Origin of the sequence: Curvibacter sp. CHRR-16 (genome assembly GCF_018474005.1) — a bacterium.
GTDB lineage: Bacteria > Pseudomonadota > Gammaproteobacteria > Burkholderiales > Burkholderiaceae_C > Allorhodoferax.
Genome location: NZ_JAHCSH010000001.1, coordinates 513129 through 627010, shown reverse-complemented (window position 1 = coordinate 627010; position 113882 = coordinate 513129). Strand labels below are relative to the sequence as shown.

The following is a 113882-nucleotide window of genomic DNA, read 5'->3' as shown; positions in this document are numbered from 1 at the left end:
ACGCCTGCTCTACATCAAGACCCTTGCTGGTATCGATCCAAACTTCCGTGATACGGCTATCCACGATAGCCTGCAAATCTTTGGATGCGTTGAGCACAAAGGCTGAACGCCAAAAAGGGTGATCCATCCATGAGCCGCAAAACTCCTGGATATACATTCCCAAACGTAGCTGATTCGTGGTGATTTTTTTACGCATGGATAGTGTGAGCTTCTCCGTGCAACCGCTACTCGGCTGCGGTATTGCTGCTCAGTGTAAACGGCGTTGCTTGCGCCCACCACCATGACCATTTTGACCACGTGGCGGCACATCCATGCGCAAAGAACTCACCAAATCATCCAATCGCTGGGTGAACAGCTTGTCAATTTCACCCACCACTCCATCGAGTTCCGCGCTTTCGAAATGGCGCTCCATCAGTTGCACCACATCTTGCACCAGCATATCGCGCTGCACTTGCATGATGGCTGCAGGGTCTGGCCCCACAAATAGCATCACAAAGTCATCACGTGACTGGGCGTTGGAATCGGTTTCCTGCGCGTCCTCGAACTCGGTGTCGTAAAACGTCACCTCAAGCGCAGCACCTGAACGCGAAGCTTCGTTGAGGTTCATGCACACATCTTCCATCACTTGATGAAAATCTTCATTGCCCAACACCGTCCAGCAAATTTGCAACGTGTGCTCATGCTGGTTGAACTGCAAACCCGGCTCTTCCTCGTAGTGGCTAATTGCCCCATCTTTCAGGGAACGCGCACCCGCGTAACGCCACAAGGGTTTGAGAATTTCATCCAATTCCTGTGATGTGACATCAGCCCGCAACGGAACTTGCCCATGCACATGGATTTCAAAAGAAGGTTGGTATATGGACATGGTAGATGCGGTTGGTGCCTGAGACCGGAATCGAACCGGTACGCCCGTTATTCACGAAAGCGGCGGATTTTAAGTCCGATGTGTCTACCAATTTCACCACTCAGGCCAAGAGTGTTTGAGTGTTGCTAACAAGCAATCTGGAGGCGCGGTCCGGAGTCGAACCGGACTAACCGGATTTGCAATCCGGGGCATAACCGCTTTGCTACCGCGCCCTAGGAGCATGACTAAATGCTGCCCCTTGTATTTGGAGCGGGAAACGAGGCTCGAACTCGCGACCTCAACCTTGGCAAGGTTGCGCTCTACCAACTGAGCTATTCCCGCATTATTTGGTTGAACACAAGCAATCATGGAGCGGGAAACGAGGCTCGAACTCGCGACCTCAACCTTGGCAAGGTTGCGCTCTACCAACTGAGCTATTCCCGCATGAAGCCTTGCATCGAAAAACGTCTTTTAAAAGACAATTCTCCCAATCAGTGCTTAACCGAAGCCTCAGATTCTATATCAGTTTTCAACCCCTCCGAGGTTGAAACAGCGATATTTTCATCGTCTGGCAGTGATTGCGGCTGACGCTCCAAGGCAATTTCGAGCACACGGTCAAACCAGCGCACAGGAATAATTTCCAAGCCGTTTTTCACGTTGGCTGGGATATCTTGCAAATCCTTGGCATTCTCTTCCGGGATCAACACCGTTTTGATGCCACCACGCAAGGCCGCCAACAGTTTTTCCTTCAAACCACCAATCTCGGTGATTTCACCACGCAAAGTGATTTCACCTGTCATCGCTACATCCGCACGCACAGGAATACCTGTCAGCGCTGAGACAAAAGCAGTGGCCATCGCAGCACCCGCACTGGGCCCGTCTTTGGGGGTTGCCCCGTCTGGCACGTGGATATGAATGTCTTTTTTCTCAAAAACCTCATCCTTGATACCCAAACGACGTGAGCGGCTACGCACCACGGTGCGTGCAGCTTCGACTGACTCTTTCATCACATCGCCCAAGGAGCCCGTGCGAGTGATCACACCTTTACCCGGAGTCAATGCGGCCTCAATGGTCAGCAAATCGCCACCCACCTCGGTCCAAGCCAAACCAACCACTTGACCAATTTGGTTTTGCGCTTCTGCACGACCATAGGTGTATTTGCGCACACCCAAAAAGTCAGCCAAATTGGCGGCCGTTACAACCACTTGGGCTTGCATGGCTTTGAGCAGCAAGCCTTTGACCACTTTGCGGCAAATCTTGGACAACTCGCGCTCGAGCGAACGCACACCAGCTTCGCGGGTGTAGTAACGCACGATGTCACGTATCGCTTCTTCTTCGACTTGCAACTCAGCGGGTTTGACGCCATTGTTCGTCATCTGCTTTGGCAGCAAATAACGGATTGCAATATTGACCTTCTCGTCTTCGGTGTAGCCCGACAAACGGATGACCTCCATGCGATCAAGCAATGCGGGCGGAATATTCATGGAATTGCTAGTGGCCACAAACATCACATCGCTCAAGTCATAGTCCACTTCTACGTAGTGATCGGCAAACTTGTTGTTTTGCTCTGGGTCTAGCACTTCCAACAGGGCACTGCTAGGGTCACCACGGAAATCCGCGCCCAGCTTGTCGATTTCGTCGAGCAAGAACAGAGGGTTGCGCGTCCCCACTTTGGACAAGCTTTGCAGCACTTTGCCAGGCATTGCGCCAATATATGTACGGCGATGGCCACGAATTTCAGCCTCATCGCGCATACCACCCAACGCCATGCGCACGTATTTACGCCCCGTGGCTTTGGCAATGGATTGGCCCAAGGACGTTTTACCCACCCCAGGTGGACCTACCAAGCAAAGAATTGGAGCCTTGACCTTGTCCACGCGCTGTTGCACTGCGAGGTATTCCAAAATGCGGTCTTTGACTTTGTCCAGACCATAGTGGTCTTGGTTAAGCACATTTTCAGCATTGGCCAAATCGTGTTTGATCTTGGTTTTGCTCGCCCAAGGCAAACTTGTCAACACCTCAATGTAGTTGCGCACCACGGTGGCTTCAGCCGACATAGGGGACATGAGTTTGAGCTTTTTGAGCTCTGCTTCCGCCTTTTTAAGCGCATCTTTAGGCATGCGTGCCGACTTGATCTTTTTCTCGATCTCCTCAATATCGGCGCCCTCTTCGCCTTCGCCTAACTCTTTTTGAATGGCTTTGACTTGCTCGTTCAGGTAGAAGTCGCGTTGGTTTTTCTCCATTTGGCGTTTCACGCGACCACGAATGCGTTTGTCCACATTCAAAATCTCGACTTCACGCTGCAAATGGTCGAACAAGTTTTCCAAGCGCTCACGGATACCCGCACAACTGAGTACCGCCTGCTTGTGATCCAGCTTGAGAGGTAAATGGGCTGCAATGGTGTCCGCCAAACGACCTGCATCATCAATGCTATTGATAGATGTGAGGATTTCTGGAGGAATTTTTTTGTTCAGCTTGACGTACTGGTCAAACTGCTGCATCACCGCACGGCGCAAGGCCTCTTCCTCGCTGGCCACTACAGGGTCTTGTGCAGGCTCATCGGCTACCAGCGGCAGGATTTGGGCTGTGAAATGCTGCTCACCCTCTTCGATAGACTGAACACTGGCACGTTGTAAACCTTCAACCAACACTTTGACAGTGCCATCAGGCAATTTCAGCATTTGCAAAATGGTGGCGACACAGCCCATGTCGAACATGTCCGTCACCAGAGGGTCATCTTTGGCGGCTGCTTTTTGCGCCACCAACATGATTTTGCGGTCTGCCTCCATCGAGGCTTCCAGTGCTTTGATGCTCTTGGGTCGACCAACAAACAGAGGAATCACCATGTGGGGGAACACCACCACATCGCGCAAAGGCAGCAAAGGCAAGTTGGTGGGAATATGGGGTAATGATGGTGTGCCAGACATGAAAAACCTTTTCTACCTCGTAACGAGGCCGATCAGAAAACTTGCTATGTACCTATTATCGGGAAGCAGGCACAGAACTGAATTCACAGAAGAACGGCCAAAAGGTACTTAAAAGAACTTTTGGCCGCTTCAGTCTTAGGCAGATTTTGCCGATTCACGATACACCAGCAGGGGTGGCTTGTTTTCCTCAATCGTGGACTCTTCAACCACCACCTTGGCTACGTCACTCAAAGACGGTAACTCGTACATGGTGTCAATTAGCGCGTGTTCAAGGATAGAGCGCAAGCCCCGCGCGCCAGTTTTACGCGCCAATGCACGTTTTGCAATCGCTTTCAAAGCGGCAGGACGCAGCTCCAACTCCACTCCCTCCATGCCCAACAACTTGCCAAACTGTTTGACCAAGGCATTTTTGGGTTCGGTGAGAATTTCTATAAGAGCGTCCTCTGTCAATTCAGCCAACGTTGCCACCACTGGCAAGCGCCCCACCAACTCAGGGATCAAACCAAATTTGATCAAGTCTTCTGGCTCGACATCTTGGAACACCTCTGTCAGTGCGCGCTCTTTCTTGCTCTTGACCGCAGCGCCAAAACCAATACCTGAAGACTCCGTGCGACTTTCGATGACCTTTTCCAAACCAGCGAAAGCACCACCGCAAATAAACAGAATGTTGGTCGTGTCTACCTGTAGAAAATCTTGGTTAGGATGCTTACGCCCGCCCTGCGGAGGCACACTGGCCATGGTGCCTTCAATCAGCTTGAGCAAAGCTTGCTGCACGCCTTCGCCCGACACATCGCGCGTGATGGAGGGGTTGGCGGACTTGCGGGAAATCTTGTCAATTTCATCGATATAGACTATTCCACGCTGGGCTTTTTGCACATCGTAGTCGCAGCTTTGCAGTAGCTTGAGAATGATGTTCTCCACATCCTCGCCAACGTAACCTGCCTCAGTCAATGTGGTGGCATCAGCCATCACAAAGGGGACATTGAGTTTGCGCGCCAGCGTTTGTGCCAGCAAAGTCTTGCCAGAACCCGTGGGGCCAATCAGCAAGATATTGCTTTTGGCAAGCTCCACATCGTCTTTCTTGGCATGCTCTTGGTGTTGCAAGCGCTTGTAGTGGTTGTAAACAGCCACTGCTAAAGTTCGCTTGGCAACATCTTGACCAATGACGTAACTATCCAAATTGGTCTTGATGTCGGCAGGAGTCGGCAAATCGGACTTGCCTTCTGCGGCCACGGTACTGGCAGGCAACTCATCGCGGATGATTTCGTTGCACAAATCGATGCACTCATCGCACACAAAAACCGATGGCCCCGCAATGAGTTTTTTTACCTCATGTTGGCTCTTACCACAGAAAGAGCAATACAAGGTTTTCTCACCGGAGGGGGTCTTCTTATCCGCCATGCGTTAACGCCTTTACAAACTGGTTAAGGGTACTTCTCAAGGACGCTTGCTGATCACCTGATCAACCAAACCATAGTCCTTGGCTTCATCAGCCGTCAAGAAGTAGTCGCGCTCAGTATCACGCTCAATTTTGTCCAATGGTTGGCCTGTGTTGTCGGCCAAGATTTTGTTCAGTTGCTCGCGTGTTTTGAGAATTTCGCGCGCATGAATTTCAATTTCAGTGGCCTGGCCTTGTGCTCCACCCAAAGGCTGATGAATCATGACTTTGGAATTGGGCAAAGAAAAACGCTTGCCCTTAGCTCCTGCTGACAACAGAAAAGCCCCCATGCTGGCCGCCATGCCGGTGCACAGCGTAGACACATCAGGCTTGATGAAGTTCATGGTGTCGTAGATGGCCATGCCTGCAGACACAGAACCACCAGGAGAGTTGATGTAGAGCGAAATATCTTTGTCGGGGTTTTCGCTTTCCAAGAACAGCAGTTGGGCCACCACCAAGTTGGCCGACTGATCATTCACAGGACCGACCAAGAAAATGACACGCTCTTTGAGCAAGCGCGAGTAAATGTCATAGGAGCGCTCACCGCGACCCGACTGCTCGATCACCATGGGGATCATGCCCAAAGCTTGGGTATCCAGTGCTCCTGCCATTGCGTTTTTCCAATTCATATGCGCTCCAATTAATGTGCGTTACTGTACCCAAAAAGGATACTGCTAATGGAAATGGGGTTTGGCGGCGGAACTGCAAGTCCTGCTGCAAACCCCATTGGTATTTTTTCTGCTGAAACTCCCTCGCGGGAGGTAAGCATCAGTTACCCATCAGCTCATCAAAAGCAACGGCTTTATCTGTCACCTTGGCTTTAGCCAAGATAAACTCAGTCACATTGTTTTCAATCACGATGGCTTCTACTTCGGCCATGCGGCGGTTGTCGCTGAAATACCAACGGACAACATCTTCAGGCTTTTCATAGCTAGAAGCCAACTCTTCAACGTGGGCTTTGAGTTGCTCGGGTTGGGCTTCCAATTTGTTGGTTTTGACCAACTCAGCCACCACCAAGCCCAAACGCACGCGACGCTCAGCCTGCTCACGGAAAATGTCGGCGGGGATAGGTGCCTTGTCCGCATCCTTGATACCACGCTGCTTCAGATCAGCACGAGCGGATTCAATCATGCGGTTGATCTCAGCCTCCACGACTGACTTGGGCAAATCCAACTCGGCCTTGGTCAGCAAAGCATCCATAGCAGCTTGCTTGTTGCGAGCCAACAAACGGAACTTCACTTCGCGCTCCAAGTTCTTGCGAATGTCTGCGCGCAGAGCTTGGACAGTGCCTTCAGCAATACCCAAAGACTTCACCAGTGCTTCATCAATAGCTGGCAGATTGGCTGCTTCCAGCTTCTTGAGGGTAACCAAGAAGTCTGCTGTTTTGCCAGCCACATCTTTGCCATGGTAGTCAGCGGGGAAAGACAAGGGGAAAGTCTTGCTCTCTCCCACCTTCATGCCACGGGTTGCGTCTTCAAACTCCTTGAGCATTTGACCGTCACCCAAGATGAATTGGAAAGCTTCGGCTTTGCCACCAGCGAAAGGCTCGCCATCAATCTTGCCTTCAAAGTCCACCGTCACGCGATCGGTGTCTTGTGCAGCTTCCGCAGCGGGACGTTGGGCGAAGGTGCGGCGTTGCTTGCGCAGAATCTCCAAGGTCTTGTCGATAGCACCGTCGGTCACTTCGGAAGAGACTTTCTCGACTTCTGCAGCGGCCAGATCACCGATTTGCACTTCTGGATACACCTCGAAAACGGCATCAAAAGCCACTTGACCTTCGGGAGCGCCATCGGCTTCCGTGATCTTGGGCTGACCAGCTACACGCAGTTCGGCTTCGTTGGCCGCTTGAAAGAATGCTTGACCGACCTTGTCATTCATCACTTCGTAGTGGACAGAGTAGCCGTAGCGTTGAGCCACCACATTCATGGGCACCTTGCCAGGACGGAAACCGTCCATCTTGACGGTTCTGGCCAACTTACGCAGACGGCTGTCCACTTCAGTCTGAATATCACCTACGGGCAAGGTCAAGGTGATCTTGCGTTCCAGTTTTTCCAATTTTTCAACCGTTACGGCCATGCTTAACTCCTGTGTACATATGGCATTGCAGCCCCGAAGGGCTGCAATACGTGTTCGCTATCTGAGGGTAGAACAGCGGCAAGAACTTGCATCGCTGCAACAGATGTCTGGTGCGCGGGGGGGGACTCGAACCCCCACACCATTGCTGGCGTCAGGACCTAAACCTGGTGCGTCTACCAATTTCGCCACCCGCGCAAGGTCTGCCATTCTAACCTTATCTTAGGCCTCTCTTTGCGATCACTGGGCTGCAGGTTTAACCCGGAACCATGCAGCGTACATAGCAGGCAAAGCCAACAATGTGAGCAAGGTTGCGACAATCAAACCGCCCATGATGGCCACAGCCATAGGTCCCCAGAACTCAGAGCGAGTCAACGGAATCATGGACAGCACAGCAGCAGCAGCAGTCAACACAATCGGGCGCAGTCGGCTTACTGTCGCATCCACAATCGCGTTCCATGCAGCCTTTCCAACAGCGCGCTCTTGCTCGATTTGATCGATCAAAATCACCGAGTTACGCTGAATCATGCCCATCAAGGCCAAGGCCCCCAACATAGCCACGAATCCAAACGGGCGGTTAAAGATCAACAAAGCTCCCGCAACACCTGCCAAGCCCAAAGGTCCAGTCAGGTACACCAGCACAGAGCGGCTGAAGCTTTGCAATTGCAGCATGAGCAGTGTGAAGATCACGAACAAGGCAATGGGCAGCCCTTCGACGATAGAGACTTGGCCTTTGCTGCTTTCAGCCACAGCACCGGCCACTATGACGTGGTATTGCACGCCATACTTTTCACGCCAACGGGCTTCTATTTCCTTCACCTTGGGCAGCAACTGCTCAGACAAAGTAGCTGGTTGCACACCATCTTCCACGTCCGATTGCACGGTGATCGCGTAGGCACGACCTTCACGCCACATCACACCAGGCTCCCAAGAAAACTCTGGCTTAGCAATTTGTGTCAGCGGTATGGCACGTCCCGATGTAGTTGGCAAATACACGTTGGCCAAGTCACTGATGGTGTCGCGCTCGTTTTGCGGCTGGCGCAGCACGATACTGATGAGCTTATCGCCTTCACGGAATTGCCCCACAGTGGCACCCTTGAGCAAAGTATCCGCTGCTTGCGCAATGCTCTGACTCGTGACACCCAATACACGCGCCTTGTCTTGGTCAATATTCAAATGGATGGTCTTGATGGACTCATTCCAGTTGTCATTCACCAGTCGTGCGTGGGGATTGGCATTCATTGCGGCTTTCACCTCGTCAGCCCATGCACGCAACACTTTTGGATCATCACCAACCAAACGGAACTGCACTGGATATGGCACTGGAGGGCCGTTGGGCAAGAGCTTGACGCGACCACGGATTTCCGGGAACTCTTTGGCCAAAATTGCCGGCAACTTGACTCGCAATGCTTCACGAGCGTGCAAATCCTTGGACAGCACAATCAACTGGGATACGTTGGATTGTTGGAACACTTGATCCAAGGGCAAATAGATACGAGGTATACCCGAACCAATCCAAGTGGTCACGTTTTCTACACCCGTTTCAACCATCAAGCGTTTTTCCAAGCGATGGGTCACTTCTTCGTTGGCTTCAATGGAGGTGCCCTCAGGGAACCACGCATCCACCAAAATCTCCAGGCGCGACGAATCAGGGAAAAACTGCTGCTGCACCTTGCTCATGCCAAAGATACCCAGCGCAAACACCGCCACCGTGATACCAATCGTAGTCCAGCGATAGCGCACGCAAGCATTCACCAACTTGCGGAAACCATCATAGAAAGGACCATCAAACACCTCGCCGTGACCACCAGCATGGGGTTTCACTTTGAGCAACGCGTGACCCAAGTAAGGCACAAAATAGACGGACACAATCCAGCTCAATACCAAGGCTAAAGCCGTCACACCGAAGATGGCGAAGGTGTACTCGCCCACCGTGGACTTGGCAGTACCGATGGGCAAGAAACCTGCGGCCGTGATCAGCGTACCCGTCAGCATAGGCATGGCGGTTACTTCATACGCATAGGTAGCAGCACGGAAGCGGTCATAGCCCTCCTCCATTTTGCGCACCATCATTTCCACCGCAATGATGGCATCGTCCACCAGCAAACCCAGGGCAATGATCAAGGAGCCCAAGGAAATTTTGTGCAAACCAATGCCCCAGTAGCGCATGCCTAAGAAGGTCAGAGCCAAGACCAACGGAATAGTAATGGCAACTACCAAACCTGGACGAATGTCTACGTAATAGCGCTTCCACCAGGCTTGCTTACCTTCACGCTTGTGCAAGCCCAAGCTCACAAAGCTCACTGCCAACACAATCACCACCGCTTCCATCAAGGAGCGAACAAACTCATTGACCGAAGTAGCCACGGCCTTGGGCTGGTCTTGCACCTGCACCAAAGTCAAACCAGCTGGCAACTCCTTGCTGATGTGCTCGGAAGCTTGCTTCAATGCTTTGCCCAGTTGGATGATGTCTCCGCCCTTGCTCATGGAAATGCCCAAGGCCACCACCTGCTCACCTTGGTAATGCACCGCTACGCTCTTAGGATCCACGTAGCTGCGTTTCACATCCGCAATATCACCCAAACGCAACTGCTTGCCCGAAGAACCGCGGATAGGCATGTTCTTGATGTCATCCAAAGTGCGCAGTTGACCGGCCACACGAATAGGAATGGCATCCAACTTGGTATGCATTTCACCCGCGTATTCGATAGCGTTTTGCTGGCTCAGTTGATCTAGCACTTGAGCCGATGTCAGGCCTAGCTGAGCCAAGCGTTTTTGTGATATTTCCAAGAAAATTTGTTCTTCTTGGTCACCATAAATATCCACCTTGGCCACATCAGGCACTTGCAACAAGCGCTGGCGCACGGTATCGGCGTAGTCTTTCATCTCTGCCAACGAAAAACCGTCTGAGCGCAACGCATAGAGAACGCCATAGACATCGCCAAAGTCATCGTTAAAGAACGGACCTTGCACCCCACTGGGCAGCGTTTGCTTGATATCACCAATTTTTTTGCGCACGGTGTAGAACAAGCCCTGAACATCAGCCTCCTTGGTGGAGTCCTTCAGTTCAAAGGTGATCAATGTCTCACCGGGTTTGGAAAAACTGCGCAAATTGCCAGCCTTGGGCACTTCTTGCAAAGTGCGCTCCAACTTGGCTGTGACTTGGTCGGCCATTTGCTGAGCCGAAGCACCAGGCCAGTATGCGCGTACCGTCATCACCCGGAAGGTAAATGGAGGATCTTCGTCTTGCCCTAATTGGAAGTAAGCCGCAATGCCCAAGACCATCAACACGATCATCAAATAACGCGTCAAGGCCGAGTGCTCCAAGGCCCAACGCGATATGTTGAAGCCTTTTTTCTCGGTATTTTTTTCAGTATTCATCAATCACTCCTCAAGGCTTGCCGGACTCTTGGTAAATCGTCACTTTCTCACCTTCAGTCAGCACATGGACACCTGCAATAACAACTTGCTGACCAGGCTGCAGGCCCTCTTTGAGGACAACGCTATTGCCATCGGCTCCCTGCACTTGTACCGGTTTTTGGTGTACGGCCATGGTGCTCTTGTCCAGCACCCAGACCACTGTTTTTCCACCCGACTGCAGCAACGCACTGGTAGGCAGCTTGATCACTGCAGGCGCTGCTGCGTCCGCAGCCACAATAGGCATCACACTGGCTGTGGTACCCAAAGCCCAATTGGCTTGCGCAGGCAAAGTAGCACGCACGGTGAAGGTACGGGTCACGGAGTCAGCGCTAGCCGCTACTTCGCGCACAGTGGCCTTGACTTCATCGGTGCTATTCCACAGCTTGGCTGTCAGAGTGCTGCCAACACGTATACGACCAACCCAATCCTCTGGCACAGCAAACACCACCTCACGTGCTCCTTGCTGTGCCACTTGCACCACTGTCGCACCAGCGGCAACCACTTGACCAACCTCTACCGACACCAGCGTTACGACACCGGGTGCATCAGCAACCAATGTGGTGTAACCCACTTGATTGCTTTGACTGTTGAGTTGGGCTTTGGCCTGATCCCATGAAGCTTGCGCTGATTTGTAGGTGCCTTCGTGTTTATCCAACTCAGCACTGCTGATGAAATTTTGCGCACGCAGTTCGCGATAGCGCTTCAAATCTGCTAGTGCCAAATCCAAATTCACCTGCGCTGCTTGCAGCTGTGCTTTGGCAGCCTCGGTTTGCAGCTTGTAATCTTGCGGATCGAGTTGCGCTAGCACTTGGCCAGCCTGCACGGTTTGCCCCAGTTCGACGGCACGGCGTATCACCTTGCCTGCTACGCGAAAGCCCAAATTCGACTCCACACGCGCTCGCACTTCACCAGCGAATTCGCGCTGCGTCTGAATCTGGTCTGCCGCTACAGTGACAATTCGCACTGCTCGAACAGGTTCTGGCGCCACCTCCGTTTTGGAGCAGGCAGACAGCAGCACCACTACGGAGCAGGCTGCAGCAATCAAAAAGCCGGATTTGTATGTCATGGTTGAACTTCTCACGATGGGTCAAAAATATCGGTCGAACTTGCTGATGCAAATTAATGACTGACTGGTTAGTAATTATCCAGATGCTTGGCAGACTTGTCAAACGTTGCTTGTAAACAGGCACAATTCGCTATGCATGCAACACCGCCATCACGGGGAAAAACCCCCGGCATCGACCATTACGAAAACTTTCCTGTTGCCTCATGGTTGTGCCCAGCGCATTTGCGCCCCCCCATTGCAGCCATCTACCATTTTGCCCGTACCGCCGACGACTTGGCCGATGAAGGCAGTGCCAGTGCAGACGAGCGATTGAGCCAGTTGCAACACTACCGCGCCTGCCTGCTAAACGCCACTACCGCCAACCAAGCCCCAGGAAACTGGCCACGCGTGTTTGCCCACCTGCACCACGCCATCGCGCAGTGGCAGCTTCCCACTGAGCAACTGCACGCATTGCTCGATGCATTTGAGCAGGATATTCGCGTCACCGCCAGTGGAGTTCTTTATGCAAACGATGCCGCCGTGCTGGACTACTGCAGCCGCTCGGCCAACCCGATTGGGCGTTTGCTGCTGCACTTGTACGGCATACACGATAAAAAATCGCTTGCGCAAAGCGATGCTATTTGCACTGCCTTGCAGCTTATTAACTTTTGGCAAGACCTCAGCGTGGATCACGCCCGCAATCGCTGTTACTTGAGCATAGAGCGCCTGCAACAGCACCACATGCCCACCACGCTGGATGCACTCCATACCCTGAAAAACCATCCAAACGCTATCAATTTAATAGCAGACCTAGCAAGCTGGGCGCGCTCTAGCATGCAATTTGGTCAAAATTTGGTACACACCATCCCCGGTCGACTAGGCTGGGAATTGCGCCTCGTGGTGCAAGGCGGTCTGGCCGTGCTGCGCCAAGTGGAACACCTCGGCCCACGGGTACTGCAACAACGCCCTGTCCTGCGTCCCCTAGACTGGCTGGCAGTGGCCGCACGCAGCTTACAGATGTAGCCATCTGGATGTAACAATCCCCCCATGACCCCAGAACAATACGTACAAGACAAAGCCGCCGCCAGTGGCAGTAGCTTTTATTACGCTTTCCTGTTTTTGCCGCCTGAGCGACGTGCCGCCATCACCGCCTTCTACGCCTTTTGCCGTGAAGTAGACGACGTGGTGGACGAAGCCACCGACAGCGGCGTAGCCGCCACCAAACTCGCTTGGTGGCAGCGCGAAGTAGCCCAAAGCTACCAACAACAACCCAACCACCCCGTCATGCGCGCACTCATGCCGCACGCGGCCACCTTTGGCATAGAGCAAAAGCACCTGCAAGCCGTCATCCAAGGCTGCGAAATGGACTTGCAGCAAACCCGCTACCTCGACTACCCCAACCTGCGCCAATACTGCCACTTGGTAGCCGGCGTGGTGGGCGAAGTAGCCGCCCGCATTTTTGGCCAAACCAGTGATGCCACCACCGCCTACGCCCACACCCTAGGCCAAGCGCTGCAGCTGACCAACATCATCCGCGACGTAGGCGAAGATGCCATGCGCGGACGCATCTACCTGCCCGTGAACGAACTGCAGCAGTTCGATGTGAAAGCCCAAGAGCTGATGCAGCGCCAGTACTCCGACCGCTTTACCGCCCTCATGCGCTTTCAGGCCGAGCGCGCCCACCGCCTGTACGACGAAGCACTGGCCCTGCTGCCCGCCGCCGACCGCCGCGCCCAAAAACCCGGCCTCATGATGGCCAGCATCTACCGCGCCCTGCTGCGCGAGATAGAGCACGACAACTTCCAAGTGCTGCACCAACGCATCAGTCTCACCCCCGTGCGCAAACTGTGGCTGGCCTGGAAGGTGCAGGCGCTGGGCAGGTTGTGAAACCGCTCCCCCCCATCGCCATCATCGGCGCAGGCTGGGCGGGTTTGGCCTGCGCGGTGCAACTGGCGCAACGAGGCCATTCAGTTCAGGTATTTGAGGCGGCGCGCACGCCCGGTGGGCGCGCGCGTACCGTGCAACTGCATTTGCCTGATGGAAACCCTGTCGATGTGGACAACGGGCAGCACATCCTCATTGGTGCCTACCGCGACAGCCTGGCGCTGATGCAGCAGGTCGGAGTGGATGTGCAGCAGGCGCTCTTACGCACGGCCATGGACTTGCGCACGCCAGACGGCCATGGGCTGTGCCTGCCCCACTGGCCGCGCCCTTGGAATGCCCTGCCCCAGCAAGCCCATGTGCTAGCTGGTTTGCTGGGCTGCCGTGGCTGGACACTGGGCGACAAACTGGCACTGCTGCGCGCCTCGCTGCGCTGGCAGTGGATGGGATTCACCTGCCCGCCCACACAAACGGTGGCCGAACTGTGCTGCGACTTGCCCGCTGCGGTGCAAAGCAGCCTGATAGAACCGCTGTGCGTATCGGCCCTGAACACGCCCATGGTGCAAGCCAGCGCCAGCGTGTTTTTGCGCGTGCTGCAAGACGCGCTGTTTGGTGGCCGTGGTGGGGCTGACCTGCTGCTGCCCCGCGTGCCCCTGGGCCAGTTGCTGGCCGAACCTGCCTGCCACTGGCTACAAACACAGGGCCACCACGTGTACCTAGGGCAGCGCATTGGCAGCCTGCGGATGGCTGATGGCGATGCTGGTTGGCAGCTATTGCAGCCATCGGGACAGCCCATTGCACCACCCGATGGCCATGACTACTGGCCGCATGTGGCATTGGCCACTTCGGCAGCCAATTCGGCTGCAATGCTTGCTGCATGCGCTCAAGCAGCTACAAAAACCATAGCAAACACCCTGCATGCATGGCAACAGCAAGCGGCCGCGTTGCAATACCTGCCCATCGCCACGGTGTACACATGGAGCGCACACAGCCACTTGCCACGCCCCATGGTGGCGCTGCCCGCATTGCAGGCGGTACCCACTGACTCAGCAGGGACGGTACCCGCCCAGTTTGTGTTTGACCGTGGCCAGCTCGGTGGCCCGGCGGGCTTGCTGGCATGGGTCGTCAGCGCCTGTGGGCCCGATGCGGCCGCCACCGAGGCACTCGTGCTGCAGCAGGCCAGCACATTGCTGGGCCACCAGCCCCAAGTGCTGCAAACCATTGTGGAAAAACGCGCCACCTTTGCCTGCACACCCGCACTCAAACGCCCATCCAGCCGCATCGCTCCAGGCTTGTGGGCAGTGGGCGACTACGTAGAAGGCCCCTACCCGGCCACGCTAGAGGGTGCGGTGCGGTGCGGTTTTGAGTTAGCAAACAGCCTATAAACGCTAGCTTTTACCTTTTTTTACTACCGTCTTGTGTATTAACTGCCGTTAACTAAGGGGATCATTCGCCCCATAACGAAGGGGGAAACATCCCGGGGCAGACAACATCTTTCAGGCGAGGACACCCATGCAATCCAACGCAGTAGCCAAGGAAGAAGGCAACGCAACCAATCCGATTGCGCTCAACGCCATCATCAAGGCGGCGGAAAAATACACCATCGTGGCGTCCGAGGACATTGTGGACGTCACGGGCATGAAACTGTGGGCCAAGAACCAGCCCGTATCAGCCACCCTGCAGCAGCGCTTGTTAGAGCGCAAACTGAGCAAACCGTTAGAAGCCTGCCTGACCAGTGAGAACGGTGTGACGCTGTTCACCCTGAACGACGACTTTGAGCGCTTCATGGACAGCGGCAGTGCCTTGGCACGTGGGCTACAGCCGTGGGCATCCTTGCTGCAGCAACAGTTGCGCCAGCTCCCATTTCACTCGGTATCGCAGTTGATGCTGACCACGGCCCTGGCCAACCGCCCCAGCATGGTGGAGCATGCTGTGCATGCCATGGCCTTGGTGGGTGCCATGGTGAGCCGCACCACGCAAAGCAGCCATGAAATCCGCATAGCCATGTTGGCTGGTTTGTTGCACGACATTGGCGAGATCTACATCTCGCCCGAATACCTGGACACCGACAGCCACTTGGACGTGCTGGGCCACAAACACATGGTGGTGCACCCGCGCATCGCCCAAATGCTGTTGGTCACCACCACAGACTACCCTGAGCGCATCTCGCAAGCCATTGCCGAACACCACGAACGGCTCAATGGCTCGGGCTACCCAGCCCGACTGCAAAAAGACGACATATCCCCCCTAGGCCGCATGCTGGCCGTGACCGAAGTGACGCTGGGCATTGCGCGCCAGCATCCCGATGCGCTGACGCGCGCCAGCTTTGCCCTGCGCGTGCTGCCGGGCGAGTTTGACCTGCTACCCGTCGGCTTTATCAGCAATATGGCCCGTGAGCAAGCCGCGGCAGCCCACGCCGGCATGGACACCAAGCAAGCCAGCAACAGTCCGCAACTCAAAGACGAAATGCAAACTTTGCTGGAGACGGCCCAGCGCATCCGCGAGCAACTGATGGCCATGAGCAGTTCGTTGCGAGCCAAGGCGATTGTGGAAACCGCTTGCCAACGCATAGATCGCATGCAAATCGCTTGGAACTCCTTGGGCTGCTGGGGCTTGGAGCACGCCGCCATGACCGCCGCTGAGCAGTACGAGCAACAACTTGCAGGCTGGGAGCTCAAGCACCGCCTGTTTGAACTGGCCCGCGAGTCCATGCTCATGGCCGAAAAACTGGCGCTGCAAGAGCAGCTCATGCTCTCCCCGCTGTGGGCTTCGCTCGACTTGCCTGCCCCCAAGCTGGACACCGAGATCGCCTAAACCCGCAGGCCATGCCGCTGCGTGAGTAGCCTGCGGCTACCACTCCATGACGATCTTGCCGCGTGACTGCGCGCTCTCGATCAGTGCATGGGCACGGCGCAGGTTGGCATCGGTCACCGGGCCATAGTGCTCGGCCAAGGTGCTGCGCAGTACGCCTTGGTCTACCAGTGCAGACACCTGCTCCAGTATCTCGTGCTGGCGCTCCATGTCGTCGGTCTGGAACAGCGAGCGGGTGAACATGCTCTCCCAGTGCAGCGAAATGGACTTGCGCTTGAGCAACACGGCGTTGAGGCTGACCGGGTCATCAATCAAGGCGAACTTACCTTGTGGGCGAATCAGTTCCACCAGTTGCTCAAAGTACTGGTCGGTGTGGGTGATGCTGATGGCGTAGTCCACCTGTGCAATACCCAAAGCGGCTAGCTGTGGAGCCAAGGCTTGGCTGTGGTCAATCACATGCTCAGCCCCCAAGTCCAGCAGCCACTGGCGGGTTTCGGCGCGGGCAGCCGTTACCACCAAACGCACCGCCGTGAGCTGGCGCGCCAACTGCACCAAGATAGACCCCACCCCACCGCCAGCGCCGATGACCAGCAGGGTGGGTTGGCTGTTCGCTTGCCGTTCGGATTCGGGTGCTCCAGCAGCGGGTAATCGAGCAATCTGCAAACGGTCAAACAGCAGTTCCCACGCGGTCAGCGACGTCAGGGGCAGCGCCGCGGCTTGGGCGGCGCTCAAGCTAGCGGGTTTGTGGCCCACCACGCGCTCGTCCACCACTTGGTACTGGGCATAGGAGCCGGGCTTGTCGATTGCGCCAGCGTAAAACACCGCATCCCCCACCTTGAAATGGCGCACCTGCTCGCCCACGGCTTGCACGGTGCCCACGGCATCCCAGCCCAGCACGCGGGGCTGCTGGGTCGGCGCATTGCGGCGCACTTTGGTATCCACCGGGTTCACGGCAATGGCCTGTACCTGCACCAGCAAGTCACGCGGGCCAGGAGTGGGCATCGGCAGCTCGGTGGTGTAGAGCGACTGCGCATCGGCAATAGGTAAACCGTGCTGGGCATAGACGATAGCTTTCATGGAATGTCCTTTCTGTCGTGCGCAGTGTCGCCTTGCACAGGCATTGAAAAAAGGGGTTTGCAGGCGCAAGACTTTCCGCTTTAATTTGAAAATGCTTGCATTAGAAGACCTTGAATTTCTGTCCGTGGTTGCAAATGCCGCCAGCCTGTCCGAAGCGGCACGCTTGGTGGGCGTATCCCCCGCAGCGGCCAGCGCCAGTTTGCTGCGCATAGAAAAGCAGCTAGGCACCAAGCTGTTTGTGCGCACCACACGCAGCCTGCGCCCCACGCACGATGCGCTGGTGTTTCTGGAGCGCTGCCGCAGTGGGCTGGACATCATTGCCAGCGCCCGCAGCCAACTGCAAGCGGGACGCTACGAGCTGCAGGGGCGACTGCAACTGTCGCTGCCATCGGACCTAGGCCGTCACGTCGTATTGGCGTGGTTGGAAGACTTTCAGCAGCAATACCCCGGCGTCAACCTGCACCTGCAGTTCTCTGACCGCTTGGCCGAAGTGCACCGCAATCCCGTGGATGCCACCCTGCGCTACGGCGTGCCACCAGACTCCAGCTTGGTGGCGTTGCCCTTGGTTCCGAATAACCATCGCGTGGTGTGCGCAGCCCCCAGTTACTTGGCACGCCAAGGCCAGCCACGCACCCCGGCAGAACTGAGCGAGCACGACTGCCTGTGCTTCATGCTAGGCGACAAGGCACACGACCGCTGGCAGTTTTCCCAAGGCAAGCACACCCTCACGGTGGCGGTGCGCGCCCACATTCAGTGTGACGATGGCGATGCCGTGCGCCGCTTGGCTGTGCATGGGCGGGGTATTGCCTACAAGTCGATGCTCGATGTGTGGCCCGACCTGCAGGCTGGGCGCTTGCAAGCCCTGCTGCCCCAGTGGACGGGCGAAGCGGCCCCGCTGTACTTGGTGTGCCCTGACCGTGCCCACCTCAAACCCTTGCTCAAAACCCTGCATGCTTTTTTGCAATCCCGTTTCGCAGAGTTCGTGGCACAGCCCAGTACCATTGGTGCATAAGGAGACACAATCCATGAAATGGACGATACGCATACTGCTCACGCTCATACTGCTGCTGGCACTGCCCCTACTGGTAGCGGTAGCCATGGGAGGCTGGTTTGTGTACCAGCGCCTGCCCCTGCGCAGTGGCGTGGGCCACATTGACCAGCTTGCAGCCACTGTTCAGGTGCGCTATGACGAGCGCGGCGTACCCCACATCAAGGCACAAAACCAGTTCGACCTGTACAGGGCCTTGGGCTACGTGCATGCACAAGACCGCCTGTTCCAAATGGAGATGGTGCGCCGTCTGGGCAAAGGCGAACTGGCCGAAATACTAGGCCCCAAGCTGGTGGAGACGGACACCCTTTTCCGCACCATAGGCCTGCGTGAAAACGCCCGTCGCATGCTGGCGGCGGCTGACCCGCAAAGCGCATCGGCCCAGTACCTGCAAGCGTACGTAGATGGCATCAACCAATACCAAGACACGCACAAACCACCGCTGGAGTTCACGCTCATGGGCATAGAGCCCCAGCCTTTTACCGCCGAAGACGTGTACGTGGCCACCAACTACTTGGCCTACAACTTTGCCGCAGCCCTGCGCATCGAGCCGGTGATGACAGTGCTGCGCGACAAGTTGGGCACGGCTTACCTTCGGCCATTTGCCAACGAATGGAATAACCAAGGCGTGCTGCAAGACCCCAGCGCCGAAGGTAACGCCAGCGCCAAGCTTCAACCACGCGACTGGAAGGGCCTGATGCAACTCGCCACCCTGAGCCAGAGTGCCATGGACTTGGCACGCGTGCCCATGCTGGCCGGCTCCAACGGCTGGGCCGTGTCAGGTGCCCGCACAGCCAGCGGAAAACCCATTTTGGCGGGGGATCCGCACATTGGCTTTGCAGCGCCCTCTGTGTGGTACGAGGCCCATTTACAGGCCCCTGACTTTGAGATTTATGGCCACTTTGCCGCCCTGATGCCATGGGCTCTGCTGGGACACAACCAAGACTTTGGCTGGACGCTGACCATGTTCCAAAACGACGACATGGACTTGGTAGCCGAAAAGACCAACCCCGACAACCGCAACCAAGTCTGGAACCAAGGCCAGTGGGTGGATTTAAAGCAGCGCACCGAGGCCATCAACGTCAAGGGCGGTGAAACCGTGCAACTGACGGTGCGCCAATCACCGCACGGCCCCATCATCAGCGACTCCATGGGTGACAAGCTGGGCAGTGACCACAAAACCCCCATTGCCCTGTGGTGGACCAACTTGGCCACGGACAACCAGTCTATGGAGGCGTTTTTCGCCCTCAACCGCGCTGACACGCTGGCCAAAGCGCGGGCTGCCGCCAGCAAAGTGGGAGCACCGGGTGTCAACATCATTTGGGCCAATGCCAGTGGCGACATTGGCTGGTGGGCCGCCGCCAAGCTGCCGCAACGCCCCGCCGGAGTGAACCCCACTTTCATACTCGACGGTGGCAAGGGCGAGGCCGACAAGCCCGGCTACTACGCCTTTAGCTTCAACCCCCAAGAAGAAAACCCCCGGCGCGGCTACATCGTCTCGGCCAACCAGCAACCGCTGAGCGCCGTTCCCGTAGCTGGCAACTACAACGAACCGGATCGCGCTCGCACACTGGACAAATTTTTGTCCAACCCCGCGACGCGCTGGGACAGCCGCACCACACAAGGGCTGCAACTGCTCAACTCCACAGACTACTCCAAGCGGGTGCTGGGCCACTTGCTCCCGTTGATGCAAACGGCCATCACTGACAAGTCACAACAAGAGTTTGTGGAGCCCTTGCTCAAATGGGACGGGGACTTCACCCGCGACAGCATCGCCGCCACGCTGTACACCCAAATGCTGTACGAGCTGAGCGTAGCCATCTTCCACGACGAATTGGATGACGACCAGTTTGCCAATTTGCTGCGCCTGCGCAACTTCAACAGCAGCTTGGACAACGTGCTGGCTGACCCCAACTCGCCGTGGTGGGACAACGTAGAAACCAAGAACAAAGAGACCGCGCAAGACATAGTGGCCTTGGCTTGGAGCCGGACGCTGGCACACCTGAACAAGCTCTACGGCAGCAGTCTGCTGGAGTGGACTTGGGGCAAGAGCCACCTCCTCACCCACGGCCACCCACTCGGGCGCAAAAAGCCGCTGGACAAAATCTTTGACGTCGGCCCATTTGAAATGCCTGGCGGCAACGAAGTCCCCAACAACATGGCTTTCACCTTAAGTCCTGCGCCATGGAGGATCAACTACGGCCCCTCCACCCGCCGCGTGATCGACTTTGCCGATGCCAGCAAGGCCATGGGCATTAACCCCGTAGGCCAAAGCGGCGTGTGGCTGGACAAACACTACAACGACCAAGCCGACGCTTACGCCGCGGGCATGTACCAACCCATGTACCTGAAGGATGCGGACATCACAGCCCACACCGACAGCATCCTCACTTTGTCACCGTGACCCCAACCCCCTACCAACCATGACCGCCTCTTTGCTGGCCCCCCGCTTTGCCCCCGAACCCGCAGCCCCGCATGGACGCCATGCCCGCACCGGCTTGCTGCTGTGCAACTTGGGCACACCCGATGCCCCCACCCCCAGCGCCGTGCGGCGCTACCTGGCCGAGTTCTTGAGCGACCCGCGCGTGGTGGAGATTCCCAAGCCGCTGTGGTGGCTCATTCTGCACGGCATCATCCTGCGCGTGCGACCAGCTAAGTCCGCCGCCAAATACGCCAGCGTCTGGACAGAGCAAGGCTCACCGCTGCGGCTGTCCACCGAGCAGCAAGCGCAGGCGCTGCAACAACAACTGAGCGCTTGCGGGCACGACGTGGTGGTGCGCTACGCCATGCGCTACGGCCAGCCCTCCATCGCCAGCCAGCTCGATGCCCTCAAGATGGAGGGCTGCACCCGCATCCTGCTGCTGCCCGCCTACCCGCAGTACAGCGGCACCACCACCGGCAGCGTGGTCGATGCCGTGGCGCAATGGAGCCAACGCACCCGTACCGTGCCCGAGCTGCGCTGGATCAACCACTACCACGATGACCCCGGCTACATCGCCGCGCTGGCGGCCAGCGTGCAGGCTCACTGGCAGCAGCATGGGCGCGCGCACTTGGTCATGAGCTTTCATGGCGTGCCGCGCCGCACGCTGGAGTTGGGCGACCCCTACTACTGCGAATGCCGCAAAACCGCCCGCCTGCTGGCCCAAAGCCTGCAACTGGCCGATAGCGAGTACAGCGTCACCTTCCAGTCCCGCTTGGGCAGGGCCGAATGGCTGCAGCCCTACACCGAACCCACCGTCTGCCAACTGGCCGAGCAAGGCGTGCAGCGTGTGGACGTGATGTGCCCCGGCTTCTCGTGCGACTGCTTGGAAACGCTGGAAGAAATCAACATGGAAGTGCGCGAAGCATTCCTGCACCACGGCGGCAAGGAGTACCACTACATCCCCTGCCTCAACGCCGATGCGCAAGGCATGCAAGCCCTCACGCAACTGTGCCTGCAGCACCTGCAAGGCTGGCCCACCCAAGCGGGGGCGCAAGCCGCATTCAAGGGCCCCGCACCCACCACACCCGTATGAGTACCAGTACCGAACACACCCACACCCCAGCTACCGCCCTGCAAACGCTGGAAGAGCGCCTGACCGATCTGGAAATCAAAGCCGCCTACAGCGAACACACCATCGACCAGCTGGACAGCATCGTGGCGCGCCAACAAGAGCAAATTGACTGGCTCACCCGCGAGGTGGCCATGCTGCGCGGGCGCTTGCACGAAACCCTGTCCGAACCCCAGTCCGTGCGCAACCTGCACGAAGAAAGACCGCCACACTACTGACGCCGCCCACCCCACCCCGCTGCTGAAACCACCCTAAAAAACCCACGAGGAGACAAGCCATGACAGCAGACATAGCCCCCCCATTTGCCAGCGGCACATTCGTAGGCCGTGCCTGGTCCGACGCCGCAGGCGGCCCTATCGTTATCTGGGTGCACCAGCAGCAGGTGCTGGACGTGACCAGCCCCCAAGCCCCCACCATGCGCGACCTGCTGGAGATGGAGCAGCCCGCCGCTTGGCTGACCGCCCAAGCCAGTAAAGCTGCCAGTCCACCAATACTGGGCAGCGTGCAGGCCTTGCTGGATGGCCAACTGCCCGGCCTGCGCCTCTTGGCCCCGTGCGACCTGCAAGCCATCAAAGCCTGCGGCGTCACCTTTGCCCGCTCCATGGTGGAGCGCGTCATTGAAGAGCGCGCCGCAGGCAACGCCGCTGCCGCCCAAGCCATCCGCGAGCGCATAGCGGCCAGCATTGGCGAGAGCTTGCGCAATGTGCAAGCGGGTTCAGCGCAAGCGGCGCGCATCAAAGAAGCGCTGATACGCGAAGGCCTGTGGTCACAGTACCTAGAGGTAGGCATTGGCCCCGATGCGGAGGTGTTCACCAAAGCCCAAGCCATGTCCGCCGTGGGGCACGGCAGTTGGGTAGGCTTGCACCCCATTTCCACTTGGAACAACCCCGAACCCGAGATCGTGTTGGCCGTCAACAGCCAAGGCCGCGTGCAAGGCGCTGCGCTGGGCAACGACGTGAACCTGCGCGACGTGGAAGGCCGCTCTGCCCTACTGCTGGGCAAGGCCAAAGACAACAACGCATCGTGCGCCATCGGCCCGTTCATCCGCCTGTTTGACGAGACCTACACGCTGGACGACGTGCGCCAAGCCGAGTTGGCTTTGCACGTGCAGGGGCCTGACGGCTTTGTGCTCCATGGGCGCAGCAGCATGCGCGAGATCAGCCGCGACCCGCTCGATCTGGTAGCCCAAACACTGGGCGCGCACCACCAATACCCGGACGGACTGATGCTGTTCATGGGTACACTGTTTGCTCCAACCGAAGACCGCGATGTACCCGGCCAAGGCTTCACCCACAAGCTGGGCGATGTGGTCACCATCAGCAACCCGCAGCTGGGCAGCCTGCAAAACACCGTGCAACTGAGCACCAACTGCCCACCGTGGACTTTTGGCACCTCGCACCTGATGCGCAATTTGGCGCGCCGCGGTCTGTTGGTGGACGATTCAACCGCTGTACAGCAATAAGGAGTGCGCTATGGGCATGCAAACTTGGTGGGTATTCGTGATGATGACCTTTGTGGTGTCTGCCACGCCCGGCCCCAACATGCTGCTGGTCATGACCACCGCCGCGCAAAACGGCCTGCGCTACGCGCTGGCCTGCATGGCCGGGTGCATGACGGCACTTATCATCATGCTCAGCCTGTCCGCCGCTGGCTTGGGTGCGCTGCTGGAAGCGTGGCCCCGCGTGTTCGACGCCTTGCGCCTGGCCGGTGCGGCCTACTTGGCTTACCTAGGCATACAGGTGTGGCGCGCCCCGGTGACCGAAGGCGGTGCCCCTGCCGTGGCCCGTGAATGGAAAGGCCCCAACACCTTGATCAGCCAGTACCGCCGGGGTGTCATGGTAGCCGCCAGCAACCCCAAAGCCATCTTGTTTGCCGCCGCGTTCTTCCCCCAGTTCATCAACCCCCACGCCGCGCAACTACCCCAGTTCGCCATCTTGCTGGCCACGTTCTCGGTCATTGAAGTGGCTTGGTACTTTGTCTACGCCGCCAGCGGCCAGCAGCTCTCGCGCTTTTTGCAACGCACCAGCTTCATGCGCAACTTCAACCGCGCCACCGGCGGCGTGTTTGTGGGGTTTGCGGGGTTGATGGCGTTGAAGAGTTGAAAGAACCGAGGGAGAGAGAGATTTATTTGCTTGTGGAGAGCATGTCAGCCAAAAACTGTTTTTGGACTTTTTGCATTTTTTGACCCATCTCTGACGATATCTTTTGTACTTCCAGCAAAGTTTTTTGCGTCAAGAGTGGCATCTTTTCAACAAAGGCTTGCCCAGCTGGAGTTTTGTAAAACGCCACAATTCCAATGACCTCTTCTTCGCTTAGAGACTCTTTGTAAATGCGTAAATAAAGTGGTTCAAGCTGTTCCCAAGCAATTTCTTCTTGGACGATCGCAACCATTTTATTTTTCATATTGTCGATAGCCTGTTGTTGCTTTGCTGTTGGCACTTTCCCTTGCAGGGTCTGCTTAACGGCGTTGTCCATCATCGAGTCAACTTGAGCTCGTATTCCATTAACAAGTTTTTGTGCTTGCATAACAACCAGCAACTCTTTAACCGATTCATCAGTTGCAGGTGCCGCTATTGCAGCTGTCGAGCAAAGCAGAAGGGATACCACAGCACTTCGAAACATGTTCATTGAATTTCCTTTATTGCTGACAATGATTCATGTAAGTCTATTGCATGCGCTGATTACCAGCACAGCGTTGTTTACGCTTATGACATCGACTTAATCCTGCGGCTTAACGCCCAAAGTTGTCTTGGATTGCGGTGCTACCCACTCAAGCCCGCATCAGCGTGCTCTTACCAAACAGGGACTCGATCAAATCCACCGCCACTTGGGCGGTTTTGTTGCGTTCGTCCAGTGCGGGGTTCAGTTCCACCACATCTAAGCTGGCCAGCAGGCCGGTATCGGCAATCATTTCCATGCACAACTGCGCTTCGCGGTAAGTGGGGCCGCCGGGCACGGTGGTGCCTACGCCGGGGGCGAGGCTGGGGTCGAGAAAATCCACGTCAAAGCTGACGTGCAGGTGCGTGTCCACATCCAGCCCGGCCAAGGCTTGCTGCATGGCGCTGCGCATGCCCACTTCGTCGATGTAGCGCATGTCAAACACCTCCAACTGCTGGGCGTGCACAAAACGCTTTTCCCCCGCGTCCACACTGCGTATGCCGATCTGGCGCACGCAGGCCGTGTCGATGGCAGGTACATGTCCGCCCATTTGCACCAGCTCGGTCGGGCCAAAGCCGCACAGACAAGCCACGGGCATGCCATGGATGTTGCCGCTGGGGGTGAGTTCGGCGGTGTTGAAGTCGGCATGGGCGTCGAGCCACAGCACGCGCAGCTTGCGCCCCTGCAGGCGGCAGTGCTTGGCCACGGCGCTGATGGAGCCTATGCCCAGGCAGTGGTCGCCCCCCAGCAGCATGGGGAAGTGCCCGTCTTGCAAACTGGCGTACACCGCGTCGTGCACAGCTTGGTTCCACGCCACCACTTCGGGCAGGTGGCGGTAGCCGTCTTCGGGTGCTTGCCAAGGGTTGGCGGGGCCGTTCAGGTTGCCACTATCGTGCACCTGCAGGCCGTGCTGCTGCAAGGCCTGCGCCAAACCCGCTACGCGCAGGGCTTCAGGCCCCATACTGGCCCCGCGAGCCCCAGCACCTATGTCGGTGGGGGCGCCAATCAAGCGGATGCTGGTGTAAGGGGAAATGGTCATACATCGAACTCCAACTCGGTTTCTGGGGTTGCCACGCGGCGTCCCACAGCCTGTGCGGGACGAATGAGGCTAAACAGATCCTTCGGATCGGGCAAGCTCGGCACAAGGGCCAGCGTTTGACCCATACCGAGCTCCTTGGACAAGTCGCGCAGCAGGCACAGCGCCGAGTAGTCTTCCAGCGCAAAGCCTACCGAGTCGAAGAAGGTGATTTCGTTCTCTGCTGAGCGCCCTGCGGCGTCGCCGCGCAGCACGCGCCACAGTTCCGTCACAGCGAAGTCGGCCGGCATGTGTTGCAGGTCGCCTTCGATGCGGGTCTGGGGTTCGTACTGCACGAAGCAGCTTGAAGCCCGCAGCACATCGGGGTGGATTTCGGTTTTGCCGGGGCAATCGCCACCGACGCCGTTGATGTGCATGCCGGGTTCCAGCATGTCGGCACTCAGGATCACGGCATTGGTCTTGTCGGCCGTGACGGTGGTCACGATGTCGGCACCGCGCACGGCCTCAGCCGTGCTGTTGCACACCACGAAACGCAGGCCGGTGTGGGCCAGGTTGTCCATGAGCTTTCTCGTCGCAGCGGGGTCGATGTCGAACAGGCGGATTTCTTCAATGCCGTTGAGGTAGTGGAAGGCCAGGGCCTGGAACTCTCCCTGCGCACCGTTGCCGATAAGGGCCATGGTTTTGCTGTTGGGACGGGCCAGCGCGCGGGCAGCCACGGCCGACATGGCGGCCGTGCGCAGTGCCGTGGTCAGGGTCAGCTCGGTCAGCAGTTCGGGCGCACCGGTGTCGACGTCGGCCAGCACGCCGAAGGCCATGACGGTGGGCAGGCCGTCTTTGGTGTTCTTGGGGTGACCGTTGACGTACTTGAAGGTGTAGGTGGTGTCGTCGGCAATGGGCATGAGTTCAATCACGCCCTCGGCGGAATGGGCTGCCACGCGCGCCACCTTGTCGAAGGTCTCCCAACGCTGGTAATCGTCGTCGATGCGCTGGGCCAAACGCTCGAGCACCGTGCGGATGCCGACGCGGCCGACGATGGCGGCGACGTCCTGAACGCTGAGGAATTGGGTGCTGACGATGGTGGTGTTGTGCATGGTTTGCCCCCGAGTAATCAAGCTTGAGGGCTAGTGTCAGCAAACACCAAGTTAAAGTGAATCGCCAACTTTGCTTGCTTTTCGTCAAAAATTTGACAAAACGGCAACCCATATTGCCAAATTGACAGCCATGGACAAGATCGACCAAGAACTCATTGCCCTGCTGCGCAAGGATGCACGCACCAGCGTGGCCACTTTGGCAACCAAGCTGGGCGTGTCCCGGGGCACTGTCACCAACCGCATCCAACGGCTCGAAGACAGCGGCACTATCGTGGGCTACACCGTGCGCTTGCGTCCCGATGCCCAGCCCAACGAAATCCATGCTTGGATGAGCGTGGCCGTGGAGGGCAATGAAACCCGCGCCGTGATCGCCAGCCTGCTGGGCGAACCCGGTGTGGCGACCCTGCACGATACCAATGGACGCTGGGACTTGCTGGCTGAATTACGCGCCACCAACTTGGCTGAACTGTCCAAGGTGCTGGAGCGCATCCGCTTGATTCGCGGCATCAGCAGCACCGAAACCAGCATCCATCTCGAAACCTACCGCCTGTCATGAGTGGTCAAGCCAGTGGCTGCATACCGGTTCGGTTGCGGTACCACTTGGCGGCACGGGGCAGCACCAGCACCACCATGACGACGAGCAGGATCGCAAAAGATGCCGGGCGCTGCAAAAAGATCAGGGCACTGCCCTCGCCCAGCGAAATGGCATTGCGCAACTGGGCCTCGGCCAAGGGGCCCAAAATCATGCCCACGATGACGGGTGCTGTGGGGAAACCGTAGCGACGCATGAGCAAACCCAGCAGGCCCACGGCGTAGAGCAGGAACAGGTCAAACGCGCTCTGGCGCATGCCGTAAGTGCCCACGGTGGCAAATATCAAGATGCCGGCATAGAGCTGGGGTTTGGGTACTTTGAGCAGCTTGACCCACAAGCCCACCAGCGGCAGGTTGAGCACCAGCAGCATGACGTTGCCAATGAACAGAGAGGCAATGAGTGCCCATACCAAAGCCGAGGAGGTGCCAAACAACTGCGGGCCGGGCTGGATACCGTAGTTCTGGAATGCGCCCAGCAACACAGCCGTGGTGTTGGACACCGGGATGCCCAAGGTCAGCAGCGGGATCAGCGCGGTTGTCACCGTGGCATTGTTGGCCGATTCGGGGCCTGCTACGCCTTCGATGGCACCTTTGCCGCCGAACTCGGCCAGGTTGTCACCTTTGGCCAGTTTTTTCTCGGTGGCGTAGCTCAGGAAAGTAGGAATCTCGGTGCCGCCAGCGGGGATACAGCCAAATGGCGCACCAATGGCCGCGCCACGCAACCATGCGGGCCAAGAGCGCTTCCAGTCCGAGCGCGTCATGGTCACGCGGCTCATGGTGTTTTGGCTCTCCACCACCTTGCCCTCAAACAAAACCGCATGCAGCGCCTCTGCCACGGCAAACAAGCCCACCGCAACGAGCACGATTTCTACACCGTCTAGCAACTCTGGCTTGCCCAGGGTATAGCGTGCTTGACCGGATATTTGGTCCATACCCACCAAGCCAATGGCTAAACCCAAGAACAGCGCTGTTAGACCGCGCAACGTGCTTTGACCCAGCACGGCGCTCACCGTAGTGAATGCCAGCAGCATGAGGCAGAAATACTCGGGCGGGCCGAGTTTGACCGCCAGATCGGCCACCACAGGGGCAAACATGACTACCACCACCGTGGCGATGGTGCCTGCCACAAAGGAGCCAATGGCCGCCGTGGCCAAGGCCGCACCAGCGCGGCCGCTCTTGGCCATCTTGTTGCCTTCCATGGCGGTGACCATGCTGGCCGTTTCGCCGGGGGTGTTGAGCAAAATGGAGGTGGTGGAGCCACCGTACATAGCGCCGTAGTAAATACCCGAGAAAAAAATCATCGATGCTGTCACGTCCACCTTGGAGGTGATGGGCAGCAGCATGGCCACGGCAGTGGCCGGGCCAATACCGGGCAGCACCCCCACTGCGGTGCCCAAAGCGCAACCGAACAGCGCCCACAGCAAGTTAATGGGCGTTGCGGCATGCGCAAAGCCCGTGAACAATTGGTTCCAAATATCCATCATCACAGCCACCCCGTGCTAGTGAGTCCTGGCAGGCTAATGGCCAAGAATTTCGTAAACATCCAATACACCGGCGCGCTGATGAGCAGGCCCAGCACCACATCAACCACCCAGCTGCGCATCCCCCCTGCTGGTTCGCCTTGGGCCATGCGCATACCACGGGCAGCGCACACAAAGGCCAAGGTACAACTCAGGATGAAGCCGATGGTGGTGATGAGCGCTGCGTTGAGCAATACGCCAGCAGACATCCATGCAAAGCCCAGCCAGTACGGTGGTGGCGCATCGGCCTCTACTTCTTCCATGACGCGAAAGCCAGTGGTTTGGGCATGCCACACCAGCAGCACGCCACATACGCCCAGCACCAAGGCGACCAGCCACGGCAAAAAGTCAGGGCCGACACCACCATACCCAGCGTCAGACGGGATGTCCCACGCCCCTATCGCCCAAGTCAGGGCAACCGCCAAGACCCCCACGCCAATGAGGGTCTGGCGGGTCTTCATAGACCCGAACGCCATCAGACCATCCCCGCCAAGTGCATGATGCCGCGCAAGCTGGAAAACTCGTTATCCACGAAATCAGCAAAGGCTTTGCCGGTCAACACCGAGGGAGTCCAGCCGTTTTTCTCTAACGACTCCGTCCAAGACTTGGATTTGGTGGCCTTGACCACCAAATCAGTCAAGGCATCGCGCTGCTGGGGCGTGATGTCCGGAGCAGCGTACACCGCACGCCAGTTACCCAGCACCACATCAAAGCCCTGCTCCTTCAGGGTAGGTACATTGGGCAAATCGGGCAGGCGCTTTTCCGATGTGACACCGATGGGGCGCATCTTGCCTGCCGTGATGTACTCGGCAAACTCGCTGTAGCCGCTGCCGCCTACGCTGACGTTGCCACCCAAAATAGCCGCAGTCGCCTCACCGCCGCCACGGAAGGCCACGTAGTTCACCTTCTTGGGATCCACCCCGGTTTTGGTAGCCAACATACAAGCGCAAATGTGCTCGGTAGAGCCACGTGAGCCACCGCCCCACTTGACACTGGCAGGGTCTTTTTGCATTTGGGCGACCACATCCTTCATGGTTTTAAAGGGAGAGTCGGCTGGCACCACAAACACGTTGAACTCGCTGGTGATGCGGGCAATCGGTGTGGCTTTTTCCAGCGAAATAACAGGCTTGCCTGTGATGATGCCACCCAGCATCACGGCACCGGTAATCATCAGCGCATTGGGATCGCCCTTGCTAGCGTTGACGAACTGGGCCAAACCAATCACACCTGCCGCACCGCCTTTGTTTTCGTATTGGACGCTGTCAGCCAACTTGGCATCAAGCAGGGCTTTGCCCAAGGCGCGGCCTGTGGTGTCCCAACCGCCACCGGGGTTGGCTGGAATCATCATCTTGAGGTTGGCGCCAGCGCGGGCGCTCAATGGCAAGGTGCCAGCGGCCGCCATGGCCAACATGGACTTGAGGAATGCATCACGGCGCATAACAGTGTCTCCTTACTTGTGACGGATTGCTAGTGCGGCCTATGATGCAAAGCCAGCCTGTCATTTGGCTGTCCAAATTCCTCGGTATTTACCCCATGCATCTGCTGCTCATTGAAGACGATCCCGCCATGCAACTATCCCTGCAGCGCAGCCTTGAACGTGCCGGCATGCACGTCAGCCTGTGCAGCGATGGGCTGCAAGCCCTGCCCACTTGGCAAGCGCAGCAACCCGACGTGGTGGCACTGGACTTGAGCCTGCCGGGACAAGATGGTTTGCAAGTGCTGCAACAAGCGCGCAAAGCTGGTTTAGGCACTCCGGTGCTGATACTGACCGCCCGCGGCACGGTGGGTGACAAGGTGCTTGGCCTGAACGCAGGGGCGGACGACTACCTGGCCAAACCGTTTGATCTGCACGAACTGGAAGCCCGTCTGCGCGCCCTGCACCGCCGCCAAACCCAGCTACCTGCTAACCACAGCCCCACCCACGCGCAAGAAAGCGTGCTTGGGCGCTTGCGCCTAGACCACAGCAGCGGGGCCGCCTATTTGGGCCAGCAGGTACTGGAGCTGCCACCGCGCGAACTGCTGATGCTGCAAGCCCTGATGAGCCGCCCCGGCCAAGCCGTGGCCAAAGAAAAACTGGTCGAAACCGTGTTTGCCAACGATCCCAGCGTGCAAAGCGAAGCCATCGAGGTGGTGGCCTACCGCCTGCGCAAACGCTTGGCAGACTGGGGAGCACAAACCACGGGCGTGGAACTGGTCACGCTGCGCGGTTTAGGTTACTTGCTGCGCACCAACCAAGCCACACGCAGCCCTGCACCATGAACACCTTGCAACGTTTCACCAGCCTGTCTCTGCGCAGCAGGCTGTTGCTGGGAATTTTGCTACCCATTGTGGTGTTTGTAGGCTTGGACACTTACTTTCTGTACAGCCAAGCCCTCGCTGCGGTGAACCAAGCCTACGACCGTACCTTGCTGGCATCGGCCAAAGCCATTGGTGAACGCCTGCAAATCATGGGCCATGGCGAGACCATGCGCCTCAAAGCGGAAGTACCTTATGCAGCGCTAGAGGCTTTTGAGGCCGACAACCGCACCCGCATGGTGTACCAAATTACCGATACCCAAGGTCATTGGGTTGATGGCATCAATGACCTGCCCCGCTGGACAGGCAAACTCCCCAACCAAGGGCCTTACGCCGCGTTGGTGGACTTTTACGATGACCGTCTGCGTGGCGAAGACGTGCGCGTAGCCGTGCTGCTGCAACCCGTGGCCACTGGGCATGAGCGCACCATGGCCACTGTGCAAGTGGCTGAAACCCTGCAGCTACGCCGTACGCTGGCGCGCGACATACTGCTCAATACCCTGCGCCGACAGACGCTGTTGGTAGCGGTCATCACGCTGGTTGTGCTGATCGTGGTGCAGCGTGTGACGCGACCCATACGCCACTTAGGGCGGCATGTGGCACAACGCCAACCAGAGGATCTCACCCCCCTACCGGATACACAACTGCCGCCTGATCTGCGCCCTCTAAGCAGCGCCACCAACCAAGTCATGGCACGTTTGCAGCAGTTGGTAGACAACCAAAAGCGCTTTGTCCGCGATGCTGCCCACCAACTGCGAACTCCTTTGGCGGTGCTGAAAATCCAAGTTCAATCGGCCCTGCGTGGCGATGTGCCACCCCAGCAAGCCCTGCTGGAAATGCAAGACACCGTGAACCGCGCCACCACACTGGCCAACCAAATGCTGTCGGTGGCCAAAGTGGAACAACTGCGCCAGCAACAGGACTTTGCCCCCGTGGCTTGGGATGAAGCCGTGCGCGAAGTGGCGTTGGATGTGGCCCCGCTGATGGCAGACAAGCAGTTGGACTTTGAGCTGGACTGCGTAGCCGCACCCAACCAGCCAGCTAGTTACCACGTGCTGGCGCACCGTTGGATGCTGCAAGAACTGACCCGCAACCTGCTGCACAACGCCATACGCCACAGCCCTGTAGGGGGGCGCTTGATCGTGCAGTTGGCACAGCAAGCACACCCCCATACCGGTGAACTGGGTATAGCCTTGTGCATAGCCGACTGCGGCAGCGGTCTGAGCCGAGAAGCGCAAGAGCGCTTGTTCCAGCCCTTTGGCACCAGCCATTCGGCTGGCAGTGGGTCAGGTCTGGGGCTGACGATTTGCCACAACATCACCCAAGCACTGGGTGGCCATATCCGCTTGAGCAACCGTGACTTGGGTACGAGCGACCGATCCGACTTGCCCGCCCACGGCGTGGATGCCGTGGTGTGGTTGCCGCTCAGTCAGTGAGCATCGACACGCACCACCGTCAGAGCGGCGCTGCCATCGTGCAAAGTGGCGCGCACCGATTGGCCGTTGTGCAGCTGCTCCACGCTGGTCAATGCTGGGCCTGCCTGTGCCGCATCGTCTTGGCTCAACCAGGCGTAGCCGCGCTGCAGCACCAGCTTGGGGTCGAGCAATTGCAAGCGCAAAGCCGCTTGGTCTAGCGCCACTTGGGCACGCTGCAGACGCTGTCCTTTGGCATGTAGCAAGCGGGTGTGCAGGGTTTGCAACTGGTGGCGCATGCGCTCCACACGGGCCGTGGGTCGCCCCAAACGCAGTGCCAATTGGTCCAACCGCTGGTTGTGCTGCTCTTGCCAGCGCTGCAAGGCGGTCTGCAAGCGTTCGTGGGTTTGCTCGGCCAAAGCCAGCAACTGCTCTTGGGCAGGGGAAATAATTTCCGCCGCCGCTGTGGGCGTGGGTGCGCGCACATCGGCCACAAAGTCGGCAATCGAAAAATCCGTCTCATGCCCCACCCCGCACACCACGGGCACTGGACTGGCAGCGATACAGCGTGCCAAGCCTTCGTCATTGAAGGCCCACAAATCTTCCAAAGAACCGCCGCCGCGCACCAACAAAATGGCATCCAAGGCGTGGCCAGCATCGTCCGTCAAGTCATACAGGCTGTGCAATGCCGCAACCAGCTCGGCTGGCGCGGTCTCGCCCTGCACGCTGGCAGGGGCCAGCACCACACGCACATGGGGCGCACGGCGCTGCAAGGCCGTGGCTACGTCGTGCAACGCTGCTGCACCCAAGGAGGTGACCAAGCCAATCCTGCGCGGCACCGCAGGCAGACGGCGTTTGCGCTCGGCATCGAACAGCCCTTCGGCCTGCAACGCTTCCTTGAGGCGCAAGAAGCGCTCGAACAAGTCACCCTGCCCTTGCTGGCTCATGTCTTCCACAATGAGTTGCAAATCGCCCCGGGGCGCGTACAGGTCCACCCGCGCCGTCAACTCCACCAGCATGCCGTCGCGCGGCGCAAAGCGCAGGCTAGAAGCGTGGCGTTTGAACATGGCACAGCGCATTTGGGCGTTGTCGTCTTTGATGGAAAAGTAGCAGTGACCGCTGGCCGCACGGGTAAAACCGCTGATCTCGCCCTGCACCCGCACGGGGTTGAGTTCGGCCTGCAAACGGTCCGCAATAAAACGACACAAGGCCGAAACCTGCCATGGGCGTGGGCTGGGCGCTACAGAATTGGAAGCAATCAACATAGACCAGTCATCCACACCCAAGTGTTTCCAGTCGCACAATAGGGGTTACTCGCAATAGAACCCTCAAAAAATCCCCAAGCACTTGATTTCATTGATTTTTTTTCACCACCACCATGAAGATAGTTGTCAACATTGAGTACAAAATCGGGATTTACGCAGGAAAAAAAGAACTTACACACAAAGTTATCCACAGAAAATGAACGCCTGTGCAAAACTGGCAACAGATCGGTGCTGCCATAATCGTCAGCCATTGTTAGCTTGATCGGAGTGATTACCTTGTTGTCCATCATACAAGCCGCTGGTTGGCCCATCTGGTTGCTCATCGTTTGTTCTATTCTGGCCTTGGCCATCATTCTGGAACGCTTCATCAGTCTCAAAACATCCAAAGTCGCGCCGCCCAAACTGCTGCGAGAAGTGCTGGAAGTGAGCCGCAATGGCCTGCCCAATGCGGACGTGATTCAGCAGTTGTCGAAAAACTCCGCTTTGGGACAGGTACTGGCCAGCGGTCTGAGTGCCGCGCATGGCGCACGTGGCCAGCACGAAGAGGTACAAGCCGCGATGGAAGCCTCGGGCCGCCAAGTCACCCAGCGGCTGGAGCAATACCTCACCGCTTTGGGCACCATCGCCTCGGCAGCCCCGCTCATGGGTCTGTTTGGCACCGTGGTGGGGATGATCGAAATTTTCGGTTCACAAGCCCCCGGCTCAGGCGGTGGCAATCCCGCCCAACTGGCCCACGGTATCTCTATCGCCCTGTACAACACCGCATTTGGTTTGGTGGTGGCTATTCCTTCGCTGATTTTTTGGCGCTATTTCCGCACCCGTGTCGATGCCTATGTGCTGACGCTGGAATTGGCCGCCGAAGAATTGGCACGCCACCTGAAAAAACTGCGCGCCTGAGCGCCAAAGGCTTGCCATGAACTTTCGCCGCCACCGCCAAGAAGAGCCGGAGATCAACCTGATCCCCTTCATTGACGTGCTGTTGGTCATCCTCATCTTCCTGATGCTGTCCACTACCTACAGCAAGTTCACCGAATTGCAGCTGCGTTTGCCCACCGCCGACACAGAACTGCAACGGGACTACCCCAAGGAGCTGATCGTCGCCGTGGGCGCTGACGGTGGGGTGAGCATCAACAAGCAGTTGGTCACTGGTTCTGGCATTGAAGCGCTGGCCAACGCCATCAGCGGTGCCGCCAAAGGTGGTAAAGACACGGTGGTCATCATCAGCGCCGATGCCAATGCGCGGCACCAAACCGTGATCAGCGTGATGGAAGCCGCCCGCAGCGCGGGTCTCACGCAAATCACCTTCGCCACCCAATCCAGCAGCCAAGCTGCACACTAAGCCAGTCAGCGGCATGCAGCGCCTGCTTTTGCGCGCCTGGGAGAGCCAGCAGTCCCCACTGGCATGGGCCTTGCGCCCTGCGGCAGCAATGTATGGGCTGCTGTTGCAGCAACACCGCAAGCGCTTTGCCCAGCACCCTGAACTCTGCGAACGCTTGCCCGTGTTGGTGGTGGTGGTTGGCAATGTGGTGGCCGGTGGAGCCGGAAAAACCCCCACCACCATTGCTTTGGCCCAGCACCTGTGTGCCCAAGGTTGGCAAGTGGGCATCGTCTCGCGTGGTTATGGGCGCCAAACACGACAAACGCCTACAGATTCCACAGTTCCTGCAACGCAAACGCTGGAAGTACACCCAGATAGCGATGCCAACACCGTGGGCGATGAACCGCTGCTGATGCACCGGCACACCGGTGTGCCGGTGTTTGTATCGGCGTCGCGGGTTGCAGCGGGACGCGCCTTGCTCCAAGCCCACCCCCATACGCAAGTGCTGCTGTGCGACGATGGTCTGCAGCACTGGGCACTGCAGCGCGATATCGAGGTGTGCGTTCTGGATGACCGTGGCATTGGCAATGGCTGGTTACTACCCGCAGGCCCACTGCGCGAGCCTTGGCCCCGCCAGTGGCTGACTGCTGCTGGACAAGCCCCCGAGCGCTGCTTGTACCTGCACACAGCCCCCAACGCCGTTGGCAACAGCATGAAATCCTTGCCTTACAGCGCCTTGGCAACACGCCAGTTGGCCAATTACGCGGTAACGCAACAAGGCGAACACATCGCCCTGTCTAGCTTGCAGGCCACTGTGGCAGAACGCCCTTTGCTGGCGCTGGCCGGGATTGCACGCCCCGAACGTTTTTTTGCCATGCTACAAGCCCAAGGCGTGCCACTGACCAACACCTTAGCACTGCCAGATCACTATCATTTTGATAGCAGCTTCAGCAATCAATACGGGCATTACAGGCTGATTTGTACGGAAAAAGATGCTGTCAAACTCTGGCCTCAATGCCCCGATGCACTAGCGGTGCCCTTGCTACAGACTTTGCCCACTGATTGGTTAAAAACGTTCGACACCATGCTGGCAGCGGCGCAAGCCAGAGCGCCTTGGCTATGATGGCGGGATGGACACCAAATTGCTCGAACTACTGGTCTGCCCCGTGACCAAAGGCCCCTTGGAATACCACCGCGAACAGCAAGAGCTGGTTTCACGCAGTGCCCGCTTGGCTTACCCCGTGCGCGATGGCATCCCCATCTTGCTCGAAAACGAAGCCCGCCCTTTGACCGATGCCGAATTGGGCCTGTAAGCCATGACTTACACCGTTTTGATTCCAGCGCGTCTGGCTTCTACCCGCCTGCCCAACAAACCCTTGGCCGATATCCATGGCCAGCCCATGATCGTGCGGGTGGCACGCAACATCGTGCAAGGTTGCCCCCACGCTCGCCAAGTGGTGGTAGCGACCGACGACGACAGCATTGTGCAAGCCTGTGCAGCCCACGGCGTGAAGGCTATTTTGACCAGCAAAGACCATCCCTCCGGCAGCGACCGTCTGGCTCAGGCCTGCGAACTGCTGGGTTTGGATGGCGACGATATCGTGGTCAACGTGCAAGGCGATGAACCACTGATGACCCCCACTTTGGTGGACGAGGTAGCCTCTTTGCTGCAAAGCAAACCGGACGCCAGCATGGGAACCGCAGGCCATGCACTGGACAAGTTGGAGGATTACACCAACCCCAACATCGTCAAGGTGGTACACGACGCAGCCATGTATGCGCTGTATTTCAGCCGTGCCCCCATTGCGTGGTGGCGTGATGGTTTTAGCGAAGGCCAGTTCAAAGCCATGCCGCATCCAGCACCGCTACGCCATATCGGTATCTACAGTTATCGCGCCCGTTTCTTACGCGCATTCCCCCAGTTGAGCCAAGCACCGCTGGAAGTGACCGAGGCCTTGGAACAATTGCGCGCGTTATGGCATGGCCACCGGATTGCTTTGCACGTCACCCATGCAGCACCTGGGCCCGGTGTAGACACACCGGAAGACTTGGACAAAGTGCGCGCCTTGCTGCAAGTTTCGTAACAGCCGCTCATGCTATCCTTGTGCGCTACAGGGATTGGCGTGGGCTGCAGATGTTCTTGGCAGCGACGCGCTGTCCCGCAGATTTCACATAACTACTTCCGAGGCAACTCTCATGAGACTGATCCTTTTGGGCGCCCCTGGCGCAGGCAAAGGCACGCAAGCCACTTTCATCTGCCAAAAGTACGGCATTCCACAGATTTCGACGGGTGACATGCTGCGCGCTGCGGTCAAGGCTGGCACCCCGCTGGGTCTACAAGCCAAGGCAGTGATGGATGCCGGCGGTCTGGTCAGCGATGATCTGATCATCAACTTGGTGAAAGAACGGATTGCCCAACCCGATTGCGCTCAAGGCTTTCTGTTTGATGGGTTTCCCCGCACCATTCCCCAGGCCGATGCCATGAAGGCTGCGGGCGTGAAGCTGGACTATGTGGTGGAAATCGATGTGCCGTTTGACGCCATCATTGAGCGCATGAGCGGCCGCCGCTCGCACCCCGCTTCGGGCCGCACCTACCACGTCAAATTCAATCCCCCCAAAGTGCAAGGCGTAGATGACGTAACCGGTGAACCCTTGGTTCAGCGCGATGACGACAAAGAAGAGACCGTGAAGAAGCGTTTGGACGTTTACAGCGCCCAAACACGTCCTCTGGTGGAGTACTACTCCACTTGGGCTGCCAAAGAGCCGCAAAACGCACCCCAATACCGCGCCATCAGCGGCTTGGGCGCCGTGGATGAAATCACGGCGCGCGTGCTGCAAGCTTTGTCTAGCTAAGCAGTTCCAGCATCAAAGCAATGCGCGCTTTCACAGCAGAAAGCGGCATTGCTGGCAGGTTGTCCGACGCAGCACTGGCCTGCACCACCACACCATAAGCGCAGCGACTGGTGCGCACCACGCGAACACCGTGGTCTTGTGCTTGGCGCAAAGCAGCCTCCAAATCGGCATGGATGGTGCCGTTCCCCGTTCCAGCCACGACCAAGCCTTTCACAACTGGCTGATCAGCAGGGGCTTGCAACAACGCAGTCACCAAAGCACCGTATGCACCGGCATAGCTGGTGAGGATTTCCACCCGTGGCCAATCCGCCGCCTTGGCAGGCAAGGCAGGCAACTGGGCTTTGGCCATCGATTGCGCCACACACCAAGCAGCGCCGCTGAGCCAGCGCACGCGCCCCTCTTCCACCTGGGCCAAGGGAGCGGCATCGCCCGAGTCAAAAGCGTCTATGCGGTACGTGAAGCGCTTATTCACATGCAGGGCCGCATGCACTTTGCCAGCCGCCACGGCCAACACGCCGCAGGAAGCAGGATCGACCACCACAGCCAATGCGTCCTGCAAGTTTTGCGGGCCATCGGGCGTGAGTGCCGTGGCAGGCCGCATGGCGCATGTCAGCACCACGGGTTTGGCGCTTTGCAAAGCGGGTGGCAACACGCTGTGCAGGAAATACGCCGTCTCTTCCAAAGTGTCCGTGCCGTGGGTGATGACAATGCCGTCGACCGAGGCATCGGCCAGCAGCGCAGTACACCGCTGGGCCAAGGCAGCCCAAGTGGCAAAGTCCATGTCTTTGCTATCCAACTGCACCAACTGCTCTGCCACCAACTGGCGCGGGGCAATCAGTGCTGCCCCCATGGGTACGGCGGCTAGCAAATCCTCCACCCGTACCTGACCTGCCACGTAGCCTACATTGTCTTGTGCACTGGCCGCTTTGCCAGCAATAGTGCCACCCGTTCCAATCACGACGATTTTTTTCTGCATGCTCATAGTCTCTAAAGTCCTCTTTTTTCTTGCCAAACGATGAAAGCTGGTTAAAAATACAACACTGTTTAAACAAACAGTGTTTTCGCTGTTTCAGGAGTGCACATGCTTGAGCAACCCAAACTGACGGCCCGCCAACAGCAAATTCTGGATTTGATCCACAACACCATGCAACGCACAGGGGCTCCGCCGACCCGGGCGGAAATTGCGCAGGAGTTGGGCTTTAAATCTGCCAACGCGGCCGAAGAACATTTGCAGGCCTTGGCCCGCAAAGGCGTTATTGAACTGGTTAGCGGAACCTCGCGCGGCATCCGTCTGCGCAGTGTAGCCAATCCACTGCGCCAGCCTAGCCACCAAATCAGTCTGCCCATTCCTGGCTTGGCCCAATTGGCCTTGCCACTGATTGGCCGTGTTGCCGCAGGTTCCCCCATCTTGGCCCAAGAGCATGTAGACCAAACCTACTACGTAGAAAACAGCCTGTTTCAGCAACAACCCGACTATCTGTTGCGGGTGCGTGGCATGTCGATGCGCGATGCCGGCATCATGGATGGGGATTTGCTGGCCGTGCGGTCTACCAAAGACGTGAAAAATGGCCAAATTGTGGTGGCGCGCTTGGGGGATGAAGTGACCGTCAAACGCTTTCGCCGCAACAAGAACGTGATTGAACTGCATCCCGAAAATCCCGACTACACCACCATCGTTGTCCAGCCCGAAGACCCCTTCGAAATTGAAGGATTGGCCGTTGGCTTGATACGCAACACCATGTTGATGTAGGGACTCAGTCGTCCTTGTCCGCAAAAGGGTTCTGGGAGGACTTCATTTCGATGCGCAAAGGGGTTCCCACCAAATCGAATTCTTTGCGGATACGCCCTTCCAAGAAACGCTTGTAGGCGTCTGTCACATGCTCTAAAGAATTGCCGTGAATGACCACAATCGGCGGATTCATGCCACCTTGGTGGGCATAGCGCAATTTGGGGCGGTAGTTACCCACCTTCTTGGGCGTCTGGAACTGCACCGCCTCTTGCAACAAGCGTGTCAGGACAGGGGTGGGCATCTTGCGATTAGCCGCTTGGTGGGCTTGGATCATGGACTTCCACAATGGGCCCAAGCCTTGGCGCTTTTTGGCTGATATGAGATGCAGCGAAGCGAACTTCAGAAACGCCAAACGCGTTTCCATTGACCGCTTGAGCATTTCACGCTGGTATTCATCCAGCGCATCCCATTTGTTCACAGCCACCACCACCGCACGACCAGATTCCAAAATATAGCCAGCAATGTGCGCGTCTTGGTCTGTCACGCCTTCGGTGGCATCAATCATCAGCAGCACCACATGCGCGCTCTCAATAGCCTGCAGCGTCTTGACAACCGAGAACTTCTCAATCGCTTCAAACACACGGCCTTTGCGACGCAAACCAGCGGTGTCAATCAATTCAAAGCGCTGACCATCACGCTCCAATGGCACGGCAATCGCATCGCGGGTGGTGCCAGGCATGTCAAAAGCGATCAAACGCTCCTCACCCAGCCAGGTGTTGATGAGGGTGGATTTGCCGGCGTTGGGACGCCCCGCCACCGCCAAGCGGATCACATTGTCGTCTGCTGGCTCAGCTTCCTCATCCTCCTCAGACAACCCCAAAGCCTGCAGCGCCGTCTCGACCAAAGAGCGAATGCCTTGCCCATGGGCTGCGGAGATGGCCTGCACCTCACCCAAGCCCAGTTCGTAAAACTCGGCCAATTGACTGCCTTCGCGCATGCCCTCGGCTTTATTGGCCACGATATAGGTGGTCTTGCCCAGCTTGCGCAGGTATTGCCCAATCTCATGGTCTTGCGCGGACAAACCTGCACGCACATCCACCAAGAAAAACACCATATCGGCCTCTGCCACCGCTTGACGGGTTTGCTTGGCCATTTCTTGGTAGATACCACTCTGCGCATCGGGCTCAAACCCGCCGGTATCGATCACGATGTACTCGTGTTTGCCTTGACGACCTTGGCCGTAGTGGCGATCCCGCGTCAAACCGGCAAAGTCGGCCACGATGGCGTCACGCGACTTCGTGAGGCGGTTAAACAGCGTGGACTTGCCCACGTTTGGGCGGCCCACCAAGGCAATAACTGGTTTCAAGGCAATTCCTCGTTCTTCAATCAGGTTGGTAGGCGTACAGCCCACCTTTTTGGGTCACAACCACCACGGTTTGACCAGCGCGCACTGGCGCATACGCAATGGCAGAGCCATCGGTTTGCAAGCGATTGACGGCATTGCCATCTTGCTTGGCAAAGAAATGCACATAGCCTTGGGCATCACCCACAATCAAGGTGTTGCCAGCCAACAGCGGCGATGTCACACCACGCCATTGCAAAGAGTCACGCACCCACCGCAATTCACCACTGCCTTGCTGCCATGAGCGCAACTTGCCATCGGCATCCACCGCAAAAAGCCATTGCCCATCGCCTGCCAAACCAGAAAAACCGGATGCATTGCTAGTCCATAGGGTTTTGTACTGCTGCATGTCTATGCAGCTGACAGAAATTTGGAATGCACGCACGCACAAAACATTGTCTTGGCGCGTGGTGCCATCCACAATTTCCACCAAGCGTTCGACCTCGTTCGAGCCACGACTGGAGGCAACCACGACCTCACCCAAAACGCTGCCATTGTCTGGATTGATACGCGACAAGCGCCCCCCCAGACCAACCAACAAACTGTTTTGGAAAGACTGCAATACAGTCGGTGCGCTGAGCGAGAGCAACTGCGATGTATTGGTCACCTGCCACAACTTAACCCCCGTTTGGGCGTCAAATGCGTACAAAGACCGATCGGTTGTCAACACAAAAACGCGCCCCCCAGCGACCAGTGGTGGCGTCACCACGCTGGCTGGCAGATGTTGTCTCCACAGGGTTTTGGCATCGCGCACCAACACCAAATCGGCCAAGGCCGTCACCGCAGCGACCGATTGTCCATCAGCGCTTACACCCAAACCGGCACGCACGGGACTGCCCACATCCACAGACCAATCCTGTTTGCCTGTGTCCAACTGCAATTGCAACACTTTGCCAGTGGCAGTAGCTACCCATAGCTGTTTGCCTTGCACACGTGGTGGGGTCAGGCCGCCATCGAATGCGGCAGACCAGATTTGCTTGACGGGCAACGATGCTGAAACAGCCTGCAACTCTTTCGGCTGTGGTTTGGTGCTGCTGCATGCAGCCAGCACACAAACCAGCGCCAGGACACCCCAACGGGTCTTACTCAACATAGACATCATGGCTTGGTGGGTTCGGCAGCGCCACCCAGAGTTGCCAGTTTCGCGTCCACTATCACACGATAGGAGGAATTGGCATCCAATGCTGCGAGTGCTTTTTGGTAGCTGCCCACCGCCTCTTGGGTTTTGCCTTGCAGGTTGTACAAATCGCCTTGCGCGTCGGCCACCAAACCATCAAAACCAGCTGGGAACTTGGCTGTCAACTGTGCTTGGGCTTGGTCATAGGCCTTTTGCTCCATCAGCACTTGCGCCAAGCGCAGCCGCGCAGCCGCCACCAAAGCCGCATCGCTTGCGTTGTCCACAACCTTTTGCAAGGCATTTTTAGCGACATCCGCTTGGCCGTTTTCGTATGCAAGCTTGGCAAGGCGCAGACCTGCTTGGGCGGTGTAGAAAGAGCCTTTGTAGCGCTCACCCATATCGGCAAACACACGTTCTGCCGCTTTCACATCACCAGACTGGAAAATTTTTTCCGAGTTGTCATAAAGCGTTGCGGCTGCCATGGCTTGGTTTTTTTGCCAATAGTTGTAGCCATTCCAACCCGCAAAGCCAAGACAAACCAAGAGCACCAGTGTGCTGATGCGATTGCCATGCTGTTTCCAGAACAGCTTGACCCGTTCCAGTTGTTCTTGCTCTTCCAAATCGTAATGTTGTGTCATAAGGGGCCGTACAGTGGGTTCAAACCGTGGGGGGCGATTGTAGGCGAGCGGCCCAAGAGGCCACTCCGGTCAAGGGCAGTCGGAGCTGTTCACCATCTCCGCGCAAGGGCTTGAGGGCTACACAGCCTTGCGCCACTTCATCATCGCCAAAAATCAAGGCGAAACGGGCGCCTGATCCATCGGCGCGTTTGAATTGTGATTTCAAGCTCGGCATGCCCTCAGGGCCCGATGCTTGCATCTGCACCGACACGCCGCTCGCACGCAGCGCTTGCAGGCACGCACTCACTTGCGGGAAAAACTGCACATTGGTCACCACGGCGTAGGCATCTAGCTGGGGTTGCACCTGCAGCAGTTCCTGTTCCTTGAGCAGTTCCAGTACACGCTCCACACCCATAGCCCAACCCACTGCAGGAGCGGGTTTGCCACCAATTTGCTCAATCAAATAGTCATAACGGCCACCAGCGCAAACCGTGCCCTGTGAGCCCAAGCGGGTGGTTACGAATTCAAATACCGTGAGGTTGTAGTAATCCAAGCCGCGCACCAAACGGGGATTGACCGTGGCAGTCACACCATTGGCTGCCAAAATGCTTTGCACCGTCTCGAAGTGCTGACGCGAGGCATCGCCCAAGTAGTCAAGCAGTTGCGGCGCTTTCTCAATAATGGCTTGCATCGCTGGGTTTTTGCTGTCGAGCAAACGCAAGGGATTGAGGTGCAAACGGCGCTTGGCTTCTTCGTCGAGCACATCCATGTGCTGCTCAAAGTAAGCGATCAAGGCAGCGCGGTGCTGGTTGCGCTCAGCAGGTTGCCCCAAGCTGTTGAGTTGCAGCTCGATACCCTCTAGGCCCAGCTTTTTCCACAAAGCGCTGGCCATCAAAATCACTTCGGCATCCACCTCGGGGCCACCAAAGCCCAGTGCCTCGGCACCAATTTGGTGGAATTGGCGATAGCGCCCACGCTGGGGACGTTCATGGCGGAACATGGGCCCCATGTAGTACAGGCGGCGACCACCGTTGTACAAGAGCGAATGCTCCACCACAGCACGCACCACACCCGCCGTGTTTTCGGGGCGCAATGTCAGGGCCTCGCCATTGAGCTTGTCGGTGAAGGAATACATCTCCTTCTCCACCACATCGGTCACCTCGCCCAATCCGCGCACAAACAGCGGCGTAGGCTCCACGATGGGGGTGCGGATATTTTCAAAACCATAACCACGCATGACACTGCGCACATGGCTCTCTAGCAACTCCCACCGCGCCGAATCGGGCGGCAAGATGTCATTCATTCCCTTGATACCCACCAGCTTTTCAGCAGGTGCTGCGGCTTTTTCCACCATAAGTCTTCTTCACAAATTAAACGGGCTACCCGTTATGGGTAGCCCGTATTGTCTCGCATGCACGGGCAGCCGCCATCAAAAGGCGGCGCACATTCAGGCGAAATTGGCTTGGGCAAATTCCCAGTTCACCAGTTTGTCGAGGAAAGTTTCCACAAACTTAGGACGCAGATTGCGGTAGTCGATGTAGTAAGCATGCTCCCACACGTCCACTGTCAACAAAGCCTTGTCAGCCGTAGTCAAAGGCGTACCGGCTGCACCCGTATTAACGATGTCCACAGAACCGTCTGCCTTTTTCACCAACCAAGTCCAGCCGGAACCGAAATTGCCAACAGCAGACTTCACAAATGCTTCTTTGAAAGCAGCGTAGCTGCCCCATTTGGCGTTGATGGCTGCAGCCAAAGCGCCTGTAGGCTCACCGCCGCCATTGGGCTTCATGCAGCTCCAGAAGAAAGTGTGGTTCCAAATTTGGGCTGCGTTGTTGTAGATACCACCCGAAGAAGTCTTGACGATTTCTTCCAGCGTTTTGGATTCGAATTCGGTACCCTTTTGCAGGTTGTTGAGGTTAACCACGTACGCGTTGTGGTGCTTACCATGGTGGAATTCCAGCGTCTCTTTCGAGTAGTGGGGCGCCAAAGCGTCGATCGCATAAGGCAAGGGTGGTAGGGTGTGCTCCATAAGTACCTCTGTGAATGCTAGAAAAAAGGGACTCTCATTGTAAGGTGCTTAACCTGTTGCATATTGCTGTAGGGAGATACACCAATAGTTCATAAAAATCAGACACTTAGCAAAGATACCTCAAGTCAATCCATTTGACTTGTGTAACAAAGGCGGTTAGAGTGTTTGGATGCGTACATGGATCATCTCTCTCCTGTTGCTGGCAGCGGGCACCTTGCATGCGCAAGAAGCCGCAACCAACAACGACCAAATGCACGACTTGCTCATAGAACGTGGTCTGATCACCCGCATCACGGACATGGGCCAAAAACTCGAAGCCAAGGCCACCGAGTTGGTGCTCAACTCCATGGCTTTTTTGGGCGTGCCATACCGCCGTGGTGGCAACAATGCAGACACTGGTTTTGATTGCAGCGGCTTTGTGCGTGCTATTTACGAACAAACCGCCGGGCTCTTGCTGCCCCGCCAAGCTGCCGAACAAGCCAAAGCCACCGCCAAAATTGAAAAAACCGAACTCAAGCCCGGTGACTTGGTGTTCTTTAACACCATGCGCCGTGCGTTTAGCCATGTAGGCATCTACATTGGCAATGGCAAGTTCATTCACTCGCCTCGCACAGGGGCCGAGGTGCGGGTAGAAGACATGGACGCCAGCTACTGGCGCCAACGCTTTGATGGCGCACGCCGCGTTCTCACCCCCGACAACAAAGACTCTTCTTCGCGTTAATTTTTTCCATGGCCTTTGCAGACAATCTGCAGGCGTTGCCCGGTATTGAACATCTGGCGGCCCTGCACCTCCTCAACGCCCAAGGCGAGCGCATCGCCAGCATTGACAACAAACCCGGCAAACAAGGTTCACTGCGCGTTTACGCCGCACTGGCTGCCAAACATGGCAGCATCAACACCGCTGCCGCTCAAGAAGGTTTGGAGTTGTTTGCCGAGCACACCACCGATGCCCGCAGCAATCCCGGCAAACACCCCAACATCGATCGCTTACTCGACGTGATAGAGCAAGGCAGCACGTACCAAGTCGAGCTAGAAAAAGCCTAAGCAGCTACGCTGCCCTATTTACAGCCCCGCACAGGGGACTGCACAGCACTGATGCGCGTCCATTGCGCGGCCTCTGGCCCGCGATTGAGGTCGTAGACTTGGAAATCGCAGCGCTGGCCATCCATACCAATACGCGCTTCATATTGCCCTCCGGCCTCGAATACATAGCGGTGTATTTGGGCCGGACACACGTCAGCAAATACCGCCACTACATCGCTAGCCTGCGGATTGGTGCGTATAACGAATGGTCGACCTGCTGGCACCAGCAGTTCAGCCACCCGCTCACCGTACACGCCTTCGTTATTGGCTACCGCCTCGTCCACACTAGGCAAAGGCAAACCTTGTCTGGGCAACATGTCGGGAAAAGTCTTGGTTTGTGTTGGGAAGGCCCATGCCGGTTTGGTCACATCTTGACCGTTGAGCATGCGGCGCGGGCTGACCAGCACTGGCATGTAGCGCGGACAAGACTCCGGACTAACACCGCCATATACCCATGTATTACCAATCACCCGCAAACGGGCTGTTGGTTCGCTACTGGAAGGTACAAACACATAGGCCTTGGGTGGTGGGGGTGGCTTGACCAACTCGACCAATTTGTCCACTCCGCTGCAAGCTGCCAGTGTGGCCATTGCCCATAAGCCCAGCCACCGCGCCACGCTAAGCCGGGCTGCGTGAGGAAAAAAATCGTTTTTCAGCATACGCCCCAGTCTAGCGTGCTACCACTGAGCCAAAGCTTGGATCTGCGGCATATCTACCCACATACCGTAAGCCAAACCTTCTTGCGGCCAGTCAATGGCCTGCTGTACCTGCACGCCGTGCTGCCAGCAGTGGGCTGCACGCGCCACCCCCGCATGGGCTAACCACCACACTGGCTGGTCGGTTCTGGCCATGTGCCGCTGCGTGGCTTGCCATACCTGTCCTACCCGCTGCATAAACTGCGCAACAGACTCTCCCCCTCCGGGGCGGTAGTGGGCAAAGTCCCGCGTCCACGCATCCAAAGCATCGGGGCCAATTGCATCCCAAGTTTGGCCCTCCCAGTGACCAAAATCCATCTCCGCCAACAGTGGCTCGGCACGTACAGCCCACTGCAGACCGGACTCGGCCAGCAATACCCGCACCGCCTCTAACAGCTGCACACAGCGCTGCATGGGGGAATGCAGCAGCAAAGGCGGCACACCATCCCACGCAGCAAGCAAAGCCTGCGCGACCTGCTCGGTATGGGCACTGTCTGCCGCCACGTCCAAACGGCCATAGCACACACCCGGTGCTACCAAAGGCTGGGCATGGCGCACGATGCGGCAGTAGGGCTTAAACACAGCGCCCCAGAGGGCCAGCAGCCAGAGACAAGGCAAGGTATACCGCCAGCTCGCACAACTGCTGGGTCGCCCCCAAACCATCGCCCGTAAACCCCTGCAAACGCCGCCGCAGCAAGTGGCGCATCCACCACCACACTGCCGCACTGGCCAGCAATGCTGCCCCCACCATCACCACCAAGGCCAATGGGGCTGTAGAGCGCGTGTAATAAGCTGGAGCAGCTATCAAATGCATAGCAAACACCCCCCACGAAAGCAGTACCACGGCGATAACACACCACAGCACACCACAGAGCAAACCGCCCCACCCCAACTGTTCGGCGATCAGTTTGCTTTTGCTGTGACCAGGTGCGTTGACGTGCGCCAACGTAGCCATGGTGAGCAATGGCCAAAAGCGCGACAGCACGTGCCCCAGCAGCAAGGCCACGGGCAACAAACCCGGATGCACCGCGCCCAGCAGGCCCAGCAGCAACACCTTGGTGAGCAAGGCCAATACCAAGGCCACAGCCCCGTAGGAGCCGATGCGCGAGTCCTTCATGATCTCCAGCGCGCGGCTGCGCTCGGCCGATCCGCCCAAGCCATCAGCGGTGTCGGCCAAACCGTCTTCGTGGAAAGCACCTGTGACCCACACCGTGGCTAGCGTCGCCAGCGCAGCCGCCACCAGTGGTGTCAAGCCCTGCACAGGCGGCAAGGCCTGCAAGGCCCCCCACGCCACCCCTGCGGCCAAGCCTCCCACCAGCAAGCCCACGCCGGGCAAGTGGCCCGCAGCAGCACGCATCATGGCCGGACTAAAGCCCACCCACTCGGCCAACCGCCCAGTGATGGGGATGCGCGTAAAAAACTGCAGCGCCAGCAGGTAGTGGCGAATGAGTGTCATGCGTTTTGTTCCGACACACCGGCTTGGGCAAAGCTGGCCATGTCATTGAGGATGGTGCAGGCCGACTGCAACAGCGGCCACGCCAGTGCTGCGCCCGAGCCCTCGCCCAAGCGCAGCCCCAAGTCCAACAGCGGCTGCACCGTGGCCTGCGTGGCAGGGTGGCTGGCCTGCAAATGCTGCAGCATGAGCGCGTGGCCCCGCTCGCCCGAGCGGTGGGCGAACACGCAGCGCTGCAGCACATGCGGGTGCAAGGCCTGCGCCACCAACACCGCGCTGGTGGTGATAAAACCATCGACCAAGATAACGCGCCGCTCGTGCGCCGCTTGCAGCACCGCGCCCACCATGGTGGCAATCTCCAGCCCGCCCATGGCGGCCAGCACGTCCAGCGGTGCTGTCACGTGGGCATGGCGCTGCAGCACTTGGCGCAGCACGGCCGTTTTGCGCTCCACGCCCGCGCTGTCCAGCCCCGTGCCAGCGCCGGTGCACAGAGCGATATCCAGATGGGCCAAGCGCGCCAGCAACAAGGAGGCGGCAGACGTATTACCAATGCCCATCTCACCGAGCAAGAGCACATTGCCGGGCAGGCTCTGCACCAGTGCTGCGCCTTGGGCCATGGCTTGCTGGCATTGCGCAGGCGTCATGGCCGCTTGCTCGCTGCTGTCGGCCGTGCCGCCCTCGACCCCCGCCACTTTGCACACGTGCAAACCGGGACGCTGGCTACCGGCTGGCAAGCCCGCCAAAAAGTCGCGCCGCACGCCGCAGTCGGCCACTGTCAGGGCGATGCCATGTTGGCGGGCCAGCACGCTCACCGCAGCGCCACCGGCCAAGAAGTTTTCCACCATCTGCCAGGTCACATCGCTCGGAAACGCGGACACGCCTTTGGCCGCCAAACCATGGTCGGCGGCAAACACCACCATCTGCGGCTGATCCAACTGCGGTTGCTGCGTGCCCAGTATCTGGCCCAACTGCAAGGCCAAGGCTTCGATGCGCCCCAACGAGCCCAGTGGCTTGGTCTTGTTGTTCAGCGCGTCTTGCAGGGCGTTGGTCAAGGCGGCATCGGCAATGTCGGCCACAGCCTGTGCCGGGGAAAAAAGGGAAACCGTTGCGTTACTCAAAAAATACTCCTCGTCAATCCATTCCAAACCAGTGCAGCCCTCAGGCCAGCAAATCCTGCAGCACGCCCGGGGCAAAGTGCTGCTCCACGTAATCGGCCATGGCGTCAAACACAGCATCCAAGGCAGGCGGCAAACCCTCTAACCCAAACAAGGCTTGCTGCACCGCACGGTCTTCAAACAGCCCATGCACGTACACCCCCAGCACATTGCCACGCTGGTTGCGCCAGCCCAAGTCGTGGGGCAGCACCGGCACGGCCAACTCGCCCTTAGCGGCCAGACCTGCATGCTGGGCCGTTTGCCCGTGGTGAATCTCGTAGCCCGTGACGGATACGCCCGCCAAGGCAGACCATGGGCTGGTGCAGGGTACTGCCACCGCCTCGCTGAACACCACCGTCGTGCGCTGCACCGTCTTGTCGGGCGCAAACACCGTCACCAGCGGCAGCAGACCCAGGCCAGGGGCGTTGCCCAGATAGGCGTGTTCGATGCCGTGCGGGTCCACCAACGCCTCGCCCAGCATTTGCAGGCCGCCACACACCCCCAGCACCGCCCCGCCCTGCTCCGCATGCTGGTGCACCACGGCATCGAGCCCTTGGCTGCGCAGCCAAGCCAAATCGCTGCTGGTGTGTTTGCTGCCGGGCAAGATGAGCCAGTCCTGCGGCTGCAGCGCGGGCATGTCGGCGCGGCTGCGCACCCAGTGCAGGCGTACGCCGGGCATGGTTTTGAGCGGTTGAAACTCGTCCAAATTGCTCATGCGCGGATAAGCCAAGATGGCCACGCAGCGGCTGCCGCCGTGTGCCCCAACACCTTTGGCTCCGGCACCTTGCGTGGGGGTGGCGTCGTACACGCCGTCCTCTTCGGGCAAACCGTGGCCGCGCCACAGGGGCAACGTGGCCACCGTGGGCACGCCGGTTTTGTCTTGCAGCATTTGCGGCGCAGGGGCCAGCAGGCTGGCGTCGCCACGGAATTTGTTGAGCACAAAGCCTTTGATCTGCGCTTGGCTGGCCGCAGGCAGCAGCGCCCACGTGCCGTACAGGTGGGCAAAGGCCCCGCCCCGGTCAATGTCCGTGACCAGCAGGCACGCCGCTTGGGCGTGCGCGGCGATGCGCAGGTTCACGATGTCGTTGGCCATCAGGTTGATCTCGGCGGGCGAGCCTGCGCCCTCGATCACCACCACGTCGTTTTCAAAGCGCAGCGCATCCAGCGCCGCGCTGATGGCAGGCCACACATGCTGGCTGCGCGCACGCCACGGCATGGCCGTCAGCGCCGCGTCCACCCGCCCCAGCAGCACCACTTGGCTGTGCGTATCGCGCTCGGGCTTGAGCAACAGCGGGTTCATGCGCACATCGGGCTCGGCCCGCGCCGCCAGCGCCTGAAAGTACTGCGCGCTGCCAATCTCGCCTTCACCTGTTGTACTGCCAACCACCCTTGCGTTGTTGCTCATGTTCTGCGCCTTGAATGGCGCCACCTTCAGCCCTTGCCGGGCGTAGTAGCGGCACAAGGCGGTGGCCAGCCAGCTTTTGCCAGCGCCACTGGAAGTGCCCAGCACCATCACGCAACGGGCTTTTTTGGAGGGGGCTTGGGTCATGGCAGCGCTTTCACCCAATCGAGCACCGCCGCCGCTGCCACATCGGGCGCATTCATGTGACCGGCATCGACCACCACGTAGCGGCTGCTCGGGTGCATGGGGGCTTTGTAAAAGTCGTAGCCATTGGGGCCTTCGTACAACGGGTCTTGCGCGCCGATGACCCACAGCAGCGGCACCGGCTTATCGGCATGCGCCAGCAAGTCCACACTGCGCGGCATATTGCCCCACCCCTGCGGATCGAAATAGCTCAGCAACACATCAGCGCGCAGCGACAGGGCTTGTGTGCGGCCTGAGTTGATGTCGGTGATCTCCAGCGTCTGCTCGCCCTGCCCGGCCTCCACCAGTGCACGCGCTTTGTCCACCGCAGGGCGGGTTTTGTCAGCGGCGCGGTACCAGCGCTCGGGAATGTGCCCCGGCGACATGGCCAGCACGCCCTGCACCCCCCCCACTTGGGCTGCGTAAGCCAGCGCCGCATTTGCCCCCAAACTCTGCCCACCCAGCAGCACGCGGGCATAGCCCTTGGCGCGCAACTGCGCCAGCAGTGGCGTGATCTCTTGCAGCGCAGCGGCATACGGTTTGTCGTACATGCGCCGACGGCTCCACGCCATCTCCGGCTGCAGCACCTCGCACACCCCCGACAACTGCCGCGCAACCCCGTTGAGCAGCTTGGGATCCCCCCACTTGCCATGCAAGAGCACGATGCCGCACTGCAGGGGTTCGGTGGCTTGGACGGGGATGGTGGCTAATGCGCCCAAAGCTGCGAGGATGAAAGATAGGAAACGGAGTGGGGGCATACTTTGCAATCCTGATTCATAAGCAAAACCAGACTAAGGCTGCCAGAGATAAATCAGGCGCTATGCGGTTTTTCTGAAGCGAGGGACAGTAAGTGCTGCAAAAACTCTTTTACGGGATTGAATGCAGCATGGTCATAGTCAAACAACGGCTCGTCCTCGTTGTCTTCCTGTGCCTTAAAAACGTTGTTGTATGCACGCCCCAAACGGGCACCTAGCCAAGCCTGCACAGCAATTTTGTCTTTTTGCGCTTGCGTTCTGTCTGCCAAATTGGCGGCAGCACAATCACGAAAAGCTTGCGCGCACTGTGCCACTGGGTCGCCTTTCAATGCCTCTAAAACCAAGGTTTCAAAAGCACCCGGCTGGATGGCATCGGGTAATTGCAAAAGCTCGCATGGCTTATTGATCTGCGGCACCACGTCCTTAAACAAGTCTTGCCACTTTTGCTTGGTGGCAGCCGCGTCCTCTTCACTGTCCGCGACGACACCTACCACTTGCAGCTTGTCTTTGCTACGTTTTTTTAAAGCTCGAAATTTTTCTGAAAACTGTGAGTTCCCGTCCACATTTTCAAAACCAAAGCATGAGGACTGAGCACCAAACCAATGCTTGCAAAGCCTTTGCAGCAAATCTTCCTCATCTTTGCCCTCCACCAGCACCAAGATAGGCGTGGTAATCGCCCGCGTTGGCCCAGGCACAGCATTAGCGGATTTCATAACCTGCCTCCATGACTGTGACCAACTGCTCGTCATTGATGACGATGGCTTTTACGTTGTCCGCATCGCGCTCTAGGCGAATCAGTTGGAAGTCTTCCAACTTACCCGCAGCAGCGAAGGTGTTGTACGCAGCCCGGATGCACTCCCAACTGTGGGTGGTCATTAGGGTTTGCACATCGTTATTGGCTGCAATGTCTTGAATGCCTTGGAACAAAGTCGGCAGCGATGAGTAATGAATACCGTTTTCCACCTCATCAATCAACGCCAGCTTGGATTCCGTCACCAGCAAAGAGCAATACAAATGAACAAGGCGAGAAAAACCGTGGCCCAGCAAGGGCAGCGGCAAAGCCTCATCTTCACCAACCAGCTCTACATAAATGCGCTGCTCCCCATCGGGCGACAGCGAATGCATGTCTTCAAGACGCGGCTCAATGCGTTTGAGCATGTCGAGCAATAGGCGCTTCTTGCGGATCATGACCACGCGGTCGAACAACCGCACCGCCTCGACTTGTTGTGGCAAATGAATGGAGACAGCCAATGGATTTAGAAAAACCATCTTCAGCAATGCATCAGTAGGAAGATGCCAAGGTGTTCCATTTCCCCTTTTGGAAAGCGCTACCTGGGCAACTGAGTCAGTGATATCCGCACCACTAATCACTCTGCTAGCACGAACATCACCGCTTCCAAAGGCATCAAGAGAAAAAAAACCATCTTCGCTATCCCGTTGGTAGTTCACCCTAACAGCCAACGAATACCCAGTGTCATTAGCGAGTACCAACTTACTCTTTTTCTTTTCCCAGACTGCCTTGGCATAACGCCGACTATCGTTCCCCTCGGACATGCGAAAGACAGTGGCTATGTTCTGGAATGCACCCACATCACTCGCCCCCAAATACACCGCCTCCAGCAGCGACGTTTTCCCCACGTTCTGCCCCCCCAAAATCAGGTTGACTTTGCGTATGGGTTCAATGCGGGTGTCTTTAAAACCCTTGAAGCCTTCAATATGGATAGAACTCAACATGGTGTGGTCTTTCTGTGTAGCGTCCTTACAGGGTCAATCAAGCGGCTCATGCACTCACCACTTTGACCGCAGGTTTCCAGCCTTTGGCACTGGCTTTGCGGGCGAATTTTTTGTCATCAAACGTCGCCATGCTGCTGCAATGGCGGCTCGATGCATGGTGTAGCGCATCGGCAAAGTCAAAGCCATCCTCCAATGCATTGCACGCCATCTCCACCGCCAAACGGTCTTCCACTTCGACATTGGGCATGGCCAGCAAATGGCGCAGAACCACCAGCACTTCGGGCGGCTCGCTTTTGTAATAGCCGCGCAGCACCCACTCCAGCTCCAGCACCACCGTTTTGCTGACAAACAGGCGTTTGCCGCTTTCCAGCAGTTTCTTGGCCTGCAAACTTTGCTTTTGCGATGGCGCGTCACTGCTAGTCACGTAGTAGCGTGCCAGCACATTAGTATCGAGTGCGATCATGGTGCGTCCACCACCATGCTGGCTGCATCCCAGTCGGGCGGAACACCTTTGCGACGGCTCTTGATCAGGCCAAACCCACTGTCTTGCGTCTGCCTAGCTGCAGGCGCTGGGCGCAATGCGATGTGATCGCCCTCTATCTCGAAGGTCACCGCCATGCCTTGCTTGAGCCCAAAGTGCTGGCGCAGGCTCTGCGGGATCGTCACTTGTCCTTTACTGGTCAGCGTAGTTTGCATCATCGCTCCTTGCCTGTATTACCCGGTAATACTATCACTCAATACTGTCATCAGCCGCACCAACTCCCCCACCGCCTGCGGCTCCCGCACTGCCATCCGCACCCAGCCGGGCAGGCCTAGCGAGGTCGCGTCGCGCAGCTTGATGCCGTGCTGGCGCAGCGTGGTACACCATTGCGCGCACAACTTGGCACACACCTCCCCGGTGTGTTCGCCATGGCCTTGCCCCACAGGCGGTTGGGCGCAGAAAAACGGCACGTCACTGGGCAGCACCTGCCAGCCGTGGGCTTGCAGGGTGTCGATTTGCTGCTGTTTCCACGCCCGCAGCGTGGGCAGGGTCTGTTGCAGCCACGCTTGCACGCTGGGTTGCACCCACGCATGCAGCATGGCCGCGCCATGGGCACCCAGCACCCACGACGGGGCCATGGCCTGCACGGTAGTTAGCAGTGGGGCAGCATGACCAGACGCAAGAGAGGTCGAGAGCGCTGGAGCATGTGCGGACACCGGTGCCGGCGCAATCGCATACGCGCCGCGCACGCCCGTCAGGCCCAGCGCTTTGTTGGGGGAAAAAAGCTGCCACACCAGTTCGCGCTGCTGGGCGTTCAGACTGGGCTGGCCGCTCAGGCGCAGCGGTTCGTAGGCGCAGTCCAGCACGGTGGTGGCGTGTGCAGCATCGAGAGCGGGCCACGGGCTGTGCGCTTGGCCCAGTGGGCTGGAGGGCTCGCACACCCAACACAGCGTGTGCGACCCTGGGTACTTGGCGTGGGCCTGATCGTGCGACGTGTGCGGGGGCATGTCCTGCCCCATGTCGTGAGGATGGCTGCTGCAGGGCAAGCCCCAAGCTTGCGCGGCAGCGGCGTAGTCGCCAAAGGCTTGGGCGGGGTGCCACACCCGCGCTGGATGCGCGCCACTGCCCCACTCGCCGCCCCACACGCCCGACAAACGCGCCACTGCCGCCGTGATGCGGAAGATGAACTCACTGCCGCTGGCGGCCAGCACCACGCGCTGCACATCCACCCCGTGCCACGCAGCCAGTGCTGCTCGTAAGGCGGTGTACTGGGGGTCGGGGTAGTGGGTAGCATCTGCGCCCTGCACAGCGGCCAGCGCCTCGGGACACGGCCCGCAGGCGTTGGCATTGGTCGAAAAATCCCAGCGCGGCACGCCCAGCGCATCGGGCCCGCCGTGGATACGCGGTGGCATAGCAGCAGTCACCACCGCTGTCACAGCGCCACCACCGATGCAAACAGCACCATGACCAGCACGGCCATGGCCACGCCCCAGCGGCCCACGCGCCCCACCAGCGCAATGGCCTGCGCCGTGTGCACCGCCTGCGCGCCCTGCCCCTCGGGGTTCAGCACATAGCGCTGTGGCTTGGACAAGCGCACCCCCAGCGCCAGCGCCATGGCCGCCATGGGCCAGCCGCTGTTGGGCGACGGGGTTTGGCGCGCTTGGGCGGCCAACTGCGCCCAGCCAAAGGGCTGCCCGCCATCAGGGGCAGAAAACCGTGCCACGACCCACAGCAGCAGCGCCGTCCAGCGGGCGGGCAGCCAGGCCAGCACATCGTCGGTGCGGGCGGCCCATTTGCCAGCCCACGCCCAGTTGCGGCCATGGCGTTCGCCGGGGTAGCCCCACATGGCATCGGCCGTATTGGCGTAGCGCCACAGTGCAGCGCCCGTCAGCCCCAGCAGCACAAACCACCACACAGCGGCCAGCACCGAGTCGTTGAAGTTCTCCGCCAACGACTCGATGGCGCTCTCGCGCACCTCGGTCGCGCTCAAATGCGCCGTGTCGCGGCTGACCAAACTGCGCAAGCGGCTGCGTGCAGCAGGCAAATCACCATGGGCCGAGCTCGACAGGTGCGACTCCACCGCCTGCACCTCGCCCACCAGCATGCGCCAGGCCAGCAGCGGCTTGAGGCACACGCCCATGATGGCCGCGCCCAGCACAAAGCCCCACACGCCTTGGGCCGCCAGCCACAGGCAGAGCCCCTGCAGCAGCAGACTTGCTATCAAAACCATAGCTGCACCAGCGCACCACATAAGGCTTCCAAGCCAAAAAGCCTTGAAATTTTGCCCCTCTGCACAGCGCCCATGCAGCCAGTGGCCTGCGCGCTGCAGGTAGTGGCCCATCCACACCACCGGGTGCCAACGCACCGGCGGCTCGCCCAGCCAGCGGTCCCAAGCGAGGGCTAAGAGCAGCGCAACCGCGCCCAAAGGCAGGATGAGGCTCAATCCTCAATCCCCCGCTGGGCCGGAATGCCCGCTTGGAAGGCGTGCTTGACCATGCCCATCTCGGTCACGGTGTCGGCCAGGTCGATGATTTCTTGCGGGCAGCGGCGGCCCGTCAGCACCACGGTCACTTCTTTGGGGCGGTTTTTCAGGGTCTCCAGCACATCGTCCAGCGGCATCCAGCCGTAGATGAGCGGGTAGGTGATCTCGTCCAGCGTCACCATGAACCACTCGCCGCTCAGGATGGCGGCCTTGGCCTTTTGCCAGCCATCGCGCGCCAGTTGGGCCGAGTGCTCCAGGTCTTGGCTCTTCCAGCTAAAACCATCGCCCAAGCCCTCCACGGGCACGCCCAGTTGTTCGAACACGCGGTGCTCGCCAAAGCGGGCACTGGGCACTTTCATGAACTGGTAAATCATGACCTTTTTGCCACGACCGTGGGCGCGCAGCGCCAGGCCAAAGGCGGCGGTGCTTTTGCCCTTGCCATCGCCCGTGTTGACGATGATGAGGCCGCGGCGTTCGCCCTCGGCTTTGTCATAGGGTTTCTCGGTGGGAGGGGTTTCAATGTTCATGCGACTCTCCTGAAAATGCGCTAAGGCGTGGCTCGGGCATGGTCGGCAAAGCGACCCAATGACCGTCCACGCGGTGAATGGTGATGCGCTGCGCAAAGGCTTCGCGCAGGGCGCTGTGGGTGGCCGCATCGTCGGCGCGGCCTTGGTGCTGCAAGCGGCCTGCGCGCAGTATGGCCACATGGTCGGCCTGCAGCGCCAAATGCAGTTCGTGCAGCACGCTCACCACGGTCACGCCTTGGTGGTTGAGGTGGCGCACCAGTTGCAGCCAGTCGGCCTGGTGCGGGGCGTCCAAATGGCTCAGCGGTTCGTCCAGCAGCAGCACCGGGGCTTGCACGGCCAAGGCGCGGGCCAGCAGCACGCGCTGGCGCTCACCACCCGACAGCGCACCCAGCACGCGGTTGTCCCAGCCAGTGCAGCCGGTTTGCGCCAGTGCCTGCGCCACCGCAGCCTCGTCGGCCTGCGTGGGGGCAGACAACCAACCTTGGTGCGGCCAGCGACCCAGCATCACCGCGTCCCACACGCGCAGGTCGGGGCTAGGGGAATTGGCCGAAGTTTGGCCCTGCCCCAGCCACGCCATGCGGCAGGCGCGCTGGCGGGCGGGCATGTGCGCGGTGTCTTGCTCGCCCAGCAGCACTTGGCCTTGGTAGGGGTGGCTGTGCGCCAAGCACTGCAAGAGCGTGCTTTTGCCCGCGCCATTGGGGCCGACGATACAAGTCCACCGACCTGCGGGCACGTGCAAATCAATGCCCTGCAGCACGGTACACGGGCCATGGGCAGCAGATAGCTGCTGGGTGCGCAGACCTATCGGGGTGGGGGTGGGGGTGGACTGCTGCGCGCTCATGCCTGCCCTGCCCCGCTGTGCCAACCGGCCCCCACACCACGGCGGTGCAGCAGCCACAGCAAATAGCCACCACCCAGCACGGCGGTGACCACGCCCAGCGGTAGCTCCCGCGGAGCCAGCAGGCTGCGCGCGCCCAAGTCAGCGGCCAGCAGCAGCAAACCGCCCACCAAGCTAGAGAGCAAAAGCAGCCCCCGGTGGGTACCACGCCAGCGCAGCCGCACCAAATGCGGCGCTACCAAGCCGACAAAAGCCACCAACCCCGTTTGCGCCACGGCCAGCGCCGTGCAGGCCGCCATGATGGCCACCAACGCCCAGCGCAAGCGCGCCAGCGGCAAGCCCAGGCTGTGGGCTGTGGCTTCGCCCAAACCCAATGCATCCAGCCCCCGCGCCAGCAGCAGCGCGGCCAGCAAGGCCAGCACCCAGCCCACGAGCAAGAGCTGCACCGAAGTCCAGCCTAGGAAGGCACTGCTGCCCAGCAAAAACGCCTGCATGGCCTGCAGCGAATCGGGCGTGGCCAGCAGCACCACCTGCGTGCTGGCCCCCAGCACCACGCCCACCACCACACCGCACAGCAGCAGGCGCAGTGTTTGACCAGCCCCGCCGGCCAGTGCCAGCGTGAGCAGTGCGGCCCCGGCAGCGCCGACAAACGCCGCCCCCGACAAGCCCAGCCGCAGCCACAGGCTGCTGGAAAACACGCTCACTGCCAGCGGGCTGCCCATCATGGCCACGCTGTTGCCTTGCCCCAGCATGCCCATGCCACTGCCCAAGGCGGCCAGCGCCAAGGCCACGGCCAGTGCCGCACCCGATGCGCTGCCCAGCAAATACGGATCGGCCAGCGGATTGCGAAACAAGCCCTGCGCCACCGCCCCCGACAGCGCCAGCAAGGCTCCCGCCGCCCACGCCCCTAAGCTGCGCGGCAGGCGAATCTCGGTCACGATGCGCCACTGCAAATCGTCGCTAGGCCACGCACTCCAGCCCGTGCTGCCCAAGCACACGCCCAAGAGCGTCAGCCCCACGGCTGCAGCCAGCAACAGTGCCGCCCACAGCCACACACCGTGCGCGGGATGCCCTGTGCCATGTGCCGCGGTCTGCTGGTTCACGGTGCGCGTCCTTTCTTGGCCGTTTGCTTTACCTGCGCAGCCAAGCAGTTGGCCATGATGCGCGCCGCCTCGGCCATGCGCGGGCCGGGGCGCACCAGCACGTTGGCATCGCTTTCAGCAAAAGCACACACGTGCCCTGTGCGCAAGGCTTTGAGCTGGCTCCAGCCGGGGCGGCTGGCAAGGCCGTCCACGCTGCGCTGGCCGATCAAAATCACGTCCGGCTCGGCGCGCACCACGTACTCGGGGTTGAGGCGCGGAAACGCCCCCAAACTGGCGGGCACGATGTTGCGCACGCCCAGCCGCGCCAGCGTTTGGCCAATGAAAGACGCCTCGCCCGCCGCGTACGGGCCTTCGTTGACCTCGAAATACACGCGCAACTGGCGCACCGCAGGCGGCAGCGACTGGGCAGCGGCGGACACGCCCGCGTCGATAGCACGCCAAATGTGCTGGGCATCGTGCACCTGCAGCAAATCGCCCAGGCGCAGCACGATGCGCTGCACGTCCTCATGCGTTTTGGGCTCAAAAGCCAGCACCTTCAGGCCCAGCGCTTGCAGGCGTTCGCCCGCGCGGGAGGATTTGGCCACCAGCACCACGTCGGGCTGCAAGGCCATGATGGCTTCGATATTCGGGTCCAACCCGCCACCCAGTTGGGGCAGGCGCGTGACGCTGGCCGGGTAGTTGGAATAGCGGTCCACCCCCACCAAGCGGGCGCACGCACCCAGTTCGCACACGGTTTCGGTGAGCGATGGCAGCAGGCTGACGATGCGCTGCGGGGCGGCGGCAAAAGTCTGCTGCACGCCGCGGTCGTCTTGCACCGTGTAGGCGTGGGCGGGTAGCCACGCACTGCAGGCACTAGCAGCCAGCGCGAGCCAAGCCCAAGCACGCAAGATCGGCCAGCGTCTCATGCGGCGCTTCCTTTGAGCGTCAGGGGCAGCCCCGCTGCCATGAGGGTGACGCGCTCGCACGCAGCCGCCACCTGCTGGTTCAGGCTGCCCAGCGCATCGACAAAGGCGCGCACTTCGCGCCCCAGCGGGATCACGCCCAGCCCTATTTCATTGCCCACCAGCACCACAGGGCCGGGAGCGGTTTGAATGCTTGCTATCAATTTAATAGCTACTCCAGATTGCTCCATATGCTCTGCAGCCGTTTTTTCCTCCCAACCGGGCAGCAGGGTTTGCAAGCGCGGCACCAAGTAGGGTGCGGGCATGAGCCAGTTGGTCAGCCACAGCGTGAGGCAGTCCACCACCAACAGGGTGTGCGGCTGGCTGTACTGGGCGATCACGTCGGCCAGTTGCAGCGGCTCCTCCAGCGTCAGCAAGCCGGGCACACGCTCGGCACGGTCGCGCTGGTGGCGCAGGATGCGCTGGTGCATGCCATCGTCATCGCGCTGGTCTGTCGGCTGGGTAGGCTGGTAGGTGGCGGTGGCAATCAGGCTGGCGCGATGGGCCGGATTGGCAGCCAGCCAGTCGCGCGCCAGCAGTTCGGCGCGGCGCGATTTGCCGCTTTTTTGCCCGCCCAGAATGAGTTCGCTGCGGCTTGGGGTCATGCTGCCTCCATGGCCTCTGCGCCCAACAAAGCTGCCGTGGCCGCGGGGGAGGACGCAAACCACGCGTGGAAGTAGCTGGCGCGCACGCTGCCCTGCTGCCACAGCGCTTCGGTACGGGCCGCGCTGGTGGCGTTGGTGCCGGGGCGCGTGGTGTAGGTGGTGGGTGGTAGCGGCGTTTCGGTGCGCGAGTAGTGGAAGGTGTGGCCGCGCAGGGTGTGGACCGCTCCATCGCCCCCACCTTCCCCGCTGCCCACACTCCACTGCAACTGCTGCGGCCCCAGGCCCGCCAAGCGCTGCTGCATGACCACCTGCCCGGGCAGCAAGCCCCATAGCGGCTGGGTGCTGCCATCGGTTTGCTGCACGGATTCAAACAGCAGCATCATGCCGCCGCACTCGGCCCATACGGGCTTGTGGGCGGCGATGTGGACGGCCATGTCGTCGCGCAAGCTGGTGTTGGCGGCCAGTTGGGCGGCGTGCAATTCGGGGTAGCCGCCGGGCAACCACACGGCATCGCAGGCAGGCAAATGGGCGTCGTGCAGGGGCGAAAAAAACACCACCTCGGCCCCCAGTTGCGCCAGGGTGTCGAGGTTGGCTTGGTAAATAAAGCACAGTGCGCTGTCGCGCGCCACGGCGATGCGCTGGCCGCGCAGGAGGGGCGCTGCGGCAAGCTCTGTAGCAGGCATTGCAGACGTTACAGGCAGCGCCAAGTCCACCGCCCAGCGCTGCCAGTCCTGCAGGCTCATGCGGCCCAGCTCGGTCTGGGCCAAGGCGTCGGCAGCGGCATCCAGGCGCTGCAGGGCATCGGGCAATTCGGTGGCCACGGTCAGGCCCAGGTGGCGTTCGGGCAAGGCAAAAGCCGCATCGCGGGGCAAGGCACCCAGCCACTGCGCCGGGTCACGCAGGCTGGTGCGCAGCATGTCGGCATGGCCTGCACTGGCAGCGCGGTTGGCCAGCACACCGGCCCACGGCATGCCGCTGCGGTAGTGCTGCAGGCCAAAGGCCAGCGCGCCAAAGGTGCCAGCCATGCTGCCCGCATCCACCACGGCCAGCACGGGCAAGCCCAGCATCACGGCCAAATCGGCCGCGCTGGGGGTGCCATCGAACAAGCCCATAACGCCTTCGACCAGCACCACGTCGGCCTCCTGTGCAGCCTGGGCCAAGCGCTGGCGGCAATCCTGCTCGCCCGTCATCCACAGGTCGAGCTGGTACACCGGTGCACCACTGGCCAGTTGGTGCCAGTAAGGGTCCAGAAAGTCCGGCCCGCACTTGAACACGCGCACGCGGTGGCCACGCCGCGTCAGCAAGCGCGCCAGCGCCGCCGTGAGGGTGGTCTTGCCCTGCCCGGAGGCGGGGGCGGCGATCAAAACAGCGGGCGTGCGGTGGGCAGACGATTGCATGGTGTTTCTGGGGATCAGGGCAAATAGCGCAGTGTGAGGTATAGGCTGCGGCCGGGCTGGTTATAGCCCAAGGCAGTTTGGTAGAACTTGTCGCCCACGTTGTTCAAACGGCCTTCGAGAGACCAATCTTTGCGCACGCGGTAGCTGGCAAACAAGTCCACCACGCCGTAGCCGCCCAAGGTTTTGGTGTTGGCCGCATCGTCATAGCTTTCATTGGCCGCTAGCACGCTGGCCCCCATGCGCCACAAACCCAGTTTGCGCGACACATTGGCCGTGAGTTGGCTGGTGGGGCGGCGGGCCAAATACAAGCCGTTCTGTTCGTTGCGGGCATCCACAAAGTCCACCGCTGCGTGCCATGCCCAGTCATCGCTTTCGCCATCCAAAGCCACCGTATTGCCTTCCATGCGGGCGGCAGGGGTGTTGATAGAGACAAACGATGCATTGCTGCCAATGTAGTCGCTAATGCGGTTGTAGTAGTAAGTCCACGTCAAGCTGCTGCGGCCCCAGTCATAAGTAAGCGCTGCTTCTTGGTTGGTGCCTTTTTCGGGCACCAGAGCGGCATTACCAAAACCGGGGAAGTAGAGTTGGTTGAAGGTCGGTGCCTTGAACGATGTGCCATAGGACACATGGCTGCGCCATTCACTGTTAAAGCGATAGCCATAGCCCGCCACTTGCGTGTTGGCCGTGCCGAACTGGGAGTTGCGGTCTTGCCGCGCATTGACCTGCCAGCTATGGGCCTGTGCACTGCCGTGCAAGCCGACAAAAGCCGAGGCAATGGTGCGATCTGTCACCGCATAGTTGGTCGTGCTATCAACCATCTCGCGACTGGTTTCAGCCCCTGCCTCGGCTACCCCCCAGGCGGTTTGCACGTGATTGAGCCACTGCAACTGCTCTTTGGCGGTGTTGAAGTAGGTAGTGGAGCTGTTGATGGTGGTGGACTTGTCGCTGCTAGAAGCCAGTTGGACTTCGGTTTTCCAGCGCTCGGTGACCTGCACATCCACGCCGATCTGCTGGACACGGGTATCGAAGTCAATTCGGTCATCGTCGCTGGTGGCGCGATTGTCGTATTCGGTGCTGCCACGGCTTTGCAGCACGCTGGCCTTGAGTTGCACATGGCGGCTCAAGCGGTAGCCTAGGCTGGCATTGAGGCTGTTTTGGTCAAAACCATCGTCATCAGGGTTGTAGCTGCTGCCTACGCGGCGGTTGGTGGCAGAAAAACCTGTTTCCGTTTGGGTTTGGGCACCTAGGGCATAGCTCCACGTCTCGTCCCCCCCGCGCAAGCCTGCCGCCCATTCGCTGTGACCGTAAGAGCCCACCGTGACGCTGCCGTAAGGCGTGAAGCCCTTCTCTGCCTTGCGGGTGAAAATGTGCACCACACCGCCCACAGCATCGCTGCCGTACAGGGCCGATGCCGGGCCTTTGAGCACTTCGATGTGATCCACCATCTCCAGTGGGATGGTGTCCCAATTGGGTTGACCTGTCGTAGCAGAGCCATATCGCACACCATCGATGAGCAGCAGCACGTGGCGTGAATCCGTGCCACGGATGTACATATTGCTGCTTTTGCCCAAACCACCATTGCTGCTCATCATGATGCCCGCTTGGCGGCTCAGTACTTCAGTCAGGGTGCGTCCCCCACTGGCCTCAATGTCCTCGCGGCTGATGAGGGTGTTGTCGCTGGTGAGCTCCTCCAGCGCCGTGGCGTCGCGCGTAGCAGTGACGACCATGGTTTTAAGTTGCGGGTTTTCTTGTGCGGTCGCGCTGACGCAGACCCATCCGACGAGGCCCAGCACGCTCCAACGCGTGTAATGTCGCAATAGCATGTTGTTTGTGTAATCACTGTTCCCGCTGCTGGCCTCCCCGCCAGAACTGGGTACATGGCGGTGGCAAGCCACCGCCGCTGTGTTGGCCGGTATCCGGGCTGGTGGCACTGTCGTGTTCGCCTTCCCAGTGCACCAAAGCACCAGTGGCTGCTGAACATGACTGCAATCGTTGCCGATGCTGTCCACTTACCGTTGCGGGGGCAGCGCAGGTTAAGCCGTGCCTGTGGGCGTGGCTCCCCTGCTTCCCGTTGAACTGCAAAAACAGAGCATTTTTGCGAGCACCAACCGCGCAATTCTAGCGCCCCCCTCCCCTACAATTGGCCGTTCTATGTCCAAGCCATCCCTTTTTGAGCAGTTCGCTGAGCGGGTCGATCGTTTGTTGCTGCGCCATGCCGAGCTGCAGCGCACCAACGCCCTGTTGCAAGAACAATTGGCCAGCATGACAGCCGAGCGCGATGCGCTGCGCACGCGTTTGCAAGCAGCGCGCTCGCGCGTTGAGGCTTTGCTGGAACGCATTCCCGAAGCATCCGCCCCCGAGAACACACCATGAAACAAGTCGAAGCCCAAATCATGGGGCAAAGTTATTTGCTCGGCTGCCCCGAAGGCGAAGAGGTTCAGCTACGCCAAGCCGTGCAGCGCGTCGATGAAGCCATGTGCAAAATCCGCGATGCAGGAAAAATCCGCGCCCGCGAACGCATCGCCGTACTAGCGGCGCTCAACTTGGCGTTCGAGAACCAGCAAAAACCTGCCGCCAGCGACACAAACACCCCCACCGCAGAGGCAAACGCCAGCGAGCACGCCCAAACACTGGCCCAACCTACGGCCAGCGAGGCGACCGTTTTGACGCAATTGATTGCACGCATGGATCAAGCATTAGGTGTTGATGGACAACTTTTGTAAGCCCAACAGGCCTACAATAGAGCCTGTCTGCGATCTGCCGGGCTTTATATTTCCTTGAACCAATGCTCATTGAGCTCGGGCTTGGAACATTGCCTAGCTAGCGTGATCGTCTCGCGTCAGATGAACCCAATGCTGGTGCTGACCTTGCCCACCTGAACCCCCGGTTCAGGATGCGGCCCGGCAGTTCTCGCAGACACCTTTCCCCACCCCATTAGTCCGTACTGAGCAGTATTGCTGCTTCAAGCTACGGCAGCAGTGCGGGTGTGCGATTCGAAGAAATACGAGGTTTTGGCTTGCGGCGCCAAATAAGCTTGCGCATGGGCTGGTAATGCTGCAGGCTTGACGCTGCGACGAATGCCCAAGTGGGGCATGACTTCCAAATCCACAATCAAAGCCTCTTCAGCAGGCGTGTGGGGATCGTGTACCACCACGCGTGGCTTGAGTGGACGGCTTGAATTGACCGCATGCACCAAGGCAAAACGATCATCGATCAACTGCACCACCGATCCTGGTGGATAAACACCCATCATGCGAATGAATGAGCTCAGAACCATGGGGTCAAAACGGTGCTTGAACTGCGCAAAGATAGTGGACAAGGCTTCATGGGGGGTCAAGCCCTGAACGCCAGATTTTCCGGGATTGCACAAGCGGTCATAGCGATTGACCAGCGCCAGAATACGCCCTTGCAAAGTCAACTCGCCCTGCTGTAAATGGCGGGGGAATCCACTTCCGTCGATCATTTCATGGTGTTGCGCTATGCCTTGCGCAACAGCCTCTCCCAACCCCATGCGCTCAGCCATGGACACACCCAACTCCACATGGCTTTGGTAAGCGCGGTATTCAGCGGAAGAAAAACCATCATCAAAATTGTGCAGACGATCAGCTATTTGGGCTTTGCCGATGTCGTGCAAAAACGCCGCCATCCCCAAACTCACCAATGCCGCACCTTTAAGCCCCAAAGAGCGCCCCAGCAGCATGGCCAACACCGTCACATTGACCGGGTGCATGGCCGCTCGCTCAGACGGCATCTCGCGCAGCAGGCGGATGGAGAAATCCCCTGTTTGGTTCAACTCTTCGGTTAGTGTGTCTATCGTTTGGCGGCAAATACCACTTGCCACATCTGGAGCGTGCAAAACCGAAGCAAAAACCTGTGTATAGGCTTTGGCCGTTTCATCAAAACGCTGCTGGCAATATTGGAGGCTTGTGTTTTGCGCTACAAGCGCACGCAGTTTTTCATCAATGGCAGGGGGGCTTGCGATACCCCCCTCTTGGGAAGGCTTCTCTTCGGTGACTACGGGGCTATTGCCTGCCACCACTGGTGACAGGCTGTCCAGCATCGACTGCCAAGCTTGTGCATCGCTGAGTGAGCGAAGACAGCGCACATGCTCTTGCTTCAAACCGATGATGGTATCGATTTGCTTTTGGCTAGCAATGCGGAAGCGGCTGGACAAAAAGGGGTGCGCAAGCCACCCCAAGTCCAACTCGATATAAATCCCCGGGCGCAGCTTACGCGCTTGTACCCAAAGAATTTCCTCAGTGCCAGTCATTCCTTTTGCCTATCACTTACTTAGTCAACGATCAAACATTGCTATCCAACGAAGTCACAGAGTTTAACAGGCCTGAGGATGCCACTTATTTTTTGCTTAAATTCTTTAGCCCATGTGTAGGCCACCGTTAACGGAAAAGTCCGCGCCAGTGGCATAACCACCTTCATCCGAGGCCAGCCATGCAATGATGGATGCGATCTCGTGAGGCTCACCCAAACGTTTAACGGGAACGGTAGAAACAATTTTTTCCAATACATCAGGACGAATGGCTTTGACCATATCGGTGCCGATATAACCGGGACTGACCGTATTGACCGTCACCCCTTTGGTGGCCAGCTCTTGCGCCAGCGCCATGGAAAAACCATGCATACCAGCTTTGGCGGCGGAATAGTTGGTTTGGCCCGCTTGCCCTTTTTCACCGTTGACACTGGAAATGTTGATGATGCGCCCCCAGCCTTTTTCTACCATGTCTGGCACCACTTGCTTGGTGACGTTGAACATGGAATCCAAATTGGTGCTCATCACCGCATCCCAATCTTCGCGTGTCATTTTCAAGAACATGCGATCGCGGGTGATACCGGCGTTGTTGACCAGCACATCAATGCTGCCGTACTCGGCCTTGGCTTTGGAAAAAGCTGCCACGGTGGAGTCCCACTCGGCCACATTGCCTACGGATGCGTAGAACACATAGCCCAAGGCCTTTTGCTCGTCCAACCACTTTTGGTAGTCGCGTGTTGGACCACAACCGGCAATGACTTTGAAGCCATCTTTGTACAAACGCTGGCAAATAGCCGTCCCAATGCCGCCCATACCACCGGTGACGTACGCTACTTTCTGACTCATTGTGAAGTCTCCTTTTCAATCAAACTGGATCTGTGAAACAGCCCAACAGGGCTTATACGCGCTCTACTGCCAAAGCAACACCCATGCCTCCCCCTATGCACAAAGCGGCCAAGCCTTTGCGGGCATTGCGGCGCTGCAATTCGTGCAACAAGGTCACCAAGATGCGGCAACCAGAGGCGCCAATCGGGTGGCCAATGGCGATAGCGCCGCCATTGACGTTGACTTTGCTGGCATCCACGCCCAGCAACTGGTTCACCGCACAGGCTTGGGCGGCAAAGGCTTCGTTGAGTTCAAACAAATCGACATCGCCCACCGACCAGCCGGCTTTGGCCAAGGCTTTTTGGCTTGCCGATACAGGCCCCAAGCCCATTAGGGCAGGATCCAAACCAGTCGTCGCATAACTGGCAATGCGGGCCAAAGGCTTCAAGCCCAGCTCGGCGGCTTTGGCTGCTGACATGACCATCACGGCAGCAGCACCATCGTTGATACCCGACGCATTGCCAGCCGTGACGGAGCCCGCTTTATCAAAAGCGGGGCGCAGACCAGTCAACGCTTCGGCATTGGTCTTGCGGTTGAGGTATTCGTCCGCGGCAAACACCACGGGGTCACCTTTTTTCTGGGGAATGACCACGGGCACAATTTCGTCGGAGAACTTGCCGGCATCTTGGGCCGCAGCGGCTTTTTGCTGGCTGGCCAGGGCCAATGCATCTTGGGCTTCACGGCTTACGTTGTGGGCTTTGGCCACGTTTTCAGCCGTAATGCCCATGTGGTATTGGTTGTAGACGTCCCACAAGCCATCAATGATCATGCTGTCTTGCATCTTCCAGTCGCCCATGCGTTGACCATCACGGCTGCCCAGCAAGATGTGGGGGGAAGCGCTCATGTTTTCTTGCCCCCCGGCAATCACGATATCGCTGTCCCCACACGCCACCGCCTGCGCAGCCAGCATGACGGACTTGAGACCAGAACCACAGACGGCGTTGATGGTCAGTGCAGGCGTCTCGACTGGCAAACCACTCTTGATCGCGGTTTGGCGTGCTGGGTTTTGCCCTGCCCCTGCAGCCAGCACTTGGCCCATGATGACCTCGCCCACCAGAGTGGCACTAACGCCTGTGCGCTCCAGCAGAGCCTTGACCACTGTTGCCCCCAATTCGGGCGCGCTGACTTTGGCCAAAGAGCCACCAAACTTGCCCACGGCGGTACGGGCTGCGGCCACGATCACGATGTCTTGCATGCTTATTTCTCCAGTTGCTGCGGTGTTGTATTGATTACTTTTCGATTGCTCTGAACACAGTCTTTAGCTGCGTGTTTTGACGTAACTACCCGGTGCAGTTTCCAGCACCTTGTAGCGCGTACCCTTACCCGGCTTGCGCGGTGCAGGCACCGCTTTGCCCCCCTGTGCATGCAACCAGTGGGCCCAGTCAGGCCACCAGCTGCCCGCGTGCTCTTGCGCACCTTGCAGCCATTGTTCATAGCTGGCGGGCAATTTGCCATCCGTACGAACCCAGTAGCTGCGTTTGTTTTTGGAGGCCGGGTTAATCACCCCGGCTATGTGTCCGGAAGCCCCCTGCACAAAGCGCTTGCGGCCCGGCAGCACGCGTGTAGAAGCGTAAGCACCACCAATGGGCACGATGTGATCCTCGCGCGAGCCATAGAGGTACACAGGCACCTTGACCAAACGCAGATCCAGCGCCTCCCCGCACACTGTCAGGTGCCCGGGCTTGATGAGGTTGTTCTCCAAGTAGGTATGGCGCAAATACCAAGCGTAAAAAGGGCCGGGCAGATTGGTGCTATCGGAGTTCCAGTACAGCAAATCAAACGGAGGCGGCGTTTCGCCCTTGAGGTAGTTGCCCACCACGTAGTTCCACACCAACTCATTGGGGCGCAAGAAACTGAAGGTACTGGCCAAGTCTTGGCCCTTCAGCAAGCCGCCCTGCCCCATCTCGTTTTCGCGGAAGCGCACCATGGTTTCGTCAATGAAGACATCCAGCACGCCCGTATTGGTGAAATCCAAAAAGGTGGTGAGCAGCGTCAAACTGGCCACGGGATGCTGATCGCGCGCCGCCAGCACGGCCAGCGCCGTGGTCAGCATGGTGCCGCCCACGCAAAAGCCCAAGGTATTGATTTGCTCGGCACCACTGATGTCTTGTACTGCCGCAATCGCCCGAATAACCGCCTGCTCAATGTAGTCATCCCACGTGGCATGGGCCAAGGATGCATCGGGATTGCGCCAACTGAGCATAAAGGTGCGGTGTCCCTGCTCCAAGGCATAACGCACCAGCGAGTTGGCGGGCTGCAAGTCCAAGATGTAGTACTTGTTGATGCACGGCGGCACCATGAGCAAAGGCCGCTCATGCACGGTGGGCGTGAGGGGCTGGTACTCAACGAGTTGGAAGTAATCGTTTTGAAATACCACCGAGCCTTCCGTGGTGGCCACATTGCGCCCCACTTCAAATTGGCTCTCATCGGTCATGGAAACATGGCCCTGCTGCACATCGTGCAGCAAATTTTGCAAGCCTTGGGTCAGGCTCTGACCTTGGGTTTGCAAGGCTTTTTGCATGGCTTCCGCGTTGAATGGCAAAAAGTTACTGGGCGAGGCAGCTGCCGCCCATTGCTCGGCCGCAAAACGCATGCGGTTTTTGGTTTTGTCGTCCACCTGCATGGCGTCCACCATGGACTGCAGGGTTTTGGCATTGAGCTGGTACAGGCTCACTGCCCAGCGGGCCAGCGGGTTTTCATCCCATGCGGGGGCGGCAAAGCGCTTGTCGCCCCAACTGCTGGCTGGCAAAGGGTGGCGCAACAGCTCCATGGCTTGGGCCATGTATTGCTGCTGCAAAGCTTGCCATTGCTCTGGTGCAATGACAGGTGGTACGGTGCTTTCGGTCATGCGGTCTCCCCTGGCATGGTGGTTCTGCTTGGGTTTTTATTGCTTTGCATTCGCTGTTAGTCTAACCCTGCTTTGTGACACAAAAAATGAGTTAGCTAAAACCATGCCTGATTCAAATCAGCCAAACGAAAGCTGCTTGGCGACCGCTGACTCCATCGCGGCGGTGGCTAAAGAATCGATCCGGCTGGCTAGCCGTGCACCATGCGGGGCTACCGTCGTTGCCATAGACCTGCGAAATACCCAAAGCCTGCAAACGCAGACGGGCCAGCAACGGCAAATTCCCCATCCATTTGTCAGGGCTTGCGGCGGGTGTAAACGCAACCTCCACTGGAGCGGCGATACCCTGAAACGCCGCGCACTGCTGGGCTTGTTGCACAAAGGCAGTCCGCACTTGCGCTCCCACCTCAAAGGCTTGCGGGCCAATACAAGGGCCTATCCATGCTATCAAATCTGTAGCACCTTGAGTACGCGCAGCAAGCTCTAGCGCCTCAATAGCACCAAAACCTTGGACATTGCCTAGCAAACCACGCCAGCCCGCATGGGCCGCCCCTACCCACGTGCCTTGGCGGTTGCACAGCAGCAGCGGTAGGCAATCGGCCACCATGATGCAGCAGGCCCGTCCACCGTGGGTCACTGGCACGGTGGAGCTGCACACATCGGCCACCGTGTCGTGCGGCGTATCGGGCTGCAAAGCCACGTGCTCCCAACCATGCACTTGCTGCAAAAAAACCGGTTCGCACCCCAGTTGCTGGGCAGTCCAAGCACGGTTGTGTTGCACCCGCTCCGGCACATCGCCCACATGCGTGCCAACATTCAAGCTGGCATAAGGGCCCTCACTCACCCCCCCCATGCGGGTGCTAAACGCTGCACGCACAGCGGCAGGCGCTGGCCAGTCAGGGATAAGGAAAGTGGCAAGCTGGTCTGGCACAGGATTCATCCCCCAAGCATAAGGGCTAAGCCCTAGGCACTGGCCACAAAAGGCCAGCATTTGAAGGGTTACCATTGGGCGTTTTGTACGCACCGCCAACGAGGAGCCACCATGATTTTGGAAGTAGCCGACATCCGCATCCACCCCGGCCAAAACGCCGCCTTTGACCAAGCCATTGCCCGTGGCTTGCGCGAGGTCATTGCCCATGCCAAAGGCTGCCAAGGCTACAAAGTCAACAAAGGCATAGAAAGCCCTGAGCGCTACATCCTGCAAATTTTCTGGGATACGCTGGAAGATCACACCATCGGCTTTCGCCAAAGTGATGCGTTCACACAGTGGCGCAGCATAGTAGGTCCATTTTTCGCCCAACCTCCACACGTCGAGCACTTTGATTTGGTGGTCAAGTCTTGAACCTGCGAACGCGTATCCAACACTGCCGTGCCTGCGGCAGCGCCGTGCAATACCGTCTGCCTGACGATGGCGACACGCGCGAGCGCGCCATCTGCACGCAATGCCACACTGTGCATTACGAAAACCCGCTCAATGTGGTGGGCACCATCCCTATCTGGCACGACAAGGTGCTGCTGTGCAAACGCAATATCGAGCCACGTTTTGGTCTGTGGACGCTGCCTGCAGGCTTTATGGAGCTGGATGAAACCACCTCCGAAGGCGCACTGCGCGAGACGCGCGAAGAAGCGGGGGCACAAATTGAACTGCAAGGTTTGTTCAGCCTGCTCAACGTGGTGCATGTGGGCCAAGTGCATTTCTTTTACCGGGCACAGCTACTGAGTGACCAATTTGACCCCGGCCACGAAACACAAGAAGCCCGCTTGTTCGCCGAACACGAAATCCCCTGGAGCGAACTGGCATTTCGCACCGTGCACGAAACATTGGAGCGCTACTTTGCCGACCGCCACAATGGACACTACGGACTGCACTGCATTGACCTGCACTAACACCGCCCTAGGCGCTCCTTGGCAGCTAGGACTGCCTGCCCCACTGCCCTGCATGGTGGTCTTGGATCTGGAAACCACAGGCGGCACAGCACAAACCGACCGCGTCACCGAGATAGCGGCGGTACGTCTGCAAGACGGCGTGGAAGTGGCACGCATGAACCAGCTGGTCAACCCCGGCATACCGATTCCGCCCTTTATCCAGCAACTCACGGGCATCAACGATGCCATGGTGGCACAGGCCCCATCTTTTGCCGCTGTCGCCCCCGAGCTGCTGCAGTTGCTGCAAGGGGCGGTGCTGGTGGCGCACAACGTGCGTTTTGACCACGGTTTTTTGGTGCAGGAATGCCTGCGCGCGGGGCTCACCTTGTCCGTACCAACACTGTGCAGCGTGCGCCTCTCGCGTGCGCTCTATCCGCAGTACAAGGGCCATGGCTTAGATGCCATCATGGCGCGCCATGGCATCAGCACCGATGCACGCCACCGCGCCATGGCCGATGTGCAAGTGGTGCTGCAGTGGATGCAAGCAGCCCAAACCCAGCTGGGTGCCGAGCGCTTGCAGCAAGTGGCCCACAACCTGCTGCAAGGCAGTAGCTACCTCCCTCCCCACTTGCAAACACCGTTGGCCGATCTGCCTACAGGCCATGGCGTCTACGCGTTCTTGGACGCCAACGGTGCACTGCTGTGGAGCGGCAAAAGCTCGCAACTGCGCCGCCGCGTGCTGGCCCAGTTCCAAGCAGCTAGCCAAGATGCTGCCCTCAAAGCAGCGCTGGAAGCCACCCACCACATCCACTGGGTCGAAACCGCTGGCGAGCTGGGTGCGCAACTGACCGAACAAACCCTGCGCCGCACCCTCCCCCTGCCTGCGCAGCCCCAAGCAGGCAGCCCCATTCCCCCGCGTGGACAACAGCGCAACCAGCACCCCTTGTTCTGGCGGCTGATAGCCGATGCCAACGCCCCCGGGGCTTGGCCCCAAGCGCAGCTACTGGCCAGCAACGAACTCCACCAGCACGACCTCGCACGCTGCCATGGCCCATACCGATCCAAGCGACAGGCACTGGAAACGCTGCGCAACCTAGCCGATCGCCATGGTTTGTGCTTGCACGCGCTGGGGCTTGAATCGGCCAAAGGCCCTTGCAGCGCACGCCAAATGGGCCACTGCCACGGTTGCTGCACTGGCGAAGAAAGCCGTGCCGATCACCTCGGGCGAGTACAAACCGCTTTGGCCAAAGAGCGCTTGCCCGCTTGGCCATATGCGCATGCCGTGTTGGCCATCAGCGAAACGCATGCACCAACTGAAACAGCCTCGCGCTGCGATGTGCATGTTTTTGATAATTGGTGCCATGTGGGCACCTTATGCCAAGTCACCAACCCTGCCCCTGCGCACTGGCAGGAGAGGGTACTCTCCCTTTACCGCCAGCACCAAGCCAACGGCAAAGCCCTCCCGTTTGACTGGGATGTGTACCGACTACTGGCACATCGCATACCCGGCGTACTCAGCCCTGCACGACACGATCCCCACTTGCACACTGTAGCGTTGCCATCAGGCTAAGCATTAGCGACTATTACCCACTCTATTTGCACATTTGCACCACTGTTTCCCCCATGGCCAAGCTGTTTTTTCGCTACTCGGCAATGAATGCCGGCAAATCCACCTCACTGCTGCAAATCGCGCACAACTACGAGGAACACGGCCAGCACGTGCGCTTGTTCACCGCCAGCATTGATGACCGCAGTGGCTTTGCCACGGTAGCCAGCCGATTGGGCATCACCCGCCAAGCCGAAGTATTTGATGCCGACACCGACTTTGCCCAAGCATTGCTGCAGCGCCCCCTTGATGCACCTCGCACGGCCTGTGTGCTGATTGATGAAGCGCAGTTTTTGCACCCCATGCAGGTACGCCAGTTGCACCAAATCGCCCACTTGCACAGTGTGCCCATCATTTGCTTTGGCCTGCGCTCAGACTTTCAAGGCAATGCTTTTGCTGGCTCTGCCAAGTTGCTCACGCTGGCCGACGACATCGAGGAAATCCGCACCATTTGTGCCTGTGGTCGGCGTGCCACCATGAACATCCGCTTGGATGGTACGGGCCAGCGCGTGCGGGATGGCGAGCAAATTGAGATTGGTGGCAACGAACGCTATCAGCAAACCTGCGCACGCTGTTTTTACGAAGGTTTATAGCGCCTACGCATTGACACACATTGATACCCCCTAAGGCACAAGCATCGTTACAGTAGTAAGCAATAGCAAACAAAAGGGGGGGTTATGCGTTGGTTTAACCTGCTGAGTATTCGCACTCGCCTCATCGCGAGCTTTGCACTGATATTGGCGCTGATTGGCCTTTGCATCTACACCGCTTTATCAAACCACCGCATAGTACAGACAGAGTTGGAACAGCTCACCAACCGCCGCTGGCGCAATTACCAGCTCATCACCGACATTGACCGCGCTACCAAGAGCAATGCGCGCAATACGCTGGAGTTGTTTGTGGTGTCGGCCGATAAACGCCCCGCTGTCCGTGAGCGCATGGCTCAGACACGCAAGGCCATAGACGGCTACTTTGAAGAGCTGGACAAAACCATGAAGTTGCCGCAAAGCCGCGCCTTGATAGAGACGATGCGCGCGCAACGCCAGCTCTACGTCCAAGCCTTCACGAAAGCTGCGGACACTTTGGAAAAAGAGTCGGCGCAGACTGCACTGCCTATTTTGGAAAAAGAAGTGTTGCCCGCCTTGGATGCCTTGGCCAGCCCGGTACAAGAGCTGCTGCACTACCAAAAGAAGCTGGCCGAAGAGCGCGTTAGCATGATCGAAGCCATTCTGAGTGGCCAACTCAAAGAAACCATACTGCTGGGCTCATGCGTACTGCTGCTAGCGGGTTTTGCCACACTGTCACTGCTGCGATCTATTGGCCGCCAGCTCAAGGATGTTAAGGAATTTGCCTCCACCATGGCCCAAGGCGACATGACCCAGTCACTCCAAATAGAGGGGCGCAATGAGCTGGCCGAAGTCTGTGCAGCGCTGCACCATATGCAGCAAAGCGTATCCCACGTTTTGCGCCGCATTCAGGAAAGTACCAGCAATGTGGCCACGGCTTCGGCCCAAATTGCCAGTGCCAACCAAGACCTGAGCCAACGCACCGACGAGCAATCCAGTGCACTGCAACAAACCGTGCAGGCCATGGAAAAATTATTGCAATCGGTGCAGGTCAATGACATTGCCACCAACAACGCCCGTACATTGGCCGAACAAGCCAACAGCTCTGCACGCACCGTAGGTCAAATGGTGTCTGATGTGGTCAGCACCATGCAAGACATTCATGCGTCCTCGCAGCGCATTCAAGACATTGTGACGGTGATTGACTCGATTGCTTTCCAAACCAATATCTTGGCCCTTAACGCTGCCGTAGAAGCCGCCCGTGCGGGAGAGCAAGGCCGGGGCTTTGCCGTGGTTGCCGCCGAAGTGCGGGCACTGGCCCAGCGCTCAGCCACAGCGGCGCAGGAAATCAAAGGCATCATTGCAGACAACATTGCCAAAATGGAACGCGGGAATGAGCAGGTTATGAAAGCTGGCGGTGCTATGCAGTCGTCCATGGGCAATTTCGAGCGCATCAGCGAAACCATCTCAGAGGTGGACAAAACCTCGGGCGAGCAAACATCTGGCATCGTTCAAGTGGGCAACGCCATCACGCAAATGGATCAGGCGACCCAGCAAAACGCATCGTTGGTAGAAGAAACAGCCGCAGCGACACAAAGCTTGGACGAGCAAGTACAGCAGTTGCAAAATCAGGTACACCGGTTCCGCATACTGCCAGCCTGAAAGCCACACGGTGCCCATTCATACACCAGCTAAAAACCGGTGTAGAGAGTAATCCGGTCTTCTCGCACAAAACCAGCCAGTACCACGCCACTGCGCTGGGCCAAGCGGATGGCCATGGCCGTGGGCGCAGAGACCGCAGCCAACAAACCCACGCCTGCTTGGGCCGTTTTTTGCACCATTTCAAAACTGGCACGGCTGGTGACGGCAAAAAAACCGTGCGCAGGATTCCAATCGGTGCGTGCCAACGCGCCGATAACTTTGTCCAATGCGTTGTGGCGCCCCACATCTTCACGCAATAGCTGCAGCGCACCATCCAAGCTGCACCATGCAGCAGCGTGCACACCGCCGGTTTGCTGCTGCAAGGTTTGGGCGGCTGCCAGTTCGCGCTGGGCACGCACCATAGCCTGAGCGTGCGGCTCAACCTGCGCTGGAACCCGCTGCAGCGGGCGGCAAACCTGATCCAAACTATCCGTACCGCACAGACCACAGCCTGTGCGCCCTGCCAAGGTACGTCGCCGCTCTTTGAGCTGCATTTCACAGCGGGCAGTGATGCGCAATTGCAGCACAACCGAATCGGCTTGCCACACCAGCTCGACATCCAGCAGATCAGCAGCACTGTCGATGAGGCCTTCGCTCAAGGAAAAACCCAGCGCGAAGTCCTCCAAGTCTTGGGGCGTGGCCAGCATGACGGCATGCGAAATGCCGTTGAACTCCAAGGCCACCGGAACCTCTTCAGCCACCCACACAGGCTGCCACTCCGGTACAGGAGACACACCGCCCTGGGCTGTCGCCAAGCTAAAGCGTTGCGCTTGAACCAGGCTCGTTACCGTGATGGGTTGCGAAAGTCCCTCTTGGCTATTGGTTGCCATCGGATAATCCTGCATGGTCGCGCACAAACTGCAAGCCAACTGAGGTGATATGGGCTAACCAACGCCCATCAGCATCGCAGTGCAACCGCACCCAGCCCGGGCCTGTGTGCCCAGCCAAACTCGCATCACTGAGTTGGGTATACAAGCGCAACAGCACACTCACGCGCAGGCCCATGCGTTTAGCAAGCCTATTCAGGGATACCCCTTTGCCACCATCAAGCTCGGCCAGACAAGCCAAGGCTGCGGCCATCCACTCCGCGTCGCTGGGGGGGGCATCTAGCAACGGGGGGGACGAAGCAGTCCCGGCATCAGGCATGCGCTGCCTCAGCCACCGCACGGGCTTGTGCCAGTGGGGCATCCTGCGCGCGCAAGGTGAGCACAACTGGAATAGATTTCGATGTGGGCGTTCCCGCGCCAATGGCCACGCTGGACAAAGGTACTAAGGCGTTGGTCTCCGGAAAGTAACTGGCCAAACAGCCACGGGGAATGTCGTACTCCACCAAAACAAATTTCTCTACCTTGCGATGATCTCCATCGGAGTAGACACTGGTTATATCCACCCAATCTCCGGCTTTCATACCTATGGCTTTGAGGTCATCGCGGTTAATAAAAACCACGCGGCGATGCCCCCATACGCCCCGGTAGCGGTCGTCCATGCCATAGATGGTGGTGTTGTACTGGTCGTGTGAGCGCACCGTTGCCAAAGCAAATACCACGCGGTCTTGCTTTTGGCGTCGGGCTTGGTGCACGGGGGTATCAGTCGGCACCTTGAAGGGAATGAAATTGGCCTTGCCTGTGGGCGTCGTCCAGACACGCTCAGAGGGCGTATTGCGCAAACGGAAACCACCGGGTTTGCGGATTTTTTGGTTAAAACCAGCAAAATCTGGCAACACCGCCTCGATCTTGTCGCGTATGCGGTCATAGTCTTCAACCAACCACAACCACGGCGTCTGGCTGCGCCCCTGCAAAGTTGCAGCGGCCAAGCGCGCCACGATCATGGGTTCGGAGAGCAAATGCCTTGACGCTGGCGCATTCATACCGCTGGACAAGTGCACCATGCTCATGGAATCTTCCACCGTCACGCCTTGCGGACCGGTGGCTTGCATATCGATTTCGGTTCGGCCTAAACAGGGCAACACCAGCGCCTTTTTGCCATGGATGGTGTGGCTGCGGTTGAATTTCGTCGTTACATGCACGGTCAATTCACAGCGGCGCAGCGCTTTCCAAGTGGCTGCGGTATCAGGTGTGGCGGCCGCAAAATTACCGCCGAGACCAAAAAACACCTTGGCATTGCCATGCAGCATGGCTTCAATGGCTTCCACCGTTCCGTAGCCGGGTTTGCGCGGGGGCTCAAAGCCAAACACTTCGCCCAATTTGTCCAAAAACGCGGCCGGTGGGTTTTCGTAAATCCCCATAGTGCGGTCACCTTGCACATTGCTATGACCACGCACCGGACATGCTCCCGCACCGGGTCGTCCTAAATTGCCACGCAGCATCAGCAGCGCTGCCATTTGCTGGATGGTGGCCACCGAATGCTGGTGCTGGGTAATACCCATGCCCCAGCAAATAATGGCGCTTTTGGCTTGGGCATAAATGTCGGCAGCCGCGCACAGTTGCGCATGCGTCAGACCCGACTCGGCCTCCAGCGTATCCCAGCTTTCAGCCCGCACATCGGCCACGTATGCCTCAAAACCATGGGTATGCTGGGCAATAAAGTCCACATCCAGCACGCGGGGTTTGCCCTCTGCTTGGGCAACATCGTCGAGTTCCAAAACCCGTTTGGCCATGGCTTTCACCACCGCCAAGTCGCCCCCTATGCGCACTTGAAAGTAATGGCTAGAAATAGGGGTGGAGCCCAAAGTGGCCATTTCCATTTTGTTTTGCGGGTCGGCAAAACGCTCCAAGCCACGCTCACGCAAAGGGTTGAAGCTAACGATCTTGGCGCCACGCTTAGATGCGTCGCGCAACTCGGCCAACATCCGGGGATGGTTGGTTCCGGGGTTTTGTCCAAAAATGAAAATGGCCTCGGTTTGCTCGAAATCGTGCAGCGTAACCGTTCCTTTGCCAATGCCGATGGTGGGTTTCAAACCCGCACCACTGGGTTCATGGCACATGTTGGAACAGTCTGGAAAATTGTTGGTACCAAACTCACGCACAAATAGCTGGTACAAAAAAGCCGCTTCATTGCTGGTACGCCCTGAGGTGTAAAACACCGCTTCATCAGGACTGTCCAAAGCATTGAGTTCGTGGGCAATCAAGGCAAACGCCTCGTCCCACGCAATGGGTGTGTAGCGATCCGTTGCGGCGTCATACACCAGTGGATGGGTGATACGCCCTAGGTTTTCCAAATAAAAGTCGCTCTGCTCTGACAACCAAGTAACGGTATTGGCCCCCAATACTTCCGGCGTTGCTTGGTGTGCAGTTGCCTCGGCGGCAACGGCTTTGGCGCCGTTTTCACAGAATTCAAATGTAGATCGGTGATCCCGATCTGGCCAAGCGCAGCCCGGGCAGTCAAAGCCATCGGGCTGGTTGGCCGATAACAAAGTTTTGGCCCCCTTGACGGCAACACCTTGCGCTTGCAAGTGCTTGGCCACGCTGCGCAAGGCCCCCCATCCACCAGCTGGTGCTGGATAGAACTCAATTTTTTGTTCACTCATGGAGCGTCTCCTTGCGCAGCCTATGCCGCCTACAGGTTCACAAGATTAGTGGAAAAATTTAGCCACACTCAACAAGGTGCGATAGATGCCCCAAGCCAGTGGAATGCCAACCGCCAACCATGCCACCACGACCAAGGCAGTGGGAGTTCGGGCATCGCTCACAGGCGCTGAAGCATTGACTTCGTTGGCAGCTGCACGTTCGTGTGCCAATTTCTTCTCAGCAGCCAATTCTTGCTCTGACATGAAATGTTTGGCCGCAACTGGACGTACCAGCAAATTGGCAATCAAACCGACCACCAGCATGCCCACCAAGATGTACATCGTCTGGTTGTAGACCTGCTCGCGTGGAATGCCCAAGCTCAGTTGGTATTCACGCATGTAGTTCACCACCACCGGCCCCAAAATACCTGCTGTGGCCCATGCTGTAAGCAAGCGACCGTGGATAGCGCCCACCATCTGGGTTCCAAACAAATCGGCCAAATACGCTGGCACGGTTGCAAAACCACCGCCATACATACTCAGAATCACGCAAAAAGCACCTACAAACAGCACCACACTGCCGGCAGCAGCGCTGCTAGGAATGCTGAAGTACATGATGCCGCCCAGCACAAAGAAGACGACATAAGTCAACTTGCGCCCCAGTTTGTCCGACAAACTGGCCCAGAAGAAACGGCCACCGATATTGAACAAACTCAGCAATGCTGTGAAGCCAGCCGCCACCGCTGCGATGGCAGTGAGCTGTGGTTTTTCCAGTTCGGTGAACTTGGCGCTGATTCCGATCAAGGAACCACCAAACACCTCCTGCAGCATAGGGGAAGCCATGCCGAGCACACCGATGCCAGCACTCACGTTCATGCACAACACAGCCCAGACCAGCCAGAACTGCGGAATGCCCCAAACTTTTTTCACATGCACATGGTGCTGGGTAATCATGGCGTTGCTAGTCTGAGCCACTGGGGGTGTCCAACCCTCAGGTTTCCAACCGTGCGCAGGAATGCGATAGCCCAAAGCGCCTGACATCATGAAAGCGAAGTACACCAAAGCCATTACCACGAAAGTTTCTGTCACACCCATGCTGGTAGGGGTTGCAAAATATTTCATGAGATCGGTCGCCAAAGGCGAACCGATCATGGCACCACCACCAAAACCCATGATGGCCATGCCAGTTGCCATACCACGGCGGTCAGGGAACCATTTGATCAGGGTGGAAACAGGCGAGATATAGCCCAGGCCCAAGCCAATACCACCGATGACACCAGAACCCAGAATCATCATCCAGAACTGGTGCAAGTGAATGCCCAGTGCCGAGATCAGCATGCCACCGCACCAGCAAATCGCAGAAACCACGCCCGCCTTGCGGGGCCCCACGCGCTCAAGCCAACCACCCCATGTGGCGGCGCTGGTACCCAACAGCACGAAGAAAAGGGTGTACATCCAGCCCAATGTGGAAATTTTCCAATCACAACTGGTCGTGAACAGCTCAGTGAAAAAGCCCGCATCAGGGCCACACGAGATCGACTCCTTGATACCCAGTGCTTTGGAGAGCGGTAGCCAGAAAACAGAGAAACCGTAGGCCATACCGATACACAGGTGGATCGCCAGTGCAGCAGGTGGAACCAACCAGCGGTTGAATCCTGCGCCCGCAACTGTGCGTTCCTTGTCAAGCCAAGACGTCATATTTGCCTTTCGCTGGGATGAAAAAACCCCAGTATATGGATGTATATCAAGACAAATAACTTGACCCCGTGCTAGCAACAACTATTCGAATTGAGCGATTTCAACCCAATTGGGGTTCTGTCCTGTAGGAACCGTGGACAAAAGCTGCAAATTCCCTGTAGTGGCATCGATTTGGTGAATCGACATTGCATGTGACATTTGGCCAACAACCAGCAAAAAACGACCATCGGGCGAAATACGAAACCCCCGTGGTTGTGCCTCAGTAGACCACTGCCCTATCTTGCGCAGCAAGCCCGTGACCGGATCGACAGCAAAACCTGCCAAGGTATTGGAGCCGCGCTCCGAGGCATACACAAAACGGCCATTGGGCGTGCAATGCAAATCTGCCGCGGATGCTGCACCGACAAAATTGTCTGGCAATGCGCTGAGTGTTTGCACGATTTGCATGGTCGGACCTTGCGCCTGTCGCTGCAGCACGTAGAGCTGTGCATCCAACTCGCCCAGCACATACATAAAGCGCTTATCGGCCGACCACACAAAATGCCGCGGGCCTGACTGGTGGGGAAAATACGCCGCAGGTTCTGCATGCGCCTGCAGGGCCTTATTGGGCCAATCCAATGTGAAGGACAGCAACTGATCGCCCCCCAGCGAGGTCACGTACACCGTGCGGTTGTCATCACTGGCCGCTATCTGGTGCGCTTTGGGTGGCGTGGACAGCACTTGGGAGGCTGGCTGAGGTATGCCCTGGGCATCCAATGGACTGATGCTCACCAAATTGCCGCCATACGAAGCCGCCATGAGCAAGTGCCCCGAACGATCCAATGCAATATTGGCCATGCTATCGGGCAGTGGAGCACTGCCTGCCATAGACAGCTCACCAGTGTCTGCGTTGATATGCAAGGCCACCACGGTGTAGGGCTGCGAGCGCAAAGCGGCATAGAGCATGCGCTTGTCTGGTGACAAAGCCATAGGCATCACCATGCCCTCTACTGGCATGGTTTGCACCCATGCCAAAGCTCCCGTCCCCCAGTCCAGGGAAAAAACCGAAATATCTCGGGACTGGGCGTTGGACACGTACACAAACGCCTTGGAATCAACGGAATGCGGCATGGGTCAGGTGTTTTTGCTGATGGTGATGGTGGGAAATTTGCTTGAGTAGTCTTTGCCCTGCAGCGCTACCTTGGCAGCCACTTGATGGGCTATTGCACGGTACAGTGCCGCTGTTGTCCCTTGCGGATCGGCCACCACGGTGGGACGCCCACTGTCTGCCTGCTCACGAATGTGCATAGCCAAGGGCAAGGCACCCAAATAGCTGTAGCCCCCCTGCTGCGCCAAATTCTTGCCGCCATCAGCGCCAAAGATATGTTCGGTGTGCCCGCAGTTGCTGCACACGTGCACCGCCATGTTTTCCACAATGCCCAAGATAGGCACGCTCACCTTCTCGAACATGGCCACGCCTTTGCGTGCATCGAGCAGGGCAATGTCTTGCGGAGTAGTCACTATCACGGCACCCGTAATGGGCACGCGCTGACTGAGCGACAACTGGATATCGCCCGTTCCTGGAGGCATGTCTACCACGAGGTAGTCCAAGTTGTCCCAGCGGGTTTGCCGCAGTAACTGATCCAGCGCTTGCGTAGCCATAGGTCCACGCCAAATCATCGCTTGGTCTGGGGCCACCAAAAAGCCAATCGACATCAGCTGCACCCCATGCGCCTGCATGGGCTCCATGAACTTGCCATCGTGTGACTCGGGCTGACCCGATACCCCCATCATGGTGGGTTGGCTGGGCCCGTAAATATCGGCATCTAGCAGGCCCACGCGCGCACCCTCTGCTGCTAAGGCGAGCGCCAAGTTGGCTGCTGTGGTGCTTTTGCCCACCCCTCCTTTGCCCGAAGCCACAGCAATGATGTTTTTCACCCCTTCTAGCAAAGCAACGCCACGTTGGGCTGCGTGGGCTTGCACCTGCAACTGGGGCTTGACCTGCACACTGCGCACACCAGGCTGGGCTTGAATAACCTCGGTAATGGCTTGTACACCTTGTGCCCACAGGCTTTGGGCTGGATACCCCAGAACCCAATCCACGCTGACATCCCCATCCTGCACCTGGATGTTGTGAAACGCCTTGGCACTGGCCCATGTGCGTTGGGTGATCGGATCCACCAAGCCCTGCAAGGCCGCTGACACCGCAGAAACTGTTACAGACATGCGTCTCTCCACTCGTACAAAGCGCGCAAGTCTATCCATAATGCAATCCCATGCTCAGCCCTATACCTTCTGGCCCACCGATTGCTTTGCTACTCACAGGTGGCGGTGCCCGTGCAGCCTACCAAGTGGGTGTACTAGAAGCCATTGCCCACATTCGCCGCGAATGCGGTCAGGCCATGGGCCCCAACCCCTTTCCCATCATTGCCGGCACATCGGCAGGCGCCATCAACGCCAGTGCCCTGGCCTGCGGGGCTGATCAGTTTGAATCCACCGTGAAACTCATGGCCCACACGTGGCGGCACTTTCACGCACAACAGGTGTACTTGGCCGACCACTTCAGCATGCTGCGTACGGGTGCACGCTGGCTCACCTTGCTCTCATTGGGTTGGGCCGTAGCCAAGTGGCGACGTGTCAAACCCAAATCCCTGCTGGACAACACCCCGCTGCACCAACTACTGGGCACCTTGGTGCCGCTAGAACGCATTCCGTTGCTGCTGCGACGCGGGCACTTGCGTGCATTGGCGGTCACGGCATCGAGCTACAGCACGGGCGAGCACATCACTTTTTACCAGTCGCGCAGTCCCATTGAAGCCTGGGTGCGCAGCCAACGCCGGGCCGTTGCAGGCACCATCACACACGCCCATTTGCTGGCATCTAGCGCCATTCCTTTTGTGTTTCCCGCCATGCCGCTGGATATGCAAGGCCACACCGAATACTTTGGCGATGGCTCCATGCGACAAAGTGCCCCCATTTCCCCTGCTATCCATTTAGGAGCAGAGAAAGTACTGGTGGTGGGTGCTGGACGCATGCATGAACCCAAAGATGAACTGCATCTGCACAGCAGTGACCAATACCCCAGCATTGCGCAAATTGCGGGGCACGCCCTGTCCAATATCTTTTTGGATGCCCTAGCGGTAGATGTGGAACGCGTGCGCCGCATCAACCAAACCATCAGCCTAGTGCCGCCAGAAAAACGCCATGCCAGCAATTTGCGCCCCATCGACCTGCTGGTGATTGCCCCCAGCCAACGGCTCGACGCCGTGGCCGCCCGCCACATCGATGCGCTGCCACCCGCTGTGCGCACCCTGCTAGGCGGCATGGGAGTGTCATCGGCCAAAGCCGACCGCAAAGGATCGGCATTGGCCAGCTACCTGCTGTTTGAGAGTGCTTTCACCACCGATCTCATGTCCTTGGGCTACAGCGACGCCATGGCACAGCACGACGAGATTTGCCGTTTCTTTGGCTGGGAAAAGCCCCAACACACCACACTAGCGGATAGCGACGATACCCAGGCTGCATAGCACTTGAATATCAATGATCTTCAAAGATCTCCAGCTTAGCGCTCAAAGTTATTGCTGTATTTAAATGGCGTAAACTGCTAAACGTTATTTTAAGTTATTTTCTTTTCATGAAGACTTTTCTGCGCACTGCGGTATCAGTTGTAACCCTCATCACAGCCCAACTAAGCAATGCTGTCACTCTGACACCAGACTTTGATACGCGTGGGTTCATCTACATAAAGCTGGACGGTCAGATAGAGCCGAACGATCCCGTTTTGCTGCAAAAGACTCTCGAATACGCCAAAGCGAAAAATCTCAAGGTTTGGGGACTGTTACTGAATTCTCTCGGTGGCAGTGTAGATGCAGGTCTGCAACTCGCCTCAATCATTCGGCAGAGTCAGCTAGCTACCTTTGTCACGGGAAACGACACGTGCGCGAGCGCCTGTTTCTACCTGTTTGCAGCTGGTGTCAATCGCTGGGCAGAGAATGGTGCTAGGGTAGGAGTCCACAGTGCGGCCGAAAATGGTCAAGAGACCGATAGAGCAACGGCAGCGACAATCCGCTTTTCACGCGTGCTTGCAACTCTTGATGTACCAGACAGCATTTTGGGAAAGATCGTCCGCACACCGCCGAAGGACACTTACTTCCTCACGCAGCAAGATCTCGCTTCAATGGGAGTGCAATTCATTGCTACACCTGCTCATCAAATACAAAACTTATTGACTGAAGCAGGTTTGAGCAAGCAGACGATACGAGACACCCCGCAAGACAAGCGCCGGGCTCGTGAGCTGAACAAGAGCGGACTGGACGCTATACGCAGCAGTCATTTTGACGATGCGATTCGAAGCCTGACACAAGCGGCAACGCTATCACCCTTCGATGCTGAAGTTCTAGGGAATCTCGGCTATGCGCAATATCTACAAGGCTCGCATGAAGCCGCACTTGGAACGCTGCTCACAGCCTTAAAGATACAGCCAGGGCGGGCCATGACCCTCCAAAATATAGGACTGGTTTATGCAGAATTGGGGAATCTGGAACTCGCATCCCAGTACCTTGCATCCTACGTAAAGACTTTCAAAAACACCCGCTTAGCAATTGAAGGGCTACAAAAATGGGGAATCGATCAGACACAGCCCCGCCGAGCACGAGCCTCGCTTCAAGCTTTAGAGCTACTCAGAATAACCAGCATGTGACCACTTTGGGCTGATGTGAGCCAGAGTGCACTTGTAAAACGTGGCCTGACTGAAGCCGCCGCTGCGGCACAGTTCGGGGATGGCCATGCCCGCTTCGGCTTGGCGCAGAAAACCAATGATTTGCTCTTCGCTGAATCTGCTCTTCTTCATGTCCGTCATTCTCCTGGGTTGACGGACTTCTCTCGTTTACCGTGGTATGGCTGGCAGTGGGCAGGTCACAGAAACCTTGCATAGTTTCTTTGACCCTTGGAATACAAAAAAGGCTTCAAAGCAGTACACCTTTCGGTACATATGCTTTTGAAGCCTCTTTGAAAAAGTTCTTTTAAATCAAGAACTTAGCAATGCTGGCGGAGAAGGTGGGATTCGAACCCACGGTAGTGTTGCCACTACGCCTGATTTCGAGTCAGGTACATTCGACCACTCTGCCACTTCTCCTAGTTTCACAACGGGTCGATGCGAAGCCTTGCATTGTAGCAGCCATCTGGGCATATCAAGCGCTGCAGCAATTCACCGCACGCGGCAATTAATGCAACCAAATTGCATTAAAATAACGCAATAGAGTTGCAATATGAAAAGCCACGATCACAACGCAGCACGGATTACAGTGGACAAACTGTGCTTCGAGTTAGCCCCCAACACCACCTTGCTGCACCCGATCAGTTTTGAACTGGAGGCAGGCCAGCGCATGGCGGTGGTAGGCCCGAACGGGGCTGGCAAATCGACACTACTCAAACTGCTAGCAGGTGTGCTGCAGCCCACGGCAGGGCAAGTGAGCATCAATGGTGGCGATCTGCATCGCCTTGCACCGCAAGAGCGGGCGCGGCATATCGCAGTGATGGGACAAACCGATCAGGCAGACCCTCGATTGCGGGCGCAAGACTACGTGCACCTTGGCACATTGGCCCATGCGGGAATACAAACACCGCAGCATTTGCGCGACGTCACACACGAAGCACTGCAAACCTGCGGACTGCACCATTTGGCACAGCGCAAGCTTGGCAGTCTATCGGGTGGAGAAAGACAACGTGCTCACTTGGCCCGCGCCTTGGCCCAACAACCCCTAGTACTGCTACTCGACGAACCTACCAACCATTTGGATCCGCAAGCCACACTGGAAGTGCTGCACATTGCGGCACAACGCCAAGTGACCACCATTGCCGTTCTGCACCAGCTGGCCTTGGCCCACCACTGGGCCCAACACATCGCCATCTTGCACCAAGGTCGCTTGGTGGACTTGGCCCCTCCAACACAAGCACTCAGTACGGAGCGCATTAGCCAAGTATTTGGCGTGGGATCGTTTTACTTGCCCCACCCCACAACCCAAACCCCCATGCTGGTGTTGGACCAGCGTCTTCCTCTACAACTATGAAAGGACACCCTATGCGCAAACTTTGCACCCTGCTGGCCTTGTTCGCAGCAAGCCAGCTTGCCACCGCCCAAACATTCCCCGTCACAGTCGATAGCTGCGGACAAAAACTGACCTTTGATGCCCCCCCCAAACGCGCGGTGATTCATGACCTGAACATGACCGAAATGGCTTTGGCCTTGCACCTCAATGCCAGCATGGTTGGCGTAACGGGCATTACGGGTTGGTACAAAACTGGGCCCGAATTCAAAGCAACACTGGGCAGCATTCCCGAACTTGCGCCCAAATACCCCACGCTGGAAAACCTGCTGGCGGTCAACCCCGACTTTTTCTTTGCCGGCTGGAACTACGGCATGAAAGTGGGGGGCGATGTGACCCCCAGCACGCTCGCGCGCTACAACATCAAGACCTTGGTTCTGTCCGAGAGTTGCATCCACGTAGACAAGCAACGCCCGGCCGCCACCATGGATTTGCTGTATGAGGACTTCATCAAACTGGGCACTATCTTTGGCAAACAAGCCCAAGCCCAAACCACCGTCAATGGCTGGAAAGAACGGCTGTCCAAGCTGCCGCGCACTGCGGGCAAAGAACCTCGGGTGTTCCTGTACGACTCCGGTGAAGACAAACCCTTTACCGCAGGCAAATACGCCATTGTGAGCGCCATGATGCAAGCCGCTGGCGGGCGCAACATCATGCAAGACATGGATACCAGTTGGGGCACTACCTCGTGGGAAACCGTGGCTGCACGCAATCCCGAATTCTTGGTGCTGCTGGACTACCAAGACGGCAATGGCGTGAGCAAGCTGCTGCAGTTCTTGCAACAACACCCCGCCATGCGTGAAACCGATGCTGTGAAGAACCAACGCTACGTGGCGTTGCGCTATGCCGAAATCACCCCCGGACCGGCCAACATAGACGCCATTGAAAAAATGGCCAAAGCCATGCGCGCCAAGCCCTGATGCATCTACAACGACCTTTTCCGCTTGTGGCGGCTTGCGCCGTATTGGGCGTACTCACACTGGGTTTGCTGGCAGTACTGGGCACACTGTTAGGTAGCACTGCACTGCCATGGCAGCAGGTGCTTAGCAGCCTATTGGGCAACTGGGGCCACGCCATCGGTTTGCCTGCAGTCGATATGCCCACCCAGCGCATCATCGTAGACCTGCGCTTGCCCCGCGTGCTGCTGGCTGGCTGTGTGGGCGCGGGCCTAGCGCTGGTGGGGGCCATGCTGCAAACTGCCACGCGCAACGATTTGGCCGATCCTTTCTTATTTGGCATCTCCTCTGGTGCCAGTGCCGGAGCGGTCGCAACCATCACCCTGCTGGGCGATGCGCTGGGCATTTGGTCGCTCCCCTTGGCCGCGCTGGTGGGCGCGCTGGCTTCGGCCAGCATCGTGCTGGCATTGGTCGGCAAAACCGCAGGACGTGGGCCCGAAAAAATCATCTTGGCAGGTTTGGCCAGTTCTTTTTTGTTTGGGGCCTTGACGCATTTTTTGGTCTTTGCCGGAGACCAACGGGCTGCTGGCAGCGTGTTTTTTTGGACCTTGGGTGGTCTGGGAAGCGCCCGCTGGGACAACCTGCCACTGGCGCTGCTAGGCTTAGGGCTGCTGGTGGGCTACGCCTACTGGCGTCGGCGCGCTTTGGATGGTTTGCTGGCCGGTGATGAAACCGCCCACAGCTTAGGCTTGCACCCCCAACGCTTGCGCTATGAGGTGTTTGCCGTCTCGTCGGTGGCCACCGCCTGCTTTGTGGCCCTGAGTGGGGTCATTGGCTTTGTCGGGCTCATGGTGCCGCACTTGGCACGCGCCATCACAGGGGCGCTGCACACCCGCTTGCTGCTGCTGTGTGCACTCATGGGGGCATGCTTTTTGCTGGCCAGCGACTTGGTCAGCCGCACCCTGCTGGCCCCGCAAGAGCTGCCCGTAGGCATTGTGACGGGTGCGGTGGGCGGGGTGTTTGTAGTGGTCAACACCCTGCGCCAACGCTAAAGCACCCGCACTGCTTAGCGCAACACCTCAACGCCACCCATGTAGGGGCGCAGCACTTCGGGCACGGTCACCGAGCCATCGGCGTTCTGGTAGTTTTCCAGCACCGCCACCAGCGTGCGGCCCACGGCCAAGCCAGAGCCGTTGAGGGTGTGTACCAACTCGTTCTTGCCAGCGGCGTTTTTGAAACGGGCTTGCAAGCGGCGGGCTTGGAAAGCCTCGCAGTTGGACACCGAGCTGATCTCGCGGTACGTACCTTGCGCTGGCACCCACACTTCCAAGTCAAAAGTCTTGGCAGCGCCAAAGCCCATATCACCCGTGCACAGGCTCAACACGCGGTAAGGCAAGCCCAGCTTTTGCAAAATGGCCTCCGCGTGGCGCACCATCTCGTCCAGCGCTTCGTAGCTCTTGTCGGGGTGGGTGATTTGCACCATTTCCACCTTGTCGAACTGGTGCTGGCGGATCAGGCCGCGGATATCGCGCCCGCCGCTGCCAGCCTCGGAGCGGAAGCACGGTGTGTGGGCGGTTAGCTTGATGGGCAAATCGCCCTCAAGCACGATTTCGTCGCGCACGAAGTTGGTCAGGCTCACCTCGCTGGTGGGGATGAGGTAGAGCGCCACATTCTCGTCACCGCCCTCTTGGCCCCCTTTTTTGGCGGCAAACAGGTCTTCCTCAAACTTGGGCAACTGGCCTGTACCGCGCAGGCTATCACCATTGACGATATAGGGCGTGTAGCACTCGGTGTAGCCGTGTTCGCTGGTTTGGGTGTCGAGCATGAACTGCGCCAAAGCACGGTGCAAACGGGCGATTTGCCCTTTCATCACGGTAAAGCGCGCACCGCTGAGCTTGACGCCCATTTCAAAGTCCAGCCCCAAGGGCGCGCCCAAGTCCACGTGGTCTTTGATGGGGAAGTCCACGCTGCGGGGGCTGCCCCAGCGGCGCACTTCCACGTTGCCCTCTTCGCCAGCGCCTACGGGCACGCTCTCGTGCGGCAAGTTGGGCACGGCCAGCAGCATTTTTTCCATAGCGGCTTGGATCTCGTCCAAACGCGCAGCAGAGGCTTCCAACTCGCTCTTGAGCCCAGCCACTTCGGCCATGGCAGCATCAGCCTCAGCGTGCTGGCCTTTGCCTTTGAGCATGCCAATTTGCTTGCTCACGCTGTTGCGCTTGGCTTGCAACTCTTCGGTGCGCATTTGGATGGTTTTGCGCTCAGCTTCCAGGCTTTTGAAGGCCTCTACATCCAAAAACTGCTGGGGGTTTTTGCGGGTTTGCAAACGGGCGACCACAGCGTCGATGTCTTTGCGCAGCAGGGTAATGTCAAGCATGGGGTTTCTCAGTCAAATAACAGTTTTTATTCTTCAATCTTCAAGCCCTTGGGCAGGGGAAACTTCATGGTTTCCTCCACACCGGGCATAGAGCGCACCGACAACGCGCCCAAGTCTTTGAGGCGCTGGATCACGCCGTCAACCAGTATCTGTGGGGCCGATGCACCGGCAGTCAGTCCCACGCGGGGGCGGCCTTCCAACCACTGGGCTTGCAGTTCGTCGGCATTGTCCACCATGTAGCCGGGGGTGCCTAAGCGTTCAGCCAGTTCACGCAGCCGGTTGCTGTTGGAACTGGTGGGGCTGCCCACCACGATGACCACATCCACCTCGCTGCTGAGCAGCTTGACCGCATCCTGCCGATTTTGGGTGGCGTAGCAAATGTCTTGCTGCTTGGGGCGGCGCACCTGGGGAAAACGCGCCACCACAGCAGCGGTGATCTCGGCCGCATCGTCCACGCTCAGCGTCGTTTGGGTGACCACGGCCAGCTTATCGGTTTGGCTAGGTTGGATACGGGCCACATCAGCCACGTCCTCTACCAGATGGATACCGCTGTCGAGCTGGCCCATGGTGCCTTCCACCTCGGGGTGACCTTTGTGGCCGATCATGATGAACTCGTAGCCCTCTTTGTGCAGCTTAGCCACCTCCACGTGCACCTTGGTCACCAGAGGGCAAGTGGCATCAAAGATTTGGAATCCGCGGGCGGCGGCTTCTTCTTGCACGGCTTTGCTCACGCCGTGGGCCGAGAACACCAGCGTCGCGCCCGGTGGCACGTCACTGAGCTCTTCGATAAAGATGGCACCCCGGTTTTTGAGGTCTTCCACCACATAAGTGTTGTGCACGATTTCGTGGCGCACATAGATGGGCGCGCCGAACTTGGCCAGTGCGCGCTCCACTATCTCGATGGCGCGATCCACCCCAGCGCAAAAACCGCGTGGTTCGGCCAACACAATCTCTTGTACAGAGGTGTTCATGCTCACAGCACCCCAATGACTTGCACTTCAAACGTCACCGGCTGGCCTGCCAGCGGATGGTTGAAGTCAAACAACACAGCGCCGGACTTACCAGAGGCGGCATCCACATCGCGCACTTCCAACACCACGCCAGCGAACTGGCCCAAGCCATCGGGCGTGGGGAACTGCACCACATCACCGGGGGAATAGGTTTCGTGCGGATCGCCCATGTCGGTGAGCACTTTGCGCGACAGCCACTGCTGCATGTCCGGGCTGCGGTCACCAAAAGCGGCACCTGCGGGCAGCTCAAACGTGGTGTGCGTCCCCTCGGGCAAGCCCAGCAAACACTGCTCGACCGCAGGCGATAGCTGGCCTGTGCCCAGTGTCAGCGTGGCGGGTTTGTCGCCAAAGGTGTTGATGATGTCGCCCGCAGGCCCGCCAAGGCGGTAATGCAGCGTGAGAAAAGAACCCGGCTCGATGCGGGCAGCAGTGCTTGTCATGTGGATCCCGATAAACTGACCGCTATTGTAAAAAGGCGCGCCGCCATGCTGCTCAAAGACTTACCCGCCAATGCCCGCCCGCGCGAAAAAATGTTGTCGCTAGGGCCCTCTGCCCTCAGCGATGCCGAGTTGCTAGCCCTGTTGCTGCGCACCGGACTGCCCGGAAAGAATGTGCTGCAGCTAGCCGAAGAACTGCTCAACATCAAAAATGATAGCAGCCCCAGCAATACCCATGCGCCTTCGGACGCAATTGGCTCCAATATGCCAAGCAACACCACCGCCAAACGATTGGGCGGTATCTCCGCACTGCTGCACGCAGGGGCAGACGATCTCAAGCGAATCAAAGGCCTGGGGCCCGCCAAACGCAGTGAATTGATGGCGGTGCTGGAGCTGGCGCGCCGCGCCATCGCCCAGCGGCTGCAAGAAGGTGCACTGCTGAACGACCCCAGCAGCGTGCGCCAGTACGTGCAAATGCACATTGCCAACTTGCAGCACGAGGTGTTTGCCGTGTTGTTTTTGGACGCCCAGCACCGCCTACTGGCTATGGAAGAGTTGTTTCGCGGCACGCTCACGCAAACCAGCGTGTACCCACGCGAAGTCGTCATCCGCGCCCTGCACCACCACGCGGCGGCAGTGATTTTGGCGCACAACCACCCCAGCGGCAGCGTGCAGCCCAGCCGTGCCGACGAGGCGCTGACCCACACGCTCAAAGCCGCCCTGGCCTTGGTGGACGTGCGGGTGCTGGACCACATCATCGTCGCACCCGGTGCGTCGGCATCGCTGGCAGAACAGGGCTTGCTATGAGCCCGCGCCCAGCCAACCCAGGCGCTGCGCCGCCACGCTTTACTACCTTGGGCGAACTCAAAAAAATCAAAAAACTGCTGGCCGAGCAAGCAGCGCAAGCGGCTCAGCAAGAAGCACTGCGACGCGAGCAAGAACGCCAGCGCCAACAGCAAGCCATCGAACGCAACCTGTTTCGCCATGCTGTGGGCCGGGTACGCCCGCTGGCCGAGCATGGCAGAGCCGATTTGCGCCCCGAGCCACCCCGCCCACTGCCTGTGCAAAAAGAACTGGACGATGCCGCCGCCCTGCAAGAAGCACTGAGTGACGAGGTGGACATCACCACGCTGCTGGAAACCGACGAACACCTGAGTTTTCGCCGCCCCGGCGTGGGCATGGACGTGACACACAAACTGCGCCGTGGGCGCTGGAGCATTCAGGCCCAAGTGGACTTGCACGGCCTGCGCAGCGACGAGGCACGCCAAACGCTGGCCGACTTCATCCGCCAAGCGCACCGCGCTGGCCTGCGCTGCGTGCGCGTGGTGCACGGCAAAGGCCTGGGCTCCCCCGGCAAAACCCCTGTCCTCAAGGCCAAAGTACAGCGCTGGTTGGTACAAAAAAATGAAGTGATCGCCTTTGTGCAAGCCGCCCCATCCCACGGTGGTGCGGGGGCTTTGGTGGTGTTGCTGCAAAGCCAACGTCCACAAACCAACGCCAAACACCTCCCCAAACCCGATGCAAGCCACTGAATCCAAAACCTACTACCCCTATTTCGACTACCTGCGCATCGTGCTGGCCATGCTGGTGGTGCTCTACCATGAGCGTGTTATCCCAGTCGAATGGATAGGCAATGCCGCTGTACAGGTGTTTTTCGCTCTGTCCGGCTAGTTGATTGGGGGCATCTTGCTCAAAACCCCCACTGCTGGTTTGCCGCGCTTTTATTTCAACCGCGCCACCCGCATCTGGATACCCTACTTCTTGGCCGTAGCAGCCGTGTTGCTGCTGTCTTTGCTGCGCAAAGAGTTCTCTGCCAAGTGGTTGGAAATTGCGGCCTACCAACTCACTTTTGTCTACAACCTGTTTGGAACGCCTCAGCTAGAGCAATTTCGCAATGCCATGCCCTTGCAAGGTACAGGCCACCACTTTTGGAGCATCAATGCCGAAGAGCAGTTTTACCTGCTGGCCCCCCTGCTGCTCACGCCCTTGCTCGGTCGCTGGGGGCGCCACCCTGTGCTGTGGTTGGCATTGGCTGTACTGACTTGGTATCTGAATTTCTACCAAAGCATTGTGTTTGGCGTGGCCGCTGCAGCGCTGTGCCAACACTGGGGCATTGAACGCCTCTCGCTGACCATTCGCACCTTCGCCGCCTGCTGTGCCGTTGCGGCCTTGAGCGCCATTGTGCTGGGCTACTCGTACAACCACTGGGTGGCATTCATGGGCATTGGGGTGGTACTGGCGTTCAGCACCCAAGGCCCTGAACACCGTATTGGCCAGTTTTTGGGCGGCATGTCTTACCCCCTGTATTTGAACCACTGGATGGGCGCTTTTGTTGCCAACGGCCTGCTCACGCCTTGGGGCCTGCGTGAGAGCATTGCCAAAACAGTGCTGGCCACAGCAGCGGCCTTGGTCATCGGTGCGCTGGCCTATGTACTGGTTGATCGCAATATCGCCCGCTACAGAAACCGCTACTACACGGACAACCTCGGCATGGGCCTGCTGGCTGCCAGCTTTGCCCTGATGTCCATAGGCCTCACGCTCGGTTGGTATTGGCAACACCCATGAAGTGCAAACTACACCGCCACAGTAATCGTCGCGGTGTAACCCGCACTCACACTACCCGTTACCGTAGCCATCTGCTGGCTGGTGCAAATATCGCTAAACACCATGTCGGTGGCCAAGGTGATGGCACCAAATCGACTGGCGTTACCGCTGTAAGCAGAAGTCGCATACACCGTATCGCACACGCTTTCAGGCAAGGCCAACTGCGAGGTTTTCACTTGGTCTGAAGCGGGATTGGTGGTGGCCAATGTTTCACTGGCATACACCTCAAAATGAATGTGTGGCCAGCGCGGCGTGTAGCAACCGGGAAATATGGTGGTGAACGTGACCTGTCCGCTGCTATCTGTCACCTGCACGCCACGCAAATAGTTGGCACTGGTGGTGTTGTAGAGCGAATAGTTACCGCCCTTGTCGCAGTGCCACACATAAATGGCATACCCGACCAAGGGCGTGCTGCTACTGGCGCTGAGCAAGGTCAACGTCAAAGTCAAGGGAACCCCTGTCGCTGTACCGGAGTAACTGCCAAAACTGGAGGTGATGTCCGAGCGCACCACGCCGCTTTGCGTGAGCACATTCACGACTGAACCACTGAGGGTGTTGGATCCATCCCCAGGGTAAGGCCCAACCGTTTCGCTGGGGACGACTGAGCACGTAGAGGTGCTGGAGGAGCCAGTGCTGGAACTGGAAGAACCATCTGAGGAGCCACCACCACCACCACAACCTGCCAAATGCCAAGGCATGATCAAGCCTGCCGCGCCAGCACCCAAGGTGCGCATGGCCAACCGCCGCGCTGCCGGATCGACAAGCACCGTCGCCCCTGGCTTGAAGAGATTTTGTAAATGGGGAAAGTCTTGTATCAATCGCATAAGCTGATGCTAGGCAGGCAAGCAGGAGACAAATGGGAGGCAAATAGTGCAAAACGCAAAGGCCGTGTTATGGGGCCGTGCCGTAGAGCACCGCGTCGTACATCACCTGCCCGCCCTCTAATTGCAGAGTGATGGTGTTGCGGCCTGTGCGCAACAGTGCAGCTGGGATGCGCAGCGCATGGCTGCTGTAGCGGCCACTGCGGTTGGCGCTGCGGTAAAGCGCCTTGTCGTTCTCTGGAGTGACCACCCCTATTTCCACGCCATTCATGCGCACCACCAAACGCGGCGCACTGTACACAGGACGCAGTGCATCGCTGCTGCCCGCCAAGGCCAGGGTGAGTTGGCGATCCCGGCCATCCGCACGATCGTCAAACAAGATGCGCCACGTACCCACTTGGGTTTGGGCGTAGTACCAATCGCTGTCGTGCGACTTACCCACCTCAAAGTCCCAATCGGCAGGCACTTGCAGCGGCAAGTTATAGCGGCGGGGACGGTCTGCCAAGGCAAAGCCTGTGGCTTGCCTATCGGTTTGGCCTATGGCCCACAGGGGTGTGGGCTGCAGGGGCAATGCCATGGGTGGCAACTGCACAGTGTGCCGGCCCGATGGGACTGCGATGTGCACCACGCGATCGAGCAATACACCCGCTTGCTGCCCCCCACTGGCATAGACCACCATGCGGTAGTCGCCTGCGGGCATGTGCAGGCTAAAGCGGCCTTGCGCGTCGGTGCGCGCCGTGTAGGTGTAGCCCAGGTTTTGCAGAGCAGGCTCCTCGGTGAGCGAGGTAGACATGGCCACATCCAACAAGGGCATGCTGGCGCTAGCGGGTTGGGGCACCAGTTGCCCTTGTACCTGCCAATACGGCTGAGCGTTGGGCATATCGCGAGCACCACGGGCATCATGCAGCCAGCTATACGGCCACTGTGCACGCTCTTGCTGGCTGCGCGCCAGTGCGTCCGCATAGAGTAGCTCCGGCCCACTGGCTTGGTTCACGTACAGCAACCACGGGCCATAGCGCTTGCGCCACCCTGGCGGGGCTTGCATTTCTGTACTACCCAAATGCGCCCCGGTCATATACACCAGCGCCAGCGCGTCTTGGTGCACCAGCAAGTCTTGGCGGAGTGCATCGCCCGAAAAATACTCTGTCCCTGCTGGAACCACCCAAGCCCCCAGCCATACCCCGCTGGGATGCCTGCCCAATACCCCCCACACAGGGGTTTGGCGCTGGTACCCAGCCCAGTCGTATTTGGTGTAGTACTGGCCATACGGGTCTTGATCTGGTAGCTGCCAAGTTTCGTCCTGCACCTTGGTCATAAGGGCCAGTTCAGCATAGCTGTGGGGCTGCAGTACCTGCTGGCCGTTGTGCAAGGTGTGCAGCCAGAAGGGGTTGAAACGGTACACCGCACGCAGCTCTTGCACCCGCAGTGGCTGCTGCATTGGATTACCAGCCACCACATAGCTGTACAGACCCGCCACACCGGGGCGCAAGAGGTAATGCACTTCCAACAGCAAGCCGGTTGCAGCACGCTCGTCCACGTAGGCTATGTGCAGCAGTTGCTCGCTTTGCTCTAGCACCCGCAAGGCGGTGGGGTTAAAGCGTTGGTTTTTGTCGCCCGTGTAGTCCACATAGCCACTGCTGGGCTTCGCTTGGGCTGTAGCTGCACTGGCGGTATCACTGGCATCCATCAGGCGTTTGCCTGCCCGACTGAGCAAGCGCAGCTCCCCTTTGTCTAGCTGCACCTGCAGCAAACCATTGTCCATGGTGGCTTGCAAACCTTGGGTATGTAGCTGCAAGCTGGCAGCCTGCCCAGCCGCGCAGGCACACGCCAGCGCGCATGCTGCCAAAAGCCTGTGCCCTATCTGGCGCATCCAGCGCATAGACACGTTATGCCCCGACGTTGCGCATCCAATCGGCAGTTTGAAAAAAACTCTGCTCCAGTCGCTCGCGCAGTGCCGGGTCTATGCCCACCTCGCGCATGGATTGGGCCATGCATGCCACCCACTGGTCGCGTTCTTGGATGCCGATCTTGAAAGGCATGTGCCGCGCCCGCAAGCGGGGATGGCCAAAGCGCTCAACAAAATAGTTGGGCCCCCCCATCCAACCGCACAAAAACCAAAACAGTTTTTGCCGCGCATCGTCCAAGGTGTTGCCATGGGCGGCACGCAGCTCAGCGTACGCAGGCTCCAAATCCATGAGGTCGTAAAAGCGTTCTACCAAACGGGTGATAACGGGTTCGCCGCCGATTACATCGAACAAGCTTGCTTGGTTGGGTTCTTGAATCTGCATAGCCCTATTGTCGTGCCTAGCCCCCCTGCAAACGCACACCAGCAAAGCCATTGGCCGCAATGCCATCGCACAACTTGCTCCACTCGCAGTCGTAGCAACCTACACGCAAGCGCCCATCGGCAAAGGCTTGGCGCAAGGTGTGCACAGCCTCGGCATTGAGGTGCCAACCTTCTGCCCGGGCGGTAGGCAAAGCAGCCTGCACGGCTTGCCAAGCCAAGTGATCTCGGTGGTCTATGCGGGCTTCGTGGCAATGGCAACTGGGCTCGCCCAACATGGGCTGGCAAATGTCATCGGGGCCGCTGACCAACTGCACCTCTTCACCCGCCTGGATGCGTGCAAGCACCCGATTGAAGTGGGCCGTGAAACGGGGGGTATAGCCCTTGCCTATATAAGTGAGCAAACACAGCAAATGGTGGCCGCGCAAACGCACCACCCCACTTTCGGTTTGTGCTGATGGGATCATGCGCTCAATCCACGCGCTGTCTCAGGGTTTGCACCACCGGGCGCTGCAGCACTTCACGCAAGCTCCACCAGCCTGCCAGACCGGCCAAGGCGGCACCCGCCAGAGCACCACCCAGCAACACCCAGGGCGACACCATCCAGTCAAACGCAAACACATAGCGCGCCAATGCCCAGCCCAGAGCGCTGGCCACAGCAGCGGCCAGCAAACCAGCCAAGAAGCCCAAGCCCATCAATTCGGCCCGCTGCACTTGGCGCAGCAAGGGACTGCCCGCCCCCAATGCGCGCAGCACAGCGAACTCACGCGCCCGGTCTTCCCGCGTGGTGCCCACAGCGGCCAGCAACACCACAATGCCCGCAGCCAAGGTAAAGGCAAACAAAAACTCGACCGCTTGGATCACTTGATCCAGCACGCGCTGGATTTGCGCCAAAGTGCTGCTCAAGTCCACCACAGTGAGGTTGGGAAATTGGCGCACCAAGGCGTTGTCAAAACTGCCACTGCTGGCTGTGCGCTCGGGGGCGCGAAAGGCGGTAAGGTAAGTCACAGGCACTTCGGGCATCGCCGCTTTGGGGAACAGCACAAAGAAATTGGCCCGCATGCTGGTCCAGTCCACTTTGCGCAGCGAGGTGATACGCCCCTGCACCATTTGCCCCGCTATATCAAACTGCAGCATGTCACCTAGCTGGAGCCCCAATGTATCGGCCAGCCCTTGCTCCACGCTCACTGCATCGGGTTCTTCTGCTTGCCAGCGGCCTTGGGTCAAGGAGTTGTGTTCGGGCTGGCTGGCAGTGTGCGAGAGGTTGAACTCCCTATCGACCAAGCGTTTGGCACGGTCATCTTGGTAATCGTCCACACTCACCGCTTTGCCATTCACCGCCACCAAACGCCCCCGAAACATGGGAAACCAGTCGTAAGAAGCCACACCGGCTTGGTTGAGCGCGCTGCGCACCGCATCGGCTTGGTCGGGCTGGATATTGATGGCAAAGCGGTTGGGGGCATTGGGGGGCGTGGCTTTGCGCCAACTGTCAATGAGGTCGGTACGCAGCAGCACCAGCAGCACCAGTGCCAGCAAGCCCACCGCCAAGGCACTGACTTGCAGCACCGCCAACCCCGGGCGGGCGCCCACTTGGCGCGTGGCCAGCACCAGCCAACGCGGTGCAGTGTTCTCATTGACCATGCGGCGCAACAACCACACCGACACAGCCGCTACGCCCGCAAACAGCAAGGCTGCGCCAGCAAAACCACCCACCGAAATCAAACCCAACCACCAATCGCGGCTGGCCAAAAGCAGCAGTGCAGCAAAACCCAGCAAGCCGGTACCCAGCACCACCAGCGAGGCGGCTCGGGGTTGCCCCAAATCCCGCCGAATGACCCGCAAGGCAGGCACCTGCGCCAACTGCAGCACAGGAGGCAAACCAAAGGCCAGCAGCAGCGTCAAGCCCATTCCCAGCCCCATGGCCACAGGCCAGGCGCTTGGCGCGGGCAACTCCGCCCCCACCAAACCAGCCAACAAGGCCACAAACAGGTAGTGCACCGCATAGCCCAACAGCACGCCCAAACTGCTGGCAGCCAACCCCGCTAACAAAAACTCCAGCCCATAACTGGCCGCCATGGTGCGATGCGGCAAGCCCAGCACGCGCAGCATGGCGCAATCGTCCAAATGGCGACTGGCAAACGAGCGTGCCGCCAGCGCTACAGCCACTGCACACAGCAAAGCCGCCAGCAAGGCAACCAGGTTGAGAAACTTGTTGGCGCGCTCCAGCGTTTGGGCCATTTCAGGACGGCCACCGTCTAAGGTTTCCACCCGAACACCGCGCATATTGCCCTCTTGCACATGGCCTTGCGCCCACTGTACATAGGCACGCACCCGGGCCGCATCGCCCGCAACGGCCAAGCGGTAGTTGATGCGGCTGGCGGGCTGAACCAACTCGGTAGCGGCCAAATCGGCGCGATTCATCAGCACACGCGGAGCAAAGTTCATGAAGCCAGCCCCTCTGTCTGGCTCTTGGGTCAGCACCGCGCCTATGCGCAGCTGACGGTTGCCCAGCAACAAGGCATCGCCCACTTGCAAGCCCAACGCGTCCAGCAAGCCCGCATCCACCCACACGTGTCCGGCCTCGGGAATACCTTGCACCACGGCATCTGGGGCATCGGGCGCTCGTGCGGTGCGCAAGCTACCACGCAGTGGATAGCCCGTATCCACGGCCTTGAGCGCTATCAATTTGCTAGCACTTCCATGCCCATCGTCGGCCCGAGCCATGGTCGGAAAACTCAGGGTCAGCACCGCCTGCAAGCCCGACTGCTGGGCCGTTTGGGCGAATTCGGGCGTGGGTGCATTGTCGGTAGCGATGACGGCATCGCCACCCAACAACTGCCTCGCATCGCGCTGCAGCCCACCTTGCAAACGGTCTGCAAAGAAGCCCACTGCTGAGAGAGCAGCCACTGCCAGCGTCACCGCCAGCATCAAAAGCCGCAGCTCGCCTGCCCGAACATCACGCCACAGGGTGCGCCAGCCCAATTGCCAAAAAGAGATATGCATGCTGCAACCATAACACTGCAGCGTCTAACAAAAAAAAACACAAACCCCAAAGGGATAAAGGATGATGCCCGCCTTAGGTTCTGCCCCATGATCACGATCTACCTCCAGCTGAGCATCCTGTTAGCAGGCGCACTCGCATCCTTGGTACTGTCGGCTACTGCAGCGGTGCTGGTCTTGTTGGCTTTGCAGCTTGTCTTGCTGCTGTGGACTGTCTGGCGCACCAACAACAGCACCTCAGCCCCTACTGACACCAACGCTGGCATGCTGGAGTATTCGCAGCGACTCATTGATGCCATTCCTTTTCCCATCTACATCAAAGACCAGCACGGCACCGTCCTGCTGATTAACCAAGCCCAAGTCGCCCAATGGCAGCATGAGAAAAAGGACATTGATCTGGTAGGTAAGCAGTCCTACCACATGAATTCCAGCATCCCGCACCAACAAACCTCTATGCGCGAAGATGCCGACATCATCGCCAACAACGCCAACGTGGCCAAGGAAGAGCTGTACACCAACCTGCACACCAGCGAAATGGAATATCGGCACATCAGCAAGCGCAAATTTGTTGACACCGACGGCCGGCCACTGATTGCTTGCGTCAAATTCGATCTGTCCCCACAACGGCGTGCCGAGCAGCGATTGCTGCAAGAAATTGAACACGAAAAAACCTTGCGTGAGCGCAGCACCGAATTCATTCAACGGGTCATAGATGTGATTCCCGATCCGTTTTACATCAAGAACGATGCCGGTTTTTTTGTCATGGTGAACGAGGCCTATGCACGCCACCAAGGCTTTGCCAAGCATGAACTCATTGGCAAGCCTGTGACCAAAACCAAACCCCGTTCTGCAGAACTAGCCAAAGACACTCCATTTGAGGATAAAGCCGTACTCGATGGAGCAGAAATCAACAAGGATCAGCACTACATCAGCCCCATCACAGGCGAAGAAAAGTACCGCCACATCTCCAAACGCCTGTGTTTGGGCATGGACGGGGAAAAACTCATTGTGGTGGCGCACTTTGACATCACGCCATGGAAAATGGCAGAGCGAGAAATAGAGCGCTTGGCCAGCACCGATGCGCTCACCCAACTGCACAACCGACGCAGCTTTGACACCCATGCCCAGCACCTCATCAGCTTGGCCAAACGCCACAACCAAGCGTTGTCGCTGCTCATACTGGATGTGGATCACTTCAAGAACGTGAATGACCGCTACGGCCACTTAGGGGGAGATGCCGTGCTGCAACACATTGGTGAACTGCTCCACCACAGCCTGCGCGATGAGGATGTCGCCTGCCGCTGGGGTGGAGAAGAGTTTGCAGTGCTACTCCCGATGGTTGACAGCCATGGAGCGTTGGAATTAGCCAACCGTTTGCGCTTGCTGGTGCAAGACCTGCAAATTGCATTCCAAGGCCAAGCGATTCGCTGCACCATCAGTGGCGGCGTGGCTCAATGCCTTCCCCATGAAGAACTCACCCAGTGCTTGGCACGGGCGGACATGGCTTTGTATGTATCCAAAACCCAAGGGCGCAACCGCATGACCATGGCACCGGGCACAACACCCCCTCTGTCCAACACTACAAAGGCCATATCCCCTGCGACAAGCGCAAGTGCGCCAACGCCTGCGGATTGACCAAATGTGGCGCAATATCAGCCAATGGTTGCAACACAAAAGCCCGCTCTGCCATGCGTGGATGGGGAATGGTCAGTTCCACGCTGTCCATGTGGCAATCGCCGTAGAGCAATAAATCCAAATCCAAAGTACGCGGGGCGTTGCGATAAGGCCGCTCGCGCCCGGCTTGGTTTTCCAGTGTTTGCAAAGCGTGCAACAAATCCAACGGGGCCAAATCGGTAGCCACACAGGCCACGGCATTGACGTAATCAGCCCCTCCCGCATCCACAGGGCTGCTGCCATAAAGCGCCGACTGGGCCAGCAGAGCCATGCTGGGGTGATTTGCCAACTGGGCCAAAGCCCAACGCACGGTATCGGCTGCATTGCCTGCAGCCCCGGCCAAATTACCCCCTAGACCTATATAGGCTTGCACGCAATAGGCCTGCGCAAGACCAAGACTCATTGGGCGCCGGTTTCACTGCCGCCCGACCCGCCTTCAGCGCGGCGGCCAGCACCCCCAGTGCGGCGGCGCCGACGGCGGCGGCGGCCGGGGTTGCTGCCACTCTCCTCGGTAATCGCTTCAGTGGTGCTGTCATCGTCCTGTCCGTGCACCTGCTCTTCGGGGGCCTTGGCAGCAGGGCTGCTATCAGCACTCTTTGCGGCAGGCTTGCGGCTGCGCGAGCGGGTCTGCTGCTGGGCTGCGCGCACTGCGTCCACCATGTCTTGGCGGGTACTGTCGTCGGCCGTGCTGAAGGTTTGCCACCAGTCGGCCAGTTCCACATCCACCTCGCCAATGTCCGAACGCAAGCGCATGAAATCAAATGCAGCGCGAAAGCGCGGCTGCTCTAGCAAACCGTAGGGCGCGCTGCCCACGCGCTTGTCAAAGCGTGGTTGCATGGCCCAGATTTCGCGCATATCGCCGCCCAGCTTGCCGCGGCCCGATACATCGCCAATGCGGGCATCGAATACCTTGTCCATAGCCTCTTGCAATGCCGGGTGGCTGTGCTCGCCCTGTTTGATGCGCTTTTGCCAGCCCTTGTACACGTCTTCCCACAGTACGCAGGCCAGCAAGAAGCTGGCTGCGACAGGCTTGCCCTCGCCCACACGGCGGTCGGTGTCCTGCAAAGCAGTTTGCACCAGAGGCGAAGCGCTGCGCTCCACCACCAAGTCGAGCAGCGGGTAAATGCCGCGCTCCAGCTTGTGCAAGCGCAACTGCTCGATAGAGGCCAAAGCATGCCCGGTTTGCAGCAACTTGAGCATTTCGTCGAACAAGCGGCTTTGCGGCACATCACCCAGCAAGGGCAGGCTAGTGAGCATGGGCGCAGCGGTCTTTTTGTCCAGCTTAAAGCCCAGGCCCGCCAACTTGGCCGCAAAGCGCACAGCGCGGATGATGCGCACCGGGTCTTCGCGGTAGCGCGTGGCGGGGTCGCCAATCATGCGGATAGTGCGCGATTGCACATCCTTGAAGCCACCGTGGTAGTCCACCACCCGTTGTGCCTGCGGATCGTAGTACATGGCGTTGATGGTGAAGTCACGCCGCGCTGCATCCTCAATCTGCGGGCCCCACACGTTGTCACGCAGTACCCGGCCCGAAGCATCCACCGCGTGCTGCATGCCTGCCAGTTCGGCCTTGCTGGTGCGCTCGTTGCCACTCACCTGCTCGGCCAGAGCCGAGTCCAAATGGGCACGGAAGGTGGAAACCTCTATCACCTCGTGTTCGCGGCCACGACCGTGCACCACGTGCACGATGCGAAAGCGCCGCCCGATGATGAAGGCACGGCGAAACAAGCCTTTAACCTGCTCGGGCGTGGCGTTGGTGGCCACGTCAAAGTCTTTGGGACGCAAGCCCACCAGCAGATCGCGCACCGCGCCGCCCACGATATAGGCCTCATACCCGGCGCGTTGCAGGGTTTGCACCACGTGGATGGCGCGCTCGTCCACCAACTCGGGGTTGATGCGGTGCTGTTCCGGGCCAATATCCACCCGTTTGCCAAACGATGGTTTGCGTGCTGCTCCCGTGGCTTTGTCTTTGCCCAGCAGTTTGTTGATGATTCGAGTGATCAATGCAATGTCCTTGAGACTGCCTGTGCCCCGAAGGCTTCAGGCGAAGATGTCCAGTATGCGCCAGCCACGCTCTTGCGCCAAGGCGCGCAGCGTGGCGTCGGGGTTGGTGGCAATAGCCACGTTGGCCTTTTCCAGCATGGGGATGTCGTTTTTGGAATCGGAGTAAGCCGTGACGTGCACGCTGTCCCAGCTCCAGCCACGTGCGGCCAACCAGTCGCCCACACGCTGCACCTTGCCTTCTTTAAAGGACGGTACGCCAGCGATCTCGCCGTTGTACCAGCCCGTGCTGGGGTCAATCGCCAAGTCAATGCCAATGAGGTGCTTGACACCAAACGCCGCCGCAATCGGTTGGGTCACAAACACATTGGTCGCCGTAACGATGATGACCTCATCGCCTGCGTCCAAGTGCTGGCGCACCATGTCTTGGGCCACGGGCAAGATTTGGGGCTGCACCACCTCGCGCATATAGCCTTGGTGTGCGGCGTGCGAAGCCTGTGCGCCGCGCTGCACTACCGGAGCAACCGAGAAGCGCACGTACTCATGAATATCCAAGGTGCCGTTGGAGTAGTCTTGGTAAAACGCATCGCCACGGGCTTTGAAGGCGGCATCGGCCCAGCCCAAAGACGTCATGTAATCGCCCCAGGAGTGATCGGAATCAAACGGAATCAGGGTGTGGTCCAAGTCAAACAAAGCCACACGGGCTTGGGGAGCAGAAGTTGTCATTCGTTGTCCATCATGGATTTGAGCAAAGGAATGGTGATGGGCCGCTGTGTCTGCAAGGCATAGCGATCCAGCAAATCGAGCAGCTCCATCAAGCTGCCCAAATCGCGGCTAAAGCGCTTGAGCATGTAGTCCATCACCTCATCGCGCAGAAAAACACCACGCGCATCGGCCGTCTGGCGCAGCGCACTGCGTGTTTCGGCCTCGGAAAGTAGCTGCAGACCAAACACATGGCCCCAGCCCAAGCGGGTGCGCAAATCTTCGCGCAAGGCCAGCCCCAGAGGGGTGACCGAACCGGCTGACAAAACGCTGCGTTGGTGCGCTTGCGCGTTCACAAACCAGTTGAAAGCGGCATGCTGCTGTTCGGCAGTGTACAGGTGCACATCGTCCATCAGCACGCAAGCCCAGTGCTCGTCAAAGTCGGGGGCGTGCAAAGTGCTGGCATCCATCCACCCCACACTGGCGCCGCGCATGCGCAAGGCCTCACGCACCGCTCGCAGCAGGTGTGACTTGCCACAGCCATCAGTCCCCCACAAATAGGTGGGCACAGGTGAGAGCAGGCCACTGTCGGCTGCACCCAGCCATAGCTGCAAGTGCTCCAGCACCGCTTGGTTGGGGCCCGGCACGAAGTTATCCAGCGTGGGGCCTGTCCACAGGCCTATATCCAAAGCGATCTGGCGCATGCGCTTCCTCTTACTCTTGGTGCAGGCTGCTGGCCTGGTACCACTGGCGCAAGCGGCGCAAAGCCACCAGCAGCACGGCACTGGCTGGCAAAGCCACCAGCACCCCAACAAAGCCCATGAGTTGGGCAAACGCCATCAACGCAAAAATCACACCCAAGGGGTGCAAACCAATACGCTCTCCCACCAAACGGGGGGTGAGGAAAAAACTCTCCACCACCTGCCCCAAGCCATAGACACAGCCCACCAGCAGCAGTGGGTAAAGCATGCCATCGGCCCCAAACTGCAGCAGCGCCGACAGCAAAGCCAGCACCAAACCCAGCCCAAAGCCGATGTAAGGCACAAACACCGCCAGCCCGGTAAAGGTGCCAATGGGCCAAGCCAAATCCAAGCCACCCAGCATGAGTGCCACGCTGTAGTACAGCGCCAAGCTGCCCATGACCAATACCTGCCCATGCAGGTATTGGCTCAGCACACTGTGGCACTCTTCCAAAAAGCTGTGCACCGCGTCGCGGTAGGCTGTCGGCAGCAAATCGTGCAAGCGCTCCACAAACTGTGGGCCATCTTGCAGCAGGTAGTACAGCACCACTGGAATGAGCATGGCGTTGCCCACCACGGCCACCGCCACACTGCCCCCCAAGCGCAGCGACGCCAAAGCAGAAGCCAGCATGGTCTGCACATTGGCCTGCAGGTAATTGGCCATCCAGTCGCGCAAAGTCGCTTCGTCGAGCACCGCACCATCGACCTTGATGCCCCACTGCGCCAACCATGGCAGCAGGCTGTCTTGCACGCGTTGCAGCATGGGTGGCAACTGGTCACGGATGCGCGGCAACTCGGTCAGCACGATAGGCACCAACAAACACACTACACCGAACAACAACACCAGTAGCAACAGCTCCACCACCAAGACCGTGAGCCAGCGCGGCCACCAGCGCGGGCTGCGCTGCTGCAGCCGGGTCACGAGGGGGTGCAGCACATAAGCCAAAGCGGCCGCCACCACAAAAGGGGCCAGCACTGGGGCAAGCAAATGCTGCAGAGTGAGCAACACCGCGACCAGCGCCAGCCAGAACAGGGCCTTCTTTTGAGCGGGGGTGAGTAAAGGGCTTGGAAGCATGAAAAAGTGGTGCGGCTCCGGGCAGGCTGGGGGCATGCCCTTAAAATCCGCAAATTCTATCTGGCGCTTATAGGCTCCAACCTCACTGTCCTCCTGAACATGACCCAATCTGCCACAAACACTCCCCTGTCGTACAAAGATGCAGGCGTTGACATCGACGCTGGCGACGCGCTGGTCGAGCGCATCAAGCCCTTGGCCAAGAAAACCATGCGCGAAGGCGTGCTGGCAGGCATCGGCGGTTTTGGCGCCTTGTTCGAAGTGCCCAAGCGCTACCAAGAACCCGTGCTGGTGAGCGGCACCGACGGTGTGGGCACCAAGCTCAAGCTGGCGTTTGAGTGGAATATGCACGACACCGTGGGCATCGACTTGGTGGCCATGAGCGTCAACGACGTGCTGGTGCAAGGCGCTGAGCCCCTGTTCTTCTTGGACTACTTTGCCTGCGGCAAGCTGGACGTGGACACCGCCGCAGCCGTAGTGGGCGGCATTGCCAAGGGCTGCGAACTGTCTGGCTGTGCACTGATTGGTGGCGAAACCGCCGAAATGCCCGGCATGTACCCCGCTGGCGAGTACGACTTGGCTGGCTTTGCCGTCGGCGCAGTGGAAAAATCCAAAATCCTGACCGGCCAAAACGTCGCTGCTGGCGATGTGGTGCTGGGCTTGGCATCTGCTGGCGTGCACTCCAACGGCTTTAGCTTGGTGCGCAAGTGCATCGAGCGCGCTGGCAGCAACACCCCTGCCACGCTGGACGGCAAGCCCTTCAAAAACGCCGTCATGGAACCCACCCGCCTGTACGTCAAGAGCGTGCTGGCCGCACTGGCCACCCAGCCCATCAAGGCGCTGGCCCACATCACGGGCGGTGGCTTGCTGGAAAACATCCCCCGCGTCCTGCCCGAAGGTCTGGCAGCGCATCTGGTCAAAGGCAGCTGGCCCCAGACCGAGCTGTTTGCTTGGCTGCAGAAAACGGCAGGCATTGACGACATCGAGATGAACCGCACCTTCAACAACGGCATCGGCATGGTGGTGGTAGTGGACGCCGCTCACGCAGAAGCCACCGCCGCCGCCCTGCGCGCCCAAGGCGAAACCGTGTACACCATCGGCAAGATTGCCCCACAAGGCGCAGGCGCTCAGGTGGTAGTGGCCTAAATCAGCTCTGGCCTGTGCGGCACAAGACCGTGCACAAAACGCTGTCTACCCTGCTCGGGGTGGCAGCGTTTTTTTTCGCCACTAACACCCATGCCGGCAACTTGAACCTGACCAGCCCCACCTTGCAATGGCGGGTTTATGCCTGCAACTGACTCAGCGCCAGTACTGCCCCCAAGGCGCCCAGCGCCAGCGCAATGCAGCGGTTAAGCACGATTTGGCGCGCCAGCAAACGCTGGCGCAACTGCTCTTGTGACAGCAGCAGAGCGACCACCGCAAACCACCCCCAATGCGCCAGCGCCATGAAGGCACCGTAGCCCACCTGCACGCCCCACGGCGTACCCGGATGCACGACTTGGGTAAAAACGCTGAGCACAAACAAAGTGGTTTTGGGGTTGAGAGCATTGGTCAAAAAACCCATGCGCAAGCACTGCATCGCAGACAGGCTGGCAGGCCCACTGGCAGTGGACTGCACCCGCGCCCCCCAGGTCTGCCACCCCACGTACACCAAGTAGGCTGCGCCCAAGAGTTTGATCAAGCCTAGCGCCTGCGGCGTACTGCGCAGCACCACCGCAACCCCCAGCAAGGTATACAGCACATGCAGGCACACCCCTGCGGCTATGCCCGCGGCGCAGACAAGCCCTGCCCGCCGTCCATGCAACACGCTGTTGCGGGTGATCATGGCAAAGTCGGCACCGGGGCTGATGACGGCCAGCATGGTGATGGTGGCGACGGCAGATATTTCCAATATTTGAGAATTACTCACACAAAATCCTTTGGCTATGCGTGCAAAAGTCCTGCACTGCCTCGAATTTTTTAGTTTTATGCGGATTTTTAAAAACGATTTATCCTTGCCTTTATGCGTGAGAAAAAATCACACTTCAGCAGCACCCCACCCCTCAATGCCTTGCGCTTTTTTGAAGCCGCAGCACGCTTGGGCAGCTTTGTGCAGGCAGCAGACGAATTGCATGTCACCCACGGGGCCGTCAGCAGGCAAATTCGCGCGCTGGAAGAGCGCTTGGGCCAAGCCTTGTTCGAGCGGCGCAACCGAGCGGTGTTTCTCACCCCCGCTGGTTTAGCCCTGCAAGACACCTGCGACCAAGCATTTGCTGTATTGGCCAAGGGGCTGCAGGCCATCAGCCAAGCCACCAATGAACCGAATCTGGTGCTGTCGTGTGAGCCCACCATTGCCATCCAATGGCTCATTCCCCGGTTGCCGCTGTGGCAAGCCCAGCATCCGCACTGGAACATCCACCTGCTCACTGCCGGCGGTCCGGTGGACTTTGCGCAGCAGCGCATCGATTTGGCACTGCGCCGCAATGACTTTGCATGGCCCCACACCTACCACGCCCACCCCGTGGGCCCCGAATACATGGGCCCCGTGCTGCGCCCGTCCCATCCAACGTCCACCACCACGACCTCAGCACCCACAGCATGGCGACGGCTGCACTCGCGCAGCCGTCCGCAGGCATGGGGGCAATGGCTCAACACCCATCCTGACGCGCTGCCCGAGCAGGTTGGCGATGACTACTTCGAGCACTTTTACCTGTGTTTGCAAGCAGCCGAAGCCGGGCTAGGCGCTGCAATGAGCTCGGTCTACATGGTGGGCGAAGCACTGACACAGCAACGCCCACAAGCCCCGTGGGGGTTTACCGCCGATAGCTCGGCCTACGTCCTCTTGTCCCCTACCCCACTGGGCAGCGATGCCAAACGCCAAGCATTCGCCCACTGGTTGACCGATCAATTCCAAAAAACCTTGTCCGAAAACGCACGACACATATCCCATATCGGATAGTCAAGCAACAACCATGCGCTGAGAATGACTAAACAGCCATTCACTCACAAGTCTGAAAATGCATGCTACTTTGAGCCTGACCGCTTCGACCTCGTGGCGTGAACCCAGCCGGGCGGCGCGATCACAAGGGATTCACCGACTTCTGCTTGCTGTTGGGCCTGTAGCCCACGCTCGCCGCCGATGTAGTACTGGCTGGGGTGATCGGAGCGGTGCGCGCGGGAGGCAAAGCACAAGTGCATGTTGCCGAGCGACCGTGATCTGCTGCGCGCCTCGGGCACCACGATCGACGACAAGAGCTACGTTGCCATAAACCCTAGGTTGGTCGGGTAATCGGTGCCGCCAAAGTTGCTCAGTCTGGGCAGCACATCCGCCAGTTCGCTGTTGCTGACACCAAACCAGCTGGCCAGTGTGGCCGCATACTGGTCTACCGAGGTGCTGGGCAGCAGTCGGCCGGAGCCGACGTGCCACTGGTCATCAGCGGCGCTGGTGTTGCCCACACTGACGGGCGGCGCCTTGCCATAAAAGGCCTTGCCCTTGACCGCACCACCCACCATGAAATGGTGACCACCCCAACCGTGATCGGAGCCGTCGCCGTTGGAGGACAAGGTACGGCCGAAGTCGGAGGCGGTGAAGGCAGTGACCTGGTTGGCTATGCCCATTTCCACGGTGGCGTTGTAGAAGGACGTCATGGCCTCGCTCACTTTGGTGAGGAGTAGGGGTTGTCTGTCCATGAGGCCGTCGTGTACGTCGAACCCGCTCAATCCAACAAAGAACACCTGCCGCTTAACACCCAGTGCGTTGCGCGCATTGATCAGGCGCGCCACCATCTTTAGCTGTGAGGACAGTCCGTCGCCGGAGAAAGCTGTCGATAGTGTCGAACTCGCGACAGCGCTGCTGATGATCGCTTCGGATTCAATGGAACGTTTGATCACTCGGTTGTATTCATTCTCCAGCACATGGGCTCTGGACTGTTGAATGAGCGAAGTGAGCGCATCTCGCACATAGCTTGAGCGATAGGTCGTGGAGCCGCTAATGGGCTCGATGTTGATTGCACCGTTGGTACTGATGCGGTAATCCAGCGCCGTGTCCCCTGACATGAAGACGCCTCCCGAGAGCGACATGCAGGTGAACTGCGAGCGGGTATTGGAGGACAGTGCCAAGTCGCCCATGTTGCCACCCCAGCCTACGGTAGAACCTTCGGCAGAATCTGATTGCCACACCGATTGCTGGTCGTTGTGCGAGAAGAGCTTGGGCGGAATTGGGTAAGTCACCCGGTTGCCGCTGTTGTATTGCGCACGAGTCAGCGGGACGATGAGCGGCCCCACGTTCAGCTGCACCGCGGCCTTGCCAGCGTTGAACAGGCCAGCCATGCCGGTCATGGCGGGGTGCAACGCATACTGGCGGCCGCCAGCCAAGGCGGTGGTCGGGCTGAGCAAGGTGGCTGCCAAATCGGCCTTCTTTTCAGCGATGCTGGTGCGGATGGCGGCGTATTTGTTGTAGCTGTCATCGTCATACGTGATGACGGTGTTGGCGTAGTCATTGCCACCGAACAGGAACACGCACACCAGCGCCTTGTAGTCGGTGGCGGTAAAGGCGGCAGCCTCGCCCATGGCGGCAAGATTCAATGCAAAGGGCGTGGCGGTGCCAGCCAGGCTCAGTTGGGCGGCGCGGCGCAAAAAGGCGCGGCGGCTGTGGAATTCAGGTTTGATGTAGTTCATGGCGCTGCTCTCTTGGCGTCGGGTTATTTCTGGATAAGGTAGTCAGCCGAAGCCATGACCAGCAGCACTGCAGCTGCGATGCGGTTCTTCTTCTCCTCTGCGGTGCTGGCATTGGTGACGGCTTTCCCCTTGATCGCGTCTGAAATCAACTTCACCGTGACAGCGGAAAGCTGGCCCGCGCACATCAGCAGGTTGACGCGAGCCAACAGTGCATCGGCATCGGTCACGAGGGCCAATTCGTTGGGGTATCCCGTAGAGATGTCAAACCCGTTGGTTTCGTTGCTGGCAGGGTTGCTGTAATTCGGCCCATTCACGAAATAACCTTTTTGTATGACGGGGGCCATGAAGTTGAGGTAGCGGGCCACGGAGACTTCGTTCACCAACTGAAACTCGGGCGCGACCTGCTTTGCTGTGGCCATCGCCGTGGATGGCGGCACATATCCGGGGCGGAAGAAATTGAACACCGAGGGTGAGCGAAGCGGGCTTTGTCCCAAGTCGCCACTCAGGTCTTCGATCTTCCAGGTGCCATACCCGGACGTAACACCAAAGGTGCGCCCCCATTGCAGAAAGCGCAGCATGGGTTCTCGCAAACGGCCATACGAGGAGTCTGACAAGCCAGCGGACGAGCGAGCCTCGTCGTCCATCAGGATGGCGGTGATGACGGCCTTCATGTCGCCACGCACGCCAGAACCGTTGTTGTTGAACCGAGCTGCCACACGGCTGACGTAGGCAGGCGAGGGATTACTGGTAACCAGCCGCTGAATTAGCTGCTTGCCGATGAAGGGACCGACATTGGCGTGATTGAAGAGGGCGTCCAGCGCCTGCTCCAACGCTTGCGCGCCCGGCGTACCTGCGGGGATGGTCGTGCCCAAGAACTCGACAGCCAGTGTGGAATGCAAGGACGCCGTGAGCGTCATGGGCAATCTGGTGTAGTAGGTGCTGATGATCTTTTGACCGTTTTCTGGAATGGTGAACCCGCCAGCGTTTTGCGATTGGTCAATGTCGTAGCCAGTGAACACCCGGGCTAGGTTGGAAACGTCACTTTGCGTGTAGGTTTCCAAAGCCGTACCAGAGGAATCGGTTTTGACCGTGCCATCCTGGTTCAGCTGAACCAAGCCTATGGTCATCAGTTGCATGATTTCGCGCGCGAAATTCTCGTCAGGCAATCGACCTGTGGCGGCGTTTTCTTTCTGGTTGCCGCGTGTGTTCAGGTAATAGCCCATTGCCACATTCAGGGTCATGTCCTTCATCAACTGCCTGTAGTTGCCAAATGCATTGGCCACCAATTGATCCCAGTAGTGCGCTATCGCGTGGCTGCGCCAGTTGAAATCCAAATCAGTGACGGACACCACAAAAATTTCTGACAGCGCCAAGGCGATGCGCTTGCGCAAAGTGTCTGTGCAGGTCATCAGCTCCGCCCACATCATCCAGTCGGCTTGATAGGTGCGTTGCCAGTAGTTCGTGCTGTTGGATGGGCTGGCATAGCCGTGTTCATTGAGCCAGTCCCAACGTTTGGTACCCACCGATCGGTTGAATTGGTCGTCGAGCCAGCTTTCATAGGATCTAGCCCGCACGGCTGCAATGTCCTCCGTGGTCGCGAAGCACTGGGCTTGAATAAGAAAGCGCGCAGCTTCTCGGTCAGTGCTTGCCGTTGCGTAGGTGTAATTACCAGAAATAATTGTTCGGCTGCTGCTGCCCCCACCACCATCCCCACCGCCCCCACCACCACAAGCTGTCAGCGCCACGCTGGACACCAGGGGCACCGCTACCGGGACACCAAGTCGGGAGCTTTCTGAGTTCGACGCAGGCAATAAAGGTGACGCGATAGCGTGAGACTCCTCAGTCACTGCTTGGCGCATAGTTATTTCATTAGTTGTTGTCATGGTACAAGTCGTTGCGGGTTCAGGTCAGGGGCGGTGCATGCGAGCTAAGGGGTGAAGCCGCAACGATGCGTACCGTTTTGTGGATTCCTTTTAACGATCTGACGTTGAGCAAAGAATCTCGGCGTCAGATACCCCGTATCCAGATGGTCATGAACGGATAACGACTCTGTTGCAGAGCCCGTGCCAACCATGCCAGCGGCGGGGAGAGAAAGATATAAGTCTTTGATTTTTAAAGGATAAAACCATTTCTGCATTCATAACATGAACAATGCAGGAGGGTAGAAAGAGGCTAAAAATGGCCATTAATGTCGCAAGATGACCAAAGTGTGTTACATAAAAAACTCTTACTTGCAACGTTTGCTTACAAAAAATTGGTGCGAACTTGGCCTTTATCAAAAGCTCTAATTGATACCAAGGCTCCTAGATGAAAGCGCTGATGCACATCTGCCCGCCGCTGGGGACACACCAAAAGGAACAAACACTGCGTAGATGCGCGCTACCAGACGCCAAAACATGTCCGAAAACGAATGCTATTTGTCCCATATCGGATAGCCAAGCAACAGCCATGCGCTGAGAATGACTCTATCGCCATTCACTTAGGAGTCTGAAAATGCATGCTGCTTTATTGGTTATCGATGTTCAAGAGTCGTTTCGCCATCGCCCCTACTTTGAGCCTGCACGCGCTGGTGCCTACTTGCAGCAGCAAAACGCGCTGATCGGGCACTGCCAGAGTCGGGGCATTCCCATCGTGCGCATCTTGCACACCGACGGCCCCGAGGAAGCCAGCAACCCATTCTCCCTGCGCAGTGGCCATGTGCGGCCACTGGAAGGGTTGGCCGACTTTGCCGAAGCCGCCCGTTTTGT

110 protein-coding genes, 6 tRNA genes, 3 pseudogenes and 1 riboswitch (2 of these 120 cut by a window edge) are annotated in these 113882 nt (G+C 58.6%); of the genes and pseudogenes, 43 read left to right on the top strand and 76 right to left on the bottom strand.

All coding sequences use genetic code 11. From position 1 onward, the window contains the following. The 13 genes from KIK84_RS02985 to KIK84_RS02925 all read right to left on the bottom strand — a co-directional run. Positions 1-196: the beginning of an HD-GYP domain-containing protein gene (locus KIK84_RS02985; RefSeq protein ID WP_214121469.1), read on the bottom strand. The gene continues 1100 nt to the left of window position 1, outside the view; only the first 196 of its 1296 coding nucleotides appear in the window; its start codon is at positions 194-196; its stop codon lies beyond the left edge, outside the window. 51 nt (positions 197-247) lie between these two features. Then, positions 248-865 carry a DUF6806 family protein gene (locus tag KIK84_RS02980; protein WP_214121468.1) on the bottom strand — a complete coding sequence of 206 codons (618 nt, stop codon included), beginning with the start codon at positions 863-865 and terminating at the stop codon, positions 248-250. Positions 866-877: 12 nt separating this feature from the next. After that, positions 878-971 (bottom strand) — tRNA-Leu (locus KIK84_RS02975). Positions 972-1003: 32 nt separating this feature from the next. Beyond that, positions 1004-1077, bottom strand: a tRNA-Cys gene (locus tag KIK84_RS02970). Positions 1078-1110: 33 nt separating this feature from the next. Beyond that, positions 1111-1186: transfer RNA gene (locus tag KIK84_RS02965), tRNA-Gly, on the bottom strand. 26 nt (positions 1187-1212) lie between these two features. Beyond that, a tRNA-Gly gene (locus KIK84_RS02960) sits at positions 1213-1288 on the bottom strand. Positions 1289-1335: 47 nt separating this feature from the next. After that, the gene (lon, locus tag KIK84_RS02955) at positions 1336-3771 is read right to left on the bottom strand and encodes an endopeptidase La (RefSeq protein WP_214121467.1); all 2436 of its coding nucleotides are present in this window, start codon (positions 3769-3771) and stop codon (positions 1336-1338) included. A gap of 135 nt (positions 3772-3906) precedes the next feature. Then, a complete protein-coding gene (clpX, locus tag KIK84_RS02950; RefSeq protein ID WP_214121466.1) occupies positions 3907-5172 on the bottom strand; it encodes an ATP-dependent Clp protease ATP-binding subunit ClpX in 1266 nt (421 codons plus the stop codon). A 36-nt stretch (positions 5173-5208) separates the two neighbouring features. Further along, positions 5209-5838 carry an ATP-dependent Clp endopeptidase proteolytic subunit ClpP gene (clpP, locus tag KIK84_RS02945; protein ID WP_284150454.1) on the bottom strand — a complete coding sequence of 210 codons (630 nt, stop codon included), beginning with the start codon at positions 5836-5838 and terminating at the stop codon, positions 5209-5211. A gap of 139 nt (positions 5839-5977) precedes the next feature. Further along, the gene (tig, locus tag KIK84_RS02940) at positions 5978-7285 is read right to left on the bottom strand and encodes a trigger factor (RefSeq protein WP_214121465.1); all 1308 of its coding nucleotides are present in this window, start codon (positions 7283-7285) and stop codon (positions 5978-5980) included. 108 nt (positions 7286-7393) lie between these two features. Next, positions 7394-7480: transfer RNA gene (locus KIK84_RS02935), tRNA-Leu, on the bottom strand. Positions 7481-7522: 42 nt separating this feature from the next. Then, the gene (locus tag KIK84_RS02930) at positions 7523-10663 is read right to left on the bottom strand and encodes an efflux RND transporter permease subunit (RefSeq protein ID WP_214121464.1); all 3141 of its coding nucleotides are present in this window, start codon (positions 10661-10663) and stop codon (positions 7523-7525) included. 10 nt (positions 10664-10673) lie between these two features. Further along, entirely contained in the window at positions 10674-11768 is a 1095-nt protein-coding gene (locus KIK84_RS02925) for an efflux RND transporter periplasmic adaptor subunit (protein ID WP_214121463.1), read from the bottom strand. Between the two features lie 132 nt (positions 11769-11900). Here KIK84_RS02925 and hpnC point away from each other — a divergent pair, with 132 nt between their 5' ends. The 4 genes from hpnC to KIK84_RS02905 all read left to right on the top strand — a co-directional run bounded on the left by hpnC (position 11901) and on the right by KIK84_RS02905 (position 16442). After that, positions 11901-12770 (top strand): squalene synthase HpnC, encoded by an 870-nt coding sequence (gene hpnC, locus KIK84_RS02920; RefSeq protein ID WP_214121462.1) that lies wholly within the window; start codon positions 11901-11903, stop codon positions 12768-12770. Positions 12771-12794: 24 nt separating this feature from the next. Further along, positions 12795-13634: a presqualene diphosphate synthase HpnD gene (gene hpnD / locus KIK84_RS02915; protein WP_214121461.1), complete on the top strand. Its 840-nt coding sequence runs from the start codon at positions 12795-12797 to the stop codon at positions 13632-13634. Beyond that, positions 13631-15013, top strand: coding sequence for a hydroxysqualene dehydroxylase HpnE (gene hpnE / locus KIK84_RS02910; protein WP_349815888.1), 1383 nt, complete (start codon positions 13631-13633; stop codon positions 15011-15013). The genes hpnD and hpnE overlap by 4 nt, the downstream gene beginning before the upstream one ends. A 127-nt stretch (positions 15014-15140) precedes the next feature. Continuing rightward, positions 15141-16442 (top strand): HD-GYP domain-containing protein, encoded by a 1302-nt coding sequence (locus tag KIK84_RS02905; RefSeq protein ID WP_214121460.1) that lies wholly within the window; start codon positions 15141-15143, stop codon positions 16440-16442. A gap of 36 nt (positions 16443-16478) precedes the next feature. On the opposite strand, the gene KIK84_RS02900 is transcribed toward KIK84_RS02905, so the two are convergent. After that, positions 16479-17516 (bottom strand): zinc-binding alcohol dehydrogenase family protein, encoded by a 1038-nt coding sequence (locus tag KIK84_RS02900; protein WP_214121459.1) that lies wholly within the window; start codon positions 17514-17516, stop codon positions 16479-16481. 91 nt (positions 17517-17607) lie between these two features. On the opposite strand from KIK84_RS02900, the gene KIK84_RS02895 reads away from it, so the two are divergent. From KIK84_RS02895 to KIK84_RS02870, 6 genes are read left to right on the top strand one after another with little or no spacing between them, the layout of a single operon-like run. Then, on the top strand, positions 17608-18528 hold the full coding sequence (locus KIK84_RS02895) for a LysR family transcriptional regulator (RefSeq protein WP_214121458.1): 921 nt from the start codon (positions 17608-17610) through the stop codon (positions 18526-18528). Positions 18529-18541: 13 nt separating this feature from the next. Then, positions 18542-20968 carry a penicillin acylase family protein gene (locus KIK84_RS02890; protein WP_250207692.1) on the top strand — a complete coding sequence of 809 codons (2427 nt, stop codon included), beginning with the start codon at positions 18542-18544 and terminating at the stop codon, positions 20966-20968. Between the two features lie 19 nt (positions 20969-20987). Continuing rightward, positions 20988-22079 carry a ferrochelatase gene (gene hemH / locus KIK84_RS02885; protein WP_214121457.1) on the top strand — a complete coding sequence of 364 codons (1092 nt, stop codon included), beginning with the start codon at positions 20988-20990 and terminating at the stop codon, positions 22077-22079. Next, positions 22076-22333, top strand: coding sequence for a SlyX family protein (locus tag KIK84_RS02880; RefSeq protein WP_214121456.1), 258 nt, complete (start codon positions 22076-22078; stop codon positions 22331-22333). Before hemH ends, KIK84_RS02880 begins: the two co-directional genes overlap by 4 nt. A gap of 59 nt (positions 22334-22392) precedes the next feature. Beyond that, entirely contained in the window at positions 22393-23577 is a 1185-nt protein-coding gene (locus KIK84_RS02875) for a fumarylacetoacetate hydrolase family protein (protein WP_214121455.1), read from the top strand. Positions 23578-23587: 10 nt separating this feature from the next. After that, the gene (locus KIK84_RS02870) at positions 23588-24217 is read left to right on the top strand and encodes a LysE family translocator (RefSeq protein WP_214121454.1); all 630 of its coding nucleotides are present in this window, start codon (positions 23588-23590) and stop codon (positions 24215-24217) included. Positions 24218-24239: 22 nt separating this feature from the next. Here KIK84_RS02870 and KIK84_RS02865 read toward each other — a convergent pair whose 3' ends face one another. The 3 genes from KIK84_RS02865 to ocd all read right to left on the bottom strand — a co-directional run bounded on the left by KIK84_RS02865 (position 24240) and on the right by ocd (position 26900). Continuing rightward, positions 24240-24743: a DUF2059 domain-containing protein gene (locus tag KIK84_RS02865; protein ID WP_214121453.1), complete on the bottom strand. Its 504-nt coding sequence runs from the start codon at positions 24741-24743 to the stop codon at positions 24240-24242. 142 nt (positions 24744-24885) lie between these two features. Beyond that, complete coding sequence (gene rocF / locus KIK84_RS02860) at positions 24886-25812, bottom strand: arginase (protein WP_214121452.1); 927 nt, start codon at positions 25810-25812, stop codon at positions 24886-24888. Continuing rightward, complete coding sequence (gene ocd / locus KIK84_RS02855; protein WP_214121594.1) at positions 25809-26900, bottom strand: ornithine cyclodeaminase; 1092 nt, start codon at positions 26898-26900, stop codon at positions 25809-25811. The genes rocF and ocd overlap by 4 nt, the downstream gene beginning before the upstream one ends. Positions 26901-27030: 130 nt before the next feature. Here ocd and KIK84_RS02850 point away from each other — a divergent pair, with 130 nt between their 5' ends. Continuing rightward, positions 27031-27456 (top strand): Lrp/AsnC family transcriptional regulator, encoded by a 426-nt coding sequence (locus KIK84_RS02850; RefSeq protein ID WP_214121451.1) that lies wholly within the window; start codon positions 27031-27033, stop codon positions 27454-27456. Positions 27457-27460: 4 nt separating this feature from the next. Here KIK84_RS02850 and KIK84_RS02845 read toward each other — a convergent pair whose 3' ends face one another. The 3 genes from KIK84_RS02845 to KIK84_RS02835 are packed head-to-tail and all read right to left on the bottom strand — an operon-like array spanning position 27461 to position 30449. Then, on the bottom strand, positions 27461-28972 hold the full coding sequence (locus KIK84_RS02845) for a tripartite tricarboxylate transporter permease (protein WP_214121450.1): 1512 nt from the start codon (positions 28970-28972) through the stop codon (positions 27461-27463). 2 nt (positions 28973-28974) lie between these two features. Then, on the bottom strand, positions 28975-29472 hold the full coding sequence (locus KIK84_RS02840; RefSeq protein WP_214121449.1) for a tripartite tricarboxylate transporter TctB family protein: 498 nt from the start codon (positions 29470-29472) through the stop codon (positions 28975-28977). Positions 29473-29486: 14 nt separating this feature from the next. Then, entirely contained in the window at positions 29487-30449 is a 963-nt protein-coding gene (locus tag KIK84_RS02835) for a Bug family tripartite tricarboxylate transporter substrate binding protein (protein ID WP_214121448.1), read from the bottom strand. Positions 30450-30490: 41 nt separating this feature from the next. On the opposite strand from KIK84_RS02835, the gene KIK84_RS02830 reads away from it, so the two are divergent. Together KIK84_RS02830 and KIK84_RS02825 are read left to right on the top strand one after the other, a co-directional pair. After that, the gene (locus KIK84_RS02830) at positions 30491-31270 is read left to right on the top strand and encodes a response regulator transcription factor (RefSeq protein WP_502757532.1); all 780 of its coding nucleotides are present in this window, start codon (positions 30491-30493) and stop codon (positions 31268-31270) included. After that, positions 31267-32742 (top strand): sensor histidine kinase, encoded by a 1476-nt coding sequence (locus KIK84_RS02825; RefSeq protein ID WP_214121447.1) that lies wholly within the window; start codon positions 31267-31269, stop codon positions 32740-32742. Before KIK84_RS02830 ends, KIK84_RS02825 begins: the two co-directional genes overlap by 4 nt. On the opposite strand, the gene xseA is transcribed toward KIK84_RS02825, so the two are convergent. Together xseA and KIK84_RS02815 are read right to left on the bottom strand one after the other, a co-directional pair. Further along, entirely contained in the window at positions 32736-33983 is a 1248-nt protein-coding gene (xseA, locus tag KIK84_RS02820; RefSeq protein WP_214121446.1) for an exodeoxyribonuclease VII large subunit, read from the bottom strand. The genes KIK84_RS02825 and xseA overlap by 7 nt on opposite strands. Next, the gene (locus tag KIK84_RS02815) at positions 33977-34273 is read right to left on the bottom strand and encodes a hypothetical protein (RefSeq protein WP_214121445.1); all 297 of its coding nucleotides are present in this window, start codon (positions 34271-34273) and stop codon (positions 33977-33979) included. The genes xseA and KIK84_RS02815 overlap by 7 nt, the downstream gene beginning before the upstream one ends. On the opposite strand from KIK84_RS02815, the gene KIK84_RS02810 reads away from it, so the two are divergent. The 6 genes from KIK84_RS02810 (at position 34260) to adk (ending at position 38154) form a co-directional block, all read left to right on the top strand. Next, on the top strand, positions 34260-34880 hold the full coding sequence (locus KIK84_RS02810) for a MotA/TolQ/ExbB proton channel family protein (protein ID WP_214121444.1): 621 nt from the start codon (positions 34260-34262) through the stop codon (positions 34878-34880). The two genes, KIK84_RS02815 and KIK84_RS02810, sit on opposite strands and share 14 nt — an antisense overlap. 16 nt (positions 34881-34896) lie before the next feature. After that, complete coding sequence (locus KIK84_RS02805; protein WP_214121443.1) at positions 34897-35322, top strand: ExbD/TolR family protein; 426 nt, start codon at positions 34897-34899, stop codon at positions 35320-35322. Positions 35323-35335: 13 nt separating this feature from the next. Continuing rightward, a complete protein-coding gene (gene lpxK, locus KIK84_RS02800; protein WP_214121442.1) occupies positions 35336-36424 on the top strand; it encodes a tetraacyldisaccharide 4'-kinase in 1089 nt (362 codons plus the stop codon). A 7-nt stretch (positions 36425-36431) separates the two neighbouring features. After that, positions 36432-36614, top strand: a complete 183-nt coding sequence (locus KIK84_RS02795; RefSeq protein WP_214121441.1) for a Trm112 family protein — start codon at positions 36432-36434, stop codon at positions 36612-36614. A gap of 3 nt (positions 36615-36617) precedes the next feature. Beyond that, positions 36618-37385, top strand: coding sequence for a 3-deoxy-manno-octulosonate cytidylyltransferase (gene kdsB, locus KIK84_RS02790; RefSeq protein ID WP_214121440.1), 768 nt, complete (start codon positions 36618-36620; stop codon positions 37383-37385). A 112-nt stretch (positions 37386-37497) separates the two neighbouring features. Further along, entirely contained in the window at positions 37498-38154 is a 657-nt protein-coding gene (gene adk, locus KIK84_RS02785) for an adenylate kinase (protein WP_214121439.1), read from the top strand. On the opposite strand, the gene KIK84_RS02780 is transcribed toward adk, so the two are convergent. Then, the gene (locus KIK84_RS02780; protein ID WP_214121438.1) at positions 38147-39136 is read right to left on the bottom strand and encodes an asparaginase; all 990 of its coding nucleotides are present in this window, start codon (positions 39134-39136) and stop codon (positions 38147-38149) included. The genes adk and KIK84_RS02780 overlap by 8 nt on opposite strands. Positions 39137-39235: 99 nt before the next feature. Here KIK84_RS02780 and lexA point away from each other — a divergent pair, with 99 nt between their 5' ends. Continuing rightward, complete coding sequence (lexA, locus tag KIK84_RS02775; protein WP_214121437.1) at positions 39236-39904, top strand: transcriptional repressor LexA; 669 nt, start codon at positions 39236-39238, stop codon at positions 39902-39904. A gap of 4 nt (positions 39905-39908) precedes the next feature. On the opposite strand, the gene der is transcribed toward lexA, so the two are convergent. The 5 genes from der to KIK84_RS02750 form a co-directional block, all read right to left on the bottom strand. Then, the gene (gene der, locus KIK84_RS02770) at positions 39909-41249 is read right to left on the bottom strand and encodes a ribosome biogenesis GTPase Der (protein WP_214121436.1); all 1341 of its coding nucleotides are present in this window, start codon (positions 41247-41249) and stop codon (positions 39909-39911) included. Between the two features lie 16 nt (positions 41250-41265). After that, positions 41266-42387, bottom strand: coding sequence for an outer membrane protein assembly factor BamB (locus KIK84_RS02765; protein WP_214121435.1), 1122 nt, complete (start codon positions 42385-42387; stop codon positions 41266-41268). Then, on the bottom strand, positions 42384-43040 hold the full coding sequence (locus KIK84_RS02760) for a YfgM family protein (RefSeq protein ID WP_214121434.1): 657 nt from the start codon (positions 43038-43040) through the stop codon (positions 42384-42386). Before KIK84_RS02760 ends, KIK84_RS02765 begins: the two co-directional genes overlap by 4 nt. A gap of 19 nt (positions 43041-43059) precedes the next feature. Next, on the bottom strand, positions 43060-44373 hold the full coding sequence (gene hisS, locus KIK84_RS02755) for a histidine--tRNA ligase (protein WP_214121433.1): 1314 nt from the start codon (positions 44371-44373) through the stop codon (positions 43060-43062). 93 nt (positions 44374-44466) lie between these two features. Continuing rightward, the gene (locus tag KIK84_RS02750; protein WP_214121432.1) at positions 44467-45048 is read right to left on the bottom strand and encodes a superoxide dismutase; all 582 of its coding nucleotides are present in this window, start codon (positions 45046-45048) and stop codon (positions 44467-44469) included. A 169-nt stretch (positions 45049-45217) separates the two neighbouring features. Here KIK84_RS02750 and KIK84_RS02745 point away from each other — a divergent pair, with 169 nt between their 5' ends. Together KIK84_RS02745 and KIK84_RS02740 are read left to right on the top strand one after the other, a co-directional pair. Beyond that, entirely contained in the window at positions 45218-45769 is a 552-nt protein-coding gene (locus KIK84_RS02745; RefSeq protein WP_214121431.1) for a C40 family peptidase, read from the top strand. An 8-nt stretch (positions 45770-45777) separates the two neighbouring features. After that, positions 45778-46092, top strand: coding sequence for a DUF2322 family protein (locus tag KIK84_RS02740; RefSeq protein WP_214121430.1), 315 nt, complete (start codon positions 45778-45780; stop codon positions 46090-46092). A 14-nt stretch (positions 46093-46106) separates the two neighbouring features. On the opposite strand, the gene KIK84_RS02735 is transcribed toward KIK84_RS02740, so the two are convergent. The 19 genes from KIK84_RS02735 to KIK84_RS02645 form a co-directional block, all read right to left on the bottom strand. Further along, positions 46107-46721: a hypothetical protein gene (locus KIK84_RS02735; protein WP_214121429.1), complete on the bottom strand. Its 615-nt coding sequence runs from the start codon at positions 46719-46721 to the stop codon at positions 46107-46109. Between the two features lie 87 nt (positions 46722-46808). Then, on the bottom strand, positions 46809-47408 hold the full coding sequence (locus KIK84_RS02730; protein ID WP_214121428.1) for a histidine phosphatase family protein: 600 nt from the start codon (positions 47406-47408) through the stop codon (positions 46809-46811). Then, complete coding sequence (locus tag KIK84_RS02725) at positions 47401-48282, bottom strand: adenosylcobinamide-GDP ribazoletransferase (protein WP_214121427.1); 882 nt, start codon at positions 48280-48282, stop codon at positions 47401-47403. The genes KIK84_RS02730 and KIK84_RS02725 overlap by 8 nt, the downstream gene beginning before the upstream one ends. Then, a complete protein-coding gene (gene cobT / locus KIK84_RS02720) occupies positions 48279-49397 on the bottom strand; it encodes a nicotinate-nucleotide--dimethylbenzimidazole phosphoribosyltransferase (RefSeq protein ID WP_250207690.1) in 1119 nt (372 codons plus the stop codon). The genes KIK84_RS02725 and cobT overlap by 4 nt, the downstream gene beginning before the upstream one ends. 40 nt (positions 49398-49437) lie before the next feature. Next, on the bottom strand, positions 49438-50982 hold the full coding sequence (locus tag KIK84_RS02715) for a cobyric acid synthase (RefSeq protein WP_250207689.1): 1545 nt from the start codon (positions 50980-50982) through the stop codon (positions 49438-49440). Continuing rightward, positions 50979-51776, bottom strand: coding sequence for an alpha/beta fold hydrolase (locus tag KIK84_RS02710; RefSeq protein WP_250207688.1), 798 nt, complete (start codon positions 51774-51776; stop codon positions 50979-50981). Before KIK84_RS02710 ends, KIK84_RS02715 begins: the two co-directional genes overlap by 4 nt. A gap of 53 nt (positions 51777-51829) precedes the next feature. Next, positions 51830-52486: a DUF3226 domain-containing protein gene (locus KIK84_RS02705; RefSeq protein WP_214121425.1), complete on the bottom strand. Its 657-nt coding sequence runs from the start codon at positions 52484-52486 to the stop codon at positions 51830-51832. Next, positions 52473-53507: an AAA family ATPase gene (locus tag KIK84_RS02700; protein WP_214121424.1), complete on the bottom strand. Its 1035-nt coding sequence runs from the start codon at positions 53505-53507 to the stop codon at positions 52473-52475. The genes KIK84_RS02705 and KIK84_RS02700 overlap by 14 nt, the downstream gene beginning before the upstream one ends. A 46-nt stretch (positions 53508-53553) precedes the next feature. Beyond that, the gene (locus KIK84_RS02695) at positions 53554-53970 is read right to left on the bottom strand and encodes a type II toxin-antitoxin system VapC family toxin (protein ID WP_214121423.1); all 417 of its coding nucleotides are present in this window, start codon (positions 53968-53970) and stop codon (positions 53554-53556) included. Then, the gene (locus KIK84_RS02690) at positions 53967-54203 is read right to left on the bottom strand and encodes an AbrB/MazE/SpoVT family DNA-binding domain-containing protein (RefSeq protein WP_214121422.1); all 237 of its coding nucleotides are present in this window, start codon (positions 54201-54203) and stop codon (positions 53967-53969) included. The genes KIK84_RS02695 and KIK84_RS02690 overlap by 4 nt, the downstream gene beginning before the upstream one ends. 18 nt (positions 54204-54221) lie before the next feature. Beyond that, positions 54222-55400, bottom strand: coding sequence for an aminotransferase class I/II-fold pyridoxal phosphate-dependent enzyme (locus KIK84_RS02685; protein ID WP_214121421.1), 1179 nt, complete (start codon positions 55398-55400; stop codon positions 54222-54224). Positions 55401-55420: 20 nt separating this feature from the next. Then, entirely contained in the window at positions 55421-56431 is a 1011-nt protein-coding gene (cbiB, locus tag KIK84_RS02680; protein WP_250207687.1) for an adenosylcobinamide-phosphate synthase CbiB, read from the bottom strand. Then, a complete protein-coding gene (cobO, locus tag KIK84_RS02675) occupies positions 56428-56997 on the bottom strand; it encodes a cob(I)yrinic acid a,c-diamide adenosyltransferase (RefSeq protein ID WP_214121420.1) in 570 nt (189 codons plus the stop codon). Before cobO ends, cbiB begins: the two co-directional genes overlap by 4 nt. Continuing rightward, a complete protein-coding gene (locus tag KIK84_RS02670; protein WP_214121419.1) occupies positions 56987-57838 on the bottom strand; it encodes an ABC transporter ATP-binding protein in 852 nt (283 codons plus the stop codon). The genes cobO and KIK84_RS02670 overlap by 11 nt, the downstream gene beginning before the upstream one ends. Beyond that, complete coding sequence (locus KIK84_RS02665; protein WP_502757531.1) at positions 57835-58938, bottom strand: iron chelate uptake ABC transporter family permease subunit; 1104 nt, start codon at positions 58936-58938, stop codon at positions 57835-57837. The genes KIK84_RS02670 and KIK84_RS02665 overlap by 4 nt, the downstream gene beginning before the upstream one ends. After that, positions 58935-59843 (bottom strand): ABC transporter substrate-binding protein, encoded by a 909-nt coding sequence (locus KIK84_RS02660; RefSeq protein WP_214121418.1) that lies wholly within the window; start codon positions 59841-59843, stop codon positions 58935-58937. The genes KIK84_RS02665 and KIK84_RS02660 overlap by 4 nt, the downstream gene beginning before the upstream one ends. Further along, positions 59840-60484 carry a bifunctional adenosylcobinamide kinase/adenosylcobinamide-phosphate guanylyltransferase gene (locus tag KIK84_RS02655; protein WP_214121417.1) on the bottom strand — a complete coding sequence of 215 codons (645 nt, stop codon included), beginning with the start codon at positions 60482-60484 and terminating at the stop codon, positions 59840-59842. The genes KIK84_RS02660 and KIK84_RS02655 overlap by 4 nt, the downstream gene beginning before the upstream one ends. Next, a complete protein-coding gene (locus tag KIK84_RS02650) occupies positions 60481-61881 on the bottom strand; it encodes a cobyrinic acid a,c-diamide synthase CobB (RefSeq protein ID WP_214121416.1) in 1401 nt (466 codons plus the stop codon). Before KIK84_RS02650 ends, KIK84_RS02655 begins: the two co-directional genes overlap by 4 nt. Positions 61882-61895: 14 nt before the next feature. Continuing rightward, on the bottom strand, positions 61896-63704 hold the full coding sequence (locus KIK84_RS02645; protein WP_214121415.1) for a TonB-dependent receptor domain-containing protein: 1809 nt from the start codon (positions 63702-63704) through the stop codon (positions 61896-61898). A 67-nt stretch (positions 63705-63771) separates the two neighbouring features. Next, positions 63772-64005: riboswitch (cobalamin riboswitch) on the bottom strand. A 27-nt stretch (positions 64006-64032) separates the two neighbouring features. Between KIK84_RS02645 and KIK84_RS02640 the strand changes: the two genes are divergently transcribed. Both KIK84_RS02640 and KIK84_RS02635 read left to right on the top strand, forming a co-directional pair. Further along, positions 64033-64254: a DUF904 domain-containing protein gene (locus tag KIK84_RS02640; protein WP_214121414.1), complete on the top strand. Its 222-nt coding sequence runs from the start codon at positions 64033-64035 to the stop codon at positions 64252-64254. Then, positions 64251-64604, top strand: a complete 354-nt coding sequence (locus KIK84_RS02635) for a cell division protein ZapA (RefSeq protein ID WP_214121413.1) — start codon at positions 64251-64253, stop codon at positions 64602-64604. The genes KIK84_RS02640 and KIK84_RS02635 overlap by 4 nt, the downstream gene beginning before the upstream one ends. A 239-nt stretch (positions 64605-64843) precedes the next feature. On the opposite strand, the gene KIK84_RS02630 is transcribed toward KIK84_RS02635, so the two are convergent. The 5 genes from KIK84_RS02630 to KIK84_RS02610 all read right to left on the bottom strand — a co-directional run bounded on the left by KIK84_RS02630 (position 64844) and on the right by KIK84_RS02610 (position 70818). Then, positions 64844-66151 carry a cyclic di-GMP phosphodiesterase gene (locus KIK84_RS02630; protein ID WP_214121412.1) on the bottom strand — a complete coding sequence of 436 codons (1308 nt, stop codon included), beginning with the start codon at positions 66149-66151 and terminating at the stop codon, positions 64844-64846. 105 nt (positions 66152-66256) lie between these two features. Beyond that, entirely contained in the window at positions 66257-66994 is a 738-nt protein-coding gene (gene phbB / locus KIK84_RS02625) for an acetoacetyl-CoA reductase (protein WP_214121411.1), read from the bottom strand. Between the two features lie 52 nt (positions 66995-67046). After that, complete coding sequence (locus tag KIK84_RS02620; protein WP_214121410.1) at positions 67047-68228, bottom strand: acetyl-CoA C-acetyltransferase; 1182 nt, start codon at positions 68226-68228, stop codon at positions 67047-67049. 63 nt (positions 68229-68291) lie between these two features. Continuing rightward, positions 68292-69881, bottom strand: coding sequence for a PHA/PHB synthase family protein (locus KIK84_RS02615; protein WP_214121409.1), 1590 nt, complete (start codon positions 69879-69881; stop codon positions 68292-68294). 112 nt (positions 69882-69993) lie between these two features. Beyond that, positions 69994-70818 carry a purine nucleoside phosphorylase YfiH/LACC1 family protein gene (locus tag KIK84_RS02610; RefSeq protein ID WP_214121408.1) on the bottom strand — a complete coding sequence of 275 codons (825 nt, stop codon included), beginning with the start codon at positions 70816-70818 and terminating at the stop codon, positions 69994-69996. A 102-nt stretch (positions 70819-70920) separates the two neighbouring features. Between KIK84_RS02610 and KIK84_RS02605 the strand changes: the two genes are divergently transcribed. The 5 genes from KIK84_RS02605 (at position 70921) to KIK84_RS02585 (ending at position 75578) form a co-directional block, all read left to right on the top strand. Continuing rightward, positions 70921-71220, top strand: coding sequence for an antibiotic biosynthesis monooxygenase family protein (locus KIK84_RS02605; RefSeq protein ID WP_214121407.1), 300 nt, complete (start codon positions 70921-70923; stop codon positions 71218-71220). After that, on the top strand, positions 71217-71765 hold the full coding sequence (locus tag KIK84_RS02600; protein ID WP_214121406.1) for an NUDIX hydrolase: 549 nt from the start codon (positions 71217-71219) through the stop codon (positions 71763-71765). The genes KIK84_RS02605 and KIK84_RS02600 overlap by 4 nt, the downstream gene beginning before the upstream one ends. Continuing rightward, positions 71728-73314, top strand: coding sequence for an exonuclease domain-containing protein (locus tag KIK84_RS02595; protein ID WP_214121405.1), 1587 nt, complete (start codon positions 71728-71730; stop codon positions 73312-73314). Before KIK84_RS02600 ends, KIK84_RS02595 begins: the two co-directional genes overlap by 38 nt. Before the next feature lie 53 nt (positions 73315-73367). Then, entirely contained in the window at positions 73368-73943 is a 576-nt protein-coding gene (locus tag KIK84_RS02590; protein ID WP_214121404.1) for a thymidine kinase, read from the top strand. Between the two features lie 84 nt (positions 73944-74027). Next, on the top strand, positions 74028-75578 hold the full coding sequence (locus tag KIK84_RS02585) for a methyl-accepting chemotaxis protein (RefSeq protein WP_214121403.1): 1551 nt from the start codon (positions 74028-74030) through the stop codon (positions 75576-75578). Between the two features lie 29 nt (positions 75579-75607). On the opposite strand, the gene fdhD is transcribed toward KIK84_RS02585, so the two are convergent. From fdhD to apbC, 6 genes are all read right to left on the bottom strand, one after another. Next, positions 75608-76447: a formate dehydrogenase accessory sulfurtransferase FdhD gene (gene fdhD / locus KIK84_RS02580; protein ID WP_214121402.1), complete on the bottom strand. Its 840-nt coding sequence runs from the start codon at positions 76445-76447 to the stop codon at positions 75608-75610. Continuing rightward, positions 76434-76763, bottom strand: a complete 330-nt coding sequence (locus tag KIK84_RS02575) for a hypothetical protein (RefSeq protein WP_250207686.1) — start codon at positions 76761-76763, stop codon at positions 76434-76436. The genes fdhD and KIK84_RS02575 overlap by 14 nt, the downstream gene beginning before the upstream one ends. Continuing rightward, positions 76756-79104 (bottom strand): FdhF/YdeP family oxidoreductase, encoded by a 2349-nt coding sequence (locus KIK84_RS02570; protein WP_214121401.1) that lies wholly within the window; start codon positions 79102-79104, stop codon positions 76756-76758. The genes KIK84_RS02575 and KIK84_RS02570 overlap by 8 nt, the downstream gene beginning before the upstream one ends. A 45-nt stretch (positions 79105-79149) precedes the next feature. Continuing rightward, positions 79150-80781 (bottom strand): OFA family MFS transporter, encoded by a 1632-nt coding sequence (locus KIK84_RS02565; protein WP_214121400.1) that lies wholly within the window; start codon positions 80779-80781, stop codon positions 79150-79152. 81 nt (positions 80782-80862) lie between these two features. Continuing rightward, positions 80863-81891: a lactonase family protein gene (locus KIK84_RS02560; RefSeq protein ID WP_214121399.1), complete on the bottom strand. Its 1029-nt coding sequence runs from the start codon at positions 81889-81891 to the stop codon at positions 80863-80865. Between the two features lie 3 nt (positions 81892-81894). Further along, positions 81895-82986, bottom strand: coding sequence for an iron-sulfur cluster carrier protein ApbC (gene apbC, locus KIK84_RS02555; protein WP_214121398.1), 1092 nt, complete (start codon positions 82984-82986; stop codon positions 81895-81897). 50 nt (positions 82987-83036) lie between these two features. On the opposite strand from apbC, the gene KIK84_RS02550 reads away from it, so the two are divergent. Continuing rightward, entirely contained in the window at positions 83037-84287 is a 1251-nt protein-coding gene (locus KIK84_RS02550) for a patatin-like phospholipase family protein (RefSeq protein ID WP_214121397.1), read from the top strand. 107 nt (positions 84288-84394) lie between these two features. Beyond that, positions 84395-85459, top strand: a complete 1065-nt coding sequence (locus KIK84_RS02545) for a tetratricopeptide repeat protein (protein ID WP_214121396.1) — start codon at positions 84395-84397, stop codon at positions 85457-85459. 33 nt (positions 85460-85492) lie between these two features. Here the strand turns inward: KIK84_RS02545 and KIK84_RS02540 are convergent. After that, positions 85493-85609, bottom strand: a pseudogene (locus KIK84_RS02540) (transposase); the annotation flags it as partial. 195 nt (positions 85610-85804) lie between these two features. Continuing rightward, positions 85805-85894: transfer RNA gene (locus KIK84_RS02535), tRNA-Ser, on the bottom strand. 133 nt (positions 85895-86027) lie between these two features. On the opposite strand from KIK84_RS02535, the gene KIK84_RS02530 reads away from it, so the two are divergent. The 3 genes from KIK84_RS02530 to KIK84_RS02520 are packed head-to-tail and all read left to right on the top strand — an operon-like array spanning position 86028 to position 88812. After that, entirely contained in the window at positions 86028-86828 is an 801-nt protein-coding gene (locus tag KIK84_RS02530; protein WP_214121395.1) for an ABC transporter ATP-binding protein, read from the top strand. Between the two features lie 11 nt (positions 86829-86839). Beyond that, the gene (locus KIK84_RS02525) at positions 86840-87784 is read left to right on the top strand and encodes an ABC transporter substrate-binding protein (RefSeq protein WP_250207685.1); all 945 of its coding nucleotides are present in this window, start codon (positions 86840-86842) and stop codon (positions 87782-87784) included. After that, positions 87784-88812, top strand: coding sequence for a FecCD family ABC transporter permease (locus tag KIK84_RS02520; protein WP_214121393.1), 1029 nt, complete (start codon positions 87784-87786; stop codon positions 88810-88812). Before KIK84_RS02525 ends, KIK84_RS02520 begins: the two co-directional genes overlap by 1 nt. Positions 88813-88826: 14 nt before the next feature. Here KIK84_RS02520 and serS read toward each other — a convergent pair whose 3' ends face one another. The 3 genes from serS to KIK84_RS02505 are packed head-to-tail and all read right to left on the bottom strand — an operon-like array spanning position 88827 to position 91584. Then, complete coding sequence (gene serS, locus KIK84_RS02515) at positions 88827-90134, bottom strand: serine--tRNA ligase (RefSeq protein WP_214121392.1); 1308 nt, start codon at positions 90132-90134, stop codon at positions 88827-88829. Between the two features lie 26 nt (positions 90135-90160). Beyond that, positions 90161-91105, bottom strand: coding sequence for a 4-hydroxy-3-methylbut-2-enyl diphosphate reductase (gene ispH / locus KIK84_RS02510; protein ID WP_214121391.1), 945 nt, complete (start codon positions 91103-91105; stop codon positions 90161-90163). A 2-nt stretch (positions 91106-91107) separates the two neighbouring features. Continuing rightward, a complete protein-coding gene (locus tag KIK84_RS02505) occupies positions 91108-91584 on the bottom strand; it encodes an FKBP-type peptidyl-prolyl cis-trans isomerase (RefSeq protein ID WP_214121390.1) in 477 nt (158 codons plus the stop codon). A 45-nt stretch (positions 91585-91629) separates the two neighbouring features. On the opposite strand from KIK84_RS02505, the pseudogene KIK84_RS16965 reads away from it, so the two are divergent. The 5 genes and pseudogenes from KIK84_RS16965 to KIK84_RS02485 form a co-directional block, all read left to right on the top strand. Next, positions 91630-91785 (top strand): annotated as a pseudogene (locus KIK84_RS16965) (UPF0758 domain-containing protein); the annotation flags it as partial. Positions 91786-91872: 87 nt separating this feature from the next. After that, a pseudogene (gene radC, locus KIK84_RS02500) lies at positions 91873-92388 on the top strand (RadC family protein); the annotation flags it as partial. Then, positions 92385-93113, top strand: a complete 729-nt coding sequence (locus tag KIK84_RS02495; protein WP_214121388.1) for a Smr/MutS family protein — start codon at positions 92385-92387, stop codon at positions 93111-93113. The pseudogene radC and the gene KIK84_RS02495, both read left to right, overlap by 4 nt. Then, positions 93100-93252: a hypothetical protein gene (locus KIK84_RS02490; protein WP_214121387.1), complete on the top strand. Its 153-nt coding sequence runs from the start codon at positions 93100-93102 to the stop codon at positions 93250-93252. Before KIK84_RS02495 ends, KIK84_RS02490 begins: the two co-directional genes overlap by 14 nt. A gap of 15 nt (positions 93253-93267) precedes the next feature. Continuing rightward, positions 93268-94146 (top strand): acyltransferase family protein, encoded by an 879-nt coding sequence (locus KIK84_RS02485; protein ID WP_214121386.1) that lies wholly within the window; start codon positions 93268-93270, stop codon positions 94144-94146. A gap of 8 nt (positions 94147-94154) precedes the next feature. Here the strand turns inward: KIK84_RS02485 and KIK84_RS02480 are convergent, their stop codons facing one another. From KIK84_RS02480 to KIK84_RS02460, 5 genes are all read right to left on the bottom strand, one after another. Continuing rightward, positions 94155-95009, bottom strand: a complete 855-nt coding sequence (locus KIK84_RS02480; protein ID WP_214121385.1) for a dioxygenase family protein — start codon at positions 95007-95009, stop codon at positions 94155-94157. A 67-nt stretch (positions 95010-95076) separates the two neighbouring features. Beyond that, positions 95077-96885 (bottom strand): polysaccharide lyase family protein, encoded by a 1809-nt coding sequence (locus KIK84_RS02475; RefSeq protein ID WP_250207734.1) that lies wholly within the window; start codon positions 96883-96885, stop codon positions 95077-95079. Between the two features lie 7 nt (positions 96886-96892). Continuing rightward, the gene (locus tag KIK84_RS02470; protein ID WP_214121383.1) at positions 96893-97294 is read right to left on the bottom strand and encodes a group II truncated hemoglobin; all 402 of its coding nucleotides are present in this window, start codon (positions 97292-97294) and stop codon (positions 96893-96895) included. A gap of 16 nt (positions 97295-97310) precedes the next feature. Then, positions 97311-97757: a DUF1284 domain-containing protein gene (locus KIK84_RS02465; protein WP_214121382.1), complete on the bottom strand. Its 447-nt coding sequence runs from the start codon at positions 97755-97757 to the stop codon at positions 97311-97313. Between the two features lie 4 nt (positions 97758-97761). After that, complete coding sequence (locus KIK84_RS02460; RefSeq protein WP_214121381.1) at positions 97762-100293, bottom strand: ABC transporter permease; 2532 nt, start codon at positions 100291-100293, stop codon at positions 97762-97764. An 87-nt stretch (positions 100294-100380) separates the two neighbouring features. Between KIK84_RS02460 and KIK84_RS02455 the strand changes: the two genes are divergently transcribed. Further along, complete coding sequence (locus tag KIK84_RS02455; protein ID WP_214121380.1) at positions 100381-101925, top strand: sensor domain-containing diguanylate cyclase; 1545 nt, start codon at positions 100381-100383, stop codon at positions 101923-101925. On the opposite strand, the gene folK is transcribed toward KIK84_RS02455, so the two are convergent. Genes folK through KIK84_RS02430 form a run of 5 tightly spaced genes read right to left on the bottom strand, consistent with a single transcriptional unit; the run spans position 101870 to position 106482 of the window. Then, complete coding sequence (gene folK, locus KIK84_RS02450) at positions 101870-102367, bottom strand: 2-amino-4-hydroxy-6-hydroxymethyldihydropteridine diphosphokinase (RefSeq protein ID WP_214121379.1); 498 nt, start codon at positions 102365-102367, stop codon at positions 101870-101872. The two genes, KIK84_RS02455 and folK, sit on opposite strands and share 56 nt — an antisense overlap. Beyond that, a complete protein-coding gene (pcnB, locus tag KIK84_RS02445; protein ID WP_214121378.1) occupies positions 102364-103968 on the bottom strand; it encodes a polynucleotide adenylyltransferase PcnB in 1605 nt (534 codons plus the stop codon). Before pcnB ends, folK begins: the two co-directional genes overlap by 4 nt. Positions 103969-104004: 36 nt before the next feature. Further along, on the bottom strand, positions 104005-104691 hold the full coding sequence (locus tag KIK84_RS02440; RefSeq protein ID WP_214121377.1) for an HAD family hydrolase: 687 nt from the start codon (positions 104689-104691) through the stop codon (positions 104005-104007). Continuing rightward, positions 104688-105371 carry a DnaA regulatory inactivator Hda gene (gene hda, locus KIK84_RS02435; RefSeq protein WP_214121376.1) on the bottom strand — a complete coding sequence of 228 codons (684 nt, stop codon included), beginning with the start codon at positions 105369-105371 and terminating at the stop codon, positions 104688-104690. Before hda ends, KIK84_RS02440 begins: the two co-directional genes overlap by 4 nt. Positions 105372-105381: 10 nt before the next feature. Beyond that, positions 105382-106482, bottom strand: coding sequence for an AI-2E family transporter (locus KIK84_RS02430; protein WP_214121375.1), 1101 nt, complete (start codon positions 106480-106482; stop codon positions 105382-105384). A gap of 99 nt (positions 106483-106581) precedes the next feature. On the opposite strand from KIK84_RS02430, the gene purM reads away from it, so the two are divergent. After that, positions 106582-107625, top strand: coding sequence for a phosphoribosylformylglycinamidine cyclo-ligase (gene purM / locus KIK84_RS02425; protein ID WP_214121374.1), 1044 nt, complete (start codon positions 106582-106584; stop codon positions 107623-107625). A gap of 136 nt (positions 107626-107761) precedes the next feature. Here the strand turns inward: purM and KIK84_RS02420 are convergent, their stop codons facing one another. Then, positions 107762-108373, bottom strand: a complete 612-nt coding sequence (locus tag KIK84_RS02420; protein WP_214121587.1) for a LysE family translocator — start codon at positions 108371-108373, stop codon at positions 107762-107764. Between the two features lie 108 nt (positions 108374-108481). Here KIK84_RS02420 and KIK84_RS02415 point away from each other — a divergent pair, with 108 nt between their 5' ends. Beyond that, complete coding sequence (locus KIK84_RS02415; RefSeq protein ID WP_214121373.1) at positions 108482-109417, top strand: LysR family transcriptional regulator; 936 nt, start codon at positions 108482-108484, stop codon at positions 109415-109417. 296 nt (positions 109418-109713) lie between these two features. Here the strand turns inward: KIK84_RS02415 and KIK84_RS02410 are convergent, their stop codons facing one another. Beyond that, a complete protein-coding gene (locus tag KIK84_RS02410; RefSeq protein ID WP_214121372.1) occupies positions 109714-111135 on the bottom strand; it encodes a DUF1501 domain-containing protein in 1422 nt (473 codons plus the stop codon). A gap of 23 nt (positions 111136-111158) precedes the next feature. Continuing rightward, positions 111159-112994, bottom strand: coding sequence for a DUF1800 domain-containing protein (locus KIK84_RS02405; RefSeq protein ID WP_214121371.1), 1836 nt, complete (start codon positions 112992-112994; stop codon positions 111159-111161). Between the two features lie 634 nt (positions 112995-113628). On the opposite strand from KIK84_RS02405, the gene KIK84_RS02400 reads away from it, so the two are divergent. Further along, positions 113629-113882 carry the beginning of a cysteine hydrolase family protein gene (locus KIK84_RS02400; protein ID WP_214121370.1) on the top strand. 325 nt of this gene lie beyond the right edge of the window, so the window shows 254 of its 579 coding nt (coding positions 1-254); it begins with the start codon at positions 113629-113631; its stop codon lies off the right edge, out of view.

Coding starts and splice junctions, on each gene's coding strand:
- KIK84_RS02495 (WP_214121388.1), top strand. CDS start 92,385: ATGAGCCCGCGCCCAGCCAACCCAGGCGCTGCGCCGCCACGCTTTACT.
- KIK84_RS02700 (WP_214121424.1), bottom strand. CDS start 53,507: ATGTTGAGTTCTATCCATATTGAAGGCTTCAAGGGTTTTAAAGACACC.
- KIK84_RS02670 (WP_214121419.1), bottom strand. CDS start 57,838: ATGAGCGCGCAGCAGTCCACCCCCACCCCCACCCCGATAGGTCTGCGC.
- clpX (WP_214121466.1), bottom strand. CDS start 5,172: ATGGCGGATAAGAAGACCCCCTCCGGTGAGAAAACCTTGTATTGCTCT.
- KIK84_RS02455 (WP_214121380.1), top strand. CDS start 100,381: ATGATCACGATCTACCTCCAGCTGAGCATCCTGTTAGCAGGCGCACTC.
- KIK84_RS02765 (WP_214121435.1), bottom strand. CDS start 42,387: ATGATGTCTATGTTGAGTAAGACCCGTTGGGGTGTCCTGGCGCTGGTT.
- KIK84_RS02835 (WP_214121448.1), bottom strand. CDS start 30,449: ATGCGCCGTGATGCATTCCTCAAGTCCATGTTGGCCATGGCGGCCGCT.
- KIK84_RS02550 (WP_214121397.1), top strand. CDS start 83,037: ATGCTCAGCCCTATACCTTCTGGCCCACCGATTGCTTTGCTACTCACA.
- hda (WP_214121376.1), bottom strand. CDS start 105,371: ATGCGCCAGATCGCTTTGGATATAGGCCTGTGGACAGGCCCCACGCTG.
- KIK84_RS02645 (WP_214121415.1), bottom strand. CDS start 63,704: ATGCTATTGCGACATTACACGCGTTGGAGCGTGCTGGGCCTCGTCGGA.
- KIK84_RS02850 (WP_214121451.1), top strand. CDS start 27,031: ATGGACAAGATCGACCAAGAACTCATTGCCCTGCTGCGCAAGGATGCA.
- apbC (WP_214121398.1), bottom strand. CDS start 82,986: ATGTCTGTAACAGTTTCTGCGGTGTCAGCGGCCTTGCAGGGCTTGGTG.
- lpxK (WP_214121442.1), top strand. CDS start 35,336: ATGCAGCGCCTGCTTTTGCGCGCCTGGGAGAGCCAGCAGTCCCCACTG.
- hisS (WP_214121433.1), bottom strand. CDS start 44,373: ATGGTGGAAAAAGCCGCAGCACCTGCTGAAAAGCTGGTGGGTATCAAG.
- KIK84_RS02575 (WP_250207686.1), bottom strand. CDS start 76,763: ATGCCTGATGCCGGGACTGCTTCGTCCCCCCCGTTGCTAGATGCCCCC.
- clpP (WP_284150454.1), bottom strand. CDS start 5,838: ATGAATTGGAAAAACGCAATGGCAGGAGCACTGGATACCCAAGCTTTG.
- KIK84_RS02930 (WP_214121464.1), bottom strand. CDS start 10,663: ATGAATACTGAAAAAAATACCGAGAAAAAAGGCTTCAACATATCGCGT.
- lon (WP_214121467.1), bottom strand. CDS start 3,771: ATGTCTGGCACACCATCATTACCCCATATTCCCACCAACTTGCCTTTG.
- KIK84_RS02630 (WP_214121412.1), bottom strand. CDS start 66,151: ATGACTGGCACTGAGGAAATTCTTTGGGTACAAGCGCGTAAGCTGCGC.
- KIK84_RS02655 (WP_214121417.1), bottom strand. CDS start 60,484: ATGACCCCAAGCCGCAGCGAACTCATTCTGGGCGGGCAAAAAAGCGGC.
- KIK84_RS02845 (WP_214121450.1), bottom strand. CDS start 28,972: ATGGATATTTGGAACCAATTGTTCACGGGCTTTGCGCATGCCGCAACG.
- KIK84_RS02590 (WP_214121404.1), top strand. CDS start 73,368: ATGGCCAAGCTGTTTTTTCGCTACTCGGCAATGAATGCCGGCAAATCC.
- lexA (WP_214121437.1), top strand. CDS start 39,236: ATGCTTGAGCAACCCAAACTGACGGCCCGCCAACAGCAAATTCTGGAT.
- adk (WP_214121439.1), top strand. CDS start 37,498: ATGAGACTGATCCTTTTGGGCGCCCCTGGCGCAGGCAAAGGCACGCAA.
- KIK84_RS02725 (WP_214121427.1), bottom strand. CDS start 48,282: ATGACACTCATTCGCCACTACCTGCTGGCGCTGCAGTTTTTTACGCGC.
- KIK84_RS02475 (WP_250207734.1), bottom strand. CDS start 96,885: ATGCGCTGGATGCGCCAGATAGGGCACAGGCTTTTGGCAGCATGCGCG.
- purM (WP_214121374.1), top strand. CDS start 106,582: ATGACCCAATCTGCCACAAACACTCCCCTGTCGTACAAAGATGCAGGC.
- KIK84_RS02805 (WP_214121443.1), top strand. CDS start 34,897: ATGAACTTTCGCCGCCACCGCCAAGAAGAGCCGGAGATCAACCTGATC.
- KIK84_RS02710 (WP_250207688.1), bottom strand. CDS start 51,776: ATGCCCCCACTCCGTTTCCTATCTTTCATCCTCGCAGCTTTGGGCGCA.
- ispH (WP_214121391.1), bottom strand. CDS start 91,105: ATGAACACCTCTGTACAAGAGATTGTGTTGGCCGAACCACGCGGTTTT.
- KIK84_RS02610 (WP_214121408.1), bottom strand. CDS start 70,818: ATGAATCCTGTGCCAGACCAGCTTGCCACTTTCCTTATCCCTGACTGG.
- KIK84_RS02545 (WP_214121396.1), top strand. CDS start 84,395: ATGAAGACTTTTCTGCGCACTGCGGTATCAGTTGTAACCCTCATCACA.
- KIK84_RS02695 (WP_214121423.1), bottom strand. CDS start 53,970: ATGATCGCACTCGATACTAATGTGCTGGCACGCTACTACGTGACTAGC.
- KIK84_RS02865 (WP_214121453.1), bottom strand. CDS start 24,743: ATGAACATGTTTCGAAGTGCTGTGGTATCCCTTCTGCTTTGCTCGACA.
- KIK84_RS02640 (WP_214121414.1), top strand. CDS start 64,033: ATGTCCAAGCCATCCCTTTTTGAGCAGTTCGCTGAGCGGGTCGATCGT.
- KIK84_RS02745 (WP_214121431.1), top strand. CDS start 45,218: ATGCGTACATGGATCATCTCTCTCCTGTTGCTGGCAGCGGGCACCTTG.
- KIK84_RS02560 (WP_214121399.1), bottom strand. CDS start 81,891: ATGCCGCATTCCGTTGATTCCAAGGCGTTTGTGTACGTGTCCAACGCC.
- KIK84_RS02595 (WP_214121405.1), top strand. CDS start 71,728: ATGGACACTACGGACTGCACTGCATTGACCTGCACTAACACCGCCCTA.
- KIK84_RS02735 (WP_214121429.1), bottom strand. CDS start 46,721: ATGGCCACACTGGCAGCTTGCAGCGGAGTGGACAAATTGGTCGAGTTG.
- KIK84_RS02415 (WP_214121373.1), top strand. CDS start 108,482: ATGCGTGAGAAAAAATCACACTTCAGCAGCACCCCACCCCTCAATGCC.
- KIK84_RS02980 (WP_214121468.1), bottom strand. CDS start 865: ATGTCCATATACCAACCTTCTTTTGAAATCCATGTGCATGGGCAAGTT.
- KIK84_RS02525 (WP_250207685.1), top strand. CDS start 86,840: ATGCGCAAACTTTGCACCCTGCTGGCCTTGTTCGCAGCAAGCCAGCTT.
- KIK84_RS02620 (WP_214121410.1), bottom strand. CDS start 68,228: ATGCAAGACATCGTGATCGTGGCCGCAGCCCGTACCGCCGTGGGCAAG.
- KIK84_RS02870 (WP_214121454.1), top strand. CDS start 23,588: ATGGGCATGCAAACTTGGTGGGTATTCGTGATGATGACCTTTGTGGTG.
- folK (WP_214121379.1), bottom strand. CDS start 102,367: ATGAGTCTTGGTCTTGCGCAGGCCTATTGCGTGCAAGCCTATATAGGT.
- KIK84_RS02715 (WP_250207689.1), bottom strand. CDS start 50,982: ATGACCCAAGCCCCCTCCAAAAAAGCCCGTTGCGTGATGGTGCTGGGC.
- KIK84_RS02880 (WP_214121456.1), top strand. CDS start 22,076: ATGAGTACCAGTACCGAACACACCCACACCCCAGCTACCGCCCTGCAA.
- KIK84_RS02650 (WP_214121416.1), bottom strand. CDS start 61,881: ATGCAATCGTCTGCCCACCGCACGCCCGCTGTTTTGATCGCCGCCCCC.
- ocd (WP_214121594.1), bottom strand. CDS start 26,900: ATGCACAACACCACCATCGTCAGCACCCAATTCCTCAGCGTTCAGGAC.
- serS (WP_214121392.1), bottom strand. CDS start 90,134: ATGCTTGACATTACCCTGCTGCGCAAAGACATCGACGCTGTGGTCGCC.
- KIK84_RS02825 (WP_214121447.1), top strand. CDS start 31,267: ATGAACACCTTGCAACGTTTCACCAGCCTGTCTCTGCGCAGCAGGCTG.
- KIK84_RS02705 (WP_214121425.1), bottom strand. CDS start 52,486: ATGAAATCCGCTAATGCTGTGCCTGGGCCAACGCGGGCGATTACCACG.
- KIK84_RS02815 (WP_214121445.1), bottom strand. CDS start 34,273: ATGATGGACAACAAGGTAATCACTCCGATCAAGCTAACAATGGCTGAC.
- KIK84_RS02505 (WP_214121390.1), bottom strand. CDS start 91,584: ATGACAAGCACTGCTGCCCGCATCGAGCCGGGTTCTTTTCTCACGCTG.
- KIK84_RS02875 (WP_214121455.1), top strand. CDS start 22,393: ATGACAGCAGACATAGCCCCCCCATTTGCCAGCGGCACATTCGTAGGC.
- KIK84_RS02740 (WP_214121430.1), top strand. CDS start 45,778: ATGGCCTTTGCAGACAATCTGCAGGCGTTGCCCGGTATTGAACATCTG.
- KIK84_RS02520 (WP_214121393.1), top strand. CDS start 87,784: ATGCATCTACAACGACCTTTTCCGCTTGTGGCGGCTTGCGCCGTATTG.
- KIK84_RS02750 (WP_214121432.1), bottom strand. CDS start 45,048: ATGGAGCACACCCTACCACCCTTGCCTTATGCGATCGACGCTTTGGCG.
- fdhD (WP_214121402.1), bottom strand. CDS start 76,447: ATGGCAACCAATAGCCAAGAGGGACTTTCGCAACCCATCACGGTAACG.
- KIK84_RS02760 (WP_214121434.1), bottom strand. CDS start 43,040: ATGACACAACATTACGATTTGGAAGAGCAAGAACAACTGGAACGGGTC.
- KIK84_RS02615 (WP_214121409.1), bottom strand. CDS start 69,881: ATGACCGAAAGCACCGTACCACCTGTCATTGCACCAGAGCAATGGCAA.
- KIK84_RS02470 (WP_214121383.1), bottom strand. CDS start 97,294: ATGCAGATTCAAGAACCCAACCAAGCAAGCTTGTTCGATGTAATCGGC.
- KIK84_RS02585 (WP_214121403.1), top strand. CDS start 74,028: ATGCGTTGGTTTAACCTGCTGAGTATTCGCACTCGCCTCATCGCGAGC.
- tig (WP_214121465.1), bottom strand. CDS start 7,285: ATGGCCGTAACGGTTGAAAAATTGGAAAAACTGGAACGCAAGATCACC.
- KIK84_RS02660 (WP_214121418.1), bottom strand. CDS start 59,843: ATGAGACGCTGGCCGATCTTGCGTGCTTGGGCTTGGCTCGCGCTGGCT.
- KIK84_RS02685 (WP_214121421.1), bottom strand. CDS start 55,400: ATGCCACCGCGTATCCACGGCGGGCCCGATGCGCTGGGCGTGCCGCGC.
- KIK84_RS02635 (WP_214121413.1), top strand. CDS start 64,251: ATGAAACAAGTCGAAGCCCAAATCATGGGGCAAAGTTATTTGCTCGGC.
- KIK84_RS02895 (WP_214121458.1), top strand. CDS start 17,608: ATGCTTGCATTAGAAGACCTTGAATTTCTGTCCGTGGTTGCAAATGCC.
- KIK84_RS02830 (WP_502757532.1), top strand. CDS start 30,491: ATGATGCAAAGCCAGCCTGTCATTTGGCTGTCCAAATTCCTCGGTATT.
- hpnD (WP_214121461.1), top strand. CDS start 12,795: ATGACCCCAGAACAATACGTACAAGACAAAGCCGCCGCCAGTGGCAGT.
- KIK84_RS02565 (WP_214121400.1), bottom strand. CDS start 80,781: ATGACGTCTTGGCTTGACAAGGAACGCACAGTTGCGGGCGCAGGATTC.
- KIK84_RS02570 (WP_214121401.1), bottom strand. CDS start 79,104: ATGAGTGAACAAAAAATTGAGTTCTATCCAGCACCAGCTGGTGGATGG.
- KIK84_RS02925 (WP_214121463.1), bottom strand. CDS start 11,768: ATGACATACAAATCCGGCTTTTTGATTGCTGCAGCCTGCTCCGTAGTG.
- KIK84_RS02430 (WP_214121375.1), bottom strand. CDS start 106,482: ATGCTTCCAAGCCCTTTACTCACCCCCGCTCAAAAGAAGGCCCTGTTC.
- phbB (WP_214121411.1), bottom strand. CDS start 66,994: ATGAGTCAGAAAGTAGCGTACGTCACCGGTGGTATGGGCGGCATTGGG.
- KIK84_RS02605 (WP_214121407.1), top strand. CDS start 70,921: ATGATTTTGGAAGTAGCCGACATCCGCATCCACCCCGGCCAAAACGCC.
- rocF (WP_214121452.1), bottom strand. CDS start 25,812: ATGACCATTTCCCCTTACACCAGCATCCGCTTGATTGGCGCCCCCACC.
- kdsB (WP_214121440.1), top strand. CDS start 36,618: ATGACTTACACCGTTTTGATTCCAGCGCGTCTGGCTTCTACCCGCCTG.
- KIK84_RS02890 (WP_250207692.1), top strand. CDS start 18,542: ATGAAATGGACGATACGCATACTGCTCACGCTCATACTGCTGCTGGCA.
- KIK84_RS02465 (WP_214121382.1), bottom strand. CDS start 97,757: ATGATCCCATCAGCACAAACCGAAAGTGGGGTGGTGCGTTTGCGCGGC.
- KIK84_RS02840 (WP_214121449.1), bottom strand. CDS start 29,472: ATGAAGACCCGCCAGACCCTCATTGGCGTGGGGGTCTTGGCGGTTGCC.
- KIK84_RS02460 (WP_214121381.1), bottom strand. CDS start 100,293: ATGCATATCTCTTTTTGGCAATTGGGCTGGCGCACCCTGTGGCGTGAT.
- KIK84_RS02690 (WP_214121422.1), bottom strand. CDS start 54,203: ATGCAAACTACGCTGACCAGTAAAGGACAAGTGACGATCCCGCAGAGC.
- KIK84_RS02480 (WP_214121385.1), bottom strand. CDS start 95,009: ATGCGATTGATACAAGACTTTCCCCATTTACAAAATCTCTTCAAGCCA.
- KIK84_RS02530 (WP_214121395.1), top strand. CDS start 86,028: ATGAAAAGCCACGATCACAACGCAGCACGGATTACAGTGGACAAACTG.
- KIK84_RS02440 (WP_214121377.1), bottom strand. CDS start 104,691: ATGACAACTTCTGCTCCCCAAGCCCGTGTGGCTTTGTTTGACTTGGAC.
- KIK84_RS02405 (WP_214121371.1), bottom strand. CDS start 112,994: ATGCGCCAAGCAGTGACTGAGGAGTCTCACGCTATCGCGTCACCTTTA.
- cobO (WP_214121420.1), bottom strand. CDS start 56,997: ATGAACATTGAAACCCCTCCCACCGAGAAACCCTATGACAAAGCCGAG.
- KIK84_RS02780 (WP_214121438.1), bottom strand. CDS start 39,136: ATGAGCATGCAGAAAAAAATCGTCGTGATTGGAACGGGTGGCACTATT.
- KIK84_RS02900 (WP_214121459.1), bottom strand. CDS start 17,516: ATGAAAGCTATCGTCTATGCCCAGCACGGTTTACCTATTGCCGATGCG.
- KIK84_RS02490 (WP_214121387.1), top strand. CDS start 93,100: ATGCAAGCCACTGAATCCAAAACCTACTACCCCTATTTCGACTACCTG.
- xseA (WP_214121446.1), bottom strand. CDS start 33,983: ATGTTGATTGCTTCCAATTCTGTAGCGCCCAGCCCACGCCCATGGCAG.
- hemH (WP_214121457.1), top strand. CDS start 20,988: ATGACCGCCTCTTTGCTGGCCCCCCGCTTTGCCCCCGAACCCGCAGCC.
- KIK84_RS02795 (WP_214121441.1), top strand. CDS start 36,432: ATGGACACCAAATTGCTCGAACTACTGGTCTGCCCCGTGACCAAAGGC.
- KIK84_RS02410 (WP_214121372.1), bottom strand. CDS start 111,135: ATGAACTACATCAAACCTGAATTCCACAGCCGCCGCGCCTTTTTGCGC.
- KIK84_RS02905 (WP_214121460.1), top strand. CDS start 15,141: ATGCAATCCAACGCAGTAGCCAAGGAAGAAGGCAACGCAACCAATCCG.
- hpnC (WP_214121462.1), top strand. CDS start 11,901: ATGCATGCAACACCGCCATCACGGGGAAAAACCCCCGGCATCGACCAT.